General features: G+C 39.0%; 88 protein-coding genes (2 of these 88 cut by a window edge). 63 read left to right on the top strand and 25 right to left on the bottom strand.

Going from position 1 to position 115,343, the window contains the following annotated elements; translation table 11 throughout:
* Together tsaD and LZD48_RS08475 are read left to right on the top strand one after the other, a co-directional pair.
* Positions 1-423 carry the end of a tRNA (adenosine(37)-N6)-threonylcarbamoyltransferase complex transferase subunit TsaD gene (gene tsaD / locus LZD48_RS08480; protein WP_235762288.1) on the top strand. The gene continues 588 nt to the left of window position 1, outside the view, so the window shows 423 of its 1,011 coding nt (coding positions 589-1,011); its start codon lies off the left edge, out of view; it ends in the stop codon at positions 421-423.
* A 575-nt stretch (positions 424-998) separates the two neighbouring features.
* A complete protein-coding gene (locus LZD48_RS08475; protein ID WP_235762287.1) occupies positions 999-2,180 on the top strand; it encodes an FtsW/RodA/SpoVE family cell cycle protein in 1,182 nt (393 codons plus the stop codon).
* 343 nt (positions 2,181-2,523) lie between these two features.
* On the opposite strand, the gene LZD48_RS19040 is transcribed toward LZD48_RS08475, so the two are convergent.
* Genes LZD48_RS19040 through LZD48_RS08465 form a run of 3 tightly spaced genes read right to left on the bottom strand, consistent with a single transcriptional unit; the run spans position 2,524 to position 3,165 of the window.
* A complete protein-coding gene (locus LZD48_RS19040) occupies positions 2,524-2,679 on the bottom strand; it encodes a hypothetical protein (RefSeq protein ID WP_369010255.1) in 156 nt (51 codons plus the stop codon).
* Positions 2,680-2,708: 29 nt separating this feature from the next.
* Positions 2,709-2,960: a hypothetical protein gene (locus tag LZD48_RS08470; protein WP_235762286.1), complete on the bottom strand. Its 252-nt coding sequence runs from the start codon at positions 2,958-2,960 to the stop codon at positions 2,709-2,711.
* Between the two features lie 22 nt (positions 2,961-2,982).
* A complete protein-coding gene (locus tag LZD48_RS08465; RefSeq protein ID WP_235762285.1) occupies positions 2,983-3,165 on the bottom strand; it encodes a CNNM domain-containing protein in 183 nt (60 codons plus the stop codon).
* Here LZD48_RS08465 and LZD48_RS08460 point away from each other — a divergent pair.
* Positions 3,159-3,320: a hypothetical protein gene (locus LZD48_RS08460; protein ID WP_235762284.1), complete on the top strand. Its 162-nt coding sequence runs from the start codon at positions 3,159-3,161 to the stop codon at positions 3,318-3,320. The two genes, LZD48_RS08465 and LZD48_RS08460, sit on opposite strands and share 7 nt — an antisense overlap.
* Here the strand turns inward: LZD48_RS08460 and LZD48_RS08455 are convergent.
* Positions 3,317-5,236, bottom strand: coding sequence for an ABC-F family ATP-binding cassette domain-containing protein (locus tag LZD48_RS08455; RefSeq protein WP_235762283.1), 1,920 nt, complete (start codon positions 5,234-5,236; stop codon positions 3,317-3,319). The two genes, LZD48_RS08460 and LZD48_RS08455, sit on opposite strands and share 4 nt — an antisense overlap.
* Positions 5,237-5,382: 146 nt before the next feature.
* Here LZD48_RS08455 and LZD48_RS08450 point away from each other — a divergent pair, with 146 nt between their 5' ends.
* Positions 5,383-6,018: a redox-sensing transcriptional repressor Rex gene (locus LZD48_RS08450; RefSeq protein WP_235762282.1), complete on the top strand. Its 636-nt coding sequence runs from the start codon at positions 5,383-5,385 to the stop codon at positions 6,016-6,018.
* 65 nt (positions 6,019-6,083) lie between these two features.
* Positions 6,084-7,016 (top strand): hypothetical protein, encoded by a 933-nt coding sequence (locus tag LZD48_RS08445; protein WP_235762281.1) that lies wholly within the window; start codon positions 6,084-6,086, stop codon positions 7,014-7,016.
* A gap of 46 nt (positions 7,017-7,062) precedes the next feature.
* On the opposite strand, the gene LZD48_RS08440 is transcribed toward LZD48_RS08445, so the two are convergent.
* The gene (locus tag LZD48_RS08440) at positions 7,063-7,779 is read right to left on the bottom strand and encodes a CPBP family intramembrane glutamic endopeptidase (RefSeq protein WP_235762280.1); all 717 of its coding nucleotides are present in this window, start codon (positions 7,777-7,779) and stop codon (positions 7,063-7,065) included.
* Between the two features lie 342 nt (positions 7,780-8,121).
* Here LZD48_RS08440 and groES point away from each other — a divergent pair, with 342 nt between their 5' ends.
* Together groES and groL are read left to right on the top strand one after the other, a co-directional pair.
* The gene (gene groES / locus LZD48_RS08435) at positions 8,122-8,406 is read left to right on the top strand and encodes a co-chaperone GroES (protein ID WP_156856926.1); all 285 of its coding nucleotides are present in this window, start codon (positions 8,122-8,124) and stop codon (positions 8,404-8,406) included.
* Between the two features lie 68 nt (positions 8,407-8,474).
* Positions 8,475-10,103 (top strand): chaperonin GroEL, encoded by a 1,629-nt coding sequence (gene groL / locus LZD48_RS08430; RefSeq protein WP_235762279.1) that lies wholly within the window; start codon positions 8,475-8,477, stop codon positions 10,101-10,103.
* An 83-nt stretch (positions 10,104-10,186) separates the two neighbouring features.
* Here groL and LZD48_RS08425 read toward each other — a convergent pair whose 3' ends face one another.
* Positions 10,187-10,576: a tyrosine-type recombinase/integrase gene (locus LZD48_RS08425; RefSeq protein WP_235762278.1), complete on the bottom strand. Its 390-nt coding sequence runs from the start codon at positions 10,574-10,576 to the stop codon at positions 10,187-10,189.
* 507 nt (positions 10,577-11,083) lie between these two features.
* On the opposite strand from LZD48_RS08425, the gene LZD48_RS08420 reads away from it, so the two are divergent.
* From LZD48_RS08420 to LZD48_RS08380, 9 genes are all read left to right on the top strand, one after another.
* Positions 11,084-12,037 carry a calcium/sodium antiporter gene (locus tag LZD48_RS08420; RefSeq protein WP_235762277.1) on the top strand — a complete coding sequence of 318 codons (954 nt, stop codon included), beginning with the start codon at positions 11,084-11,086 and terminating at the stop codon, positions 12,035-12,037.
* 1,041 nt (positions 12,038-13,078) lie between these two features.
* Positions 13,079-13,678 carry a nitroreductase family protein gene (locus LZD48_RS08415; RefSeq protein ID WP_235762276.1) on the top strand — a complete coding sequence of 200 codons (600 nt, stop codon included), beginning with the start codon at positions 13,079-13,081 and terminating at the stop codon, positions 13,676-13,678.
* Positions 13,679-14,300: 622 nt separating this feature from the next.
* The gene (locus LZD48_RS08410; RefSeq protein WP_235762275.1) at positions 14,301-15,068 is read left to right on the top strand and encodes a gluconate 2-dehydrogenase subunit 3 family protein; all 768 of its coding nucleotides are present in this window, start codon (positions 14,301-14,303) and stop codon (positions 15,066-15,068) included.
* Positions 15,069-15,093: 25 nt separating this feature from the next.
* On the top strand, positions 15,094-16,848 hold the full coding sequence (locus LZD48_RS08405; RefSeq protein ID WP_235762274.1) for a GMC family oxidoreductase: 1,755 nt from the start codon (positions 15,094-15,096) through the stop codon (positions 16,846-16,848).
* An 83-nt stretch (positions 16,849-16,931) separates the two neighbouring features.
* Entirely contained in the window at positions 16,932-17,501 is a 570-nt protein-coding gene (locus tag LZD48_RS08400; RefSeq protein WP_235762273.1) for an SCO family protein, read from the top strand.
* Between the two features lie 300 nt (positions 17,502-17,801).
* Positions 17,802-18,014 carry a twin-arginine translocase TatA/TatE family subunit gene (gene tatA, locus LZD48_RS08395; RefSeq protein ID WP_235762305.1) on the top strand — a complete coding sequence of 71 codons (213 nt, stop codon included), beginning with the start codon at positions 17,802-17,804 and terminating at the stop codon, positions 18,012-18,014.
* 341 nt (positions 18,015-18,355) lie between these two features.
* Positions 18,356-18,775, top strand: coding sequence for a hypothetical protein (locus tag LZD48_RS08390; protein ID WP_235762272.1), 420 nt, complete (start codon positions 18,356-18,358; stop codon positions 18,773-18,775).
* Positions 18,776-19,023: 248 nt separating this feature from the next.
* Complete coding sequence (locus LZD48_RS08385) at positions 19,024-19,698, top strand: cell wall-binding repeat-containing protein (RefSeq protein WP_235762271.1); 675 nt, start codon at positions 19,024-19,026, stop codon at positions 19,696-19,698.
* Between the two features lie 50 nt (positions 19,699-19,748).
* Positions 19,749-20,063 carry a cell wall-binding repeat-containing protein gene (locus LZD48_RS08380; RefSeq protein WP_235762270.1) on the top strand — a complete coding sequence of 105 codons (315 nt, stop codon included), beginning with the start codon at positions 19,749-19,751 and terminating at the stop codon, positions 20,061-20,063.
* A gap of 55 nt (positions 20,064-20,118) precedes the next feature.
* Here the strand turns inward: LZD48_RS08380 and LZD48_RS08375 are convergent, their stop codons facing one another.
* Entirely contained in the window at positions 20,119-22,422 is a 2,304-nt protein-coding gene (locus LZD48_RS08375) for an ABC transporter permease family protein (protein WP_235762269.1), read from the bottom strand.
* Between the two features lies 1 nt (position 22,423).
* Positions 22,424-23,128, bottom strand: coding sequence for an ABC transporter ATP-binding protein (locus tag LZD48_RS08370; protein ID WP_235762268.1), 705 nt, complete (start codon positions 23,126-23,128; stop codon positions 22,424-22,426).
* 414 nt (positions 23,129-23,542) lie between these two features.
* Here LZD48_RS08370 and LZD48_RS08365 point away from each other — a divergent pair, with 414 nt between their 5' ends.
* The 9 genes from LZD48_RS08365 (at position 23,543) to LZD48_RS08325 (ending at position 52,854) form a co-directional block, all read left to right on the top strand.
* Positions 23,543-24,385 carry an alpha/beta fold hydrolase gene (locus tag LZD48_RS08365; protein ID WP_235762267.1) on the top strand — a complete coding sequence of 281 codons (843 nt, stop codon included), beginning with the start codon at positions 23,543-23,545 and terminating at the stop codon, positions 24,383-24,385.
* Positions 24,386-24,405: 20 nt separating this feature from the next.
* Entirely contained in the window at positions 24,406-25,137 is a 732-nt protein-coding gene (locus LZD48_RS08360; protein WP_235762266.1) for a thioesterase II family protein, read from the top strand.
* A 46-nt stretch (positions 25,138-25,183) separates the two neighbouring features.
* Positions 25,184-35,914, top strand: a complete 10,731-nt coding sequence (locus tag LZD48_RS08355) for a non-ribosomal peptide synthetase (RefSeq protein ID WP_235762265.1) — start codon at positions 25,184-25,186, stop codon at positions 35,912-35,914.
* A 143-nt stretch (positions 35,915-36,057) separates the two neighbouring features.
* Positions 36,058-39,930 (top strand): non-ribosomal peptide synthetase, encoded by a 3,873-nt coding sequence (locus LZD48_RS08350; protein ID WP_235762264.1) that lies wholly within the window; start codon positions 36,058-36,060, stop codon positions 39,928-39,930.
* A gap of 22 nt (positions 39,931-39,952) precedes the next feature.
* Entirely contained in the window at positions 39,953-48,202 is an 8,250-nt protein-coding gene (locus LZD48_RS08345) for a non-ribosomal peptide synthetase (RefSeq protein ID WP_235762263.1), read from the top strand.
* A 131-nt stretch (positions 48,203-48,333) separates the two neighbouring features.
* Positions 48,334-49,572 (top strand): MFS transporter, encoded by a 1,239-nt coding sequence (locus LZD48_RS08340; RefSeq protein ID WP_235762262.1) that lies wholly within the window; start codon positions 48,334-48,336, stop codon positions 49,570-49,572.
* A 9-nt stretch (positions 49,573-49,581) separates the two neighbouring features.
* On the top strand, positions 49,582-50,283 hold the full coding sequence (locus LZD48_RS08335) for a 4'-phosphopantetheinyl transferase family protein (RefSeq protein ID WP_235762261.1): 702 nt from the start codon (positions 49,582-49,584) through the stop codon (positions 50,281-50,283).
* Positions 50,284-50,676: 393 nt separating this feature from the next.
* Entirely contained in the window at positions 50,677-51,726 is a 1,050-nt protein-coding gene (locus tag LZD48_RS08330; RefSeq protein ID WP_235762260.1) for an ATP-grasp domain-containing protein, read from the top strand.
* 48 nt (positions 51,727-51,774) lie between these two features.
* The gene (locus tag LZD48_RS08325) at positions 51,775-52,854 is read left to right on the top strand and encodes a M20 family metallopeptidase (RefSeq protein WP_235762259.1); all 1,080 of its coding nucleotides are present in this window, start codon (positions 51,775-51,777) and stop codon (positions 52,852-52,854) included.
* Between the two features lie 63 nt (positions 52,855-52,917).
* Here the strand turns inward: LZD48_RS08325 and LZD48_RS08320 are convergent, their stop codons facing one another.
* The 3 genes from LZD48_RS08320 to LZD48_RS08310 form a co-directional block, all read right to left on the bottom strand.
* The gene (locus LZD48_RS08320) at positions 52,918-54,549 is read right to left on the bottom strand and encodes a hypothetical protein (RefSeq protein WP_235762258.1); all 1,632 of its coding nucleotides are present in this window, start codon (positions 54,547-54,549) and stop codon (positions 52,918-52,920) included.
* On the bottom strand, positions 54,542-55,333 hold the full coding sequence (locus LZD48_RS08315) for an ABC transporter ATP-binding protein (protein ID WP_235762257.1): 792 nt from the start codon (positions 55,331-55,333) through the stop codon (positions 54,542-54,544). The genes LZD48_RS08320 and LZD48_RS08315 overlap by 8 nt, the downstream gene beginning before the upstream one ends.
* Positions 55,334-55,478: 145 nt before the next feature.
* A complete protein-coding gene (locus LZD48_RS08310) occupies positions 55,479-56,507 on the bottom strand; it encodes a ketopantoate reductase family protein (RefSeq protein WP_235762256.1) in 1,029 nt (342 codons plus the stop codon).
* Between the two features lie 173 nt (positions 56,508-56,680).
* Between LZD48_RS08310 and LZD48_RS08305 the strand changes: the two genes are divergently transcribed.
* Positions 56,681-58,162 (top strand): methyl-accepting chemotaxis protein, encoded by a 1,482-nt coding sequence (locus LZD48_RS08305; RefSeq protein ID WP_235762255.1) that lies wholly within the window; start codon positions 56,681-56,683, stop codon positions 58,160-58,162.
* A gap of 74 nt (positions 58,163-58,236) precedes the next feature.
* Here LZD48_RS08305 and ahpF read toward each other — a convergent pair whose 3' ends face one another.
* Positions 58,237-59,769 carry an alkyl hydroperoxide reductase subunit F gene (ahpF, locus tag LZD48_RS08300; protein ID WP_255770952.1) on the bottom strand — a complete coding sequence of 511 codons (1,533 nt, stop codon included), beginning with the start codon at positions 59,767-59,769 and terminating at the stop codon, positions 58,237-58,239.
* A 38-nt stretch (positions 59,770-59,807) separates the two neighbouring features.
* Complete coding sequence (gene ahpC / locus LZD48_RS08295; RefSeq protein WP_235762254.1) at positions 59,808-60,374, bottom strand: alkyl hydroperoxide reductase subunit C; 567 nt, start codon at positions 60,372-60,374, stop codon at positions 59,808-59,810.
* Positions 60,375-61,508: 1,134 nt separating this feature from the next.
* On the opposite strand from ahpC, the gene proB reads away from it, so the two are divergent.
* The 7 genes from proB to xsc all read left to right on the top strand — a co-directional run bounded on the left by proB (position 61,509) and on the right by xsc (position 70,513).
* On the top strand, positions 61,509-62,624 hold the full coding sequence (proB, locus tag LZD48_RS08290) for a glutamate 5-kinase (RefSeq protein WP_235762253.1): 1,116 nt from the start codon (positions 61,509-61,511) through the stop codon (positions 62,622-62,624).
* Positions 62,621-63,868 (top strand): glutamate-5-semialdehyde dehydrogenase, encoded by a 1,248-nt coding sequence (locus LZD48_RS08285; RefSeq protein WP_235762252.1) that lies wholly within the window; start codon positions 62,621-62,623, stop codon positions 63,866-63,868. The genes proB and LZD48_RS08285 overlap by 4 nt, the downstream gene beginning before the upstream one ends.
* Before the next feature lie 291 nt (positions 63,869-64,159).
* Entirely contained in the window at positions 64,160-65,293 is a 1,134-nt protein-coding gene (gene ald, locus LZD48_RS08280) for an alanine dehydrogenase (protein ID WP_235762251.1), read from the top strand.
* 111 nt (positions 65,294-65,404) lie between these two features.
* A complete protein-coding gene (locus LZD48_RS08275; protein WP_235762250.1) occupies positions 65,405-66,127 on the top strand; it encodes a GntR family transcriptional regulator in 723 nt (240 codons plus the stop codon).
* A gap of 288 nt (positions 66,128-66,415) precedes the next feature.
* Positions 66,416-67,771 carry an aminotransferase gene (locus LZD48_RS08270; RefSeq protein WP_310739800.1) on the top strand — a complete coding sequence of 452 codons (1,356 nt, stop codon included), beginning with the start codon at positions 66,416-66,418 and terminating at the stop codon, positions 67,769-67,771.
* 38 nt (positions 67,772-67,809) lie between these two features.
* Complete coding sequence (locus LZD48_RS08265) at positions 67,810-68,724, top strand: selenium metabolism-associated LysR family transcriptional regulator (RefSeq protein WP_235762249.1); 915 nt, start codon at positions 67,810-67,812, stop codon at positions 68,722-68,724.
* A 16-nt stretch (positions 68,725-68,740) separates the two neighbouring features.
* Complete coding sequence (gene xsc, locus LZD48_RS08260) at positions 68,741-70,513, top strand: sulfoacetaldehyde acetyltransferase (protein WP_235762248.1); 1,773 nt, start codon at positions 68,741-68,743, stop codon at positions 70,511-70,513.
* 200 nt (positions 70,514-70,713) lie between these two features.
* On the opposite strand, the gene LZD48_RS08255 is transcribed toward xsc, so the two are convergent.
* The gene (locus LZD48_RS08255) at positions 70,714-72,195 is read right to left on the bottom strand and encodes an APC family permease (RefSeq protein ID WP_235762247.1); all 1,482 of its coding nucleotides are present in this window, start codon (positions 72,193-72,195) and stop codon (positions 70,714-70,716) included.
* A gap of 278 nt (positions 72,196-72,473) precedes the next feature.
* Between LZD48_RS08255 and LZD48_RS08250 the strand changes: the two genes are divergently transcribed.
* Together LZD48_RS08250 and LZD48_RS08245 are read left to right on the top strand one after the other, a co-directional pair.
* Positions 72,474-73,652: a YeiH family protein gene (locus LZD48_RS08250; RefSeq protein WP_235762246.1), complete on the top strand. Its 1,179-nt coding sequence runs from the start codon at positions 72,474-72,476 to the stop codon at positions 73,650-73,652.
* A 286-nt stretch (positions 73,653-73,938) separates the two neighbouring features.
* Positions 73,939-74,937 carry a bile acid:sodium symporter family protein gene (locus tag LZD48_RS08245; RefSeq protein ID WP_235762245.1) on the top strand — a complete coding sequence of 333 codons (999 nt, stop codon included), beginning with the start codon at positions 73,939-73,941 and terminating at the stop codon, positions 74,935-74,937.
* Positions 74,938-75,338: 401 nt separating this feature from the next.
* Here LZD48_RS08245 and LZD48_RS08240 read toward each other — a convergent pair whose 3' ends face one another.
* Positions 75,339-76,682 carry a right-handed parallel beta-helix repeat-containing protein gene (locus LZD48_RS08240; protein WP_235762244.1) on the bottom strand — a complete coding sequence of 448 codons (1,344 nt, stop codon included), beginning with the start codon at positions 76,680-76,682 and terminating at the stop codon, positions 75,339-75,341.
* 493 nt (positions 76,683-77,175) lie between these two features.
* On the opposite strand from LZD48_RS08240, the gene LZD48_RS08235 reads away from it, so the two are divergent.
* Positions 77,176-78,861 (top strand): methyl-accepting chemotaxis protein, encoded by a 1,686-nt coding sequence (locus tag LZD48_RS08235; RefSeq protein ID WP_235762243.1) that lies wholly within the window; start codon positions 77,176-77,178, stop codon positions 78,859-78,861.
* A gap of 214 nt (positions 78,862-79,075) precedes the next feature.
* Here LZD48_RS08235 and LZD48_RS08230 read toward each other — a convergent pair whose 3' ends face one another.
* The gene (locus LZD48_RS08230) at positions 79,076-79,363 is read right to left on the bottom strand and encodes a nucleotidyltransferase family protein (protein ID WP_235762242.1); all 288 of its coding nucleotides are present in this window, start codon (positions 79,361-79,363) and stop codon (positions 79,076-79,078) included.
* Between the two features lie 56 nt (positions 79,364-79,419).
* Here LZD48_RS08230 and LZD48_RS08225 point away from each other — a divergent pair, with 56 nt between their 5' ends.
* The 9 genes from LZD48_RS08225 to LZD48_RS08185 all read left to right on the top strand — a co-directional run bounded on the left by LZD48_RS08225 (position 79,420) and on the right by LZD48_RS08185 (position 83,588).
* Positions 79,420-79,812, top strand: a complete 393-nt coding sequence (locus LZD48_RS08225) for a sensor histidine kinase (protein WP_235762241.1) — start codon at positions 79,420-79,422, stop codon at positions 79,810-79,812.
* 23 nt (positions 79,813-79,835) lie between these two features.
* Positions 79,836-80,078 carry a hypothetical protein gene (locus tag LZD48_RS08220; protein WP_235762240.1) on the top strand — a complete coding sequence of 81 codons (243 nt, stop codon included), beginning with the start codon at positions 79,836-79,838 and terminating at the stop codon, positions 80,076-80,078.
* 517 nt (positions 80,079-80,595) lie between these two features.
* The gene (locus LZD48_RS08215; RefSeq protein ID WP_235762239.1) at positions 80,596-80,874 is read left to right on the top strand and encodes a CD3324 family protein; all 279 of its coding nucleotides are present in this window, start codon (positions 80,596-80,598) and stop codon (positions 80,872-80,874) included.
* Between the two features lie 276 nt (positions 80,875-81,150).
* On the top strand, positions 81,151-81,300 hold the full coding sequence (locus LZD48_RS08210; protein WP_235762238.1) for a hypothetical protein: 150 nt from the start codon (positions 81,151-81,153) through the stop codon (positions 81,298-81,300).
* Between the two features lie 301 nt (positions 81,301-81,601).
* Positions 81,602-81,808, top strand: coding sequence for a spore coat protein (locus LZD48_RS08205; protein ID WP_235762237.1), 207 nt, complete (start codon positions 81,602-81,604; stop codon positions 81,806-81,808).
* Positions 81,809-81,930: 122 nt separating this feature from the next.
* A complete protein-coding gene (locus tag LZD48_RS08200) occupies positions 81,931-82,494 on the top strand; it encodes a spore coat protein (RefSeq protein WP_235762236.1) in 564 nt (187 codons plus the stop codon).
* 20 nt (positions 82,495-82,514) lie between these two features.
* Entirely contained in the window at positions 82,515-82,949 is a 435-nt protein-coding gene (locus LZD48_RS08195; protein ID WP_235762235.1) for a spore coat protein, read from the top strand.
* A gap of 146 nt (positions 82,950-83,095) precedes the next feature.
* Positions 83,096-83,365: a DUF2642 domain-containing protein gene (locus LZD48_RS18910; RefSeq protein ID WP_235762234.1), complete on the top strand. Its 270-nt coding sequence runs from the start codon at positions 83,096-83,098 to the stop codon at positions 83,363-83,365.
* A gap of 13 nt (positions 83,366-83,378) precedes the next feature.
* Positions 83,379-83,588, top strand: a complete 210-nt coding sequence (locus LZD48_RS08185; protein ID WP_235762233.1) for a hypothetical protein — start codon at positions 83,379-83,381, stop codon at positions 83,586-83,588.
* 418 nt (positions 83,589-84,006) lie between these two features.
* Here LZD48_RS08185 and LZD48_RS08180 read toward each other — a convergent pair whose 3' ends face one another.
* Positions 84,007-84,966, bottom strand: coding sequence for a Gfo/Idh/MocA family protein (locus LZD48_RS08180; protein WP_255770958.1), 960 nt, complete (start codon positions 84,964-84,966; stop codon positions 84,007-84,009).
* Positions 84,967-85,171: 205 nt separating this feature from the next.
* Here LZD48_RS08180 and LZD48_RS08175 point away from each other — a divergent pair, with 205 nt between their 5' ends.
* From LZD48_RS08175 to LZD48_RS08160, 4 genes are read left to right on the top strand one after another with little or no spacing between them, the layout of a single operon-like run.
* Positions 85,172-86,158 (top strand): glycosyltransferase, encoded by a 987-nt coding sequence (locus tag LZD48_RS08175; RefSeq protein WP_235762231.1) that lies wholly within the window; start codon positions 85,172-85,174, stop codon positions 86,156-86,158.
* A 27-nt stretch (positions 86,159-86,185) separates the two neighbouring features.
* On the top strand, positions 86,186-86,857 hold the full coding sequence (locus LZD48_RS08170; RefSeq protein WP_235762302.1) for an N-acetyltransferase: 672 nt from the start codon (positions 86,186-86,188) through the stop codon (positions 86,855-86,857).
* A gap of 38 nt (positions 86,858-86,895) precedes the next feature.
* Positions 86,896-88,122, top strand: coding sequence for a glycosyltransferase (locus tag LZD48_RS08165; protein WP_235762230.1), 1,227 nt, complete (start codon positions 86,896-86,898; stop codon positions 88,120-88,122).
* 23 nt (positions 88,123-88,145) lie between these two features.
* Complete coding sequence (locus LZD48_RS08160; protein ID WP_235762229.1) at positions 88,146-89,150, top strand: glycosyltransferase family 4 protein; 1,005 nt, start codon at positions 88,146-88,148, stop codon at positions 89,148-89,150.
* Positions 89,151-89,489: 339 nt separating this feature from the next.
* Here the strand turns inward: LZD48_RS08160 and wecB are convergent, their stop codons facing one another.
* Positions 89,490-90,572 carry a non-hydrolyzing UDP-N-acetylglucosamine 2-epimerase gene (wecB, locus tag LZD48_RS08155; protein WP_235762228.1) on the bottom strand — a complete coding sequence of 361 codons (1,083 nt, stop codon included), beginning with the start codon at positions 90,570-90,572 and terminating at the stop codon, positions 89,490-89,492.
* Between the two features lie 87 nt (positions 90,573-90,659).
* Between wecB and LZD48_RS18905 the strand changes: the two genes are divergently transcribed.
* The 3 genes from LZD48_RS18905 to LZD48_RS08140 all read left to right on the top strand — a co-directional run bounded on the left by LZD48_RS18905 (position 90,660) and on the right by LZD48_RS08140 (position 94,477).
* Positions 90,660-91,889 carry a glycosyltransferase gene (locus LZD48_RS18905; protein ID WP_235762227.1) on the top strand — a complete coding sequence of 410 codons (1,230 nt, stop codon included), beginning with the start codon at positions 90,660-90,662 and terminating at the stop codon, positions 91,887-91,889.
* Positions 91,890-92,031: 142 nt separating this feature from the next.
* A complete protein-coding gene (locus LZD48_RS08145) occupies positions 92,032-93,384 on the top strand; it encodes a nucleotide sugar dehydrogenase (protein WP_235762226.1) in 1,353 nt (450 codons plus the stop codon).
* A complete protein-coding gene (locus LZD48_RS08140; protein WP_235762225.1) occupies positions 93,347-94,477 on the top strand; it encodes a DegT/DnrJ/EryC1/StrS family aminotransferase in 1,131 nt (376 codons plus the stop codon). The genes LZD48_RS08145 and LZD48_RS08140 overlap by 38 nt, the downstream gene beginning before the upstream one ends.
* A gap of 1 nt (position 94,478) precedes the next feature.
* Here LZD48_RS08140 and LZD48_RS08135 read toward each other — a convergent pair whose 3' ends face one another.
* From LZD48_RS08135 to pdxR, 4 genes are all read right to left on the bottom strand, one after another.
* On the bottom strand, positions 94,479-95,762 hold the full coding sequence (locus LZD48_RS08135) for a glycosyltransferase family 2 protein (protein ID WP_235762224.1): 1,284 nt from the start codon (positions 95,760-95,762) through the stop codon (positions 94,479-94,481).
* Positions 95,763-95,781: 19 nt separating this feature from the next.
* Complete coding sequence (locus tag LZD48_RS08130) at positions 95,782-96,165, bottom strand: hypothetical protein (protein WP_235762223.1); 384 nt, start codon at positions 96,163-96,165, stop codon at positions 95,782-95,784.
* 270 nt (positions 96,166-96,435) lie between these two features.
* Positions 96,436-96,588, bottom strand: coding sequence for a hypothetical protein (locus tag LZD48_RS08125; RefSeq protein WP_235762222.1), 153 nt, complete (start codon positions 96,586-96,588; stop codon positions 96,436-96,438).
* Between the two features lie 217 nt (positions 96,589-96,805).
* On the bottom strand, positions 96,806-98,200 hold the full coding sequence (gene pdxR / locus LZD48_RS08120; RefSeq protein WP_235762221.1) for a MocR-like pyridoxine biosynthesis transcription factor PdxR: 1,395 nt from the start codon (positions 98,198-98,200) through the stop codon (positions 96,806-96,808).
* 115 nt (positions 98,201-98,315) lie between these two features.
* Here pdxR and pdxS point away from each other — a divergent pair, with 115 nt between their 5' ends.
* A complete protein-coding gene (gene pdxS, locus LZD48_RS08115; protein WP_438822751.1) occupies positions 98,316-99,200 on the top strand; it encodes a pyridoxal 5'-phosphate synthase lyase subunit PdxS in 885 nt (294 codons plus the stop codon).
* Between the two features lie 75 nt (positions 99,201-99,275).
* On the opposite strand, the gene LZD48_RS08110 is transcribed toward pdxS, so the two are convergent.
* Positions 99,276-100,154, bottom strand: coding sequence for a LysR family transcriptional regulator (locus tag LZD48_RS08110; protein WP_235762220.1), 879 nt, complete (start codon positions 100,152-100,154; stop codon positions 99,276-99,278).
* Positions 100,155-100,295: 141 nt separating this feature from the next.
* Between LZD48_RS08110 and LZD48_RS08105 the strand changes: the two genes are divergently transcribed.
* The 4 genes from LZD48_RS08105 (at position 100,296) to LZD48_RS08090 (ending at position 105,622) form a co-directional block, all read left to right on the top strand.
* Positions 100,296-101,267, top strand: a complete 972-nt coding sequence (locus LZD48_RS08105) for a DMT family transporter (protein ID WP_235762219.1) — start codon at positions 100,296-100,298, stop codon at positions 101,265-101,267.
* A 648-nt stretch (positions 101,268-101,915) separates the two neighbouring features.
* The gene (locus tag LZD48_RS08100; protein WP_235762218.1) at positions 101,916-102,833 is read left to right on the top strand and encodes a chemotaxis protein; all 918 of its coding nucleotides are present in this window, start codon (positions 101,916-101,918) and stop codon (positions 102,831-102,833) included.
* A gap of 141 nt (positions 102,834-102,974) precedes the next feature.
* Positions 102,975-104,396: an MFS transporter gene (locus LZD48_RS08095; RefSeq protein ID WP_235762217.1), complete on the top strand. Its 1,422-nt coding sequence runs from the start codon at positions 102,975-102,977 to the stop codon at positions 104,394-104,396.
* A 38-nt stretch (positions 104,397-104,434) separates the two neighbouring features.
* Complete coding sequence (locus tag LZD48_RS08090) at positions 104,435-105,622, top strand: amidohydrolase (protein ID WP_235762216.1); 1,188 nt, start codon at positions 104,435-104,437, stop codon at positions 105,620-105,622.
* 59 nt (positions 105,623-105,681) lie between these two features.
* Here the strand turns inward: LZD48_RS08090 and LZD48_RS08085 are convergent, their stop codons facing one another.
* The gene (locus tag LZD48_RS08085; protein ID WP_235762215.1) at positions 105,682-107,052 is read right to left on the bottom strand and encodes an FAD-binding oxidoreductase; all 1,371 of its coding nucleotides are present in this window, start codon (positions 107,050-107,052) and stop codon (positions 105,682-105,684) included.
* Between the two features lies 1 nt (position 107,053).
* Positions 107,054-108,061: an MBL fold metallo-hydrolase gene (locus LZD48_RS08080; protein ID WP_235762214.1), complete on the bottom strand. Its 1,008-nt coding sequence runs from the start codon at positions 108,059-108,061 to the stop codon at positions 107,054-107,056.
* Positions 108,062-108,257: 196 nt separating this feature from the next.
* On the opposite strand from LZD48_RS08080, the gene sfsA reads away from it, so the two are divergent.
* The 6 genes from sfsA to LZD48_RS08050 form a co-directional block, all read left to right on the top strand.
* Positions 108,258-108,941 (top strand): DNA/RNA nuclease SfsA, encoded by a 684-nt coding sequence (gene sfsA / locus LZD48_RS08075; RefSeq protein ID WP_235762213.1) that lies wholly within the window; start codon positions 108,258-108,260, stop codon positions 108,939-108,941.
* Between the two features lie 103 nt (positions 108,942-109,044).
* On the top strand, positions 109,045-109,344 hold the full coding sequence (locus LZD48_RS08070; protein WP_235762212.1) for an AbrB/MazE/SpoVT family DNA-binding domain-containing protein: 300 nt from the start codon (positions 109,045-109,047) through the stop codon (positions 109,342-109,344).
* A 48-nt stretch (positions 109,345-109,392) separates the two neighbouring features.
* Positions 109,393-110,892, top strand: a complete 1,500-nt coding sequence (locus LZD48_RS08065) for an amidase (protein ID WP_235762211.1) — start codon at positions 109,393-109,395, stop codon at positions 110,890-110,892.
* A 408-nt stretch (positions 110,893-111,300) separates the two neighbouring features.
* Entirely contained in the window at positions 111,301-112,260 is a 960-nt protein-coding gene (locus tag LZD48_RS08060) for an AAA family ATPase (RefSeq protein WP_235762210.1), read from the top strand.
* A complete protein-coding gene (locus LZD48_RS08055) occupies positions 112,260-113,519 on the top strand; it encodes a DUF58 domain-containing protein (protein WP_235762209.1) in 1,260 nt (419 codons plus the stop codon). The genes LZD48_RS08060 and LZD48_RS08055 overlap by 1 nt, the downstream gene beginning before the upstream one ends.
* Positions 113,516-115,343 carry the 5' portion of a transglutaminase TgpA family protein gene (locus LZD48_RS08050; protein ID WP_235762208.1) on the top strand. The gene runs 365 nt beyond the window's last position, so only the first 1,828 of its 2,193 coding nucleotides appear in the window; the start codon lies at positions 113,516-113,518; its stop codon lies off the right edge, out of view. Before LZD48_RS08055 ends, LZD48_RS08050 begins: the two co-directional genes overlap by 4 nt.

Genomic DNA, 115,343 nt, shown 5'->3' with positions numbered 1-115,343 from the left:
ATTGATTTTCCGCGGGCTTGGCTCGATGAAGGCAGTTATGATTTTAGTTTCAGTGGATTAAAATCTGCAGTTATCAATAAAATCCACAATGCGAAACAGCGTGGAGAAACGTTAAAAAAAGAGGACATTGCAGCAAGCTTTCAAGCAAGTGTAATTGAAGTGTTAACAACAAAAACATTACGAGCTGCTAAGGAAAAAAACGTGAAGCAAGTAATTGTTGCGGGCGGAGTTGCAGCAAATCGAGGTTTGCGTACGGAAATGCAAGTCCAGTTTGACGAAGCTGGAATTCCATTACTGATCCCTCCTCTAAATTTATGCACAGATAACGCTGCGATGATAGCTGCTGCTGGAACCATTGCTTTTGAACAAGGAAAACGGGATGGTCTTGATTTGAACGCAAACCCCTCCCTCGAACTCATTTAAGAACAAAGGTGGAAGCGTCCTTGCAGGTTAAGCAAGCGCTTGTCTTCGCAACGCTTCGGACTGTGATTACTCACCCCGCCGAAGAGCGTTTATACTAGCACATCCAGTAGTCGCAGCCACGTCCAAACTGTGTCTGTCAGGATAGAAGGTTGCTCCATATGTGATCGAACTTTCACTCTTTTCTTTGATATAAAGAAAACTAAGAAGATGATCGTGAGTCGATGCCCGCTTTCACTACTTGGGTATAAGAGGGGATAAGCCTCCTTTATCGATTGGACTGGAGTAAGTTTGAAAGTACAGTATCCCTTCTATAATCTTCTATGTTGCGAGAAAGAAATCCCCAGTAAGTTGTGGAGTTTATTCACAACTTATGCACAGTCTTGTGGATACAATATCGAATCCTTCTTATACCACTGTTCATGATGTGAATAAAAGTGGGATAAAAACTCCCGAAAACTGTGGATAATGTGGGTGGAATTGTTAATGACCATTATAGCGGGCTTTTTTCAATAAATAGCTTGTGGATAATGATTAGAAAAGTTAGATTTCAGAAAAAGAAGTATGGTGATGCAGCAATGACAAAAAAACAGTCCTATTATGTGCAAACCGATTTATTAATCTTAATCGTTTTATTTTTCGTGACCAGTCTTGTAGCTATTTATAATGCGGCACAGTTTGAGCAATATGAAAATGATAATTTTGTCTTTAAACAGATTGTTTGGTTTTCTGTAGGGCTATTATTTGCTGCGTCGGTGCAATTCTTGGACATGGAACAATTGTATAAAGGCAGTGTATATATTTATGCTGCTGGTATTTTATCGTTAATTATATTATATGTCAGTCCATCGTCAATTGCCTACTCCGTGAATGGGGCGAAGAGCTGGTTTAACAATATTGTTCCCGGCGTATCGATCCAGCCGGCAGAGTTCGTTAAGTTGACGACGATATTATATTTATCAGTTATTATCAGTAAGCATAAACAAAAGTTTGAAGAGAGTACGTTAAAGTCAGATACGATGCTCTTGTTGAAAATGGTAGGAATTACGATGCTTCCAGTCGGCTTGATTATGCTGCAGCCTGACTTTGGTACAGCGATGGTTTATTTGTTTATCCTTGGGATGATGATTATTTTTGCAGGAATCAGCTGGAAGATCATTCTTAGTTTAGTAGGGGTTGTCGGTACTTTTTTAGGGGCTGTACTTATTTTTATTGTCCAATTTCCCGCACTTGCTAAATTGGTAGTTGGACCGAGCAGACATTATCAAATCGACCGTATTCTAACATGGTTTGATCCGACACAATCGACCGATTCAGCTAATTGGCATTTTGACCGAGCTTACATGGGACTTGGTTCCGGACAGTTAACTGGGAAAGGTCTTGGCGGAGTCGAGGTGTATTACCCGGAAGCCCAGACGGATTTTATATTCTCAGTAGTTGGGGAGACTTTCGGATTTATTGGTGGATCTTTAGTGATTCTGCTGTACTTTCTGTTAATTTATAAGCTTGTATCGTTAGGGTTAAGCATGGATAAATTTGTTCCATTTGCTTCGTATTTCTGTTTTGGCTTCTTGAGTTTGATACTTGTACACGTGTTTCAAAACATCGGTATGACGATCGGAGTGATGCCGGTGACAGGAATCCCATTACCGCTCATCAGTTACGGGGGGAGTTCGGTGATGGCGACGATGCTCGGGGTCGGAGTTATTTATCGGATAGCTGTGGAATATACAATTCAGAATGATTATTTGTTTAAATAAAAAATGAGCACTCTGCTAAGAGGGTGCTCATTTTTATTTTAGTGGATAAATATAATGGTGTAAATGATGGAGCTTGAAAGGGGGTTATTTCAATCTGTTGCTAAAGCTTTCTGTAGCATGAGCTATGATGATGTGTGCTTGACCGTATTGGTCCATCGCTTGTTTGAAATTACTGAAGAATATTGATAACTTTTTCATTTATACTCCTCCTTTATCTTTACCTATAGTAAGCGTAATAGATAAGGCAATTCAACTCAATCCGAGTGAAATCGATAACATCTCTTAAGAAAACGTGAACATTCTGAATGGAAGCCTTGACATCTTCATTTATCGTATCTTATCGTCAGTTTCCTTCGTTTATAATAAAAAACGAGGAAAAGTTAGGTTCAACTTCTCCCCGTTTTATTTTCGATAGAGACAATCCGATTTCTCCTATTTTCCTCGCTTTGAATTCTGTGTTGTTATAGGAAATGACGAATTCTTCATCAAGCGCTGGAATATGTCGAAGCTCATGAATAAGAAATCCATTTAATGTATCAAAATCATGATTGGTAAACCGATGGCAAGCATTTCATCCAATTGATACAAGCCGATTGTTCTTTTAACCAAGTATTCATTTGTTCCGATTTCCTTGAACTCTTTGTTTATGTCTGGATGTTCCTTTAATAGAATATCTTCACTGGAAATTTCGCCGACAATCTCTTCCTCAATCGTTACTAAGCCTTCTGTTCCGCCATTTTCATCAAGAACAATTGCAATATGGGTGTTTTGCTTTTTCATACTGGCAAATAATTCCTCAATCTTACGTGTTTCGATGACAAAGTGCGGTTTCCGTATTACACTTTTTTAGGATAAACTTCTTGTGACCGGTTTCTGGTTGTTGTTTTACCTTATTATCGTTTAGCCCGAAGAGTGCAATTTCAGAAGCGGCAAAAAATGCGTTAATGAGTATAAGAACGATAAGTGTTGCGATTGCTATTGTCATCTGGCCAACCTCCAATAAATTGTATTTTTACTCATCCGAATGAATTTCATAATTACCAAAGTCGGCTTTCCATCACCATCTGTAGTTGGGAACGAACCAACTCAACTACAGATGGTGATGGTGAAGCATTAAGTACGTATTATGAAATTCATTAATCCTGTAAATTTGCCCAACTCTCCATTAGTTCTTCTAATTTGTCATTCAGCTCGTTCACTTGTTTCGTTAATTCCAGTGCTTTCTCATGATCTTGGAATACTTCAGGCTTAGTCATTTCTTCTTCAAGGTTTGCAATTTCTAATTCCTTTTCCTCAATGGCAGTTTCAAGCTGTGCGATTTTTCTATCGCGCTTTCGTTTCTCGCTTTGCAGCTGTTTCTCTTCCTGAAAACTGCGACGCCTATTATCGGTGTTTGGCTTATCCTCTTTTTGCTGGGAAAGCCTGATAAATTCTTTTTCTTCTTCTGTTTTTTCAAGATAATAGTCATAATCTCCGAGATAAATCTTGATTCCATCCTTACTCATCTGTGCAACTTGGTCTGTAATCCGATTGATGAAATAACGGTCATGGGAAACGAAAAGAATTGTTCCAGGGTATCCCATGAGTGCTGCTTCCAGTACTTCTTTACTGTCGATATCCAAATGGTTTGTCGGTTCGTCTAGAATAAGCAGATTAGCTTTCTGCATCATTAGTTTCGCAAGGGCGAGTCTCGCTTTTTCTCCGCCACTTAACGTATTTACCGGCTTTAAGACATCATCTCCACTAAACAAAAAGTTACCCAGCACTGTTCTGATATCTTTTTCCATTACGAGCGGATATTCATCCCAAAGTTCCTGGAGGATTGTTTTATTCGAGGAAAGATCTGCCTGCTCTTGGTCGTAATAGCCAACTTTCACATTTGTCCCAAGCTCAAAGATTCCCTTTGTTGCCTGGAGTTTCCCAATAAGTATTTTAAGTAAACTCGTTTTGCCAACCCCGTTTGGCCCGATAAGAACGACCCGCTCCCCGCGTGTGATTCTTAGATTCGCCTGTTTAAAGGTATACTCTTCCTCATCCGGATAACGGAGGGCGAGGTCTTCAATCTTCAAGACATCATTCCCGCTTCTCCTTTCTATATCAAAAGAAAAGGACATGGATGCCTCGTCTCCGAGCGGCCTGTCCATCCGTTCCATTCGCTCAAGCTGTTTCCGTCTGCTCTGAGCTCGCTTCGTCGTCGAAGCGCGGGCGATATTACGCTGGACGAAATCTTCCATCCGTTTAATTTCTGTTTGTTGTTTCTCGAACTCTTTCCGTTCCCGTTCATAATCAGCTGCTTTTTGTTCAAGAAATTTACTATATGTCCCGTGGTATTTCTTCGTCTGATGTCTTGAAATCTCATAGACTAGTGTTACAGTCTTGTCCAAAAAGTAACGGTCGTGGGAAACAATGACAATAGCCCCTGGATAGCTGTTTAAGTAAGATTCGAGCCAACCTAATGTTTCGATATCCAAATGGTTTGTCGGCTCGTCAAGAAGCAGAAGCTGTGGCTTTTGCAGGAGCAGCTTCCCAAGTGCAAGCCTTGTTTTCTGCCCGCCACTCAATTCACTGATCATCGTATTGTAATCATAATCTTGGAAATTGAGTCCATGCAATACCGCTTTAATCTCTGCTTCATACGTATAACCGCCGCCAGTTTCAAAGGCGTGCTGCAACCGATCATATTCTGTCAGTAAGTTTTGGTAATCAGCTTCCGAGAGTAAGTCGGTGGTTTGCAACTGCTCTTCTATATGACGTAATTTTCCTTCTTGTTTTTTTAAATCGTCAAATACCGTGACAAGTTCATTCCAGATTGTTTTACCGGATTGCAGTTCCATATGTTGGGAAAGGTATCCAATCGTCAGCTCTTTCGGCTTAATCAGCTCACCCGTGTCATAGGAGAGATCTCCAGCCATTATTTTTAATAAGGTAGATTTACCTGCCCCGTTTCTCCCGACAATCGCTATTCGATCGAGATCTTTTACCTCAAGTTTTACATTTGATAAAATGGTTTCCGAACCAAAAGATTTCGAAAGTCCATTCATTTGCATTAAAATCATACATTCACCCCATTATATGTATTGTAACGTAAATATCGACAGAAGGAAATTACTTGTGAAAATCATCACGACATTTTGTTCATTTTCTGTTAGAATAGACCATACAACTACTAAATAATTCGTATATCATGAAATGAGGAGCAGATATGAAACAAAATAAAATACCACAAGCAACAGCAAAGCGGCTTCCGTTGTATTATCGTTATTTAAACACTTTAAATCAACAAGGGAAGAACCGGGTTTCGTCAAAGGATCTCTCTGAAGCGATTAAAGTTGACTCTGCCACGATTCGTCGTGACTTTTCATACTTTGGTGCATTAGGGAAGAAAGGTTATGGCTATAATGTCGAATATTTGCTTGGTTTTTTCCGCAGTACGCTTGACCAGCATGAAATGACAGAGGTAGCTTTAATCGGTGTCGGTAATCTAGGTACCGCTTTTTTAAATTATAACTTTACAAAAAATAATAATATCCAAATAAAAATGGCCTTTGACAGTGATGAAAACAAGATAGGCCAAATTGTAGGTGGCGTTCCGGTTTATGCGATTGGTGAAATGATGGAGAGAATCGAGGGGATCTCCGTTGCAATTCTTACCGTCCCTGTATCAGAAGCAGATGCGATTACAGAGAAATTAGTGAAAGCAGGGATTGAAGGTATCTTGAACTTCACACCTGTTCGGATTACGGTGCCAGATAATGTACGCGTTCATCATATTGACTTAGCCGTTGAACTGCAGGCACTTGTTTATTTCTTGAAGCATTATCCACTCGAGTCAAACTAGGATATATACATAGAGAAACAGGAAATTGAAGAGAAACTGGAGAAAAATGTAGGGGTGTGGAAGACGTGTCGAATCGTAAATTATTGGCAGGAGTGCTGGTTATCTTCTCCTGTCTGTTTTTGGCGGCTTGCTCGGATGATTCAGAGAATGAGGAAACGGCAGAGCAAAACGTAGAAGCAACGGAAGATGTATTCTATTCTGTCTTGGAGTCTAATGTGAAGGCTTTGATGGAAAAAGACTTGGACGGTTATATGGAGACAATCCACCCGTATTCACCAGCTTATGACTCAACGGAAGAGACGATTCAAGAATTCTTTGAGTTCTCTCTCGATATCGAGCTGAACGATCTGGAAGTGAAAGAACAGTCAGATGACAGGGCAGTCGTTGCTTACGCGCAGCGCACCGTCGATAAGGACGGGAGCGAATTCGAGAACAATGAAACGATAGGGGAGCATGTTCTTCAGTTGGATGATGGAAAATGGAAGATTTATGAATCGGAAATTATCGAGGTTAATCCACTTCCTGCAGAAAGGGAAGCAATCGAAATAACTGGGGATTATGCAAATGAAATTACCAGTCTTCCAACACCATTTGAGGAAGAAGAATGGCTGCTTGCAAGCTACGAAGAAGGGGAAGGCGAAACAACAGCTGAATATATCCCAGTTGATGAAAACTTAGGAAATTACAGTGCAATCATCACTTATGATTACTATGAGAATGGTAACGAAATTAGTGGGCTTGCGAATTTCATCAGTGTACTGGAGTTAAGTTTAGAAGATATGACAACAGGTGAATTTGAATTTGAACGTTTCGGTGCAACGGAGAGCGAAGTGATGTATCAATTCCGTGTGGACGGAGATGCGACGGAGCCGAACCAAGAAGAAATTGGACGTATATTCGTTAAGGAAAATGATTTATATGTCGTACGTTATACGGTGATGGAAGAGTCGATTGAAGACGTTGATGAAATCATTGAGATGTTACAGGAAATACAATAGGAAAAAATGGAAGATGACTTTTGATATGAAGTCATCTTCCATTTCTTTATATGCAACTAAATAAAATAGTCTGCAGTTGTTCGAGCTGATCTAACATTTTTTGGATTTCCTCCGGTGTTAAGTTGTACTGCTTATAAACAACATAAGAATTCATCCCCGCGTGGACGATAATCGGAACAATAATCCGTTTTGTTTTTACATAAAGGAAAGCAAATACAAGTCCCATAGCGGTATACATAAGAAGATGGGAAAAATCTACATGAAAAGCAGCAAAGACAAGCGCTGATAGTATAGCGGCGAAAAAGAAGTTCATCCGCTTATAGAGGCTCCCGAAGATGATCTTTCTAAAAATTATCTCCTCAAGGATTGGCGCAATAATTGCTGGTACCAAAATAAAGAGTACATTTGTCCGGGCATATTCCATGATTCCCATTGTATTCTCCGATCCTGCTGGGATGCCGAGAATAAAGACTTCAATCATAGCGGCGATGCCTTGAGCAAAGAAAGCTAGAAACACCCCAAGGATCGACCAAAGAATCACAGAAGAAGCAGGGGAAGCATCTCGATGTGCCGGTTTCTGCATGTCTGGTCTCATCAGCCATAACGTAACGAGCATTCCAGCAGTAAAACTGAAGATCGTCCAATAAATCATATATTGTGAATAACTTTCAGGAAAATATAATTCAATATACAATGCCACCGGAAGCGCAGAAAACTGCATAATCAAATACGTAACAATCACATACCAATATCTCTTCGGCAAAACAAAACGACTCCTTTTATCATAAATTAACACAAACGTATTTTAACACAAATCGGGGCGTGGGGTCAGAGTATTGGTCCCACTTTTATCCCGGTGTAACCGTCCGTAAAATTCCCACCGAATGAAGTTTCACTTTATCTTATCTATACCCAATTATATGTATAAGTCTCCAATAATATCTATTTCCAACTCCTTTTCCAGATCAGAATTAAAAAATAGTAAAAAGACAGATACATTGCTTGCATTTTTTTAACTTATTACTTATTATATTAATTGTGATTAGCACTCGCTGCGGTTGAGTGCTAACAAAAAATAGACTTTAGAATCAAGGAGGAGTTCTAGATGATTAAACCATTAGGAGATCGTGTTGTTATCGAACTTGTAGAGCAAGAAGAAACAACAGCAAGCGGGATTGTACTTCCAGACTCTGCACAGGAAAAGCCACAAGAAGGTAATGTAGTAGCGGTAGGTTCTGGCCGTGTAACAGACAGTGGTGAAAAGATTGCTCTTGAAGTGTCTGAAGGAGACCGCATTATTTTCTCTAAGTTTGCTGGAACAGAAGTGAAATACGGCGGGAAAGAATATTTGATTCTACGAGAAAGCGATATTCTAGCTGTTATTTCATAATTTAAATTACCTATACTTAAGATACTTAAACATACATTTATAATTAAAACTAGGGAGGAATTGTAACCATGGCAAAAGATATTAAATTCAGTGAAGATGCACGCCGCGCATTAGCTCGTGGAGTAAATACATTAGCAGATGCAGTAAAAGTTACACTTGGACCAAAAGGACGTAACGTTGTACTGGATAAGAAATTCGGCGCACCATTAATTACAAACGACGGTGTAACAATCGCAAAAGAAATCGAATTGGAAGATCAATTCGAGAACATGGGGGCACAGCTCGTATCTGAAGTTGCTTCCAAAACAAATGATGTAGCAGGCGACGGTACAACAACAGCTACACTTCTTGCACAAGCAATGATCCGTGAAGGACTGAAAAACGTAACTTCTGGTGCGAACCCAGTAGGTATTCGCCGCGGAATTGAAAAAGCAGTTCAAGCCGCAGTAGAAGAATTACAAAATGTTTCTAAATCTGTAGAGAACAAAGAATCCATTGCACAAGTTGCAGCAATCTCTGCTAACGACGATGAAGTAGGCGAGTTAATTGCTGAAGCGATGGAGCGTGTTGGGAAAGACGGCGTTATTACAATCGAAGAGTCAAGAGGATTCAACACAGAGCTTGACGTTGTAGAAGGTATGCAATTTGACCGTGGATATGCTTCCCCGTACATGGTAACAGACCAAGATAAAATGGAGGCAGTTCTTGAAGATCCATACATTCTAATTACAGATAAGAAAATCAGCAACATCCAAGAAGTACTACCAGTTCTTGAGCAAGTTGTTCAGCAAGGCAAGCCATTACTTCTTATCGCTGAAGACGTTGAAGGTGAAGCACTTGCAACATTAGTTGTGAACAAGCTTCGCGGAACGTTTAACGCAGTTGCAGTTAAAGCACCAGGATTCGGTGACCGTCGTAAAGCAATGCTTGAAGACATCGGTACGTTAACTGGCGGGGAAGTAATTACAGAAGATCTAGGACTTGATCTGAAGAGCACTACAATCGAACAGCTTGGACGTGCTGCTAAGGTTGTTGTAACAAAAGAAAACACAACAATCGTTGAAGGTTCTGGCAGCCCAGACCAAATCGCAGGCCGTGTAGCACAAATCCGTGCACAAGTAGAAGAAACTACTTCTGAATTCGATAAAGAAAAATTACAAGAGCGTCTAGCGAAACTTGCAGGCGGTGTTGCAGTAATTAAAGTAGGAGCTGCAACGGAAACGGAATTGAAAGAGCGTAAACTTCGTATTGAAGACGCACTAAACTCTACACGCGCAGCAGTAGAAGAAGGTATTGTTGCCGGTGGAGGTACTGCACTTCTTGAAGTGTACAAGAAAGTAAACGAACTTGCACTTGAAGGCGACGAAGCAACTGGTGTCAGCATCGTACTTCGCGCAATCGAAGAACCAGTTCGTCAAATCGCAGACAACGCAGGTCTTGAAGGCTCCATCGTTGTTGAACGCTTGAAAGGCGAAGAAAAGGGCATCGGCTTCAACGCAGCTACGAACGAGTGGGTAAACATGATCGAAGCTGGTATCGTAGACCCTGCAAAAGTTACACGTTCTGCACTGCAAAACGCAGCATCTGTAGCGGCTATGTTCTTGACTACTGAGGCTGTAGTTGCGGATCAGCCAGAAGAAAATGCACCTGCAATGCCTGACATGGGCGGTATGGGTGGAATGGGCGGCATGATGTAATAAGCCGTTTCAACCCATGATATGAGTGGGTTTTGATATAAGATGAGGGTGAAATGCTAACATTTTGCTAACATTGAGGTAAATTAACGGAGGCTTCTCATGAGTTCACTGAACTTTTGAGAGGCTTCTTTTTTCAATTCTTGGGTGACATGGAGATAGACATCCTTTGTAATTTGATCATCTGAGTGTCCATGCCTGTCCATAATTTGTTCAAGAGCAACACTTGCCTCTGCTAAGAGCGATGTGTGTGTATGTCTTAGTGAATGTGGTGTTAATTCCTGATTCAGATTGGCAAGGTGTAGCAACCTTTTCATCCGATTTTGTACGGTCTTAATGACAATCGGATAACCCTGTTGCCGTTCCATTTTTGCGAAAATAAAGTCTTTGTTGTAGTAAAAATCTCCTAGTTGTTCAATTACTTGCCTCTGAACCCTTTTATGCTCTTTTAAAGCTTTGATGATTTCTTCATCCACAATTATTTTACGTCAAGACTTTCTTGCAACTATCTCTTCCCATTGTTCCTCCAAATCTCTTAGTTGAGTTAAATCTTTCTCCAGATAGGGGATAAAGGTATCATTAATATCCTTTATGTTATAAAACTGCACTTTGTCTTCCTCAACCAATGATATCAATTTTTCATCGTCTCCATTATCCAATAGGTCATAAAACTTCATCTTTAGACAATGGGATTTCCTTCAAAGTATAGTGCAAGTACTTCATTCATAAAAATTGGAATATCTGGATATGTTTCCACGTATTCTCTTACACCGTTTGGATTAGAAATAGAGTAACAATCAAGGATGTTGGCATTGTTCCACGATACCAGTAACATCAGAAAAGATTATACTGCAATTGGGCGCCATTGAAAAAGTTATTTCTAGAAGTGATTTTCATTATACTTTTAAATTTCGTTTTAATGTGGTATGTATTTATAGTAATTAGAAAATAATAGAAACTAAATGAGTTAGGGAGAATAAACAATGAGTTATATTTTATTAATTATCGGCTTTGCATTATTGATAAAAGGCGCCGACCTCTTTGTAGACGGATCTTCCAATATTGCCAAACTGCTCCGGGTTCCGACTATTTTAATTGGGTTAACTATTGTGGCTTTTGGAACAAGTTCACCGGAAGCGACTGTCAGTATTATTGCAGCATTGGAAGGAAATGCAGATGTTGCACTTGGTAACGTAGTTGGAAGCAATATTCTTAACATTACCCTTGTTGTAGGTGTCACAGCATTTTTATATCCTTTGAGAGTTGAAAGTGAGACCATTAGAAAAGAAATCCCATTTACCTTTCTCGCAAGTGTAGCATTGCTAATTCTTATGAGTGATATTACATTGCAAGGATCGGGTAGCAACCTACTTACACGCAGTGATGGATTTATTTTTTTATTGTTCTTATCCATCTTTATGTACTATGTAATTGAGATTGGCCTAAAAAGTCGGAAAGAGAAAGCAGACGAACCAGTTCCTGAGGACATCAGGTGGGGTAAAAATATATTAATTACCATACTAGGATTGGCTGCAATTATATTTGGAGGGGATTTGGTAGTAGATAACGGTACAGAAATTGCTTATTCTCTCGGTATGAGTGAAACATTGGTAGGGTTAACGATTATTGCAATAGGAACATCCCTTCCCGAACTTGTCACTTCCATCTCTGCGGCATTGAAAAAAGAAAGTGAAATTGCGCTGGGTAATATTGTCGGGAGTAATATTTTTAATATTTTATTTGTACTTGGTGCCTCGGCTACTATTTCTCCACTAGCAACAAACGATAAAATGTTTATTGATGTCATTCTTATGATTGTACTAACTATTATATTATTGGTGTTCTCAAGAACGAGCTTTAGAATTGGAAAGCGGGAAGGATTCGTGCTTGTCGCCGCCTACATTATTTACTTAGTGTATATTATATTGCGGAATTAATGAAATAGTCGTTCATTAATACAAGCGATTAGAGATTTTTTGTGCTGCAAACACAAAGAACATTGGATTATGATTATGCATTAAGATTCACCATCTTTATTCAAGGGGAAAATGCCACCATTAGGAAGTTCCTTTACAAGCTTTCCATCTTTCTCATAGAAAAAAATATGAGTGTTATTAGCTTTTGCATCTATTCTGGCGCGCTCACTAGTCATTTTAGCCCATTTTCGTAACCAGCCATATCTACTTTTAAACTCATTATTTTTTCTTCAAATATAAGGACGCCATCTCTTCAAATAGTTTAATAGTTTCTAATTAATAGAAATGGGTTGGTAAAATAAGTTAACAAAATGCTAACATTTGGCTAACGCAATCTCATGAATTACGGTAACACCTCATTAAAGATGTTACGACTCTGGTTCATCAAAACCTTGATATACCGCACTTCTAGCACCTAACGTTAAAGGTATTACACTCTCATCTAATGGGCGGCATGATGTAAGGCTTTAAAGACCTTATATCAGGAGGAATAGTTAAGGCCATTATTCTCCCCATTTTCAACCTTTTTATGAAGCTGTCTAGTATATAAATAGAAGGCTACTTCCTAAGTGAAAGGAGGTAGCCTTTTTGGTGTTGTTAAAATTGCAAGATTTTCTAGATGGCCTAAAACGTGTTATTAAATAGAGAAAAAAGATAGTTAAGTATTACAAAACGCTAAATAGTTTTAGTTGCAGTAGTCAGTAACAGTGTTTCATCCCAATTATCACGATTATTGTTATAATTATAGCTGTTTTACCCGCCGTTCTAGCAACAGTAATCCATAATATACCCGGTATAGCAGCCGTGATTCTTACCTTTTAATGGAGCAGTCGATTGAGAGATTCCTGTAAACATTAAAACGACTATTAATGTAACGATGGTGATAAAAGGTAAGTTAATTACTTGATAGTATATTTTTATTTGCTATACTTACATTTAGTAAGTTATCTTAACAAACAAATTAACTACAAAATATATTTTGGAAATTAAAGGAGATTGGTTATGTCAACATTTGTAGAGTTAGTAGAAAAACGCCGTTCAATTTATGCATTAGGAACGGATAGTCAGTATTCAAAAAAGGAAATTACAGATAGAGTTCGTGAGGTTGTGAAACAAGTACCTTCCGCTTTCAACAGCCAAACAACACGTGTTGTTGTATTATTCGATGAAGCAAACAATAAATTCTGGGATCACATTTATGATGTGCAAAAGAATGTACTTGAAGGCGAATTGTGGGAAATGATGTCAGGGATTATGACGGGATCGAAGAATGCGATTGGTACCGTTCTATTCTTTGAAGATAAAGAAGAAGTTGAAAAAATGCCTGCACAAGGAGTACGTGAAGAAGCTTACAAACAAAACAACAATGCGAACGCACAATACGCTGTTTGGTTAGCTCTTGCAGAAATGGACTTAGGTGCAAGCTTACAACACTTTAACGTTGGATATGAACAAGGCTTCGATAAAGGAACGAAAGAAATGTTTAATCTACCAGAAACATACGAAATGCTTGCACAAATGCCATTTGGTTCAGTTGAGCAAGAAGCAGGCGCAAAAGAGCATATTGATGCAGATGTTCAAGTAAAAGTTTTTGATAAATAATTTTGGTTGATTAAGAGCGTAATTAACTAAGCGGCTATAGCCCAATATTCCATGGGCTGTGGTCGTTTAACTTTAAAAAGTATTTGTAGCGAGAGAACCATATGTTCATATTCACATGTCTTACCTTGTTCCTCGACTAACGTAATTTAACTCATTCTAAGCTAATATAATATGGATTGATAGTTATAATGACTATATATTTTTTGGGTCCCCCCATAACTTTGACTTACAATAGATTCATTTAGTATTAATTGGGTATGTTAAAAAGATATCCTACATCTAACCTTTCAACTATTCTTCCAATCCGTAACGGAGACTATCTTCTCCATCCTCACGCTCAATGGCCGGGATGATCTCCTTTTACAATAATTCCATCATACAGTTGATTAATAGAGGCGAACCAAATGGGTTTCCACCTCGGACACCCCGGACTGATAAAGCAACTTGAAAAAGTGGAACTTCTGATTTTAGATGAATTTGTCTATATATCCCTTCATAAAGAAAGTGCAGAGTGCATATCTATGTGGTAATGAAAATAAATGCTTGATGATTACAATCAACCTTTAATTCGGACAATGGAATCATGTTTTCAGAGTTCTAATACTAAGCGAGGTGTTTGATATTGGATAAAAACAACAGTGAAAAACAGACAACTCAATCGAATCAAAAAGAAGAAATAAGTAGACGTAACTTTATTAAAAAAGCAGGACTTGTTACTGGAGGTATAATTGGTAGCGGATTGATTGGAGGTATAATTGGTAACCAATGGTGGACAGGTACTGAAAACGACGTAGTTAATGAAACAGCTCCAGATTTTAGTGAGGCAAGAGTATTTTTTAATCGTCGAGAAGATTTTAGTGTGCTGAGTTGGACAACGGAACGAATTTTACCAGAGGATGACAATGGCCCTGGAGCAATTGCGTTGGGGGTTCCGTATTTTATTGATAAGCAGTTAGCGGGAGCATGGGGAAATAATACAGATGAGTACATGAAGGGACCATTTATAGAAGGGGAGGACACTCAGGGATTTCAATCTGCCTTAAACAGAGGAGAGATCTTTATTCAAGGAATTCGTAAAATCACTGAAGTTAGTAAAAACGAATTTGGAGACTCATTTGAAGAATTGGATGAAGAACAACAGATTGAGGTCTTAACAATGTTTGAGAATGGAGAAATTGAATTACAAGGTGTAGGTTCTGATACGTTTTTTAATATGCTTATACAAGGAACGCTTGAAGGGGCTTATTCTGACCCTCTTTATGGTGGAAACAGGAATATGGATGGATGGCGTATGAAAGAATATCCAGGTCCTCAAAGTTCTTACATTAATGTTATTGAAAAAGAAGAATTCAACTTTATGGATCCAATTAGCTTGAGTAACTATAATTAAAAGCCTATAGGAGGAGAAGGTAAATATGCCAAAGGTTTTGAAAAAAGTAGATGTTGTTACTGTTGGTGTTGGTTGGACTGGGGGTATTATTGCTGCTGAACTTTCTAAAGCTGGATATCAAGTCGTTGGATTGGAAAGAGGTAAGGAAGAGACATTAGAAGATTATAATCAAATGAAAGATGAATTAAAATATGGTCATTCAAGAAATGAAATGATGAATAGTCTATCTGATGATACACTCACTTTTCGCAACACCTTAGATTCCCAAGCATTACCAATTCGTGAACCTGAAAATTTGAGGATAGGAACAAATACTGGAGGTGGAGGGAGTCATTGGGCAGCACAATGTCATCGCTACTTACCCTATGATTATGAAATTTTCAGCCAAACGGTTGAGAGGTACGGTAAAGAAAAGATACCCGAGGGAATGACGATTCAAGATTGGGGGATAACGTACGATGAAATAGAGCCTTATTATGATAAATTTGAAAAGATGGCGGGAATTTCTGGCGAACAAGACCCAATGGGACCCGAACGTTCTAGTCCTTTTCCAACACCACCAATGAAAGAAGTTCCAGCCACGCGTTTATTTAAGGAAGCGGCTAAAAATTTAGGTTACCACCCTATCTCATTGCCTTCAGCAAGTATATCAGAAACCTATGAGAATCCGGATGGACAAACGATTTATGGTTGTCAATATTGCTCATTTTGTTATAGTCATGGTTGTGAATTTGGTGCCAAATCAGACCCTGTTATTACCGTTATACCAACTGCAAAAAATACAGGTAATTTTGAACTTCGTACGGATGCCAATGTGACACGTATTTTATATGAAGGAGGACAAGCTACGGGGGTACTCTATACAGATACTCGAACAGGACAAGAATTTGAACAACCTGCTGACGTCGTTGCTCTGACAAGTTATACATTTAATAATGTACGTTTATTACTTTTATCCGAAATTGGGACTCCATATAATCCTGAAACTGGGGAGGGAGTCATTGGTAAAAATTTTTGTGATCATCATGCCGCTGACGGTGCTAGTGCAGCTAGAGGTTTTTTTAATGATCGAAAATTTAATTTGCATATGGGAGCTGGAGGGCTAGGTGCTATTTTTACTGATTATGTCGGTGATAACTTTGATCATTCAGAAGTTGATTTTATTCATGGAGGTATATGTAGAATAACTCAAGGTGGGGCTGGGCCAATTTCAAATAATCCAGTACCTAGGGGAACTCCGAGATGGGGGAGTGAATTTAAAGAAAAGTCTTTATACTACGCTAATCGTGTACTAAATGTCAACTTTATGTTTGCTGTAATGCCTTGGAAGCATCATTATTTGGATCTTGATCCAACATACACAGACAGCACTGGGGATCCATTGCTACGTGTAACATTTGATTTTGAAGAACAAGATCACAACTTATTAAGTTTTGGTAGAGACATCTGTGTTGAAATGATGGAAGAGATGGGGGCAGATATCGTCGAACCTAGTGAAGATATTGAGCACGTTAAAGCTAGTTTTACCTTCCAACACAGTAGTGGTGGTGCAATCATGGGTGAATCACCAGACACCTCAGCTGTAAATAACTATTCACAGATGTGGGATATGGATAATTTGTTTGTGATAGGGGCTTCGGCATTTCCGCATTTCGGAGCACCGAATCCAACTGGTACAGCAGGGGCTTTAGCTTATCGAGCTGCTGAAGGTATTGATAAATATTTAAGCAATGATGGTGGACAATTGGTCAGAGCCAAAGAATCTAAAAAATATATTTAGAAAACAGAGATGAATGTATGAGTCCCCTAAATATTAGTCGTAGTAAATATTATTAGGATATATGGTTAAGGGGAGGATAGACATTGGCATATGTAAAGGTCTTAGTCTTTCTTATATTTATTTTTTTGGTTTCTTGCGGAAATCAAGCGAAAATAGAAATGAATTTGTCTGAACCTATGACAGAATTTGAATTTATCACACAAGATGAAGATACGTTAAGTTTTGAAAGTCTAAAAGGTGATTGGTGGGTAGCTAATTTTATGTATACGAACTGTGAAGCAGTTTGTCCTATTACAACAGCTCGTATGGCAGATATACAAAAGAAATTGGATATGGATGGTTTAAGACCAAGAATTATATCTTTTAGTGTTGAGCCTTCATATGATACGCCAAGTGTCTTAAAAGAGTATGCCAATCAATATGATGTCGATCTGGAATCATGGAGTTTTTTAACAGGCTATGACTTTGAGACTATTCAAAGAATATCTGAAGATACATTTAATTCCGTATTAGAAAGAGGTGCGGTTGGTCAGAGATCTCATGGGGTTAACTTTTACTTAATTAATCCTAAAGGAATTATTGTTAAGGAATATAATGGGATGAATACAGATGAACTAGAAATACTTATGGATGATTTACGAACAGTTTTATAGAGCCGAGAGTTTAAGGAAAAGTCACTTTATTATTTTAATCAAACTATAAGAATAATTACTTGCTCAGTTGTTAAGTATCGGATGCATAATTATAGTGATTTAGTTTCACTCTATACGGTAGGTGATTCATTTGTATGTGTTACATTAAATTTTAATGATCATGATAGAAAAGTTTCTGGATTCACATTTGATAAACTAACTAAAGTCATGACGGTTTTAAAATTACAGAGTTAGTGAAGACAAAGAGGGAGAATGAGCAAGAAAAAATTAAAAACCCTTTATAATTGGAGGCATCATAATATGGGCATTGCTAACATAGGCATTCCAGGTTTGATTTTAATTATTCTACTTGCTCTTATCATTTTCGGACCTAAAAAATTACCGGAAATAGGTAAAGCTGCTGGACAGACATTACGTGAATTTAAAACTTCAACTAATAATTTAATAGATGATAATGATGAGACAGACGACAAAGGAGACGACAAGGAAAAAATGGGAAATGGAAAAAGCTAAGTTTTAAATAAATTGAATACTTATAATTATAGATAAGTAGGTCAGGGGGGGGTAAACTAAACTGCGAAGTAAGAGCGACGCTCTCTCACTTACACAGTTTAGTTTACACTCCCCCTATTTATTTACATTTAAAATGAAAATAGAATAAGATATATCAGCCTAAGTGTATTTTTTAACGGACTACTGTTTCGAAATGACAAACAAGACGAGCGAGCTAATAAGGGGGGAGAATGCGGACCTTTTCCCAATTCAGCATGTGGAGCGCATTAACAGGAAAATAAACCACGTTTATATGCCAATTCCAACCAAAAGAGCATCCTGATGAATCGGAGGATGTATATGTGAATAAGAAAGCCAGGCTTCGGGATGTTGCTATGTTTTCGATATTGGTCCTTTTTGCCGGATTGCTTTATCCAACAGGTACAGTCGCGAATGAATTAGAAAGTAATCCTGATATTAAAACGGTTATTGATTATGTCAATCTAGAGCGCAATATTATCTCACCAAACGGGGATGGCAAGTTTGATGAGGATATTTTTAAGATGGGATTGAAGAAGAAGGTGTCATTGAATGCAGAAGTTTGGGATGCAATGAACCCTACTGGCGGGCACTACAGGGATGGAACCATCGGATTTATCCTCAGATTAGGTTACCAAGGACCTGGGCAGTACGATTTTAAAACAAATGGAGGGTATATTAGGTGGGAATATCCAAACCCTAATTTGATCTATTTAATGCATTATAGTGTATATTCATTATGATTTTTTGCCCGTTCTCATTATGAGGATGGTATGTTTGATAAGGATTCGTGGAAAGTGGTCCCTTACTTGTGAAGAAAACACCGTCGAAAATTAACTTCAACCCTGTTTCAGGGAATAAGATAACAGGGAAAGTCCTTGATAATTTTATTAACTTCAAATGAACAGTTGAGAACATCTATGGTGAAAATTACAATGTCAATGATTATTTACGAACCAATTACCAATTGAGAGATGCGAACCAAAAGATAGTGAAAAGTGGAGCTTTAACATTAGAACAAAATGGAGCATTCACTATTTCTTTATCGGGATTGAAGAATGGTAATTATACAGCTGTCGTCTCCGTTCAAGATGTCGCGGAGAACCCTAAGCAGGGAAAAACATTGAAGTTTGAAAAAGCCAATAGTGCGTCAGTTGATCGTATCTCCGGCGATAACCGGTATGAAACTGCAATCGAAATCAGCAAGGACGGGTGGAGTGCTGCAAGTACTGTTATTTTATCGCGCGGTGATAATTTTGCAGATGCGCTTGCGGGAGTTCCGCTTGCTTACAAATTGGATGCGCCAATCCTGATGACATCAAGTGCAAAATTGAGTGCAAATGTATTGAAAGAAATTCAGCGTTTAGGTGCAAAAAACGTGGTTATTTTAGGTAGGTCGGGTGCCGTTAGTAAGAATGTAGAGACTGAGTTGAAATCAGCAAAACTTAACGTGCGCCGAATTTCCGGGAATGACAGATTTGGAACAGCGGCTTTAATCGCGAATGAAGTTGCTCCAAATGGTACGAACAACATAGTTGTTGCTAATGGGATGGATTTTCCAGATGCACTTTCCGCAGCTTCTTATTCTGCAACCCAGGGTATACCAATTCTATTAACGAGTGCGAACAAGTTATCTGAACCAACAAGTCAGGCGGTAAAAAATTAGGTGCTAAACGTACGATTGTAGTGGGCGGTCAGGCCGTAGTATCAGAAAAAGTGAAAGGCCAGCTACCAAATTCAACCCGCTGGAGTGGGAAGGATCGTTACGAAACAAATATAGCTATTAATAAACAATCTAATATTGATACGAAGAACATATATGTAGCTACTGGTACGAACTACGCCGATGCTTTAACCGGTGCTGTACTTGCGGCAAAAAACAACTCATCTATTTTGCTCGTTCATCAGCGGGTACCTGATGTAGTAGCTAATTTTATTACAAGTAAGAAGCTTTCAAATTTGTCCATCTTTGGTGGTAAGGGAGCGGTTAGTGACAAAGTCGCGAAGGATTTAGAGAAATTGGTGAAATAAGATGTAAAAATAGACGGCAATAAGACCTTGCTTCTGGGATTATTGCCGTCTATCTTTATGATTTCTTTATTTTATTAATATGGAAAAGATAATTCCATATAAAAGCGATGTAATAGATTACTAAAATGATAATGACACTTATAATAATCGTGGAAATTGAAGTATTAATCTCAATGAAAATAGTCGAGTTATTCATATTGATAATTCGTTCCATTAATTGAATGATCCATGGATGTATTGCTAATGCTAAGACTACGGACAATACAATAGGTAACTTGAATACATCGGTTGATAAATGAAAGATGCGGCGGAAATTGTACCCTAATAAATGCAGAGTTTGGATCGCCTCCGTATTCTCATTCACCATTAAATTGGCAATCAATATTAATAGAATAAAGGAAATGAGAGTAGTTGCTATAAATAAAACCACAATCAATACATTCATTTGCATAATGCTCTCATCCAGAAAATGAATTTCATCTTCTTTTTCCGTAGAATACAATACCTCTGATCCAGTTGGCTCATTGAAAGTGAGATTATAAGATCCTTCCTCTAGGTCTGATTCAACTTCCCACAACTGCTCTAAATTCATATAATTATTTGAATCAAGCGCTTGATCATTAATGATAATGTCATGAAAAGTAACTTCATTCCCATTGAAATTTATCGTTACCGAATCGTCGGTTTCAATGCCGAAATCATGTGCCAATTTTTTATTTAAAATAATTGTTCCTTGTTCGATAGAATCAAAATAAGGATTATTATCTTTTACCGCTAGAATTTGAATCGCTTCTTCAGTCGTGTCATTGTCGGTCGATTCCAGGGAATAGTTTCCACTATAGCCGATATGATTTAAATCATTGTCATCTCGCTGTATACTCGCCTGAATATCCATTGTGTCATAATGAATGCTGTCTTGATATGTTTCATAACTCGTTTGGTTCGATGTAATTAAATTTAAACCGAGTAAGAATAAATTAAATACGATAAGAATAGAGAATACGAGCGTAAATAAAAAGTATATATTTTTATAAGTGAATGACAATTTGAATCGTTGAGTGAATGGGCGGAAGGCATTCCACTTTTTGATTGTTTTTAAAACAGCAGTATGCTGTTTCTTTGTACTGACACTGTTGATCATTTCTAATGGATTTACATTCAACTTCCTTATAACAAATAATAGGATGGTCCCTGTCATTATCACGATAAATAGGACTCCAAATAACAAAGCATATATTAAATCATAAGGAAGAAATTGCTGCAGATTGTATGTTAATTGCATTTGCGTGAACGTCTGCTGCTGTAGTTGAATACCAAGGAATGAGCCGATCATAATAGCGAACAGTAATAATAAAATATAAAAGTCAAATCCGAAAATGATCGTTCTTCTCTGTTTACCGATAGCTAGCAGGATTCCGAAATCAGGATCTAATTGGTCGAGTAAATTTCGAATCAGGATGATGAGAATGACGATGATTGTAATAAATAGAATAGTAACAGCAACAATCCCAAGATACGTGTTAGTGCTAATGTCATTCTCAATATTACTAATGCTAGCTACATCTTCAGGATAGAGGAATTGATCGGTTTCTGGATCATTTTCGATTGTTTGTAAAGTATCCTCCCCGACTACTGCATCATATAACTTACCTAAATAGACATATGATTTATTCCGGCTGTCCAAATTCTCGAAATCATCCTCATTCATAAGGACACCTAAGTTAGAAGTAAGCATGATACTATCGGAATATTGATTAGAATATAAGAAATTATGTAATGGACCTGTGTGCAATCCACTGACCGTATAAGTAGAGCCTAAAATATCAATTGTGTCGCTGATATTAATATTTTCTTGTTCAGCATACTGAAACGTTAAGGATACCTCGCGTTTATTAGGAGAAGCCCCTTCTACAATCGTGAAATTGCTAATGTCTTCTTGATATGGAGTGAAGAAATAAGTTATGTCATTTTCTTTGATGATGCTTTCTTCATAAAGCTGGTAGTCAAATCCATATTGTTGTGCAAGTGAGTCCATGATTGGTTTATCATAATCAGCAAGTGAAACCTGGTATTCATCGATTAACTCCATCAAAGAATGGCTTTCGAGATCTTCTGAGCTGATTTGGTACTCTTCGATTATCTCCTCCGTATGATCTTCTAATTCTAGGGTTGGCAGCATTCGAAAGTCCTCTACTTGAGAATGCTTCATTTGATTCTCATATGTTTCCTGTACAACGGTCATCCCGCCAATAAGATAGTTAAATACCGTAGCAAGTAAGATGGTTAATAAAAAAACAGAGAGCAGTTGGAATTTTTTGGCTAGTATTGATTTCCGTATTTGTTTCCTAATTATCTTCATCTTACCAATCAATCTCTTTCACTTTTTTTGGTTGTTGTTCTATAACATTTTTTATTTCTCCATCTTTTATTTCTATTATACGATTACCGATAAGAGGGATTTTGTTATCATGGGTTACCATAATGATTGTCATATCTGTTTCTTCATGAAATTGCTGAATTACTTTGAGAACTTCTTTACTTGAATGTTGGTCAAGTGCACCGGTTGGTTCATCGCAAATTAACACTTTCGGCTTTTTAATTAACGCTCGAAGAATTGAAACCCTTTGCTGCTGACCTCCTGATAATTCAGAGGGGAGTTTATGTTGATGTTCTTCTAAACCGAATCTCTCCAATAAATCGGGAATCTTATCCAAATCCTCTTTATTATTTACTCCTACAGCGATATTTTCTGCTGCTGTTAAATTAGACAGTAATAAGTACTTTTGAAAAACGTATCCAATGTTATTCTTTCTGAATTTCGTTCGGTTCGCGCTAGAAAGGTGGTTAATATCCGTTTCCTCGTAGCGTACATTTCCTTCATCTGCAACTTCAAGCCCGCTTAATATATTGAGCAAGGTCGATTTTCCACTTCCACTAGGCCCTACCATGACGATGAAGTCGTTACGGTTAATTGTGAAATTCAAATTTTTAATTGCCTGGAATTTAACATCACCTAATCCAAAGGTTTTTACCAAGTTATTAACTGCAATGATTGGTTTTGACATGGATGATCCTCCCAACAGAATATAACTAATGAACGGAATATGAGCATGTTTCTAAATGCAAGATTCATGTTATCATAAGCAACTTCCTCTGACTATTAATTTTTCCTAAAAATTATAATTATGGAATAATAATGACTAAAGTACTGGTTGTTTATTTTCAATTCAATTTTTAACATTTGTTTTTTGTAAGCTGAAAATACTATTTAATTAAAAATTTACAGAAAATTAATAAAAAGATGTTGACACTGAATCTACTTACTCCTATAATTGAACTGAAATTTGGAAATGATTTCTAAAAAAGAGGTGCAGCCTATTTTTAAAAGTAAATTTATTAAAGTCATAAGTATATTTATTGGATTATTTATCTTACTTTTATTGTTTGGATTTATAAATGAAAATGCAAGAGGTGATGCAATGGAAAATTATGAGCCCGTCGGAGACTTTGTGAACCATGAGGGAGTAAAGATTCATTACGTAAAAAAGGGAGCAGGGGAACAAACAGTTTTATTCAGTGCAGGAAATGGAACAACTTCTCCATACATAGATATGTATCATTTACAAAATGAGTTGAGTGCTTTCACGGAAACGATTGTTTATGAACGGCCGGGCTATGGCTGGTCAGATTCACCGGATAGCGAGCGCTCAGTTGAAAACATCACAACAGAAATGAGCAAAGTGCTATCAGAAGCTACGTCAAATCAATCGTTTATTCTTGTTGGGCATTCCATAGCGGCTCTTGAAATCTTTCATTTTGCTGAGAAGCATCCTGAAAAAGTAGATGGTGTTGTGTTAATAGACGGCGTTCATCCCGAATATGCGGCACAGATGGAAAACGCTGTCCCTTTCTCGATATCAGTTACCAAATTGTTGAATCGTTCTGGATTATTTAGGCTTTTAAGTAACGTCGATTCTGTTAAAGCTAACTTTGTTCAACCGAAAGATTTACCAGAGGAGCTTAACGATATGGCATTAGATTTCTCATTAAATAAAATGTGGAACGATACGATGATTGCGGAACGAGAAAAAATCTCGGCGAATGGTGAGCTTGTAAGCGAAGGGAATCACTTAGGAAACATTCCACTAGTTGTTATATCTGCTAAAGATAATCCAATGGATGGATGGGTTGAATCTCAAGAAACGCTACCAGAATGGTCCGGCAATGCAAAACAAATATGGGTGGAAACGAGTAATCATTCGGTTCATCATGAGGAACCTGAATTAATTATTGAGGAAATCAGGCAGTTAATACAAAAATAGTTTAGAAGGAGGAGAGAAAGATGAAATTATATCTATTCCCGTTTGCAGGCGGAAATTCAAATTATTACATGTCCTGGAAACAGAGGTTTAACTCACAGGTTGAAGTGGAGCCAATAGAGTTATCTGGAAGAGGAAGAAGGATTGCGGAACCATTATACAGCAGTATAAGTGAGGCGGTTCAGGATATTTATGAATTACTTCGAGTTGACCAAGTATCTACAGATAGCCCTTATGCTTTTTTTGGCCATAGTATGGGCGGTTTGATTGCTTATGAACTTTACTACAAATTACTTGAAAATAACGAGAAACCACCAGTACATCTCTTCCTTTCCGGGGTGAAACCACCTCATTTGGAAAGGAAGCGACGAAATATTACACAACTAACTGATGAAGAATTAATGGAAGAAGTAGTGAACCTTGGGGGGACGCCCCAAGAGTTAGTGGATAATAAAGAACTGTTGGATTATTTCCTACCGATCATTCGTAGTGATTTTAAAATTGTGGAAGAGTACGAGTTTAAAGAAAAGGGAACAAAAGTAGCTTGTCCGATCAGTATTTTAAATGGGAAGGACGACCGTTTTGACCTAGGGGAGATCGAACAATGGAGAAATTACACGGATCGCTCCGCGGCTATCCATTATTATTCAGGAGATCATTTTTATTTAAATCAAAATATGCAGGAGTTAGTAGCATATATGGAACATACCTTAGCGCAATATGAAAAACGGAACACCGAGATTACTTTTTCTTAACTAATATCATCGTGCAGCGATAGAGGAAAAGAGGATTGAAGAATCAATGACCAATAACGAATTATATACTTTATCCTATCCGCAAAAGGATATTTATGATATTCAAAACTTTTACGAAAAAAGTTCGGTAAATAATATAATCGGAAATGTTATCTTTCATTCCGAAATGAATCCAATTATGTTACATCAGGCAATTGAACAATTGATTGAAGAACAGGATGCATTCCATCTAAAGTTAATTCAAAAAGATAATGAAGTTTTTCAGTACATAGAAGAAGATCACAACCCCCATATCATTACGAAGAATTTCCTTCATAATGAAACGGGCTATAATGCTTGGCTGAAAGAAATGAATGAAGAGAATCTGGATATCTTAGACGACCCTTTATATTTGTTTGCAATATATACGCATCCAGATGGAAGAAATGGCTATTATTTCCGCCTAAACCATATCATATCGGATGCTTGGACAATGACATTAATCGTTAATCATGTGCAAAGTAATTACATCGATTTAATGAATAACGAGAATTATTCCGTACCAGAGACTTCTTATGTGGAGTTTTTGGAAAGGGAAAAAAAGTATTTAGAATCCAAACGGTTTCAGAAAGATAAGGATTTCTGGATGGGAGAACTATCCGATCTACCAAAGGTAAAATTATTCGATGGAATGGGAAAGAAGCAACAAGGGAACGCAGATGCGAAGCGCTCATCCTTTACGCTCAGTAAAGAGATGACGAATCAAATCCATCAGTTTTGTGAAAAGGCAGAAGTATCCGTACTTACATTTTTCATTTCAAGTATTTCCACTTATTTATATAAGCTTACATCCAATCAAGATTTTATGCTCGGTACGGCAATCTTGAATCGAACTTCTAAACGGGAAAAAAATATGGTTGGGATGTTTATTAATTCAATTCCTATTCGGGTTCAATTAGAGGAAGAAACAACTTTTCTAAATTTAAATAATTCGATGCATAAGAAGTTTTTATCTTTGTTGCGTCACCAAAAATATCCCCATCATTTATTAATGAATGACATACATAAAAAGAATGATACACCAGAGAAATTATATGATGTGATGGTTTCTTATCAAAACTCATCATTAGATAATGCAGCATTTCCGTATTATGAACCGGAATGGCTTTTTAATGGTCAGTCAATCAATACATTGGCATTACATATAAATGATCGAGAAAACACAGGTGAAATTGAAATAGATTACGATTATTTGACAGAGGTTTTTACAACAGATGATATTGAAAAAATGAATAATTACCTCGGACAAATGATTGAGAATCTATTGAACAATGAAGCAGAACGTCTCGAAAGAATAGATATTTTAAATGAAAACGAAATTAAAAAATTAACGAAAGACAATCACGATACTTATTATCCAAATAAGTTGATCCATGAAATATTCGAAGAGCAAGTAAGCACATATCCTGCTTCTATTGCAATTGAAGCAGATGGACAAGAAATTACATATCAAGAATTGAATGAACGGGCTAACCAATTAGCGAGTTATTTACGAATGAAACAAGTGAAAAAGAATGATATTATATCGCTCTACATGGAACCATCAACTGAAATGATTGTCTCCATATTAGCTGTATTGAAAGTGGGAGCTGCTTATTTACCGATTAATACATCTTTCCCGATTGAGCGAATAAATTACATGCTTGAAGATAGTGCGACAAGGTATATGCTTGCAACAGCAGATAACTTGTCCTGGATGCAAGCGAATGTCGAATTTTCTGGTGAAATACTGAATATCCATGATGACCACATTCAGCATTTGGATACGGAAAATATTATATCCAGGAATAGAACGAGTGACCTCGCTTATATCATTTATACCTCTGGTTCCACAGGAAATCCGAAAGGGGTTATGATCTCCCACGAAAATGTCGTCCAGTTGATGATGCATCAGCCACATCCATTCACGATAACAAATCAGGATGTATGGACGATGTTTCATTCTTATAGTTTTGATTTCTCCGTTTGGGAAATGTATGGCGCCTTCTTGTACGGTGGAAAATTAGTAATTATACCAGAAGAAGCTACAGTTGACCCAGCTGGATTCATCGAATTGTTAGTCAATAAAAAGGTGACGGTTCTTAGTCAAACGCCATCAGCCTTCTACAATTTAATGCGTGAAGACCAGACAGGTTGCAGCAAAGACTATCAGTTAAGATATGTTGTTTTCGGTGGGGAAGCATTGAAACCAATTAAACTGAAAGCATGGAAGCAAAAATATCCGAATATTGAATTAATCAATATGTATGGAATTACCGAGACGACGGTACATGTAACTTATAAGCAATTAACAATGGAGGATATTGAACGAAATATTTCCAATGCTGGGGAACCTCTACCCCCACTAGACGTTTATATTATGAATAATCAGTTGCAAATGCAGCCACAAGGAATTATTGGAGAAATTTGTGTGACCGGGGCAGGAGTCGCAAAAGGATACTTAAATAAACCGGAATTAACTGAAGCTGTTTTTGTATCGAATCCATTCAAGATTGGGCAAAAGATGTATCGTTCTGGAGACTTAGGAAGAATTCTCCCAAGTGGAGATATAGAATATATCGGAAGAAAAGATTTTCAAGTGAAAATAAGAGGCTATCGTGTAGAACTCGGGGAGATAGAAAGAGAAATACTGCGGTTGGAATTCATAAAAGATTGTGTCGTTCTTAACTACTTAGATAAAAGTGAAAACAATAGTTTATGTGCCTATGTTATATCGAATCAGGAGATCAATCCATTTGAAATCCGGAAACAACTTGCTGAACGACTACCAGAATACATGATTCCAGCTCGATATGTCGCAATTGATGAAGTTCCACTTACCTCTAATGGTAAGGTGGACAGGGAAGTTCTTGCACAAATAAGGGTGGAAACAGAGAATAATCAAGCGGAAAGTATAAGCAAGTCAATGAATGTCTTAGAAGAGAAGTTGGCAGATATTTGGAAGCAAGAACTAAAATTAACTACGGTAGATATTGATGATAACTTCTTCGATATTGGTGGTCATTCCTTGAATGCCTCTTATCTTACCGTCCAAATTAATCGTATATTAGGAATAAATTTAACAATACGTGATATTTTTAATTTCCCAACCATTGAGTTGCTTGCGAAGTTTATCGAAACCTTAGACTTAGACGCAGCAACTCAGCAGATCATTCAACCTACCGAGAAGAAAATGTATTATCCAGTTACTTCTGCAGAGCAAAGAATGTTCACGCTTTGGGAGTTTGACAAACAATCGGTAGCTTACAATATGCCGGGGGCTTTCCGAATCGAAGGCGAGTTCAATCTTGAACAATTGAGAATGAGTTTACAACACTTGTCAGCACGGCATGATATATTACGTTCTACCTATCAAATTATCGATGGGGAATTAAAAAGGAAAATTGCAGATCCATCTGAGCAAAAGGTGAATATAAAAGTATTTGAAATAAAAAAAGCAGAGTTAACCGATGAACTGCTTGCGTCACTGGTTGAGCCGTTTGATTTACACAAGGAATCGTTGATGCGGATCTATGTGTTAAAAATGAGCGAGACCGTAAATGTTTTATTGATGGATATGCATCATATTATCTCGGATGCATTCACCGTAGAGCAATTATTGACAGAGTTGTCAGCAATTTATAATGATGAGTTTACCGAAAAATTAGAGCTTCAATATCAAGATTATGCGGTGTGGGAAGAACAGTTTAAACAATCGGATGAATATCAAAGGCAAAAGACATATTGGTTGAATGAATTTCAAGACAAATTGCCGATATTTAAATTACCTGTGGATTACCATCGTGCAGGACGAGAAGATTTCTCAGGAGATAGTAGAAAGATTACACTGAATCGCTCCCAATACGAAAAACTTAAATCAACTGCAAGTTCATTAGATGTATCTATGTATATGTATTTATTAACTTGCTATGAGGTTTTATTATCCAAATGGGCGAATGAAGAAGAAGTAGTTGTTGGTATACCAGTAAATGGAAGGAGTCTGCCAGAGACACAAGAAATGACGGGTATGTTTGTCAACACGCTTGTTCATCGAGATGCTGTATACAATAAGATGGAATTTATTGAGCTTCTTCAATCTGTGAAAGGGCGCCTATTAGAATCGCTAAATCATAAAGACTATTCATTTGATGAACTGGTAAGAGATCTACACTTAAGCGGACAAAATAATGGAACACCGCTTATTGATACCGTGTTTGTCTGGAATGAAAACGCGAAGAGTCATCTGCAATTGAAGAAAACTGTAATTCATGATGTTCCGCTTGAGCATGCTGTTGAACGCTTCCAATTAACGTTTCAAGTGAATGAATTAGAAGACGAATTGGAATTTGAAATTTCTTATTCAGACGCATTATATGATGAGCGAACGATTGATTATTTACTTGAAATCTATAGCAATATTGTTGTATCTGTTCTTAGCGATGAAAAAGTCCAGGTGAAAGACATTGCTTTAAAACAATCACCAGTAGCATTTAAGGACATTCTAAATGATGTTCCTTCAGATTACCCGAATAACACTCGAACAGAAGTAATATTTGAACAGCAAGTTCAGCTTCACCCTGATAAAATTGCGATCCATGAGTCTGGGAGAAAAATTACTTACCAGGAATTGAATAATTACGCGAATCATATTGGTGCGGAGATTGTAGAAAGGAATATTCCAATAGGAGCAAGAGTAGCCGTCTGCATGGAGGAATCTATAACAATGATTGCCTCTTTAATAGGTACATTGAAAGCGGGATGTACATATGTGCCAATTGATCCTGAGCTACCGAACGAAAGAAGGAGGTACATATTAAAAGATGCAAATTGTGAGTTAATACTTACGGATGGTAATCAAGAGCAAACCGCAGTACAGACGGGGATACCATTCATCTCAATTGATGAGGATTATTCAAACTCTCCAGCACCATTACTAAAAAAACAAGCAGAGCAACTTAATGCTAATCAGCCAATTTATATCATGTATACGTCTGGATCTACAGGTAAACCAAAAGGTGTCATCATCTCTCACTATAATGTGAACCGGCTTGTAAGGAATCAAAATTTTATCGATATTACGCCTGAGGATAATTTATTGCAACTCTCAAACTATGCATTTGATGGTTCAGTATTCGATATTTATGGAGCTTTATTGAACGGAGCAGCGCTAACATTAATAACTAAAGAGGATACAATCCATTTAAAAAAATTAGCAGAAGTCATTCGGAATAATGGTGTCACCATCTCATTTATGACAACGGCCTTATTTAATACGATTGTAGAAACAAGAATAGATATTTTGGGAAGTATTACAAACAAAATTCTGTTCGGGGGAGAAAGGGTATCTTTAAGGCATGTGGATAAAGCATTCCAATCTCTAGGACGAGATCGCTTAATTCATGTATACGGACCAACAGAAGGAACGGTATACAGTAGCTATTATCCTGTGAATCATGAACTAAGAAGCTCCTTTACTGTACCGATTGGGAAGGCAATTTCTAATACGCAGCTATATGTATTAAATGAGGACTATCAACTATGCCCTCCAACAATACCAGGTGAGTTGTATGTCGGTGGTGATGGGCTTGCCCAAGGATATGTAAATCTGGCAGATATGAATGAGCAGGTTTTTGTCCAAAGTCCATTTCATTCCGATGAGAAATTATATCGAACAGGGGATTTGGTAGTTATTAATTCAGAGGGAGATCTAGTCTTTCTTGATCGGATTGATAAGCAAGTAAAAATCCGTGGCTACCGGATTGAACTTTCAGAAATTGAACAAGTTATCGCTAATATAGATGGCGTTCGGGAAGTGTATGTCACCTCGTTAAAAGATGGGAATAAAAATGATGTTCAACTTGCTGCATATGTTGTTGCAGATAGAAGGTTTATGACAAGAGAACTTGCTCATCACTTGCCGTCTTATATGATACCAGGCTCTATCCATTTCTTAGATAAATTGCCATTAAACCAAAATGGAAAAATAGATACATCCAAACTTCCGAAAAACGTATCACCAGAGTCTTTAGATGACTTAAAAGTCGGCTTTGAATCGCGGGAGGAAGAGCTGCTTGCTCGTATGTGGGAAGAGAATTTAAGTGTTCCTTCGATAACAAGAGATGACCATTATTTCCAGGCGGGTGGTCATTCTTTAAAAGCAGCAATCTTAGCTGAACAGATCAGCAACGACTGGAATGTAGAGTTTACAATAAAAGACATATTAGAAAATCCAGTTTTGAAAGAAATGAGTGCTAGAATTCTAGAAAAGAAAAATAAGGAACAGCAATGGGTGTTGAATAAGGCTGAGGAGAAAAGCCAATATTCATTGTCATATGCGGAAAAAAGCATGTATCTCCTGTGGCTCGCTAATCCGTCAGAGGTTGCTTACAATATACCAACTGCGATTCGTTTGAAAGGTCAAGTGGATATTGAAGCATTGCAGAGTGCGTTTAAGAAATTTATAGAGCGCCATGAAGCATTGCAGACATCCTATCATTTGAGTGACGATGGACCGTATAAAGTGATTAAAAAGGGTCGACATGCAGTTCGTTTTGAACAGATAGAAATGTTAGAAAAACAGGTTGATTCATTGGAGCAATGGATGGAACCATTTGACTTAGGTGGTGGAGAAGTCATTCGAGCGAAGTTGTTCAAAGAAGCTGATGATCAATATGTACTGTTTATTGAAGCGCATCATATTGCATCGGATGGGAAGACGATTCAGCTACTCTACGAAGAATTAGCATCGATGTATAACGGAGAAGTACTTGAGTTATCTCGTTATCAATACAAAGATTACGCCGAATGGCAACAAACCTATGCCCAATCAGAAAATTGGCTTAAGGATGAGGCTTATTGGCTGAATGAGTTTGATGGAAGTCAAGCTGTTTTGAACTTCCCGACGGATTACGAAAGAAGTAGTGAGAAAAGCTACCGAGGAAAGAAAATTAGCATCCAGTTAGAAGAATTATTACTGAAACAATTAAATAATTTGGCTGTCCAAACCGATTCTACACTCTATATGGTGATGATGAGTATTTTTGGAATGACCTTAAGTAAATTTGCTAATCAAAACGAAATTGTAATCGGAACACCAGCGGATGGCAGGTTCCAAACAGCCTTAAGTGATGTGGCGGGTATGTTCGTAAATACATTACCAATCAAGCTAGATGTGGATTGGAATCAAAAAACTGAACAGTATCTATCACAGACGAAACAGAAAATAACGCGTGCGATTGATCATCAGAATTATCCCTTTGAAGAAATTGTAAGTCAATTACAACTGACGAGGGAAAATGAAAGGAATCCGCTTTTTGATGTCATGTTTGCTATGAACTATACGAACTATGATTCAATCAAATTTAATGATTTAGAATCAACACAAGTATTGGTTGACCATCAAACAGAAAAGTTCGACATGACACTGGAAATGAACTATTCTGCAGATGGAAATGGTGAACTTATCTTGACCTATGCTGCTGACTTATTTGCTGAACAAACGATGTCTTACTTCTTATCAAGTTTTATAGCCATAGGACAGCAATTAAGTTATGTGAACCGTCTGTCAGAGCTGACGATGACATCAAGTCCTGCTAATGTGTTAGAGCAATTAAATGCAACAGCTACGAAAATAGAGGAATTATCAATTATTGAACGCTTGGAAAGACAAGTTAAGAATACACCTGAACAAATGGCACTGGTTGAAGGAAATGTCGAACTAACGTATCGAGAACTTTGGAGCAAAGTAGAGAATGTATCAAACATGCTGCAATCTAAAGGCGTTGAGAGAGGAACGAAAATAGCCATCGTATTGGGGCGTTCGATTGATTACATCGTCTCCGTATTAAGTGTCTTGAAATTGGGAGCTATCTTCATTCCGATAGATGTTAGTTATCCAAAAGAGCGGAAAACCTACATGATTCATGATAGTGATGCCACTTTCGTTATTACGAAATCGGAATATAATGAAGCGTGGCTTTCAACCGAACAGACAATTGCTATGGACATTGTCGATTTGAAGGAATATGCAGGAAGAAAACTTGTCGCGACAAGGCGCGAATTGGATGAATTAGTTTATATTCTATACACATCTGGGTCAACTGGGAACCCGAAAGGAGTAAAGATTAAAGAGAGTGGGCTAATTAACTATCTCGATTGGTCAATTAAACAATATGGTCCAAAATGGAATATGTCGTTATTCACTTCTATTTCTTTTGATTTAACGATAACATCCGTATTTATCCCATTGTTAACAGGTAGTAGTTTAACCATTTATCCAGAATCTGATGATGAATTTGTTCGTAAAATATTTGAGAATGAGCGATTAGATATTGTGAAATTAACTCCTGCCCATTTGCGGATTTTAAATCAATACCCTAAATTTACGAATCATATTCACAGCATAATCGTTGGTGGAGAAGCATTACCGGCTGCGCTCTGTCAAAGTATAAGTGAAAAGTATCCGGGAATTCGAATTTTTAATGAGTATGGTCCTACGGAAGCTACAATCGGTTGTATTGTCCATCAATATGGGGAAGCTGATGAAACGAAAAGCACGGTCCAAATTGGATATCCAATTCAAAATACGAAGATATATATTCTCGATGAATATAAAAATATTCTGCCTGCAGGAGCAATTGGCGAGATTTATATTGGAGGAATTCAAGTTGCGGATGGTTATTTAAACAATCCGGAAAAAACAAAAGAAAGCTTTATTTACAATGAACGATTAGATATCGAATTATACCGGACCGGTGATTACGGAAGAGTGAATGGGAACGGAGCATTTGAATATTTAGGAAGAAAAGATACACAAGTGAAAGTTAGAGGTTACCGAATTGAGTTGGAAGAAATCGAATCTCAATTGCTCGAAATGCTTCAGGTGAAAGATGCAGTAGTATTGGTTCAGAGCTTTTCAAGCGGAGCAGTTGATCTTGTTGCTTATATCGTCAGTGAGGAAGAGATAGAAATAGAAGACATGAAAGCACAATTGTCAATCTATCTACCAGCATACATGATCCCATCCATTTATATATTTGTCGATCATATCCCACTAACAAATAATGGGAAGGTAGATCGGAAGAGGTTACGGAGTATGGGAGATATTGACCATAAGGACATGACCGATATAGATCTTGATTTAACCGATGAAGAAGAGTTATTGCTTCACCTTGTAAGAAAAGTGCTGAAATTGGATCACATCTCTATAAGGCAGAACTTTTTTGCAATTGGCGGAAATTCATTACTCTCTATTTATTTATTGAATGAAATTGCAAAGAAATTTGGTGTGAAATTGGAAGTAGCAGATATCTTTAGACAACAAACGTTACAAGGGATCGCGAATGAAATTAAGAAACAAAAAAGCAATAAAATCTATCAACCAATTCCAAAAGTAGCACAGCAAGAATGGCATGTAGCATCGTCATCGCAAAAGAGAATGTATGTAAACCATGCTACAAATCCGGTGGGCATTACGTATAATATGCCGATTACTTTGAATTGGAACGGGATAGATCCAATAAAAGTTAAAGAGACATTGAATAAACAGTGGGGAAGACATCGGATTTTAAGAAGTAATTTCAAGTTAGAAGATGGGGAAGTATGGTTGAAGGTCGAAGATTCAGTACCATTAGAAGTACCAATTATTGATGCAACAAATCAAGAGGATTTTGAAATTCAACAGTTGGTTCAGCCATTTGATTTAAGTGAAGAGCCTTTATTACGAGCAATAATTATCAAAAATAAAAATGGATCTGATTATCTGTTTTTAGATATGCCACATATTATTTTGGATGGTATTTCTATGAATCAGTTCGTGAAAGAGTTTGTAAATCTTTATCACTTAAACGAGACGAGGCAACCAACCAATCATCTGAAAGACTTGGATTATATAGATTTTATAGCATGGCAAAATGAGTTGCTAGCTTCTCCAATTCTTCAGAGGCAGGAAGCATATTGGTTACATGAATTCAAAGATATTCATTTAGTTAAAAGTTTGCCATATGACAAGGATGAAGCCTCGATCATACCAAACACTCCAAATGGCGAGCAGTTGAAAGTACGTGTCCCGGCACTACTGAATCAACAGCTGACGGAGTTTACACAGGAATATGGTACGACGAAGTATATCGTCTTGCTTGCAGCTATGTCTGCACTATTGGATAAGTATTCCGTAACCGGTACTCCAGTTATTGGTACTCCTGTTTCAGGAAGAAATCATCCAGATACGAATGGCATGCTTGGATTGTTTATTAACACGCTCGCTATTCAAATGAAGCCCATTAGAGAAGAAACAGCTACACAATATGTTAAGCGTGTAAAAGAGAAGTTTTTAACTTCTATCGAGAATTCGGATTATCCGTATGAGGAATTAATCAATCATCCGGAAATAAGACAACCATTACAAAATCATAATTTATTTGAAGTCATGTTTGTTTACCAGAATGAGCAGGATGTGACTTTACAAATAGGGGATTTCACATCAGAGGTTGCACCAGTTCAAACCAATACAGCAAAATTCAATCTAACAATTGCAGCTATTGAAAATCGAAATAAGCAATTAACAGAACTTATTTTTGAGTACAGGAGAGATTTATTTAATGAATCGACAATTGAAGTACTTGTCGAACAATATTTAACCATCTTGGAACAGATGTTGCAACCAGAAGATATTGCTATGATGGATCTCGCTTTAATGAAGGAAAAAGAAGAGAAAAAAGAAGAGAAAAAAGAAGAAATAGATCTATCATTTGAATTTTAACCACATTCTTGTAATATCAATTGTCCGCTCCTACTACTGTATAACTTTAGTAGGGGCAGACAATAATCTTAGTTGTTTCACTAGAAACATCGAGACAAAAGAAATTTAATTCCGATTGATGGAGACAGGAGGCAGGAAGGAATTTGAACACCAATTTTCTTATAAAACATCCAGAACACGAGAAAGGATTTCGTTTTTGGAAAGAAAAACTAGCAATAATCGAAGACTTTACTAGTTTTGACTATTATCCGCATCAGCCATCGACTCAGCGAAATCGATTGACTGTAGATTTATCTGAACAAGAAAAAAATCAGTTAAAGCGTGTGAGTAATAATAACGAATTGGCAGCTTATGTCGTCGTGCTTACGGTCGTTCACACGTTGTTATTTAAGTATCAGCAAAAGAAAGTACATACAACAATTATCCCGGATAAAGCCGGTTGCAATATCCCTTTTATTTTAGACATAGATCACAGTGATTCTTTTCGTGATTTGTTAAATCGAGCTAAAACGGAACTAAAACATGTATATCAAAATGGGGAGTTTCCGTTCAAGGATTTATTTGGGGAAGAAATCGATGAAATGCTGGGGCGTATTTCGAATATTGCCTGTACCTTGGATCATCATATGAATATTCTCCATCGTAATAGCAGGATTGGCTATTTATTTACCTTATCTTTTCATCCGGAGATTGAAATCAATCTTACCTATGACTCTTCCCTTAAAGAACCGCAAGTACGGCTAATCACCGGCTATTTTAAAAAGGTGTTAGCTGCAGCACTCGAAAAGCCGGATCTGTTAATTAGCGAAATTGATTTATTAGGTGAAGCAGAGAAAGAGATAGTATATAATATGCAGCGTTTGGATGCGAATTATAATAAACAATCGACAATACCTGATCTCTTTTTGAATGCTGTAGAAAAATATCCCAATAAAAATGCAATTATTGATGGGGATGAAAGAATAACGTACGAGGAATTAAATCAGAAATCGAATCAATTAGCTCATTACTTAAAGGAAAAAGAGGTAAAGACAGATGAATTAGTCGGAATCTACATGGATCGATCTATAGAGTTAATGATTAGCATTTTAGGAGTACTGAAAGCAGGAGCTGCATATGTACCGCTAGATCCAACGCATCCTGCCGAGCGAACCGGGCTCATTTGTGAAGAAAGTGATATGCGCTTTTTAATTGCAACTAACAATTCGAATCTATCAACTGCTGCTGAGATCATTAACCTTGCTTCAAATTCCGTCTCAGGCCAATTAGAAACTGACTTAGATGTCAAGCCACAACCTGATGATTTAGCTTATGTGATGTTTACTTCCGGGTCTACAGGGAAGCCAAAAGGTGTCATGATTGAACATCGAAATGTCGTTCGGTTACTTTCCAATGACCGATTTGAATTTGACTTTCATGCGAATGATGTATGGTCCATGTTCCATTCCCATTGCTTTGATTTCTCGGTATGGGAAGTCTTTGGTGCGCTTGTAAATGGAGCCGAATTGGTAATCATCCCTAAGGAAATGACCATAAACCACAAAGACTTATGGTATTACTTGAACAAGCATCAAGTAACTGTATTTAATCAGACACCGCATTCATTCTATCAATTTATAAAAGAGGATCGTTTTATCAATAAGCGGATGAATTCACTACGATATATTATTTTTGGTGGGGAGGCATTATCACCTGAAAAGCTGATTTCCTTCCATCAGAAATACCCAGAAGTAAAGCTAGTTAATATGTATGGGATTACGGAGACAACTGTTCATGTTACCTATAAGCCTCTTACAATGGAAGATATGGAAAATGGGTATTCAAATATTGGTGTACCAATATCTACGTTAAACGTATTTATTTTAAATGAAGAAAATGAACCGGTTCCGCCAGGTGTAGTTGGAGAAATCTGTGTCAGTGGAAGCGGCTTGGCAAGAGGTTATTTAAATAATGAAGTATTAACGAACGAGAAATTTGTACATACGAATGACAAGTATATCGGAAAGGTTTATAAATCGGGTGACTTGGGACGATATTTGCTAAATGGCGAACTGGAATATATCGGGAGAAAAGACTTTCAAGTAAGCGTAAGGGGATACCGGATTGAATTAGGTGAAATCCAGTCACAATTGAATCGTATTTCAGGTGTGGAAGAGTCTATCATAGAGGTCGATGCAAATGAAGATGACGAAAAAAGTATTATCGCCTATTATGTCGCGGATAGCTCAATATCTAATAATCGTTTGCGAAAAGAATTGGCACGAATGCTCCCAACTTACATGGTTCCTTCCATCTTCAAAGCAGTGGATTCAATCCCGCTTAACCATAATGGGAAGGTCGATAAACATAAGCTCAAGGAGACCCTTAAAGAAGGGAATCAATCCGGAAGGAAAGCAGAAGATGATCTAGGAAACTTATTGATCACAACTTGGCAGGATGTTCTTCATAAAGAAACTATCAATATAGATGATAACTTCTATGAAATAGGTGGCGACTCGATTAAAGCGATTCAAATTATTTCGCAATTAAGGAACCGTGGTTATGAAGCAAATGTGCAACATCTATTAAGCTATCCAACAATTGAAGTCTTTAAAGATTACGTTCATAAGAGTGAGACTATAGATGATGTAGGTATGCGGGAAGGAAGTTACGCTTTAACTCCGATTCAACACGAATTTTTCCAAGAGTTCTTGGAGGGAAATGAACCACATCATTATAATCAAGCAATTATGATCTATAGCAAGGACGGTTTCGAGCAGACTTTGATTGAACAATCATTTGAAAAAATTATGGAACATCATGATAATTTACGCACCATTTTTAAAAAAGATGATCAAGCAATTCAGGCAACCATTAGAGCTTTTGAGGAAGGACAGTACGATTTCGATGTTTATGAATTCACTGGAATACAAAATGTAGAAGGAAAAATAACCGAGACATCAAATCAATTGCAAGCTTCCTTAAATATTTACGACGGTCCATTGGTACGGTTAGCCTTATTCAAAACGGATGATGGGGATCATTTACTATTTGCTATTCATCATTTAATCATCGATGGCTTATCGTTCCGGATTTTGCTGGAGGATTTCTATTTTGTATATGATAAAAAGTTAAATAATCAAGAAGTTTTATTGCCAAGACGAACCGCGTCGTTTGCTGAGTGGTCTAACGAGATATCGCGTATTGCCCAGGAAGACGTAGATAATCCTGCGACTGCCTATTGGGAGAATATGAAATGGCCAGGTAAGAACAATACAGGAAAGCACGTAGAAGTGGGAAGAAAGGGTTTCGAATTGGAAAAGGAGAAAACAGGACTACTCCTAAATGAAGCAAATTCTGCTTTCAATACAAAACCGAACGAGATTTTAATGACAGCACTAGGGCTTGCTGCCGAAGCTCACTTTGGAGAAGAGGATATAATAATAGCTCTAGAGAGTCATGGAAGAGACAACAGCTTAAATGGGATCGATGTAAGTAGAACGATTGGTTGGTTTACAAGTATATTTCCGTTCCAGCTTGTGACAGATCAAAATAATATCGAATCATCCATCATTGAAAATAAGGATAATTTACGACGGATTACACCAAACAGTAATGACTATTTAAACCAAAAGCATTTAAATCCTGAAAGAAAGGTCAATCCGAAATATAACGGCCGACCGGCTATTAGCTTTAATTATTTAGGACAGCTTGATCGGGAAGTGAATACTGATTTATTTACATTATCGGATATTTCATTTGGAGAGACTTCAGGGGGAAGTATCGTATCGCCATATGAACTAGATATCAATTGTTTCATTATCCATGAGCAATTACGAGTGAATATCGGTTATGCACAACGTCGCTTCAACGAGGAAACAATAATTGCATTTGCTAACGTTCTGCTCGAAAAGATTGAACTGTGCATTGATCATTGCTTAAATCAGGAAAGTCAACAGCAAACAGCTACAGATTTTTCATATAAGGGGCTATCGCTGGAGGAATTAGAAGGTATTTCAGCTCAACTTAATAACTAGTAATTAAAGGGGTGGAAGGAACTTGTCTACAACTCAAATTAAAGATATCTGTCCATTATCACCAATGCAGGAAGGAATGTTGTTTCACTATTTAAATGATGAAAAGTCTCAACTGTATCACGAGCATTTCATTATTGATATCAACGGGGAATTTGACCAAGCTATATTTCAAGATAGCTTCCAACAATTACTGAAAGAACATGAAATATTGCGTGCCGTATTTACATACCGAAATTCGAAGCAGCCATTACAAGTTATTTTAAATGATCGGGAAATGAACATAGACTTCCATGATTTAACGTATCTACCTAAGGTAGAGCAAGAGCAGTTAGTCGAAGAGCTGATTCAGAAGGAGAAAAATCAATCTTTTAATCTGGAAAAGGATTTATTAATCCGTGCTAGTGTTTATGGGCTCTCACAAAAAAAATATAAGATTCTATTGAGCTTTCATCATATTATTATGGATGGTTGGAGTTTTAGTTTATTACTGAAAGATTTGCTCGATAAATATGAAAGTCTCCTTCATGGTCATTCGCTTCCTGTAGGGACTATTCATTCATACGTTCAATATATTGACTGGCTTACTGGACAGAATAAGGAACAATGGTTGCGATATTGGGATGAATACTTATACAAATACGATGGTCAAGCAATGCTGCCAGTCGATTATCCATCTACAGGTAAGCGCAACTTAATCGATTACACATTTCATCTTTCATCCGATTTTTCAGAGCAATTAGAGAACTATGCAAAGGAGAATCGTGTAACGCTTAATAGTGTGCTGCAAACGATGTGGGCGCTCCTATTACAGCGATATAATGATTCAGATGATGTTGTCTTCGGTTCGGTTGTTTCTGGTCGACCGCCTGCTGTTCCTGGGATTGAGGAAATGGTTGGGTTATTTATTAACACCATTCCAGTCCGGGTAAGTTCAAGAAATGTGACAACTATTGATGAATTGGTTCGGAATGTTCAAAGCAATAACTTGAACGGTAAAGAATATGAATATGGATCATTAGCAGATATTCAAAATCTGACAGAACAAAAGGAAAATCTTATTCACAGTATTCTTGTTCTTGAAAACTATCCAATCAGTGATGAAATGGACAGGTTAAATGACCAGAATGATCTAGGGTTTATCATTGAGAATATTCAGGTGGAGGAAGCGACGAATTATGATTTAAATATCATTGTCAATCCTGGAATTGAGATGAAATTCACGATTAAATATAATGCGGATGTTTATTCCGAGTCATTAATTAAACAACTTGGAGAGCAAATGCACTTATTACTGGCGCATTTCAGTACCGAAAGAGACATTGCACTCCATGATATCTCTATTATTACTGAAGCAGAGAAAAAAATACTAGAAAGCATGAATGAAACAAAGACTTCGTATCATGAGGAGTCGATAATCGATGTCTTTGAAAAAATTACAGCTGTAAATCCAGATAAATTAGCACTTGTTTTAGGAAAAGAAAATTATACATATAAAAATTTAGTAGAACGGATTAATAAGATTTACAGTTTATTGCAACAGAATGGAGCAAAAGCTGGAGATGTTATTGCATTAAACATGGATAAATCCATGGAAATGATTGCAACAATGCTTGCAGTAATTAAATTAGGAGCAATCTATGTACCGATAAATGTGAAAGACAATCAGGAACGGATGAATTATATATTGGAAGATTCTCGGACACAACTGCTTTTGACAAATCGCTCAGAAGTTCTGCGGAAAGATGCATCGGTTGCTATAGTCGATGTGAATGATGCTTGGAGTCTGGAAGTAACGGTAGAAGAACAGACTCGGGAGGTACATTTAGAAGATCCGGCATATATTATGTATACATCTGGCTCAACCGGTAATCCAAAGGGTGTTCTCATTAAACAAAAGAGTATTTTACGAGTTGTATCAAATACGAATTATATTGATATTACTGGAGAAGACGTTCTATTGCAGTTATCTGATTATTCCTTTGACGGGGCAGTGTTTGACATTTATGGTGCCCTTTTGAACGGAGCAACTTTATGTTTGATAAATACAGATGATTTCCTTGATTTCGGGACGTTAACAAATATTATTAAAAAAAATAATGTAACAGTTAGCTTTATGACAACAGCCTTATTTAACACCGTTGTTGACAATAAAATTGATGCTTTAGCGGGATTTCGGAAGATATTATTTGGCGGAGAACGTGCATCTGTTAACCATATTCAAAAAGCACTTGATTATTTAGGGAAAGATAAATTAATACATGTATATGGACCGACAGAAAGCACGGTATTTACTACTTTTTATCCGATTAACGATTTAACGAATCAGCAAGCAGTTCCGATTGGAAAGCCGATTACAAACACCCAAGTATTCCTATTGGATCGGCAGCAACTGCCTGTTCCTCTTGGAGGAGTTGGAGAACTGTATATTTCGGGAGAAGGACTTGCTGCCGGTTATTTGAATAAAGAAGAATTAACGAAAGAAGCTTTTGTAATAATCCCAGAGTTGTCGAGTGAGAGATTGTACCGAACAGGGGATTTAGTGACGATGGACCGGAAGGGAAATATTATTTTCCTTGATCGAGTTGACCATCAAGTGAAATTACGTGGTTTTCGAATTGAACTTGGAGAAATAGAAGAAAAAATTGTTCATCGACTTGATGCTAAAGAAGCGATTGTATTGCCCGAGCGTGATGAAAACGGAAATGTGCAGCGATTAGTTGCTTATGTAGTGGGAAGCAAGGAAATTAAACGACAGCAGCTAATAGGTTTACTGCCGTATTATATGGTACCGGAACAAATTGTAATGCTTGAGAAATTACCGTTAAATAAAAATGGGAAAATTGATAAATCAAGGCTTCCACAAGCACGTGATATCCAGACGGCGGAAGTAGATCATTCTGTGAGTGAACTCGAAAAAGAGATGATCGATCTATGGAAAGAGGTACTTGGACTCCAACAAATTAACGTTTATGATCATTTTTTTGAAATTGGCGGTCATTCGTTAAAGGCAACTAGCCTCATCTCTAAAATCCGTAAGAAGTGGGATGTGCAATTAGGGATTAAAGATATTTATAATCATCCAATTTTAGAAGAGATGGTTGGAATGATACAGAGTCTGGATAAGCAATTGTTTATGAGCATTCCAAAATCAGAGGAAAAAGCTTATTATGACTTGTCGTTTGCGGAACAAAGAATGTATACGATGTGGAATATGGATAGGGACAGTACAGTTTACAATATTTCCAGTGCTTTTACACTTAAAGGAGATATAAATAAACAACGTATTCAAAGCGTGCTGCAAAAATTAGTGGAAGGACATGAAGCATTACGGACAACGTTCCATCTAGTAGATGACATTCCGAAAAAGCAGATTCATGAACAAATGGAGGTTCCCCTTCAAGAAAGATCCATCATGTATCACAGTGTAGACGAGGAAATTGTGCAGATCATTCAACCTTATGATTTAGAAGAAGGACCATTATTCCGAGCATATTTATTTGAGAAAGAACAGAATGAGCATATTCTTGTTTTTGATTTACACCATATTATTGCAGATGGAACTTCCATTGGGATCCTAATCCGTCAATTTTCCAAGTTATATAACGGAGAAGCACTTGAATGGCATCCCTTACAATACAAGGATTACTCCGAATGGCAATTACAGCAAAGCGAATCAGAAGTCCATAAAACGGATCGTCAATACTGGTTAGATAGATTTTCCGATGATATTCCTAAACTTGACTTCCCACTAGACGCAAGTCGAACGAATAAACATTCTTATTCTGGAAAGGCAATAACGAAGCGTTTAGATCATACACTCCTGCAGGATCTAAAAGGTTATGCAAAAGAAAGTAATGTTTCTTTATATTCGGTTCTCCTTGCTTCCTACTATGTCTTACTCGAAAAGTATACAGGAGAAGAAAATATAGTAGTTGGAACAAGTGTAGAAGGAAGAGATCATGAAGATCTTACTGAAATGGTCGGGATGTTCGTAAATACGTTGGCATTGAAAAATAATGTGAACGGAAATCAAGTATTTCATGATTTCTTAAAGGGAGTACATCAAAATTTCCTGCAAGATTATGAACGAAGCCATTATCAATTTGATGAACTTGTATCCGAACTGAATATACCAAGAGAATCAGGAAGAAATCCTTTGTTTGACGTCATGTTTGTCATGCAAAATTCAGACATCGGAACAATTCAGATGGATGGATTGATTATTGAGGATTATCTGATCGAACAGCCAATTGAGAAGTTTGATATGACACTGCAATCTGCTGAAGAAGACGGGGAGTTACTACTATCGCTTTCTTATAGTGATGAATTATTTTCAGATGAACAAATGCAGCTTTTATTAGAAAACTATGTCAACCTCCTCTCTCATTTACTAGAGTATAAGTATGTGAAGTTAGCTAATATTTCTGTCCTTACGAAAAATGAAATTGACTTTATTTATGATGATTTTAACGACACGAACCGTACGTATGAAAAGGAAAACTCTATCATTCAAGTTTTCAATAATATAGTGAAGCAAATCCCTCATAAAGTTGCAATTCAACATGATGATAAAGAAATAACGTATGAGGAGTTAGATCGGCAAAGTAATCAAATGGCAAATTATCTACAAGAAGCTGGAGTGATGAAGCAGGATGTAGTGGGATTAACAGCAGATAGGTCCGCTGACGCAATCATTTCCATTTTGGCAATTGTAAAGTGCGGTGCTACTTATTTACCACTTGACATGGATAATCCAGTTTCACGACTAGCGACCATTGTAGAGGATGCGAATCCGAGCTTAATCATTAATTTAAGTGGCGCCGATTTATTCGAATGGTCAAATACGAAAGGGATTCCCTTACCGGATTGGCAACGATATAATAAAGTGTTCAAACAACGTCAAGAAGTGAACGGGGACTCCCCTTTATATATTTCTTATACTTCGGGTAGCACAGGTAAACCAAAAGGAGTGGTCATTAAACATAAGAGTGCGGCAAGATTAGTATTAAACAGCAATATCGTGCAATGGAAACGTGAAGATAAATTGTTATTGACAGGGTCGCTTGCTTTTGATAGCCATACATTTGAAATTTGGGGTTCGTTATTAAATGGAATAACTTTATGTATTGAAAAGAAAGATATAATTTTAAATAGTGAATCTCTGAAGCACTATTTAAAAGACAATCAAGTGACGGTGATGTGGCTTACAGCTTCACTATTCCATCAATTATGTCAGGAAGACCCAGAGATATTTAGGCCATTATCGTATTTGCTTACCGGTGGAGATGTCGTATCACCAAAATTTGTGAACCGAGCGAGAGAATATGCTCCAAGCCTCACTATTATTAATGGCTATGGACCGACAGAAAACACGACATTTTCTTTAACTTATCCAATCAAAAAAACATTAAAAGAGGATGTCAGTGTTCCGCTTGGTAAGCCGATTTCAAATTCGACGGCTTATATTTTGGACAAGCATGGCGAACTTGCTCCAATTGGTGCCTGGGGTGAAATTTATGTTGGGGGAGACGGTCTCGCATCACATTATTTGAATGAACCAGAGATGACAAGAGAGAAGTTTGTGCATCTTAAACATATAACGAATCAAAAACTATATCAGACAGGTGATATGGGACGCTTGAAAGTGGATGGAAATATCGAATTTACAGGCCGGACTGATGATCAAGTGAAAATACGAGGCTATCGTATTGAAGTAGGTGAAATTGAAAAGACACTCTTAAAAAATATAAAAGAAATCGAGAATATTGCTATTATTTTTGACAAGGAAGAGAAACAATTAATTGCTTATTATATTTTAAATGAGAAACAGTCTGGCAATATACGAGAATTGGCTCGTCCTTATTTAACGGAATATATGATGCCGCGATACTTTATTGAAATGGCCCAGTTCCCGTTGAATATTAATGGGAAACTAGACAAAAGGCAACTTCCTAAACCAGTACTCCATGAGAATACTGAACCAGCGACATTTGAAAATGAGAAAGAAGAAGTGATTGCTGTCATTTGGTCAGAAGTATTAGGGCAGAAGATTGATTCAAGAGAAGCTAACTTCTTTGAAGTTGGCGGAGACTCGATTAAAGGGATCCAAATGATAGGTAAGTTAAGGAAGGTTGGCATTAAAATTGAAATTAGCGATTTGATTAAATATCCAACCATTGCTGAGATCAGTTGTTTTACAAAAGATGTTGATATCATCAGCCAAAAGGAGATAACTGGGCCTGTTCCCATGACGCCGATTCAAAGACAATATACGTCATTGAACGAAGACTTCCATCATTTTAATCAATCTGTATTTCTCTTTAACAAAGAAGGAATAGACGAAACAGCAACGGAAAAAGCACTCCGGGCTATTATCGAGCACCATGATGCCTTGCGGATAACGTATAAAGGTCAACAATCGAATGAATTAATGATTCAACCGGTAGATAATAATTATAATTTTGAAGTCGTACAAACAAATAGTGAAGAAGAAATAAATGTCATTACGGAACGGACACAGCAGTCTATGAACCTAGCAACCGGTCCATTGGTGAGAGCAGTTCTGTTTCAAATGGACGAGGGAGATCACCTGTTGATTGTGATTCACCATCTCGTTGTTGACGGTGTATCTTGGAGAATTATTTTAGAAGATTTCTATACAGCTTACCATCAAGTGATAGAAGGACGTTCACAAATCATTTTGGAAGAGAAAACCCACTCGGTGAAAGCATGGGTAGACCAATTGCAAAAACATCGTAACTCAGAAGAACTGCAGAATGAATATGCATACTGGGAGAAGATAGCAGAAGAGGAAACCGTACAGATTCCACTACGAAATGTGCGAGAGAGAAAATGGAAAAGTCGTCGTGTCAATTCTAAAGAATTAACCGAGGATCAAACGGAAACCTTGTTATATCTTGCTCCGAAAGTATTTGATGCAAGAATGAACGATTTATTACTTGCAGCTTTACGATTAGCGGTCCAAGAAGTATTTTCTCTTGAAGGCACGATACCTGTATTATTAGAAGGGCATGGAAGGAATGCAGATCTATTCAACCTTGATCTATCAAGGACCGTTGGCTGGTTTACCATTAGCTATCCAATTAATCTACCGTTACAGGCTGGTGAAACTTTGACAGAAACGATTTTCAACACGAAGGAAATCATTGATCAAGTACCAAACGGTGGCATTGGCTGGGGATTATTATCTAACTCTCAAGATGAATTTACTAATGATGAGCAACCACAAATAAGCTTTAATTACTTGGGACAAATCGATTCGGATGTGGAGCATGGTGAGTTTGGACATTCCAGTTATTCGGGTGGTTCAGAAGTTGGCGAGGAAATCCTTTCGTTGTCTTCTTTAGATATAAATGCTCTCGTAATCAATCATAAATTGAGAATAAATTTCGGAGCGGATAAACTGGAAATAGACGATAAACTGTTAGAGACAATTGGAAATACGTATGTAGAAAAACTAGTGGAACTGACGAATCAGGCAAAACAGGCAAATGAATATCAAACAATTGGAAAGCAGAAGATAGAAGCAGTATATAATCAGCCATCAGTCGTATTACTTAATGAGAAAAAAGAACAGCATGTATTTGTTTTCCCACCTCATATGCCGCAAATCGGCTACAGCATTTTATATAAGAATCTGTCACTCTATCTCGAGACGCATTCGTTCTATATGTTTAACTTTGTGGCGAATGAGGATATTCTAAATTACTATGCAGATCAAGTAATTGCTTTACAAAAAGAAGGACCATACACGTTGCTTGGCTATTCATTTGGCGGCACAATCGCCATGGAAGTAGCTCGCATACTTGAGGCAAGTGGATATCAGGTAGACGATATTATCTTAATAGATAGCTATGTTGTAGAAGAAGACAGCTTTAATCATATTAGTATGGAAGCTATTGAATCAAGTGTTGATGCAGAAGTAACTGGGGACTTTAGTATCTATATGTCTTTAGATGAGGAGATGAGAAAAGATATTGTTAATAGTTTTATTAATTATTACCAGTATACGAAAGACATCGTTAATCTCCCATCTCCATTAGACTCGAATCTGCATTTGCTAAAGGTTGAGGGAAAAGTAGGACATTTGAAAGATACAAGAGGGAAATGGGAAGAACTTACTGTTAGAGGGTATTATGAATACCCATCTGTCGGGGAACATGAAGATATGCTGACTGGTGAATTTTTATCGAAAAATGCTAGCATTGTTTCCTCGATTTTAAAGGATATCATTGCTCATCGTAATCGATAAAGTGAAACTTCATTCAGTGGGGCTTGCTTACTACCTCCCTCACTGAATGTTAGTTGAACAGAATCAGGGATTTCTGTTATGCAAAGCAGTGATCCCATTCTTTCAAGCTGTGAAAGGAATGGAGGAGACAGGTGCAGAATAGTTTAGCAGGAAATAAGAATTTTGTACTCTTAGTCGGCGGCCAAGTTGCTTCTTTAATGGCTACCTTGATATTGCGCTATTCGTTTGCATTATATTTGCTAGAAATGACACAATCAGAAGTACTTTTCGCTTCAATTATTGCGATTGCCTATATCCCGTCTGTTGTTCTCACTCCAACATCGGGCGTATTCTCGGATTGGTTTAATAAGAAATATTTAATGGTGATTTACGACGTATGTAGTGGACTGCTAGGATTTATCGGAATCTACATGGTGCTTCAGGGACAAATGGATGTTTTATCCGTCACAGTAATTTTATTACTATATTCAGTAATTAGTGGTATGTACACTCCATTAGTGAGTTCATCGATTCCTTTACTTGTAGAAGAGGAGCAAATTGTAAAAGCAAACTCGGTGAACACATTGGCGACAACATTTGGAAACTTATTCTCCCCCTTAATTGTTGGGATTATTTATGGTTTTTTTGGTTTAGAGTTTATTTTATCCATCGTAACTTGCATCTTTTTCATTGCGGCATTTTTTGAATGCTTCATTGTGATGGATAAGCCAGAGGAGCATAAAAAAACGTGGAAGCAGTTTTTTATCGATTTTAAATCCGGTCTCGAATTTTTGAAAAACGAGAATCTCGTGTTGGTCATCGCCATTGTGTCTTTATTGGTGAATTTGATTATCATGCCGCTTTATACGATAGGTATTCCTTATATCACAAAGGAAGTTTTACACTTTACAGATATTCAATTTGGTATCAGTGAAGCTTCTATTATTCTAGGGCTGATTGTCGGAGCAGTCTTAGCGAATAGTTTCGAGAAGCATAGCTTAAGAAAGTTTATTATCGCTGCACTCTTTCTAGCTGGAATTTCTGTCGCAGGAAAGGGGCTTACCATTTTTTCCGCTGGTTATATTGAACAAACGATTTATGTCCTGCTACTTTTATGTGGTGTATTACTAGGAATTGGTGCGATTTTCGGCATTTTAAACGTAAATTTAAACGCTGTGATTCAAAAAATGACACCGAGGCATTTGCTGGGGCGAGTAAATTCTGTTGTAATTGCCCTTGTGACAGCTGTTATTCCACTAGGACAATTTTTAATTGGATTCATGTTTGAACAGTTTGCTGCTTATACAGTCGTGATGATATATGCAGGAATCTTGATGATGATTAGCTTGCTTTTCTTTCTATACTTCAAATGGAAACCTATGAGTGGGTGAAAAATAAACATGGAAATTTATTACTGCAAGATTGACGGTACGATGACGGATCGTATAATCGAAAAGTGGCTCCAGATCACAAAAAAAGAACGAGTGAAAAAGATAAAAGATAATCTCCAGAAGAAACAATCTTTGCTTGGGGATATGATAACCAGAACAGTTATTAGCAGAAAATATGCTATTCCTTTTCAAGAAATCAATTATGTTTATAATGCTTATAGAAAACCATCTATTGATGTGGTGGATTGCCATTTTAATTGTTCTCATTCTGAAAAAGGTGTATTTGTAGCTTTCGATAATCATCCAATCGGAATTGATGCTGAAAAAATTATCCCAATCGACTCTTTTCTTGAATTGAGTGAAATGATATTTACAAATAAGGAAAGGAACTATGTAGTGAATGGGATAAAAATGAAGCAACTAGACCGTTTTTATAAACTGTGGACGATCAAAGAAGGCTATGTCAAGCTGTTAGGAATGGGATTACATTTACCATTAAATCAAATTGAAATTGATTTGGATCAACAAATTGTATCAGATGAATCAAGAAATAACTTTCCGTCTGCGCATTATTTTAGTTCAAAAAAAGATGATTATTTAATTTCAGTTGTGTCAGAAACCAATAAATTTAATAGTAGGATTCAAGAACTGACGATAGAGGAAATTGTGGATTACATTGATAAGCCTGTTAGATTGAATCTGAAGACATAAAGTGAAACTTCACTTAGTGGAGGGTTTCTTTCTTCCCCACTAAGTGTTAGTTGAACAGAATCAGGGATTTACGGACTGTTTATCCTCCAACTGCACATTTTGAATTACCCTTCTATTTAGAGGTGGGGGTATTGCTATTAAAATCATTAGCTCTTCCGCAAACACAAAAACCTCTCTATGTACCCTTCTCATATAGCGAAAATTGTCTATTTCAATATAGTAGTTATAGTTTATTGCTGTTCCCGCTAATCACTGCAATATAAGATAGGAAATGTAAAGGCTCCTGAGTTGTGAGTATTAAGAATAAAGGGAAAGATTAAAGTTTACCATGCTGGGTAAATATTAATATCTTGTTTCTGAAAAAATGATATAAACAACGAGGAGCTGAACAAGTTGAACATCTTATTGACATCAACAGCAAGAAGGATAGACTTGGTAGGTTTTTTTAAAGACGCTTTAAAAAAAGCTGAAATCGAAGGGAAAGTAATTGTTGCTGATCCTGAGTACAATGCCCCGTCGCTCCAAGCGGGGGACGAAAACTATGTAATACCTGAACAAACGGATACCAATTATATGGAAGCTATTATCGAGATTTGTAAGAAACATGATGTGGACTGTCTAGTCCCATTGAATGATTGGGAAGTGCCGGAAATATCGGAGCATAAAAAAGAACTCGAGAAATTAGGTGTATCCGTATTTGCACCGAATTCCACTGTTGTAGAAAAGGTTCGGGATAAGGGAAAGTACAAGGAACTGCTGGAACCGTTCGATGTTAAATCTCCGCTTTCCTACTTTCATGTAGAAGATGCAAAGAAAGCATTGGAAAAACAGGAGGTATTCTTTCCATTAATCATGAAGCCCCGTAATGGTTCTGCTTCAATAGGCATTGAAATCATTGATAATGTCGAGGATATGGAATTTGCTTACCAGCACGCTATTCAAGAAATTAAAGAAAGTCCCCTTGCTGGAGATACTTCGAGAAAATCGGAAGATAATATCATTATTCAAGAAGTGATTGAAGGGGATAAATTCAGTGTCGATATGTTTAACGATTTAAACGGTCAGTTCCTAACATCTTTTGCTAGGAAGCAATTAGGGATGAGGGGCGGGGATATTGACCGATGTATTACCGTAAATATACCGGAATTAAGGGATATTGCCGAGCAGCTGGGTAAAGGATTTGGCCATGCAGGCTATATGAACACGGATGTTTATTTTAATGGGACAGATTATTACGTGATTGACATTAATCCCCGATTTGGCGGCGGCTATGCATTTACCCATTTAGCAGGAGCCGATATTCCATCTGCAATCCTTGCTTTAACTGCAGGAGAAGAGATACAAGAAGAGTGGCTGCATCAAAAGCCTAACATCGAGCTGGCACGCCATGACATCGTTGTACCCATAAATAAACGAAAAGTCATGAAGGCACTTGAAGAATAGCATGTATTGTAAAACATTCGTTGAAATTTTAGTAGTAGGAGGGATAAAATGGGTGACCCAATTCCCTTATTAAAAGACCTAATTAAAATAGACAGTTCGACAAAAGCAGGGGCAAACAAGGCAATTGCTTATTGTGAACAATGGCTGGAAAACCAAGGCGTCCCGGTTAAAAAATTAGAAAACCACGGGTTTCATATGCTTGTTAGTGAACTAGGACAAGGTGATTCTACGATTGTTTTAAACGGACACATCGACGTTATCGAAGCAGAGGACAGGCAATTTCAGCCTTATACGGAAGAAGGGAAAATGTATGGTCGTGGTACAGCCGATATGAAAGCAGGAGTGGCCGCTTCAATGGTTGCGGCTGCTCAATTGAAGGATATGGAATTAACATCCAACGTTATGCTTCAGATCGTCCCGGATGAGGAGACTGGTGGCAGGAACGGCACCAAGTATTTAACAGAAAAAGGTTATTTGGGAGACTTTATTATTTGTGGTGAACCAACAAACCTTGGGATTGGCATTCAATCTAAAGGAGTGCTCCAGCTTGATATTACTGTTCCGGGAAAACCCGCACATGGAAGCCGTCCTTGGGAAGGTGCGAATGCAATCACGAAAGCGATAGATCTTTTTGAAGAAATTTTAGAGCTGCCTTTTGCACAAGAAAGTTCATCCATGTTTACGAAGCCCTCTATCAATCTCGCAAAGATCAAAGGAGGAACCGTTTATAATAAAGTCCCGGAAAAGTGTGAGATGTCACTGGATATCAGATATCTGCCGCATCAATCTCTGGAAGATATCGTTCATCAGATTAAGGAAATTACAGACTGCAGCCTTTCTATTCATAATCGCAATAACCCAATCAAGACAAAAGAAGACAATCCTTATGTGGAAGCATTGGGCGAATCAATTAAACGAATTACGCATCTGGAAAAAGTTAATTTATTCGGTCAGCATGGCTCCAGTGATGGGCAGTACTTTACCGAGTACGGAGGCGCCGCTGTAGAATTTGGCCCCATCGGCAGTGATTGGCATGGGGAGAACGAAATGGTTTATGTCGATTCAGTGAGAGAATATCAGGACGTGCTGGTGGATTTTATTTTAAATCTGGAGGATAACTTGCGATAGAAGCCGATAAGCAGAAGAAAAAGGACAGTCCACTTACCGATTAAAACGGTTTAGGACTGTCCTTTATTTTGCTAACTTCTCCCTAAACGTCACGTTCCATAAAATCGCCGTAACTACGATAAGAACCGCTAAATAACCATAAATTGCAAAAGGTAAAAGGGAGATTAAGAAATGTAAAAGCGCAAATATCCCAATAAAAATCATTAACAGGATAACGATACCCGCAGTACCACCGCCTTGCTGGGTCGTTTCAATCGGCTCGGTAAACGGATACTTTCCATTATTAAATAGCCTATAAGCGATAAGCATCTGCAATAAAGCGATGATAAAAACAACTGCTAAATCAGGCAGGATACGAATGGAAAATATCCAGATATAAAGAATCGACAGCACAAAGATAATCGGTAAGTACAGTTTCACAAACATTGCTTTTAAAGCCGCACGATAGACGATAGCATGCTTTTGGATCGGTGTTGTGCGGAAAATCCATGCAGCTTTATATTTCGCGGAATACTGCAGCATATGAACAACGGTCCCAATAATAATAATGGAGAAATAAATCGTTAAAAAGGATTTTCCTTGCCCTAATTCCTCCAGTGTCTGAAAGCTCAAATTGTTAAAAAGGAAGATTAATGGGAATACAAGTGCCATTCCCAATGAAGGGTAAACTTTTAATTTAAAATCTCTTTCCCTGCTTATCATAATCGAAGCAAAGCGGTAAAATGCTTTTTCCTCTTTGCTAAAACAAATTAACTTTTCGAACAGATCATTTGGTGTCCATTTTTTCTTCTTCTTCGTACTTGATTCTTCCATCAGCTTCTGCAAATTCCGTTCGAAAGCCGGCATAGACAAATAATAGAAGAAAATCGATAGGAGCGGTCCTAATATGGCTAAAACAGAAAGAATGATAATCTCTCTCGTATAATTGTGATTTAACACGAGTTCAAATGGTGCACTGAACCATATTGGCGGGATCAATACATGCCACCAGCTAAAGTCATATACATACTCGAAATCTACAACATCGAATAACCTTATAATGATTTGATAGCCGACCACAACTCCCACAGCAAGTAATATTTGCATGTAGTTAATAATATCTTTCAATTTTTCCCCATCGAAAAATCGTAGTACTAGCATATAGATTAATGCAGTGAAAGCTAGTACTAAAAGGTCGATTAATAGAATGATTATAAAAAATAGAAGAAAGTAAATAAAACCTTTTGTAAAAAGAAATACGATTGCTGGTATCGAGATGAATGCCCCAGTAAGCAGCGTCAAGTAAATTGCAACATGAAAAAATTTAGCTGCATGAATCGTCCGATTATCCACCGGCTTTGTATTCAAAATCACTTTATCACGGATATCCAGAAGTACAGAAGAAAAGTCTGAGATTAGTGATGTCGCAAGGATGAACATGGCAACTCCCGCTATGATACTTACCTGGAAAAAATAATTATCACCCAAAAATCCAAATGGAAGAAGGAGAACACCATATATCCCATAAATCCATAATGATTTAAGAAACTGATTCCCTTCCTTTTTCTTTGCATTATTGAGAATGGTTGGAACCCGGCGACCATCCATGGTGAGTTTTATTTCAAGGATTTTTCGCATAACATCATAATTAATATTTAATTTGCGGAAAACCGATTGGAAAATATCAAGCACATTTAAAATACGGATTTCACTCATCTTGCTCATCCTCTGTTACAATAGAGACAATTTTTTTCGCTGTTTCTTGATGTTCATCAAATCCCGTTAATTGATTAAAAATCGCTTCAAGCGAACCTGCCTCACTTTGCTCTTTCAGTTCATCAAAAGAACCATCCGCAGCAATTTTACCGTTCACTAAGAGAACAATGCGATTACTTATCTTCTCAACCACATCCATAATATGAGACGAATAAAAAATCGTTTTACCCTGGTTAGCTAAGGCTTCCAGCATATCTTTAATAACCATCACACTGTTTGCATCCAATCCGCTCAATGGCTCATCCAGAAAAATCAAATCCGGATTATGCAATAGGCTGGAGATGATCAGAACCTTTTGCCTCATTCCCTTAGAGAAAGAGGAGATTCTCGAATGGAAAACTTCTCCCATATCAAATTCTTCGAGAAGACTCAATGCTTTCGTTTCCGCAACTTCCCTGTTCATACCATACATTTCACCGATAAATGTGAGATATTCAGCAGCTGTCAGATTATCGTAAATCTCCGCATTTTCGGGTACATAACCAATTTTTTGTTTATATGTAGGATCACTTGATGCAATATTATTACCAAATATTTCGACGACACCGCCATAACCATCGACTAATCCGAGCATGATTTTTAATGTCGTACTTTTTCCTGCACCGTTTGGGCCGATATATCCGATGATTTGTCCCCGGTAGACTTCTAGATTAATCCCGTTCAAAACGTCTTTGTCGGGATAACTCATTCTGAGATTCTGCAGTGATAATACTTTCTCTTTCATCCCTTTATACCTCGCTTTCCCCTTGTCTGTATTTTCTTCTTCTAACATAACAAGGTGAGAAGCGGAATGCAATGGTGTCTAGAGGTATGAATATAGACATATATATAAAGGATTTGGCACTATTCTTGTTAATGCATATTGATAATTAGGATAGCAATGCTTCAAAGTAAGCAAGATTTTCTTCAAAATCAGGAAGCGTTTTTTCTTCCTCCGCTTTCTTCACCAATCGCACGAGCAAATCATTAAACGGAGTGCTGATGTTCACTTCCTTTCCTTTTGCAGATACGAACCCATTTATATAATCAATCTCCGTTTTTTGTTTCTTCTCAAGGTCTTGCAGCATACTAGCTTTCAGTAAAGCTTGTGGAGCAAATGCTTTTTTCGTAAAGCCAATAGCTTGCGGGAGATTCGCTTTGTCTGTAGCAATATTAAAGATATTTAAATTAAATCCGGCAAGTTCGTCAAACTCGACACCGGATGCAGTACCAACTTTAATCGTTTCATCGGCTAACATGACGGCACTCATTACTGCTATTTCATTCTTTAATACATCCCCATATGCGCAGCCTAATACAGCAGACATACCACTCATCGCAACGTTTACTAATAATTTAGCCCACTTTGTTCCGATTAGATTTGCAGAAATTGTTGTGTTACCTACACCATCAAGGATTCCTTTAATTTGCTGAATGCGCTCTGTAGTTGTTCCATCTAACTCACCGATTTGAAAAGCATTTGCTTGGAATGCCTCCGCAGCTGTCGTTAATTCTGATACTCCAGGCTCGACCCATGTTGCACCAAATTCAACTGATCCGCCTACTATTCGTTTCCTCCCTAGAACAGTTGCTAACGAATCCTCTGGGACCCCATTTTGTAATGAAAGAACGATACTGTCCTCATCTAAGTGGGGTTCAAGGTTTTCTAAAACCTCTGTATTATACATTTGTTTCGTTAATAAAAGTACTAAATCATAATGCCCTTCCATTTTGTCCGGTGTAATTGCCTTTACAGCGATTGTTTCATTTATCGTACCAGTAATTGTAGCACCCGACTGATTCAAGACATCCACATGCGCCTGATTGACATCGATTAACTCGACTAGTTCATTGCGCTTAGAAAGGTAGGCACCAATAATTGTTCCTAAGGATCCTGCACCCATAATCGCGATTTTCATATTATTTCCTCCTAGTTCTTAAGTTGTGTTACCATAGGATAGTATACTGTATTTTTTTGGAAAAATCATGCGTGAGGAATAGATACGTATATTTATAGTTTGATTTAACTTTGATCCCCAGATAACCGATAATAAAAGCGTGATATATGAAAAATTAGAAAAAGGAGATTGGCATGAAACAAGATACATATAACACACAACGCGTTCATAAGGTTAATTTATTTCTGATGATAGCAATCGTTTTACTTTTAGTAGTACCAATTGTTTCTTCACGAGGCGTGGAGGATACGGTTAGTATTATCATAGCGGGAGTATTAGTTATTGTTTTATCAGTTGCTAACTATTTTCTACGGTTTCCACCTTATGTAAAAGGATTAATCTTCGCTTTACTGCCATTAGTTGTTGCAACTGCAATGTTTTATTTAGATGGTTTCGCCTTAAATAAGCATTACATTATTTTATTGTCTATCGCGATGGTGACACTCTATTTTAAAGAAGGCCTTCTACTTATATTTATTGGAGTTGTTAATCTTGCTTTTATCGTAACTTACTTGAGCAAATCGGAAGAGCTGCTCGGAATCGATAGTGATTTTAAAGGATTTATTACGGTACTTGCGTTAATTAATGGGATCATGGTTGCTCTCTATCTCTTGACGAAATGGGGAAGAGAACTAATCGATGAATCGTATCGCAAGGAAATGGAAGCCCAGCGCTTGACAGAGCGATTACAAGCAACGATGCATATGATTGAGGAAAATACGAATACATTGGATGAAAATATCGATCATTTAAACACAAATATTACAACGATTTACGATTCCAGTTACCAAATAAACCATTCAGTGGAAGAAATGGCCGCTGGTATCCAAGAAGAAGCAAGTAGTATCAGTTCCATTAGTGAATCGATGGGTGATTCGGTGGAACGTGCCAATCGGTCGATTTCTATCTCTCAAGATATTGCAAATAAATCAGAGGCGATGAACGAAAACGTGCAAGAAGGCTGGCAGAAGATCAACCAGCTGAATAATCATATGTCCACCGTCAATACTGCGATTAGCACGACTGCTGTCACGGTAAATGATCTGCAGACAAGTCTAGAAACCGTGAATTCGCTCTTACAGGGGATAAAAGATATTGCAGATCAGACGAACCTACTAGCGCTGAATGCTGCGATTGAATCGGCTCGTGCTGGTGAACATGGAAGAGGTTTTGCGATTGTAGCGGATGAGGTTCGGAGATTAGCGGAACAAAGCGCCAATATCACCGTTGATATTGAAAAGGTAACGACTGAACTCTTCGATAAATCGCGAAATGCGCATGATCGATCACTAAAAGGTGAATCTGCCATTAAAGAAGGGGAAAAAATAGTAGAAGAAATTTCTTCTTATTTTGCAGAGATAAGAGATTCTTTCCAATATACAAATGAAGAGCTCGCTACAGGGATGGAAGAAATACAATCATCGACAAGAAACTTTAAAGATATCCAAGCTCAAATAGAAAGTGTAGCAAACATCTCTGAAGAGAATGCATCAGCTACGGAGGAAATTGTTGCTACGATTGAAAGTGAACATGAATTGATTGCGAATATTAATGAGTCGATTGAGGAGATTACGAAGTTGAGTGGGGAGCTGAACCGGATTGTGGTTGAGGACTAGAGAGAAGGATTTTTCATCAATGGGGTGAATGATAAAAAACTGGAGTCGAAAGGCAACCTCTCGACTCCAATTTTTTAATTTCTGATCAAATAATCAAAGGCACCTAACGCAGCTGTTGCGCCAGCTCCCATAGAAATGATGATTTGTTTATAGGCGCTGTCTGTACAGTCACCGGCAGCGAAAATTCCTGGAATGTTTGTTGCACCTTGTTTATCCACGATAATTTCGCCTATTCCCGTTTTCTCGATGGAATCATTCATCCATTCTGTATTCGGCACAAGACCGATTTGAACAAAGACACCATCTAATTCAATATGTTTGTCCTCATTTGCCGCGCGGTCTGTGTAGGTAAGACCGGTAACTTTCGAGCCATCGCCATGAATTTCTTTTGTCGCAGCACTGGTAATTACTGTTACGTTGGGCAGGCTGTGCAAGCGCTCCTGCAATACGGAGTCGGCTTTCAGTTCGTCCATAAATTCAAGCACTGTAACATGTTTCACGACTCCGGCCAGATCGATTGCTGCTTCAATACCGGAGTTTCCGCCACCAATTACGGCAACATCTTTACCTTCAAATAAAGGAGCGTCACAGTGTGGGCAATATGCTACACCTTTTGTTTTGTATTCTTCTTCACCAGGTACATTGACGTTTCGCCAACGGGCACCGGTAGTAATAATAGCTGTCTTACTTTGTAAAACTGCACCATTTTCCAGTTCCACTTCAATGAAGTCATCTTTTTTCTCAATATCTTTCACGCGTTGTGTATTCATGATATCGATATTGTATTCATCGACATGCTGTCTAATGCTGGCAGCGAGCGAGTCACCAGTCGTTTCTTTTACACTGATAAAGTTTTCAATCGAGCTTGTATCGAGAATTTGTCCGCCGAACCGGTCTGTAACCATCCCAGTGCGGATGCCTTTTCTTGCAGCATAGATGGCAGCACTGCCGCCTGCTGGTCCTCCCCCGACAACGAGCACATCATAAGGTTCCTTATCCTCGAACTCGGATTGGTCGGCTGTGCTTCCTAATTGATTTAGGATTTCCTCAAGCTCCATACGTCCGCCGCCCCATTCTTCGCCATTGAGGTGGACGGTAGGGACAGCCATGATATTTTTGCTTTCGACTTCTTCTTTAAAAGCGCCGCCTTCAATCATCGTGTGAGTAATGCCAGGGTTTAAGACTGCCATTACGTTTAATGCCTGTACTACAACTGGGCAGTTATGGCAGCTAAGGCTAACATATGTTTCAAAGTGGTAATCTCCATCGAGCTTTTTAATACGATCAATTAGTTTCTCATCCACTTTTGGAGCCCGTCCACTAACTTGAAGAAGAGCAAGGACGAGGGAAGTGAATTCTTCGCCAAGCGGAAGACCGGCAAATGCAATGCCGGTATTTTCGTCTGGACGGTTAATGCTGAAACTAGGTGTTCGTTCAAGCTTCGTTTTTTCCACTTTAATTTTTGAAGATAGTGCTTCCAGCTCATGAACCAATTCTGTCATTTGAGTGGACAAATCATCCGAACCTGCGCTCAATTTAAGAACGACATCATTTTCCATAAGCCCCATATATTGTTTCAATTGTTGCTTAATATCTGCATCTAACAATAAAAACCCTCCTTATATAAGCTCAAGTGTAGAAAGATTTAAATCTTACCTACTAAGTCAAGGCTAGGCTTCAATGTTTCCTCATCTTCCTTCCAATTTGCCGGACAAACTTCGCCTGGATTTTTACGCACGTATTGTGCAGCCTTGATTTTATCAATCAGCGTACTTGCATCACGGCCAATTCCGTCTGCATTAATTTCAACTGCTTGAATAACTCCATCGGGGTCGATAATGAATGTTCCGCGTTGGGCCAATCCAGCTTCTTCATCCAGAACATTAAAGTTGCGGGAGATTTGCTGTGATGGGTCGCCAATCATCGTATAAGTGATTTTACTAATTGCATCGGAATGGTCATGCCACGCTTTATGAACAAAGTGAGTATCCGTGGAAACGGAAAATACTTCTACACCAAGTTTCTGTAATTCAGGTAGTTGATCTTGAACATCTTCCAGTTCAGTTGGACAAACGAAAGAAAAGTCTGCAGGATAAAACACAACGATACTCCAATGACCTTTCAACTTCTCTTCCGTTACTTCAAAGAAATCTTCTCCAGCTTTATAAGCTTGGGCTTTAAATGGTAATATTTCTTTTCCTACTAATGACATATATATTCCTCCTTTAAAATATATACATAGTGAATATATTCACATACTAATTATAATATATATCATGTAATTGTCAACATTAACAAAGAATTAGTTTATTTATAGGGTGAATTTAATACGTTTTAAGTGTGTTAGAATGTTAAAATGTGCACAATGATGAGGAGGAAGTATTTTGAATAAATGAGTAACTTTTCATTCTATCCGATTCCTACTTACGATTTTGTCGAAGCTTATGGAACAAAAAAATATATTTAGATTCGTTTTTGTCCGACAGTACTCCTTTGTAAGACATATTCACGACTTTATAGCTGTTTTTGTCTGATAGAACACTTGTATGAGACAATTTTATGGGATTTCCATCCGATTGTGTCCGATAGAGCTCGTCTATGAGACATTCTATTAGATTTCCATCTATTTTTGTCTTATAGCCTCTTTCTATGAGACAATTTCAGTAACTTAAAGCAGATTCTGTCTAGTAGAACGCTTCTATAAGACAGCTTCACATGTCCCGAGCCGATTTATGTCCCATAGGGTGCTTTCAATCAAATTATGATTGCTAGGACAACCTTTGGTAATTACATTTTTCGACTTATATAGATGAAGGTCCAGTAAATAAATCACTTTACCTATTGACATTTTAACCTTTCCAAGTCATAATAATATCCATATATTCGAACGGTGACAAAGGATTAGTATGTAGTACTTGCTATGAAAGAGAACGGAATTTATAAGCTGAAAGATTCCGCCGTAGACAACCTGCAGAACCTGCCTTTTGAGTCCCATGCACACACATGGGCGCGAGATCAAGCGTTATTGATAAGTGGAATGTGCATACATTCAAGTAATGGTGGTACCGCGGAAGCAAGCTCTTTCGTCCTTATAATATAGGATGAGGGAGCTTTTTTTGATAGATTATAACGAGATTATTACGGATTAACGGTCTGTAATACCCGCACCTCTAACCATGAGGGAAACCTAAAATGTGAAGGTGGGGGATAAACAGTCCGTAAATCCCTGATTCTGTTCAACTAACACGCAGTGGGGAAGAAAAGGAATCCCCACTGAATGAAGTTTCACTTTATCACTTTATTCTGCAAAGTAATGAGTTAATCGAGTAAACGGAGGAAACAGCAAATGCGTAGACAGCGAATTGTAGTCAAAATCGGCAGTAGTTCACTTACGAACGAAAAGGGTGAAATAGATCAGCAAAAACTGGATGAACATGTTCGTGCACTTGTTGCGCTAAAGGAAGCTAACCATGAAGTAATCCTGGTATCTTCAGGTGCAGTTGCGGCAGGTTTCCGCGGACTTGGTTATTCTTCAAGACCGGTAACCCTAAAAGGTAAACAAGCAGCCGCGGCAATCGGACAAAGCATGCTGATTCAGACATATATTGAGAAATTTAGTTTCTTCGATATAACGGTAGCCTTATTATTGTTAACTAGGGATGACTTTTCAGACCGGGAGCGCTACCGAAATGTTTATGCAACGATGACAGAACTGTTGGAAAGAGGCGCAATACCAATCATCAATGAAAATGACACTGTATCAGTTGAAGAATTGACATTTGGTGATAATGATATGCTATCCGCTTTGGTCAGTGGCTTTATCCATGCCGATCAGCTCATTATATTAACAGATATTAATGGAATTTATAATGGAAATCCGCGAACGAACCCCGCCGCAGTAAAATATGACTACTTAGATGGAATAACAGAAGAGATGATTCAAGATACAGATTCGACTGGATCGAAGGTAGGCACTGGAGGAATGAAATCAAAGCTAATCGCAGCCAAAACCGCAACGATGCTCGGCGTTCCTGTCTTTATCGGGCACGGGAAAGGCCATGATAAACTCATCCAAGTTTTACAAGGAAATGGCGATGGCACGTATATTGCGAGCCATTCCAAAGCTCCAATCAATACGAGAAAACAATGGATTGCGCTCCATTCTGAAGCAATGGGGAGAATTTATGTGGATAAAGGAGCAGAAGAAGCAATATCCAATCAAGGAAGCAGTTTACTTTCAGCAGGAATATTAAAAATAAGCGGGACCTTTGAAAAGGGTGATGTTGTCCATGTGTATGGAATGCATGATTTACTTGGAAAAGGAGAAATAAGCTGTTCATCTGATGAACTCGAGCAGACGATCAAAAGCCATAGCGATAGAGAAAAGGTCACACCATCTATCGAAGTAATCCATCGTGACGGTTGGGTTAGTGTAAAAAAAATAGGGGAGGCATTACCATGAGTGAAGTGATTCAAAAAGGAAAAGCAGCCAAGAAAGCAAGTTATGCCATGTCAAGTGCAACAACAGAGGAGAAAAACGAAGCATTAGCCTTGATTGCGGAACAGTTACGTAAAGACCAAAAGATGATTCTTAGAGAAAATGAAAAGGACCTTACTGCTGGAAAAGAAAATGGTCTCATTTCGTCAGTGTTGGACCGAATAATGTTGAATCAGGAAAGACTGGAAGGGATTGCTGCTGCCATTGAGCAAATTATCGAGCTGAACGATCCAATCGGCGAGGTCCTTGAAACGATCCGTAAAGACAATGGGATGAAAATCGAGGAAAGACGTGTTCCTCTTGGGGTTGTGGCGATGATTTATGAAGCTAGACCGAATGTTACGGTCGATGCGGCAACATTGACACTGAAAACCGGAAATGCAGTCATTTTAAGAGGAAGCTCTTCTGCTAAAAATTCCAATCTGGCACTCGTCAACTCGATTCACCGTGCATTAGAAAAAAGTACGCTACCAGTTGATGCTGTGCAGTTAATTGAGGATACAAGCAGAGAGACAGCCAGCGAATTATTTCGGCTAAATGATTATTTAGACGTATTGATACCTCGCGGCGGTAAAAATCTGATTGATACAGTCGTTCGAGAAGCTACCGTACCGGTAATTGAAACGGGTGCCGGAAATTGTCACGTATTTATCGATCAAACAGCAACGCAACCGATGGCAGAAGAGATTGTTCTGAATGCAAAACTGCAACGCCCATCCGTTTGTAATGCGATCGAGTCGCTTTTAATCGATGCTACCTGGTTCGAGAACCATGGCGAGGAGCTTTTAGAGAAGTTGAAAGCGAACGATGTCCAGATTTATGCTGATGAGCGCGTTCGCGAAAGCTTCCCTGCGGCACAAGAAGCAACGGAAGAAGACTGGGCGAATGAATACCTTGGACATGCCATGAGTGTTAAAGTAGTAGATTCAACAGAGGAAGCAATCGAACATATTAATCAATATGGAACAAAGCATTCTGAAGCGATTATTACGGAGGACAGTCAGCATGCAGATATGTTCTTACAGCATGTCGATGCTGCTGCCGTTTATCATAATGTATCGACTCGTTTTACGGATGGATTCGAGTTTGGATATGGAGCTGAAATCGGGATAAGTACGCAGAAGTTACATGCAAGAGGGCCAATGGGACTGAAAGCATTGACGTCGAGTAAAGTACAAATTACAGGGGACGGGCAAGTTAGAAGTTAATATTTAAGAGATACTGGAAAAGATTTGTTCCGCCATCTCTTGAAGTATATAGGCCAAAGGGGCAGGCTCACTGTTTCTTTGGCCATTTTCTGTCTAGTGCGTTCAAAGGTATGTATACTTAGAGTTTATTAAAAAACTTAATCAGCCTTATAGAGATTTAAAATAACAGAATTAACAAAATAATTTGACCTATTTTAATTAGATTTATATACTAATAGGTAACCACGGAGCAGTGGTACGCACGTGCGGATGTATCTGATTTTGCTATTGAAAAGAAATGGAGGGGAATAAATGATTATTGGAGTTCCTAAAGAAACGAAAAACAACGAAAAGCGCGTTGCATTAACGCCATCCAGCGTGACGATGTTTATTAATACAGGTCATGATGTTTATGTGGAGACAGCTGCTGGAAATGGAAGTGGATTCTCAGATGCCGAATATGAAGCAGCTGGTGCAAATATTGTGCAAACAGCAGGAGAAGCTTGGAATGTGGATATGGTGATGAAAGTGAAAGAGCCACAACCAGAGGAATTCACTTTCTTACGTGAAGGACTCATATTGTTTACCTTTCTTCACTTAGCTGCAGAACCGGAACTGACCGAGCATTTGGTAGAGAAGAAGGTTACAGCGATTGCTTATGAAACGATCCAGGAAGAAAGCGGTGAACTCCCGCTACTTGCCCCGATGAGTGAAATTGCCGGACGAATGTCTGTTCAGATCGGATCTCACTTTTTGGAAAATACGAAAGGTGGTAAAGGTGTCTTGCTCAGCGGTGTACCTGGTGTTCATCCAGCCAATATCGTGATTATTGGTGGAGGTGCAGTCGGGACAAATGCAGCCAAAATGGCTGTAGGATTTCGGGCAAACGTAACGATTATCGACATTAACACGAAGCGTCTGCGTGAATTGGATGATCTATTTAGCGGCAGGGTTAAAACCTTGATGTCCAATCCATTGAATATTAGAAGCGCTGTAAAAGATGCGGATCTATTGATCGGTGCTGTGTTGATACCAGGAGCCAAAGCACCTCAGCTTGTGTCTGAAGAAATGGTGAAAGACATGTCTCCCGCTTCCGTTATCATTGATGTAGCCGTTGATCAGGGGGGATCGATTGAGACTATTGATCGGGTGACGACTCATGATGATCCAATATATGTAAAGCACGATGTTCTGCATTATGCGGTAGCCAATATCCCCGGTTCTGTAGCAAGAACGGCAACGATGTCTTTAACGAATGTCACGAGTCAGTATGGTATGCTACTAGCAAATAAAGGATTGAAGCAAGTTGTGAAAATAAATGAAGCTTTTGCGAAGGGTGTCAATACACATGATGGCCTTGTAACGTACCAGCCGGTTGCTCAAGCACATAATCTGGATTATAAACCAATTACCAGTTTGCTGGAAAATAAGAGAGCCTATCGTTAGCAAGAAGGCTACTGTCAGAATCCTGTGTTCGTTTTATTGAATTTGAGAACATAGTCCAGTTCAAGTATGATATAAAGAGAAACCAAGTGGGAATAAGAGGTGGGAGATTAGATGGAATTGGATTATGAAAGCTTTATCCCATTGCATATTCAATTAAAAAAAGAAATTGAAGATCAAATCAGTAAAGGGATTTACAAGGAACAGATTCCAAGTGAGAGACAACTGATGGAAGAATATGATACGAGCAGAAGCACGGTAAGAGAGGCGATCAATCTTCTCGTAATGGAAGGTATTCTAGAAAAAAGACATGGAAAAGGGACATTTGTTTCTCTAAGACCAATAGATGAGTGGCTAGGGCATTTGAGCAGTACGACGGAAACCATACAGAATCTAGGGATGAAGCCAGGGGCAAAATTAATTGATCACTATATTACCGTTCCTCCAGCATATATTCAGGAAATATCTGGCTTTGAGAAAGCATATTTTATAAAAAGAGTGCGTTATGCAGATGATACTGCGATTGGAGTAGAACGACATTTTTATCCAGTGGGAATCGGAGAAGAGTTGGTAAAACACGAGCTGAACGATGCTACTTTATATGATCTGGTGGAAAACAAGCTTGGAATTCAATTTGCTGATGCAAAACAAATCATCAGCAGTGGAACATTATTGGAGGAAGATCGAAATTATCTTCAAGTGCCTGAAAACGCAGGGACAATAATTGCAGAAAGAATCATCAAAGATGTTTCGGGAAATGTGATTGAATACGAGGAGGCTTATTACCGTAGTGACCTGTACCGGTTTACAATTCATTTATCCCGTAAAAGTAGATAATCATAAAAAATTTTTATAAATCATATTTAAAATTATGATATCTGAATTTGTTAAAAATATTGAAAATAGCAATAAGATAATTTATACTAAGTGTACTCCAGTTTATTTCAACTGGTACGAATGTCAGGACGTCATAATGGGAGGGAACGTAGATCTAGATTTTCATCAGATTCAATGAAGAATGCGTCATTATAAAATGACAGCGATTACAGTTGGTGAGCAATTAACGCTGATTTTCCTGAAAGTGTGTCTGTTAAAGTATTTTTGAAATAGATGGGAGGAAGGAATTTGAAAACTGAAAAAGAAATGAGTCAAGCGACCGAAAAAGATTCTATGCATTTATGGAATGCAATGCATCGTTTTAATCCAGATGAAAAAAAGATGGTTGCTGCTTCTGGTAAGGGTGTGTGGTTTAAAGACGAAGAAGGAAATGAATATCTGGACGGTGTCTCTGGCTTATGGTGTCTAAATCTTGGGCATGGCAGGCAGGAAATTGTGGATGCTGCAGCGGAACAGCTGAAAAACCTTTCCTATTTTCCATTAACAATGAATCATCAGCCTGCTATTAAACTGGCAGAAAAAATCAGTGATTTATTAGGTTCTAGATATCAAACATTCTTTTCAAATAGTGGTTCAGAGGCGAATGAAACGGCCTTCAAGATTGCCCGTCAATATCACATACAAACAGGAAATCCGCAAAAATATAAAGTAATATCCAGATATCGGGGATATCACGGCTCGACACTTGGTGCATTGAGTGCAACAGCTCAAGCGAACCGCCGAAATAAGTATGATCCGGGGGTACCAGGATTTTTGCATATTTATCCGCCATATAGTTATCGGTCTATTTTTGATGGTAGTAAAGAAGAATCAGATCTGAAAGCAGCCCAATTGCTGGAAGAAATGATTAACTGGGAAGGCGAGGAAACGGTAGGCGCCTTTATCATGGAGCCGTTTATTTCAGGCGGTGGAGTAATCATCCCCTCGATGAAATATATAGAAAAGGTAGCAGAAATTTGTAAGAAATATAATGTTCTGCTTATCATGGATGAAGTTGTCTCTGGATACGGACGAACCGGGGAAATGTTCGGTTTTATGCATGCAAAGGGGGTACAGCCAGATATTGTCACGATGGCAAAAGGATTGACGAGTGGTTATTTACCATTGGGTGCTACAGCTGTCCGTGGAGAAATTTATGATGTTTTCAAGGAAAAAGGAGAAGATAATCATTTCCGTCATGTATCCACATACGGAGGACACCCTGCAGCATGTGCAGTTGCATTAAAAAATATCGAAATAATTGAAAGAGAAGGAATTGTCCGGCGTGTCCGCGATTTAGGAGAATCAAAGTTAAGCAGGCTCAAGCAGCTAGCCGAGCATAAAAATGTAGGAGAAGTGAGGCAAGTAGGTTTTCTTGTCGGACTGGAAATGGTAGAGGATAAGAAGGCGAAAACACCATTAAATGATGCGAAGATCGGTGAGGTATTAGGAAAATGCAAGGCAAAAGGATTGATTATCGGTAAGAATGGAGACACAGTGCCAAATCAGAACAATGTCATCATTATTGCACCGCCACTGATCAGTACAGAGGAAGAACTAGATTTTATTATGGAGACAGTGGAGTCTGTCATTAACAGTATTTAACTAGAATTCAAGTCAGAGATTGATAGGAAGGAAAAAAGATGAATTATGAAAAACTGAAAACATTTATGATTGTAGCGGAAAAAAGAAGTTTTTCTGAAGCTGCAAAGTTATTATATGTTACCCAACCTACAATTACTGCACAAATTAAATCACTGGAAGAAGAGTTAAATACAAAGTTATTCGAGCGCACAACAAAGAAAGTTGAGCTTACCCAGTCTGCAAAAATTTTGATGAAATACGCTCGTGAGATGATCCGTCTGAATGATATGGCACATAAAGAAATTATGCGTATTGAGGATACAGTTTATGGTGAATTAAGTATGGGATGCAGCTTTACGATTGGTGAATATATACTACCTGAATTTCTCAAGATATTTAAAGGAATGTACCCATTGATACAGATGGAAGTAGATATTACCAACTCGAATAATATTGTTTCCAATATCAAAGATCAGCGTATTGATGTCGGGCTGATCGAAACTCCGATCGATGATCCAGATGTGATTGTGGAACCAATTATGGAAGATGAACTTATTTTAATTGCTTCCTCTTCCTATCTACCGAAGCAAGACATGAAGGTATCTTTAGAGAAATTAAAACAGCTCCCACTGATTGTAAGAGAAAAGGGATCGGGAACAAGAGCGGTAGTTAATCAATACCTGAAACAGGCAGGACTTACAGAATCGGATTTAAACATTGTAATGGAGCTGGGAAGTACAGAAGCGATTAAAGCAGTGGTTGAAGCCGGGCTCGGTGTGTCGATTATCTCCAGAAGTGCGATTAAGAAAGAGCAGGAGTTAAATGTGTTAACAGCTCACCTTATCCAAAATATTTCTTTTTACCGATTTTTTTATATCGCATACGGCAGGAACCAAGTATTGAAGTCAACCACGGAAATCTTTATTGAAGAATTGAAAAAAATGGCAAGCAAAGCTGAACTGCAGATTTCATAAAAGGGAGGAATTGGAAATGGTAAAACAATCTTCAGAAATGAAGCAGGCAACAAACCGGAAAGTGAAAATGACACCAAGTGAGGCTATCGTGGAGACGCTGGTGGCAGAAGGAATACAAGAGGTATACGGCATTGTCGGTTCTGCATTTATGGATATGCTGGATCTATTCCCAGCAGCGGGAATTCGGTTTCTGCCAGTAAGACACGAACAGAGTGCAGCCCATATGGCGGATGCTTATACACGAGTTTCCGGAACAGCAGGGGTAGTAATTGGTCAAAATGGGCCAGGGATTACCAATATGGTTACATCTGTTGCTGCTGCGAATCAAGCGCATACCCCGATGGTTGTAATTTCGCCGTCTGCCGGTACTCCTACGATTGGCTGGGATGGTTTTCAGGAAGCTGACCAGGTGTCTATCTTCAAAGCTATTACGAAAGAAACGGTAAGAGTGACACATGTTAGCAGGGTTGCCGACACATTACGAACGGCTTTCCGTATTGCCTATGCTGAGCGGGGACCGGTCTTATATGATATTCCGCGGGACTTATTCTACGGGGAACTGGAAGAACAGATTTTACAGCCACACCAATATCGCGTTGACTCTCGTGGAAGCGGAGATCCAGTATTATTAGACAGAGCAGTGGAATTGCTGAAGAATGCTGAACATCCTGTTATTATTTCTGGCCGTGGTGCGGTAGATGCGGATGGGGTTGATACGGTAGTCAAAATTGCAGAACATCTAACTATACCGGCTGCTGTATCGTATATGCATAATGATGCTTTTCCGGCAGATCATCCGCTTGCAGTAGGCCCGATTGGTTACATGGGTTCTAAAGCAGCAATGCATACACTGAAAAAAGCGGATGTCGTGCTCGCAATTGGTACACGGCTTTCTGTCTTTGGTACCTTGCCGTGTTATGATATCGATTATTTTCCAAAGCAAGCGAAAATCATCCAAATTGATATCAATCCACGTAACATCGCGCGCACCCATCCAGTCGCTGTAGGTATTATCGGTGACGCAAAGGCTGCGACGGAAGCTCTATATGAAAAACTGACAGCCGCGGTCCCCGATGTTCATAAAAATCCAAGTCGTTTACAGGAAATAAGCAAGGTTAATGATGAGTGGGAGCAGGAATTGGTTGATCTTGCCATGGAAGATGGGAATCCGATTAATCCGAGACGTGCATTGTTGGAGTTGACGAAAGCATTACCGGAAAATACGATTATCTCGACTGATATTGGTAACGTATCTTCCACTGCCAACGCTTATCTAAAGTTTAACCAGACAAGGCGTCATATCGCTGCTTTAACTTTTGGAAACACAGGATTTGCTTATCCGGCGGCACTTGGTGCACAGCTTGCAGAGCCGGATTCACCGGTAGTTGCGATTATTGGCGACGGAGCGTGGGGAATGAGTCTGCACGAAGTAAGTACAGCAGTGGAGCAAAACATCCCAGTCATCGCCTGTGTATTTAATAACAAGTCATGGGCAGCAGAGAAGAAGAATCAAGTGGATTACTATGATAATCGTTTTATTGGTTCGGATATTAAAGCACCAGAGTTTGCGGAAGTTGCAAGATCGATGGGTGCGCTTGGTTATACCATTGAAAAGGCAGAAGATATCGCACCAGTAGTGAAAGAAGTTTTGGAGAAACGAAAAGCTGCAGTCCTGAATATCTATGTGGATGGTACTCAGCTCGCACCGCCATTCAGAAGAGATGCACTGAAGATGCCGACTCGCTATTTAGATAAATATAAGCATCTGGATCATGAGGAATGGAAATAAAGGTAGATAAGTAATAAACTCCCGTATCGTTTATATTGCGATACGGGAGTTGTTTGTGTTCCTGCTATAGAATATAACTTCATGGGTAACAAGATGATAATAATAAGAAGAAGCTGCTATTTTAGATATTCAAAAAAAATCACCGCCAAGCGCGTCATTCGTATGCTTGGCGGTGAAAGGAAAGGAGATTAGTCATCTCCTTACTTTACTGCTTGCTCATTAATAATGGGCTTTATATTTTCAGAGTGCTCTCCAAGAATCAGATAGTCTAGTTCTTGTTTTGACATCGCGCTGTAATTTTTATACCTGAACAAGAAGAAGATGGCTCCTAATGCAACCCATACACCTAGAGCTATCCAGGAAGGCGTGCTGAGAAAGCCTGGAGAACCGGGAACAACTAAGAGAAGGAAAAACCCGGTACTACTGATGATACCAAGCAGTGCGAAAAACTTTCTTACAGGAGACACAACCGAAAACCTGTCTTGGTTAAATGTATCTTTATCTGACCATTTAAATAGTTTGTATGCGATAAAGCAGGTATAGAAATAGGCAATGGTTACACCTAATGCAGACATGTCAACGACCCATAACAATGACTGTCTGCCGAAGAAAGGTGCAGCAAGTGTGAGAATGAATGTAAAAATAATAGCTGCATGCGGTGTTTTATATTTTGTATGAAGTTTTCCGAATACCTTTGGCAGGATTTTTGCACGTCCCATAGCAAACACTAATCTGCTCGTAGATAAATAAAACCCGATTAACCCGGTGAAAATCCCCATCATCAATGCAAAGGCCAACAGCAATAAGCCAAGTCCGCCATAGGCATTTTCTACGATTAGACCTGTACCCCATGCAGATCCTTGTTCTACGGAAGTAAGCCAAGGCTGACCAACGGCCGTAGCTATAATTGTCATGGAATAAACTAATGCGGCACACAGCAGTGCAAGTACAATTAACCTGAAAGTTTTTGTCGGTGAAAAGTCAAATTCCTCTGCTGCCTGTGGTATATTATCAAATCCGATATATGCCCATGGAGCAATGGCCACAATGGCTATAATGGCTGATATAGCACTGACTTCTGGTGTGAATGCAGGTTGAAGGTTGGAAAAGGCACTGGAAGGATGCAAGATCATGGCTATCGTTAGTAAAACTACACCACCCATAAGGCAAACGCCAAATATAAATTGAATAAAACCCGATATTTTTGCACCTCTTATATTCATTAGTGCGAATACGACTAAAACGGAAAGGGCTAAGAGGATTTCTACGATGTAAATATCCCATCCTGCAATGGAATATAAGTAACCCTGTTCAACAAAAGAAGGAAAGATAAATTTAAAGAGCAGTGCAAAAGCTGAAGCATTCAGGGCGACAATGGATAGGTAACCAAGCGTTAAAAACCACCCGCATAAAAAGGCATGATATCTGCCCAATCCATAGTAAGCATAAGCGAATTCTCCACCCGATACCGGAAGCTTTTCAACTAAGAATCCATAACTTACGCCAATAATAATCATCAAAAGGGCTCCAATCGTATAGCCAATAATAACTCCCAAAGGACCTGCCATAGACATCCAATCAACTGGTAGCACAAAAGCTCCCCAGCCAATGGCAGAACCAAATGCAATTGCCCAAATCCAAGAAGGTTTAAAACTTCGATCCAACTGTTCGCGTTTTTCCATTCTTTTTCACTCCTCTTATTATTTTAGGAAGCGTTTTCATTATGATGAAAATTAAATATTGCGTTGGATTAATTAAACCATTCTCAAAACACTAAATCAATAGTTTCTGAATAATTGACTTATTGTTAATTATGATAAAACTTATACAAAAGATTGATAATAAGTTTATATTGTAACAGTTATAAAATATACTTATGATTTATATTGAAATTTACAATTTCCTGTTTCTGTTTTTCTTTATTAAGATAATTATAGAACGTATTCGAGGGGGGATTATATTGGAAAAATTAAAAGAAAAGAAAGAGCGGGAGAAAGAGCAACATTTTTTAGTTAGAATTCTTCCTGGAATTTTACTGTGCATAGTTGTTATGTTGCTGGGGATTTTCGGAGCTGAATTACTCGGATTTTTGATGATTCAAATGGGGATGCTATCGCCGGAAAGCCAGACACCGGTTTCTGGGATTTTTGTTGCAATCATTATAGGTATCATTTTGCGAAATACATTCCGGTTATCGAACAGTTTTTTCTATGGTATTTCATTTTCCATGAAATATGTGCTCCGTGCCGGAATTATTTTGCTTGGTCTAAGACTTAGCCTGCTAGAAGCATTAAAGCTTGGTGCGATTGGTATTCCTTTGATTGTCGCATGTATTTCGGCTGGGTTATTTATTACATTATATTTAACGAATAAAATGAAACAATCAATGCGCCTTGGAACATTAATCGCAACTGGAACAGGAATCTGTGGTGTGACAGCGATTATGGCAACTTCTCCTGTCATTAAAGCGAAAGAGGACGAAATCTCTTATGCGGTAGCTAATATTACCATCTTTGGTTTAACCGGAATGGTCCTTTATCCCTTTTTAGCTAATTTTATGTTTGCAGCGGACCCTATTAAAGCGGGGTTATTTCTGGGAACAGCAATTCATGATACTGCTCAAGTTACGGGAGCGGCTTTAATATATGATCAATTTTTTCAAACACAGGAAGTTGTTGAAATTGCAACTGTAACTAAATTAACAAGAAATCTATTTATTATCGCAATCATTCCTTTTGTTTCTTATTTATTTTTCAAAAGTTCGGATAGGAGAGGCCATGAGAACGGCAATATGGAGAAGGCGCTGCCGAAATGGTATACTTTCATTCCTTTGTTTGTTATCGGCTTCTTAATCCTTTCTTTTGTCCGAACAATTGGGGATCTAACAATGGAGAATAATGGGGCTGCTTTTGGTTTAATTTCTTCAAATACTTGGGAGGGACTTTATACAAATCTTAGTTCATTTGGTACTACATACCTGCTTGGTATGGCGATGGCTGGGGTTGGATTGTCCACGAACTTTAAAATGTTTAAAGGGATAGGGATTAAACCTTTTTATATTGGATTTGCTGCAGCAATTGCAGTGGGAGCTGTAAGTTTTGTGTTAATCTTTTTGTTTGGTGGGCTTATTACGGTTTAGAATGGCTACCTTAAATTTCATTATTTTCGTTATGTGGGTATTGAGATTAAGACCTATAGATGAAAAGTATTGCTAAGAATATAAAATCTCTATTGATTCATCTCGTGGACTGTTACATCGTACCGCCCATTCCACTCCTGCTACCCATATCAGGTATTTTTCTAGTACCGTAAGTATTCAATTTATCTAAACATTCACTTTACAACAATTAAATAAAGTGATACTATCAATCTCAATTATACAAAGGGGATCTAACAACATAGAATACACAAAAGGGGAGTCTTTCATGGAAGTAATCAACAGGATAAGCAACATAGCCGGTAAATATTTTGCGCTTATCATCATCATTTTTTCAGTCATTGCATTCATGGTTCCGGAGTGGTTTTCTTCATTTGGCGCGTATATCCCAATTCTGCTTGGGGTCGTCATGTTCGGGATGGGGCTGACATTAAAAGCTTCTGATTTTAAATTGGTTTTTACGAAACCGATACCTGTTTTAATTGGGGTCGTTGCACAATTTTCAATCATGCCCACGGTGGCATTTGTCATCGCTTATTTATTACAATTGCCGGCAGAAATTGCAGCCGGTCTTGTATTATTAGGAAGTGTTCCGGGCGGGACGGCATCCAATGTAATGGTGTTTTTGGCGAAAGGAAATCTGCCGCTCTCCATTACCATGACGAGTGTTTCTACATTGCTCGCTCCGATCATGACACCGCTTTTATTATTAATATTCGCGGGGCAATGGTTACCGGTTAATCCAATGTCGATGTTTATGTCGATTGTACAAGTAATCGTTATTCCAATCATCTTAGGATTATTGGTTAATAAATACTTTCCGAAAACAACGGAAAAAGGGGCATCCATTCTGCCTTTAATATCGATTGTTGCAATTACAATTATTGTTTCATCTATCGTTGCAAATAATAAAGAAAATATTGCGAGTGCAGGAATTCTAGTATTCGTCTCCGTGTTGCTCCATAATGGATTTGGACTATTATTAGGATTCTATGCAGGAAAGTTATGTAGATTACCTGTGCAAGATCAACGTGCGATTTCGATTGAAGTCGGAATGCAGAACTCAGGTCTTGGTGTTGCTTTAGCTTCCGTCTATTTCACGCCATTAGCAGCGTTGCCAAGTGCATTTGCCTCAGCTTGGCAGTTGATTACCGGTACCATGCTTGCTTCCAAGTGGGGGAAAAGCGGAGTTCCGAATGAACGAGACACGAGCGTTGAAGAACAACCAAACGATGCAGCTTTAGAAGAAAAGAAGTTATCAAATTAACAGAGGCATCTCAAAGGTTTATCAAGCCCTTGAGATGCCTTATTTTATCAAATTTATCTCGCATTAACGATCTGTGCTACCCCCGCCTCTATAGATGAAGGAAACCCAACATGTGAAGGTTGGGAAGTTAAGGAAATCCCCATTGAATGAAGTTTCACTTTATCATTATGATAGGTGAGTTTACCTTATCGAAGTAAAACAAAAAAGCGCCTATATTTATATAGACGCTAACGATTATTCGTGGCGAGAGAACTATGTGTTCACATCACATGTTTAACCTGTTCCTCGACTTATACGAATCAGCTCATCGCTACGTAAGTATAACATTTTTCGGTTAAGAAAACTAGATATTTTTTAGGGGGAGTCGCTGACTACAGGTGTTTTTTCCATATTACTTCCAATTAAAGGCAGGGCACCTTCCAGGCCATCGGGACGTGTAACCGTACGATTTTAGAATAATAGTTATAGGAATTAGATGATTGTCCAGCGCATGTTTTATTTGTACGGTGATTTAATAAATTCATTTGTCCTGTCTCCTTTGCCGTTTTGATTGGGATAAATTCCGTATGTTCTTTATCGTATTTTTTATATTTAGGATTAATCCGGATGAAATCCTCCTCATCATTAACAATGGTGTTCGTAGCTAATGCAAATTTATTTTCCTCACTTAATTCATTATAGGTTATAGCATACTCAGAACCTGGATTACTGTTTTTCCAGGCTATAAATTGCATCGGGCGAGGTATGTTTTCAAACACATTATGTTGGAAAGTAGGATTGATGGCGCCACTTGCCATAATCCCTCTATTCGCATTATTTTCACCGGGTTCAACGTTTTTAACTAGATTGTTTTCTATTGTTGAATTACGCCAATTTAACACGCGAATGGCATCTTGGCGCATTTTCTCTATTTTATTATCCCTGATTATAATTTGCTCATGATATTTCCCGCCGGAATATTTATGTGTACCGATTGCCCGGTCGAGATTATAGAATAGATTATCTTCTATTGTTAGATTGGAGTTAGGTGTTTTATCGAACGTACTCCACTTCGAACTCCATCCTTGTGTCAGCTTGTCAGGGGTATCAATATTAATCGCTTCTTTGATTTCAGTTGGTGATTGTTTTGAATTTATGAATTTATTGTTGGTTATAACAGCATTCTTTGTCGCATCAATCTCAATGAAATGGCCGGAATATATGTTTTGAAAATGAATATTTTCGATTCGGATATTCTGGTTATGACCGGCGATAATAGCAATTGCATCCTTTTCAAAGTTTAAATCGATCGTAGCTGACCCATAACCAATGATGGAAATATTTTTTTCACCACCGTATTCGCCGTAGACACCTTCTTTCTTACCACGAGAAGGACGGATAAGTTGAAAAATGGATTGATCTGCCTCGACATTGGCTATACCCGTATCATTCCCGTTTACAATCTTCACACCGTTTTCTAGCTTAATCGTTACATTTGAAGGAACGAATAATACATTTGATATGAGATAAGTCCCTTTCTCCAATATAAGTGCGCCACCATCTGTTTCTTCCAGCTGTTCAAGGTAGGAACGAAGTAAATAATAATGTTTTGTTTTCTTGTTGTATGTGGAGTCGTTCATAAAGTTTTCATTAAATGGATCGCTGCTCGGACTAATCGTATAAGTCTCTGCTTTCGTTTCGACTGCATGGGCGGGGAGGATTATCCATAAAGTCAATAAAGATAAAATCAATAAAACCTTTTGCATGGTACCTGTGCTCCTTCTTGTTAATGTTTATTCATATTTAAAATACGTATTTAATGCTTCACCATCACCATATGTAGTTGAGTTGATTCGTTCCCAACTACATACGGTGATGGAAAAGCCGATTCTGGTAATTATGAAATCCATTCACTTAGAAAGTTAGTTTTCTTATTCTTAGGCTATATACCCTGCCAAGTAAATAAATAATCTAATATAAATGGATAGTAAGACCACGAAAAAGATAACTTTCTATAATATGTCCCTAGCTCTTTTGCAGGAAGTAGATTTTTCGATTTTAAGTAATGGAACAAGGCAGAGTACGTACGATGAGATGATTAAGTTGTAATCATTCACCGAAAGTTCATTATCTCACAAAAAGTACCCTTCAAAAGATTCAACTCCATCCGATATAAGTAGAGTAGCTTACATTACAGATTATTTTTAGAAAATATATCCAGCACAAATATTTAAAATAGAAGGGAAGCGAATCTTTAAATTGAAATTTAAAAGTATACGCGCTAGAACATTAGTAGGGTTTTTCATTGTTATTGCTTTTGTTATTGGACTTGCAATAATGGGGTTCACCTCTATAACGCAAAATAATAATACGTTAAGGAACGTTGCAAATGAACACTTGCCTATGCTCATAGCGGATGAAAGCTTGACGACGAATTTCATCAATCGTGTGGCTAGTGTTCGCGGTTATTTGTTGACCGGAGATAATGAATTTAAGGAAACTTTTGATCATCTTACGGAAGAAGCGGTTGGTTATCAGGATTTCATTTTGGAAAGAAATAATTCTGAAGAAATGCAGCAGCTCGTTAATGGAGCTATTGAATGGCGTGAAATTATCATCAATGATGTATTTCCTCAATATGACCAAGGGAATGAAGAAGATGCCCTGCAAATATTTAGAGAGAATGCTGTCCCGATGGGGGAAGGCCTGATGGAAGGTTATCAGGAAATGGCAGACAATAGGGAGGAAACGATTCTAAGTGGTGCAGAGGATACAATTGCAGAAGGTGAACGAACATTAGTCGTTACACTGGTAATTTCGGTCGTAGCAATAATCCTTAGTATAGGCATTGCCATCTTGTTTGCCCGCATGATTGCAAATCCGATTAAAACAGTAATGGAACGGATGAATCAAATTGCGTCTGGCGATTTAAGTCAGGAACCGCTAGAAGTGAAGGCGGAAGATGAAACAGGACAATTAACGGAAGCGACGAATTTGATGAATAAAAATATGCGTGATTTATTGCAACGGATCAATACTGTATCTGAAACAGTCACGAGTCAAAGTGAAGAGCTCACCCAATCGTCCAATGAAGTAACGGAGAGCTCGGAGCAGGTGGCTGCAACAATGGAAGAGATTGCTGCGGGTTCCGAATCCCAAGCGAATAATGCATCAGATTTATCCGGTAATATGGCAGTATTTACATCGAAATTGCAAGAGACAAGTCAAGATGGTGAAGCGATTCAACAGACAGCATCTGAAGTATTAAATATGACAAATGAAGGTTCCGGGTTAATGGAATCCTCCATGCAACAAATGTCCAAAATTGACCAGGTCGTCCAGGAAGCTGTATTGAAAGTAGAAGGGCTGGATACCCATGCTCAGGAAATTTCTGAACTAGTTGTAGTGATTCATAATATCGCGGAGCAGACGAATTTGCTCGCTTTAAACGCGGCAATTGAAGCAGCGAGAGCAGGAGAGCATGGTCAAGGATTTGCGGTTGTTGCTGATGAGGTACGAAAGCTTGCTGAACAATCCTCCCAATCTGTAACGAGTATCACAGCTATTGTCGATCGTATCCAAAGTGAATCCAGCATAGTCGTTGAGTCGCTCAAAGCAGGGTACGCAGATGTCACCCAAGGTACGGAGCAGATTACGACGACAGGTGAAACGTTTGGAAGAATTACAGCATCTGTGACGAATGTTGTTAATAATATTACCGAAGTATCTCGAAATCTGCAGGAAGTAACAGAAAATAATGAACAGATGAACCGGGCGATTCAGGAAATTGCAGCCATCTCGGAAGAATCTGCTGCAGGGGTGGAGGAAACCTCTGCATCGATTGAACAGACAAGTTCTGCAATGGTTGAAGTTGCCGCAAGCTCCGATGAACTGGCGAAGTTGGCGGAGGAATTGAATGGGTTGGTGAATGAGTTTAAGTTGTGATTTTTTAAAAGGCTCTAAATAATATTCATATACATTTGAATTTAATATGCCTCTATACTAAATGGTTAATTGTATTTAAACTGTTTAGTATAGAGGTTTTTGTTTTAAGTAGATAATTATAAGTTTACTTAAAATACCACTTTCTCCATTGGGGTATATGATTCAATATTATTTATACACTCTAAAATATGACGTAAATAGACTTTGTCGTTCTTCATAGTCGAACAGCTCCGTTTAACACATCTTCTTTCATACTCCAATGAATCGAGTTTTCTGTTACGATATCAACGTTAACATCAAGCAAATCTTCAACTTCTTCTTTAAAGCGAATCATATCAAATAAACTTCTTCCTTTTTCAAATTCTACAAGTAAGTAAAAATCGCTTTCAGGTCCATCTTCAAGTCTTGCAACAGAACCAAAAACCCGTACATTTTGAATACCGTGTTCATCTGCTACTTTCAAAATCATATCACGCTTTTCTGGAAGATTATCATATAACACGAAGCATCCCTCACATTCTTAATTACTCAACGATTGATTTATACAATGGTGATGGAATGATTACTATTTCTTCAAATGTGGAAAATGTAGGGACTTCCATAGAGGATGAAGTAATTTTAACCTCTGTAAGAAATGGGGATTCGATATCAGAGGAGTCTGGTGATTTTTTAACATCTTATCTTCCAATGTACGATCCCATCCAACAGGAAGTGATCGGGATGATTGGCATTGATCAGGATATGTCCATCATTCATGATATAAATGCACAAATAGCTTGGATTGTTTGGGCGATTACAGTTGTCACACTGCTTATTGTTCTATTTGTAGCGATTCGTTTCAGCGGAAGCATTTCCCGTCCAATAAAATATATTACGCAAAGCATGGAGCGGTTATCAATTGGAAATCTAGCAGAACCTGTTCAGGCGAGTAACCGGAGATGGGGCGAGTGAATTAGCTGTAATGATGACGGAATTTGTTGAGCATGTGGAGGGCGCGAATAAGGAAGGAAAAGAAATTCGAAGCAGCACAAGCTGGAGAGAATAGAAAAGGATTCACCGTAGTTACGAATGAAGTAGGAAGCCTGGCCCAGCAAGTATCTCCGAAGAGTTCGCTGCTGGTATTGAAGAAATTTCAGATACAACGGAAGAATCGAATCAATCGATGGAACGCGTTGCGGAAGGTGCACGGAAACTTGCTGACTGATCCAACCATTTAGATCAAGAAGTGCAGCAATTAAGTTATAAAGTCGTAAGGAACAAGGAGAAAATCAATTATAACTATTCTTACCCTTGTAAATCAACCTGAAAATATGAGTAAATAAAGGTGTCGGACCGATAGACTCTTTCGGGAAGGAGGCTGATAATATTGATTACAGTTAGTGAGGTGATTTCCGCTTAGCGGGAATCACCAGCATGGGACCGCCTCAGCGCGGTCCCTAATTATTTAAAATTAATTTTGAGAAAATTAACATCTTTCCATCGTCTAGAAAATCGGTTATAATCAATGGTAAGTAATGAAAGAAACAGGTCATAAAGTTTAGTTGAACAGAATCAGGGATTTACGGACTGTCTATCCCCCGACTTCATATATTGAGTTTCCCTCATGTTCGGAGGTGGGGGTATTACAGACCGTTAATGCGTGATAAATTTAACAAGAAAGGAGTAGGATGAAAATGGACATTTTAACAAAGAACGGTTATTTAGATTTCCACATTTTCAAGGAGGAAGTTAAACATGCAGTACAAAAATGCAAAAGAGGTGCTTCCCCCTAGTTTGCTTAAAGAAATGCAGAAATATATCCAGGGAGATTTAATTTATATCCCGAAAGCGAAAAAAGAGCGAGCAGCTTGGGGAGAAGTGAGTGGATCAAGAGAATTGATCGCGAAACGAAATGAAGAAATATTTCAGTTATATAAGGAAGGCAAATCATTTGAAGAATTGGAGCAGAAATATCATTTATCCTTTGATACGATTCGGAAAATCATTTATAAAATGCGAAATAATTATAAATAAACAGTAACGGCGCGGAGTCCTAATCAGGAACTTCGCGCCGAATTTTTTGAAGAAGTATTGGGAGAGTTTGATTATAACCATTCTATCACTTGTTGCGCCGGTCAAATTCATGCATTAATAAGAGTATAGCAATTGATTATTCTGAAAGGGAGGTAATGGGGATGTTCATAACAATACGTGAGGTGGCTCTATTCTAGTCATTACCAAATTTCAGGTACATGCCGAAAACAAGCAGCCTTCCTCATCTTCAGCGAAATGATTAAGGGAGGAACAATCGTGCATATTGATATTGCTGTATATAAATGTATGGTCGATGAACGGCTGGAAAAAGTAAAAAAAGAAACGTATGGCAAAAAATGTTATTATGAGCAAGCGAGAAACGCTCATTTAAAAATGAAATTAATAATGTTGAACGTTTTTTTATAGATTGAAAAAAAGAGCCACTATCCAACTCCGGGTAGTGGCTTTTAAAATATAAAAAGGGTTGTGGAAAGAGAATTATAAACATGGACGTCATTCGACAGCATTCAGGAAGGAGCGTACCTTCCTTACTATATAACATGCATTTCCGATATTTTTGCTAGAGACATTGGTGCAATTCTGCTTAAATGTATGATTGTACATGAGCAAGTTACCCTTACTGTAAAGATATAGACAACAGCATAGTCAGCGGGCAGAACGGTATCATAGTCTAACATAGACATGTGAACAGGGAGGGGGAACTTATATGAGTGATTCAAAGCAGCAGCCGCTAAATAATAAGGTGGTAGAAGTTATGGTTAAAACCATATTGAGGAAAAATGGCGTGCAGCCTGACGAAGTGAAGAATAATATACCGGAAGAGCAGAAACAGATGATTAAAGAAATGGTAGAAGACCTAAAGAAGCAGGTTGAGGACTTCCAGCAAAATCAAGCAAAAGATAAGAGTGAATAAACAGTGAAAGCACCTGCAGCTAGGTGCTTTTGCTATTTTTATGAGACGTAGTGAATCTGTACAATCTTCTAGAGGAAAAAACCATAACAATATCATATAGCCAATAAGAAAGGAGTGTCAAAATGACGATTTATAGACATTCGGAATATGATTTCGATTTAAGCAGAGGAAAGGGAGATAGATATTCCTACTTTATGGAAGAACCATTAAGAAGCTGCAGCTGTGGCCATAGCTGTAGCGGGAAGTGTTCTAACGAATCTAGTAATCGCCCAACGGATACGCGGGCAGAATCCGACTTCACGAGTAACAACAATGCGTTTGAAATGCAAGAGGGCACAGAATTATCCTTCATGGATCAGGAATCAGCAGAACTAATTTGGGTGAAAGAATCATGTAATATCACAGTAAGCTCAACAGATACCCAAATTGGAGTATCCCTACAAGCGGCTCTACAGCTTGCCATTGCACTCGTTCTAAATATATCGATTGCTGATGGTACGCAACGTGATGCAGTTTCCCAAGAGCTGACGCAAAACTTTAATATGGCGCAGAAAAACAAGCAGAAAATCTTTATCTATAACACGAAAGATGCTGTTGTAACGACTAGAGATACAGACCTAGCGCTCAATCTCCAGTTAATGCTTCAAGTACTTGTTGCCTTGCTGCTATTGGTTGAAATTCTATAAAATGAAAAGAGGTGGATTTGATGTCGAAAGTGAAAGAATGGCGAGCATTAGACCATTGCGATGATAAAAGAAATAAGTCACAAGCTATCGAAGAGCAAGATGCGAATCAAACAAATATTACAAAACAGCAATCAGAAGAATGGATTGTTATTAAAGACTCGGAATATGTCCATGTAGAGACGACGGATACGCAAGCTGCAGCATCATTACAAATCGGAATCGAAGCGGCACTTGCTATTGTACTCCGCATAGCAATTGCGGATGATGGCCGAGTGGAAGATATTTTACAAGACTTTAACCAAATTACAAAAACAAGACAAAGCAACCGTCAAAAGACAATCGTCGAAAAATCAAAAGATGTCAATATCACAACAATTGATACGGATATTGCAATTAACTTGCAATTGCTCATTCAATTACTGCTTGCGGTTATCGTTTCGCTTGATATCCTTTAATGCCAAATAAGGAAAGAAAGGAATGAATCATCTTGCCGTCACTAACGAATAGGCAAAGAAATTTGTTGAACTTAATTAATCAGCTGTCCCAAAACACAAGCACTGTCCTTGAGAGTAGACCTGGTTTTGGGGTGGATTTCCCTTCGGTGGATCTCAACATTGATTTGGGTGGTATATCTACAACACCTTCTACTGGAACACCACCAGCAGGAGATGATCCAACAGTACCAACAACTCCAACAACAATGAGAGAATTATTAATGACTCTAGTAAACGAACAAATCGAAGTTGCTACTCCTTTTGGAAATGTAGCTGGATTACTGCTTGCTGTTAGAGATGACTATATCGTGCTTGTTGAAGACGGGGCACAAGTTTTGGTCCGAATGGAAGCAATTGAACTAGTCAGTGAACAATAAAGGAGGGTTTTACATGTTTGAAGCAACTTTTGCTGCTGAAATGGCTAAACGTATCGGATCAACTGTTGAGGTAGTAACTGACAATAATTTAATTGAAGGGATTTTATCCACTGTTACTGCTGACCTCGTGCTTGTTATCGAAGTTGACAATGGTTACGATAATCTCAAACAATATGTATCCGTTGATGCGATCAATTACACACGCTTCCCCACTGCAGCCTAATTAACTTAGACTATTCCAAATCAAAACAGCCCTGCCTCCATCAGACAGGGCTGTTTTATTTATTCCAAACGGACGATCACTTTCACTCAGTGTAAGTATCCGAAACCGAAACTCACTTCTGGAGGTCCGCAGTCCAGACACCTCTCGCACCTGCTGAGCGACCGGAAAGCATCCGTTCGCCGGGAAACTGAACGGCGGTAGAGTTCCAAAATTAATGAACGGGCCAAAACACTTACGCTGAATGAAAGTAAACAGTAGTTTTATTGTTACCCTGGAGAGGGGGATTGGGAAATCGGAACAATAATGAACAGTTGATTTTATTAAATCAAAGGTAAGAACTAAATGATGTCAGATTGCGAAAATCGAGTACAAAATAAATGATGAGGAATGAACATATAGATAATTGGTGTCGCACGGTTTAGGATGGATGAATCGATTCGCTGATTTTATTCACGAGCTCCAATGCTCGTTTTCCTTGTTCGCCTGATACAGCAGGTGTTTTATCAAATGTGATGCAATCGAGAAACGCTATTAATTGAAAATCTAACGGCTGAATGCTCTTGTCGATTGTGAGTGTTTTTGTCAAAGGAACTGCAATTTTCGGTGATAAGGGTGTTGCTGTTCTTGTTACTGTTATCGTGCTGTTCAGCAAATCAGCTTCAATCAACGCATCTTCTGTAAACACTTGGATCGTCCGGATCTTCCTTTTTGATTTGAAACTCGCAATCAGTTCCACGGTCACGCCTTGTGCTGATTCGAGAATCACAGACGCATGTTTCGTTGAATGACCTATAATATTTCCTAAAGCATAGAATTCCACTAATTTTTGTTGCAGCAGTTCATCTAAAATATAGAGGTCATGGATCATCAAATCTTTTACGACATCACTATCCTTCATTCTTTCATCGTATGGATTCAATCTTAAAAACGAGATGCCGATTACTTTTTCGTTTTCCAACTCGTTCTTCAAGATTGGGATGAGTGGATTGAATAGTTCAATATGTCCTACCTGCAGCTTCACTCCGGCTGCTTTCGCTTTTTCTATTAAATCATCAGCTTGCCAGGTGGTGCTTGTAATCGGCTTTTCGATCAACAGATGCGTTTTATTTCGGATGCATGCTAGACCGATATCATAATGGTATTCGGTAGGGACGGCAATGCTTACTGCATCTACAGTTTGGAGAAGTTCATCTAAGGAGAGAAAATGTTTCACTTGATATTTCTTGGCAATTTCTCTACATCTATCTTCATCCCTATCAAATATACCGACAAGCTCGCAATGATCTTGTAATGCTAGATATGTTTTCACATGATATTCTCCCATTTTTCCTGTTCCAATCACACCGACTTTCATAGATAAAATCTCCTCACTAATCATATCAATGTTTACTGTCATTCTATGCAAGGGACTCGAAACGAGATAGACTGCCATAATGAAAAATCTAAATTTGGCTCTTGTCTACGAGATAATATAAAGTGAAACTTCATTCAGTGGGGGCCTTATCTCCCCCACTGAATGTTAGTTGAACAGAATCAGGGATTTACGGACTGTTTATCCCCCACCACATATTAGGATTCCCCTTATGCTTAGATGGTGGGGGTATTACAGTCCGTTAATGCGTGAGAAAGGAGTTTATGAAACGATGCTGCATGTCTTATTTATTGGAGAAGACACCTCCCGCTTTCTGAATAGAAATTTTTATTATTTGGAAAAGGAATTGGCTAAACATGTTCACCTCACCATTTGGAGGAAAGCCGGCAATATCGGTTCTATTATAAATAAACTGAAGACAAAGCCGGATTTTATTTTAATCCTGAATGATATGGGGCAACACTTGTCCCCGATGATTAAAGGATTAAGGAATTGTACGATACCGATCGGTCTATTTGTGACAGATGTTCATCGGCTCGTTAAAATAAGGGAAAACTATATCATTAAAAATAAAATTGATTATATTTTTACAATCGGACGAGAGCAATCCGTCCAAACATATCCACAGCTTAAACATAAACTAGAATGGCTCCCTCACTTTATTCATCCAGGAATATATAAAGACTATTTATTAGAAAAGGATACGGAGCTCCTTTTGATAGGTGCTGTTAATAAGAATTACCCGCTTCGGGAGAAAATAGTAAATGCCTATTCCGATGATTCCCGTTTTGTCTATTACCACCACCCCGGATATCGTGATTTCAGCCAGAAAGAGGAGAACGAAAAATGGATAGGTGTAAGTTATGCCAAAGAACTGAATCGGACGAAGATTTTCTTCACCTGTCCCTCGAGCTACAACTACCCTGTAATGAAATATTATGAAGCTTTAGCCTGCAAAACACTCCTGCTAGCACCAACATTCAATGAACTGGAAGACTTGGGATTTATCCCAGGGAAACATTTCATCGCGATTGATGAAAGTAATTTTAAAGAAAGAGCCGCGTATTATTTGGTGCATGATAAAGAAAGGCAACGGATTACTGAGCAAGGATATGAGTTTATTCAGGAAAAGCATACGGTGAGTATCCGAGCGAAACAACTTGTGGAAAAAATGGAAAGTATTCTAGAAGACAAGTAAGAGAAAGGAGGAGTTGGTTTGCCTCATATGCCTCAAAGTACCCGTTTAGGACGACATGTTGTCATTGAAGACGGGGTGTCGATTGGTGAGCATGTGGTGATTGGTCACCATAGCGTGATTTTACAAGGAACACAAATCAGGGATCATGTCACGATTGGCAGCAATTGTGTCGTTGGTATACAACCGGCTGCAAATGAGAGAATGCGAAAAGATTCCGATGCAGAGCGCAATCTTGTTATTGAAGCCGGTACGAAAATTGGGAATCTCGTTTCACTTTATGCAGGCAGCACGATTGGGGAAACTGTTTTTATAGGAGATCATGCAAGTATTAGGGAAAATGTGCAAATTGAAGAAGCTTCAGTCATTGGCAGAGCTGCGATAATTGAGTTGAATACAACGATTGGAAAGAATTGCACAGTCCAGACTCAGGCCTATGTAACAGGTGACACAACGCTAGAGGACAATGTTTTTATCGGTCCGTGCGTATCCATGTCCAATGATAAATATATGGGAGCACAAGCTTATTCTTTAAAGGGCCCGATCATTAAACAAGGAGCAAAGATTGGTAATAATGCTTCCTTGTTGCCTGGAATAACGATTGGATCACATGCGATTGTCGGGGCAGGTGCTGTCGTTACGAAAGATATTGGTGCAAATACAATTGTTGCGGGTGTGCCGGCTAAGAAAATCGATGCATAACACGACATGCCTCTTCTTGATGGAAAGGATGAATTAAATTGTCCAAAAAAGTTTGTATGGTTGTTGCCTATCATCCATTTTTAGATGCAAGGATATTTAAAAAAGAAGCAAAAAGTCTGCAAAAAATGGGCTACGATGTGTCAATGATTGTTCCGAGGAAAAATGGGAATTTATTTGATATCGATGGCACGCCATTTAAGAAAAGCTACAAAAATAAGGTATTTACCCATGAAGGGATAAAAATAGTAACCTACCACAATGAAAATACAAGAAAATCATTGAATAAAGTGTTGAGCAGTGAAGAAGTCTGGGAAACGGAAGGCTTCAATAACCCGCTAACAAATCTGGCGCTGGCTGAAGATGCAGATATTTATCATACCCATGAATATTTATCTCTTTTTGCAGGGGTTGGTATTAAGCGGCGGATGCTGCAGGAGAAGGGGAAGAAAGTTAAATTAATATACGATAGCCATGAATTAACACCTGATCCAATTCATCCAAGAACTTCTGAAATGAAAAGGAAAACCTTAGAAGAGAAATTGTTAATTATGCTGAAAGAAGTAGATTATTTGATTACTGTTTCCGATTCAATCAAAGACTGGTATCTCGCGCGAATGCCAGATTTACCGATGGAGGTGATTTATAATTCACCACCACTTCTACAAGACGTTGAACCGAAAGCTTACGATGGAAATCAGTTGACGGTTGGTTATGAAGGAAATATTGCACAGCACAAAGGGAACAAGGAAAAGATTTTCGGTATTTCAGAAATTTGTTCTAAAAGATTAAATTTCCAATTTAAAATTATCGGTGGCAGCCAGTTTGGGAATCCACTTAAAATTCCGCAGCATCTTGCACCAATCATCAAGCAAACCGGTTGGGTGGATTACCATTCGATACCAGATCATATGCAAGCTATCGATATTGGGTGGATTGACTTGGAAGAAGTGCATTATTCACTCAATAGTGATTATGCCTTGCCGAATAAATTCTTCAGTTATCTGAATAACGGGGTCCCGGTTGTTGTGAATAAATGTCAGGAGATGGAGAATTTCATCCGGAAGCATAAGTGCGGTTATGTCATTCAAAAGCAGCAAGCGGATGCAACAGATTTTGCGAACGCATTTCTTTATCTCAAGCGCAATCCGGAAAAGTTAGCGAAGATGAGTAAGAATGGACGGAAGGTACTGGAGAAGATTTATTCATGGGAGGAAATGGAGAAACGTCTAGCTCGTGTGTACACAAAACTCTTGCCAACGCCGTAATAATAGGAAACGAGGTGAGGTCTATGCGCGTGTTGCATATTCCGGAGGGCGGTTTACCGATGATCAATCTATGCCGCTCGTTGCGCACGCATGGTATTGATGCGACTGCATGTCATTTTTATGCGAATCGTTACCAGTTTGAATCAGATATTTGCTTAAATCTGCAAGATATTCCAAAACATAAACGGATGGATCAGATTCAAAAATTCTTTCAGACAGCTATAAAAAATTATGATGTTTTTCATTTTCATTTTGGTGGGACATTCTTTCCGGATAAGCGCGATTTGGAAATGCTCCATAATGTGGGAAAGAAGCTGGTAGTCCATCACCGGGGATCGGATGCCCGTATCCTTTCAGTTGCAAAGGAGAAAAACCCATATGTCCGTGTGAAGCCTGAATGGACAGAAGAAAGAATAGGGGAGAATTTGACGAAGCTTTCGAAATACGTTGATCACGCAATTGCGCTTGATTATGAAATAGAAACTTATATAAAAGATTATTATGAGCATACCCATGTTATTCCCCACATCATTGATATCCATAAGCTGAAACCCAATTACCCTGCCATTAAAGAAACTCCCCTCATCGTGCACGCTCCGACCAAGCGGAATTTAAAGGGGACAGAGTTTGTTCTGGACGCTGTTCAGAAGTTGAAGAACGAAGGTGTGTCTTTTGACTTTAAGCTAATTGAAGGCTTGAATCACGCGGAAACGATGAAGCTGTTATCTGAAGCAGACATTGTGATTGACCAGCTACGAATTGGAGCAGCAGGATATCTTACCGCAGAAGCAATGGCCTTGGGGAAACCGGTTATCTGTTATATAAGGGAAGATCTTGTACGTAAATATCCAGAAGAATTTCCGGTTGTGAATGCTAACCCGGATAATATTGCTGAGGTACTGGGAAATTTGCTTCATAACCCAGCACGCTGGAAAGCATTAGGTGTTCAAGGCAGGGCTTATGTGAAAAAATATCACAGTGCAGCAAATGTCGTTCAACAATATATAGATATTTATAAGAAGTTATAAACAAAGGCGCAAGCGCCCTTACAGGCTAAGCACGCGACGTCCTGTCGCAACGCCTGTACTAGCACATCCTGTGCGTCGTAGCAATGTACAAACTGGAGCACTCCGAGGGGGAGATAAAGAAAACACGGCGACGTAAGGAGCTGAAGTTGACTTTCACCACAAGGGTATAAGTGCGACTAAGCCTCTGGCTGAAGCCAATCATTGGAGGAGTGTGAAGTTTGTCAATTGCAGGGCGCTAGAGCCGGATGTGGCTATTGCTGGGAATTCAAGTTATCCACAGCAATTTTGCTTTATAGTTTCTCATGCTAAAATAAAAGAGGTGAGCGAAATGCCACCTCTTTAACCATCCATTGCAATTTCCTTCATGAGTATATTGGTGATTTGCTGGGCTGTACCGCTTTGGTAGAGGGTTTGATTTGCTGGAGGCGGCTGTATATTTTCCACGGCATCTAGTATTGCTCGTGTCTCTGCACCAGCTAGTTTGTTCCAACCGCCTTCCACTGTCTCCAGCCACTCGGTTTCTTCTCGAAGCGTGATGCAAGGAACCTGGAGCATACAAGCTTCTTTCTGCAAGCCTCCTGAATCGGTAAGGATAATCCTCCCGTATGCAGCTAATGCGAGCATATCAAAATAATTTAATGGGTCAACGAGTTTAATATTGGGGGAACGGGTGACATCATTCAAGTGGAATGCTTTGATTTTACTCTTTGTCCTAGGGTGTAAGGGGAGGACGACAACTTTATCCAGCTGGCGAAAGGCCTCGAATATTGCTTGTAAGCGGGCTGGGTCATCTGTGTTCTCTGCTCGGTGTACCGTCGCTAAATAATAATCTTTTACCTTTAATTTTAAATCCGCTACTATAGATGAATGCTTCATGGCAAGAGGTTTAAAATGCGTGACGGTGTCGTACATGATATCTCCGGTCTGATAAACTCCCTTATGAATCCCTTCATTAAATAAATTCTTCACGGCACCATCCGTCGGGCAAAACAAATAATCAGATAAGTGGTCGGTTATGATTCGATTGATTTCTTCCGGCATCTTTTTATTAAAACTGCGCAGACCGGCTTCGATATGGGCAATGGGGATATGGAGTTTCGCTGCTGCGAGGCTCCCGGCAACAGTAGAGTTTGTGTCACCATATACAATCACGATATCCGGTTGTATTGTCATCATTAACTTCTCCAATTTCTGCAGCATGTTCGCCGTTTGTTCACCATGGGGTCCGGAACCGACATGCAGATTATAATCCGCTTCCGGAAGATTCAACTGCTTAAAAAAAATATCAGACATATTATAGTCATAATGTTGTCCCGTATGAACAATAATTTCTTCGATGGAAGGATGTTGTTTAAACGTTTTAGACAACATACATGCTTTAATAAACTGGGGTCTAGCACCTACAATCGTCAAAACTTTCATCAGCTATTTTCCTTTCTCAGGCAATTTCTATAGTTTATTCTTGAAGTTTTCAGTTGTTCAGGCGTTCGTGAAATAGGGGGGATAATCGTGAAACATATATGTATATTAGTGTCGGAACATCCTTTTTTAGATGCGAGAATCTTTAAAAAGGAAGCTAAGAGTCTCGTAAAAGCTGGATTTCAAGTGACGATGATTGTGCCTCGGAGGAATGGCTATTTATTCGATGTGGACGGGACGCGGTTTAACGAGCATTTCAGGGAGGAACAATTCTTTTATGAAGGTATCAAAATCATAACATATGAACAAATCCACCATGAAAAACAGTTGAAAAAACGATACACAACAATCCGAAAAAGTAAAGTCGCTCCTGATCCTGACCGATTCATCCAATTGGCAATTGCTGTACAGGCGGATATTTACCATGCCCATGAATTTTACTCTTTATATGCTGGTGTCCAAGTGAAGCGGAAACTTTCTTTATTAGGGAAGCAAATTAAATTAATATATGATAGTCATGAAATCGATCCAGATCCACTCATGCAGCAAGCAAGACGGAGAAAGCAAATCAAGCGCGACATGTTAAAGGAAATGTTAAAGGAGACAGACTTTGTAATCACTGTATCTGAATCGATTAAACGAGACTTCCTCTCGATGAACGCCACATTGCCAGTAGAGATTATTTATAACGCACCTCCGCTTAGTAAGGATTATCATCCAGGCCAAGGAAAAAATGAACAGCTCATTCTCGTGTATGAAGGCGTGATGAATGAAAAAAGAGGTAACTTCCGCAAATTAATGAAGATAATAGAATTGTGCAATGAACATTTTCCGCTTCAAGCCATTTTGATTGGAGGAAATAAAAAATCAGAGAGCCCACTCCAAATCCCTTCTCATTTAAAGGATAAGATTATCCTGACCGGCTGGGTCGATTATAAAGAAATACCGGAAAAGATGAAAGGAGCAGATTTGGGCTGGGTGGATTTAAATGCGAACGGTTCATTGAACAATCGATATGCTATGCCGAATAAATTCTTCAGCTATTTAAATCATGGCCTTCCAGTAATTGTGAATCAATGTGACGATATGGAGGAATTTATTAAGAAATATGATTGCGGTTATATCGTGAAAGGCCGTGAAGCAACTGCGGAAGATTATGCTGAAAGCTTGTGCGAGCTCCATGCAAACCGATCATCTATTCATATGATGAGTCGACAAGCAAGGAAGGTGATGGAGGAGAGGTTCAGTTGGGAACAGATGGAAAAACGGCTTCTATCTATTTATCACGGATTAACGGTCTGTAATCCTCCCACTGAATGAAGTTTCACTATTATGAAGGGCTGAACCAGGGCGACTGAATGATGAGGATAAACCATATTCCATGTTTCTAATCATTCGTACAATCGATGCAACAATATCAGACATAAAGTATCACATACTAATGAAGAAATGAGGGAATGGTATGGCAGACAATCCTCAGACGTCTACCGAATCAATAGCGGTAGTCGGACTTGGCAAAATTGGACTGACATTAGCAGCAGTGTTCGCTAATAATGGATTTCATGTACGTGGTGCAGATATTAATGAAGCAGTTGTATCGTCGATTAATCAAGGAATCTCCCATATAACGAATGAGCCGGGTCTGGAAAAATTAGTCGCGCAAGCTCATCAAAATAATATGTTGTCTGCAACGAAGCAAACTTCGGAGGCAGTTAAACAATCGAATATCATTATCGTAATCGTCCCCGTTCTCGTTGATGATGAAAATCATACAGACTATCAATTCATTGATCAAGCAGTGCTGGAAATAGCAAAAGGATTAAAGAAAGGCTCTCTTATCATATTTGAAACAACACTTAGCCCCGGCGATACGCGCAATAGATTCGGTACAAAAATAGAAGAAGTTTCCGGATTGAAAATGGGGAAAGATTTCTCTCTTGCCTATAGTCCAGAAAGAGTTTATTCGAATCGTATTATTCAAGATCTAGAGAGCTACCCTAAAGTCGTTGGCGGATTGGATGAGAAAAGTCTAGCATTAGCAAAGCAATTTTACACAAAGGCACTAGGTTGCGAGTTGATAGCTGTCAGTACTCTCGAAACAGCCGAGTTTTCTAAAGTTGCAGAATGTGTTTATCGGGATGTGAACATAGCCCTTGCAAATGAATTAGCTATGTTTGCAGATGAAAAGAATGTTGATATGAGTGAAGTGATTACAGCAAGTAATAGTCAGCCTTTTTCACATATTCACCATCCCGGCATTGGTGTTGGTGGTCATTGTATCCCGATTTATCCTTACTTTTTTATTAATAAAGGACTAACAAGTGGATTAACCCCCTTAGCACGAACGATTAATGACCAAATGGCAGACTATTCCCTCATGAAGATGGAACGCGTACTCGGTAGTTTTCGAAATAAAAACATTCTAATTCTCGGACTTTCCTACCGGGAAAATGTGAAAGAACCTACAAAATCCACAACACTCTTGCTCATCGAAAAACTGAAAGAAGAAAAGGCAAATATATTTGTCCATGATCCTCAGTTTACAGCAAATGAAATTGAACAATATGCTGTCCGTCCTTTACAGTTGGAAGATGCGTTGGTTGAAGAGATGGACGCTGTTATTATTCAAGCCTTTCATAAAGAGTATGAAAATCTGGATTTTAAAGCATTCACTAATTGCAAGCTTGTTATGGATGGGCGAAATAAAATAAAGAAAGATAAAATAACTACATTAAATATGACGCATATCGGAATCGGAAATGGCAGGAGGGACTCCAATGAAGGAAGAAACAATGGATCCAATTCCAATGGTTGATTTACAGGCAGAATTGAATTTATTACGCAATCCCATCCTTGAAATGATAACAGAAGTGTTGGACAGCGGGAACTATGTACTTGGGAAAAAAGGTGAAACGCTTGAAAAATTGGTTGCAGATTATGTAGGAGCGAAACATGCTCTCGGGGTAGCGAATGGTACGGATGCGTTAGTCCTAGCGTTAAAAGCATTGGATATCGGATCTGGTGATGAAGTAATTACAACACCATTCACCTTTTTTGCCACGGCGGAGGCAATTGCTGAAGTAGGGGCACGACCTGTATTTATCGATATTGAAGCAGATACTTATAACTTAGATCCCTCTAAAATCGAAGCAGCTATTACCCCGAAAACAAAAGCAATCATTGTTGTCCACTTATACGGAAAGGCAGCAAATATGAAGGAAATCCTGTCTTTAGCCAGAAAATACAATCTGCGAATCATTGAAGATGCTTGTCAGGCAATTGGCACGGAGTTTGAAGGAAAACGGGTAGGTGCAATTGGAGATATTGGTTGTTTTTCTTTTTTTCCATCAAAAAACCTTGGTGCTTTCGGGGATGCAGGTCTAGTTACGACAAATCAAAAAACGCTCCACGACACGATGTTGAAGCTTCGCAATCATGGGAGCGATAAAAAATACCATCATTCATTAATTGGTATGAACAGCAGATTAGATGAGATGCAAGCAGCTATTTTACTCGTCAAATTATATTATTTAGATATTTTCTTGCATAAGCGAAAAGAAGTTGCGAGAAGATACACGGAATCTTTACCTGAATTTTTGCGGAAACCGAACGTTTCGAGTAGTCGGGAGCATACTTTCCATCAATATTGTATAGAACTGGATGAGCGTGATAAATTGGCAGCTGAGCTGGATAAAAATCATATTGCCTCTGCGGTTTATTATCCGAAGCCCTTACATGTACAGGAAGCTTTCCGCTATTTGAATTATAAAAAAGGCGATTTCCCAATTGCAGAACGGGCAGCAAGTCGTATTCTAGCCCTCCCGATTTATCCGATGATGACTTACGAGCAGCAAGACTATATTATTTTAACGATAAAGAAGTTCCTAGAAGGCGAGAAGGACAAGTAAACTACAGTCTATATAAATGATTTAAAAATTGATTCCAGAGATTTTCATTTTTCCTTGTAATACTTTCCTCATGTTTTCGGATATTATAAACGGTAAAGTTTTTATATTGAAAACGGTATGTTTTTAGCAAACGGTGCAACACACTTACATCCTCAAACAATCTGCCATTTTTAAAAGGAATGACGGGAAACCCGCCAACTGCTTTCAATGCGGATGTCCGGTAGACTCGTGGACCAAGCGGAAAGGGGTAGGATAATAAAGCTTTTCTTCCATGGACTGGTCTGCCTGTCGCTATGTTCTGGAAAAGAATATTACCTTCCCGTTGCTTCCATCTCCGGAAATTTCCATATAAGACGGCGACATCCTCAGGTAAATGAAGGAGATGACTTTTGATAACAGAGATGGCATCCGCATCGAGCCAGTCATCCGCATCCAATTCCAAAATAAAATCAGAAGTAACATATGGTAATAAATCATTCAACGCCCTCGCTTTTCCTTCATTCTGTTTCCTGAATAATTGGATGTCCGGTTCACGCTGCCAGTTTTTTAGTTGATTGTAAGAATTGTCGGTAGAACCATCATCCATAATGCAAATTTGTTCTGGTCTTTCGGTTTGAAAAAGGCAAGAGGTAACAGCGGTTTCCACATAATTTTCCATATTATAATTTGCCATCAGTATGGTGAGACTGGGGTGTTCTGTGGAGGTTTTCTTGTAGTGATACTTTTCAAGTAATCGAAGTTTTTCCATCCGGTCCCGGCTTGTATTTTCTTTCGCTCGGTTAACTAGATTTTTTTTATTTGTTTTCAAAGTATCATCGATGGTGGAAAGCCATGTGGAAAAAATGGCTTCTTTGAATGGGAGTTGATGATCGAGTAAAAATGGCTGTTTCTGTAAATAAGTTGTCCGGGCTAAGAAGGGGGAAGGGATTGAAAGAGTTTTTACTGAATAGATATGATTCATTACATTCTGGGACGACTTCAATTGGAGTGAGTCATCTTTAATTGTAGGGGAAAGATACTCGGATTGTTTTAGAAAAAGAATGTATTCGCTTTTTTGTTGCGCGATTATTTTATTTAACAGCTTTCCAAACCCATTCGGCTGGTAGATATGAATCGTTATATTCGGAAAAAGACTTGGATTCGCGGGTGCCGGGAGCGGTACATTTTTTTCTTGCAGGATAGTGATGGAGTGCAGCTTGGAAGCAAGGTTATGCAGTGAGTTTAATGCCCGGTGCAGGTGTGCGGAATTCGGATAGTCCATTAGAATAGCACTGATTGCTTTCATATGGATACCTCCATTCTGGTTATCCATTATATATATGAGAGGATTGGATTTTTATAACCCTTCTAAGATTGTAGTGTTCGAGCACTTCCCCAGTTGCTGCATCAATGACACTAAACAGATGCTTCGAAGGTGTACTTACACTACCTAATCCATCGGTATATGCATAGATATAGTCATCCGTATACACGTTATACATTGTATATGTATGATTATTTTCTTCGGTTTCTCTGTCAGCAATTGTTCCATAAGCATCTGTCCAAAGAAGCTCATATGTAGTTGCATCGTAAGCCATTATACCATTTTCCATTTTAATAAAGAGACGATGATTGACCAAATCAAGTGTTACATCGTGTTCATCATACACGTGGTCAATCTCGACGATCTCTGTCAGTTCTTCCTGCATTCCGTCTTCTTCATGGAAAAAACAACTTGAATTTCTCCATCACCATAGTCTGAAGCATTCACTAGACCATAAAACACGTCGCCAGTATTTTCTTCAGCATCCAAGCACCCTTTCTCTAGATAAATTCGTTTTTAATGATACGATCGAATCTGAAAGGTGCTTCATGCTCAAATATAGGGAAGGGGCAGATTATGAACTGGGAAAAAAGAGCTAACAGCGGGGAGTAAGTATGATAACTTTATCTGAAAGTTTAATCGCTAGATCGAGTATCTATCTTGTGATGGTACGAATTTCAACTTCTTTTCCGTATTTTCGGCGGATCGCCTTCCTTGCCTCGATTTGAGTTCTGGCATAAACGGGGATATTTTTTGTATCATTTTCTTTCTCGATTGTTACGTGAAAACACTTTTCGCCGCAGCGCATGGTGGATACCTCCTAAGTTTATTTTATTTGGTTCTTCAATTGTACCGGTAAGGGAAGGAGATGTGAAGAAAATGGTTTTTGAGAAAATAACGTGACAATTTAGTAGTGCTTTACATTATCACGTAGATGTCAATATGTGGTTTAGACGTTTGCACGATTCCTTATCCATCAAGCAATCCCTCCCACTCATAAATTTTAGTGAAACAAAGGCTTATTTCTACTTATCCCAACACCCCATCAACAACTGAATCGCTTCCTCCAATTCCGCTTCCGGGATACTTGCAAATCCAAGTAAAATAATCGGTTCTACACCGAATTGCTTTTCCATCACATAATAGGACAGTGGGTAAATTTTTAAATCGGCTTCGGAAGCTTTTTCAACAAGCTCTGCATCCGACATGCCGTTTTTTATCTTCAATACGACATGGAATCCGGATAAGTCCCCGATCACTTCGACAAAGTTCTTAAAAGAAGCAAGTGTATCTATTGTCAATTCCATTTTCCTCCGGTACACATTCCGCATCCGATTGAGATGTCTTTCAAAATCGCCTTCCCGCATAAATTGCGTGAGAATATGCTGGTCAATTCGGGAAACGGAGCACTGGAAATAAGATAATTTTTTTCGGTAAAGCTTCATCAAATGCTTCGGCAGCACCATATAGCTGATTCGAATGGACGGGATCAGTGATTTGGAAAAGGTGCCAAGATAGACGACTTTTTCATTCTGGTCTAAGCTTTGCAGGGAGGGAATCGATTTTCCAGTATAGCGGAATTCACTGTCATAATCATCTTCAATGATATAGCGATCATCCATCTCCGCTGCCCAGTTCAGTAATTTAATCCTGCGGTTCGCTGAAAGGACGGAACCAAAAGGGAATTGCCGTGACGGGGTGACGTACATGATATCAATCGGTGTCCGCTCTAGTTTCTGAATCTTGACGCCGTCGTTATCGACTTGTAAAGGATACACTTTATTCGGATAGTGCTTGAGCATCCGTGACATGACGTGATAACCGGGGTCTTCCACACCATAAGTCGTCGTATTCCCCATAAGTAGGATAAATTGCTGCAATAGCGTCTCAATACCGGCTCCGAGAATAATGTCGTCGGGGGAGCATTGTACCCCGCGGGCTTGGTAAATATAAGTTGCGATTTCTTCTCTTAGACTAAGCTCTCCCTGTGGATCTCCCATGAGAAGTAATTTTTGATTGTCCTTCGTTATAATATCTTTCGCGTATTTCCGCCATTTGGCAAAGGGAAAATGCTCGGTATCAATCCAGCTTGGATGGAAATCATAACGGAATTGTTTTTGTTTGGTTTGATATTCTTGAATCGTTCGCGCTGGCTGTATATATTCGAGGTCTTCCGAGGCGAGGACGAAATAGCCTCTTCTTGGTTTTGCCTCAAGATAACCTTCCGCGACTAATTGGTCGTATGCTTGTTCAATCGTGTTCTGACTTATCTTTAAGAAATCCGCAAGTTTACGTTTCGATGGTAGCTTCGAGCCATATCTAATTCTTCCTTCCATAATTTCTTTTTTTATAAAATTATATAATTGCTCATAGAGCGGGATCTCGCTTTCACGCTCTAAATGACAAGTTAACATATCCATTTAGGGACCTCCTTGTAATCTGACCCTATCAAAAGGTGATAATCTGATTCTTTTAATGGTATCACTATATCTTTATAATAAACTAAAATCTAAATAAATCAAAGGAGTGGTCCAGTTGGCAATTCAGGGACTGACAAAACACGCGGAAGTATTGGAGAAAATTAAAACAGGCGGGGTCATCATGGACGTCGTTAATGCGGAGCAGGCAAAGATTGCGGAAGAAAGTGGTGCAATTGCTGTCATGGCATTAGAACGTGTGCCTTCAGATATCCGAAAAGCGGGTGGAGTAGCGCGGATGGCAGATCCACGCATTGTTGAGGAAGTAATTCAAGCAGTAAATATTCCGGTCATGGCAAAGGCGCGAATCGGCCATATTGTTGAAGCACGCGTGCTGGAAGGGCTTGGAGCAGATTTCATTGATGAAAGTGAAGTGCTCACACCTGCAGATGAAGAATTCCATTTGCTGAAAAGTGATTTTACCGTACCATTTGTTTGTGGTGCAAGAGATTTAGGGGAAGCTGCTCGCCGAATCGGGGAAGGTGCTTTAATGATTCGTACGAAAGGTGAACCTGGAACAGGAAACATTGTGGAAGCTGTTCGTCATATGCGCCAAGTGCAAGCGCAAGTGCGGAAAGTTTCGGTAATGAATGATGATGAACTAATGACTGAAGCAAAGATTCTTGGTGCTCCTTATGAAATTTTAAAACAAATAAAAGAAGCAGGCAGATTACCGGTAGCGAACTATGCAGCAGGAGGGGTTGCAACTCCGTCTGACGCAGCATTAATGATGGAACTCGGTGCAGATGGTGTATTTGTCGGTTCAGGAATTTTCAAATCGGAAAACCCAGAAAAATTCGCCAAAGCAATCGTTCAAGCAACAGCAAATTACCAGGACTATGAATTAATCGGCCAACTATCCAAAGAATTAGGTTCCGCCATGAAAGGAATCGACATCTCCACACTAAACGAACACGAAAGAATGCAAGAACGCGGCAAATAATTGAAGCGGGACACTGGGGTCAGAGCATTTGTCCCAAAACTGGGACAAATGCTCTGACCCCATGTTCCATTTCCTTCAATATTTAAGTGAATGGATCTCCATATCTTTATTCGTTTCAATTGTTTCAATGAACTTTTGCAAGGTATTGGTGAAAAATGTATCCTTTCTCCGGATGAACATTGTTTTTACTTTACTGTACTCGTCCGGCAAAGAATAACAGGAGATAAGCCCGCTTTCTTCCAAGTGCGTAACCGATGACCGCGGGACAAAAGCAATGCCGAGCCCAACGACGACACTACGTAGAATCGTCTCCAATGTTCCGAACTCCATCATTTTCTTCGGATGCATGCTTTGATCCTCATACCAAGATTCCAAACGGGAGCGGTACCCACAGCCTTTTGAAAAACAAAGAACGGGTTCTTCATGGATCGCATCAGTCAAATCTGCTTCATAATGGGCAATAAGTACGAGTTCTTCTTCAATCACCTCGTGAGCCGCAATTTCTGGAGAAAAGTTCCCTGCTGTCACAAAAGCCCCATCTAACTGTTGCTCCAATACTTGCTTCTCCAATTGGCCAGTCACTCCGGAATACAGAGATAAATCGACATTTTTATATTTTTTATCGAATGCAGCAAGGATATTTGGCAGTTGGAAGACCGTTTCGATGGTGCCAATTTCGAGTCTCCCGGCAGGCTCTTCTTTACTTTGCACCGCTTTCTTCATTTCCTTTGCGAGTAATGTAATTTCCTCACCATATGTCAAAAGCTTTTTCCCTTCTGGTGTCAGCGTCATACCACGCCGGTGCCGATTAAATAATGGAGTATTCAATTCTTCTTCCAATTTTTGAATCCGGGATGTGATATTGGATTGGACGTAGCGAAGTTCTTTCGCCGCAGCTGTAATCGTCCCCTTTTCAGCGACGACTTGGAATATTTCCAAATCCTTCAGCTCCATTGCATTCCCCCCCTTATGTCTATATATAATTTTATGGTATCACCAAAAATGATGGATGTCATCATTTTAATTCGTTTTACAAGATACCTAAAATATTAGAAACTAAGAGCAGACTAGATATAGAGAGGGGAAAGGGCAGGAATGAGAAATAGTTTGTGGTATGGAGCGATTCTTTGTTTTATCGCTGCGGCTTCCTGGGGTGCGATGTTCCCGGTGGCCCATTCGGCGTTTCGACATATCGATCCATTTTATTTTACGATTATTCGTTATGTAGGTGTGAGCGTCATTTTAGTGGCGTCTTTATTATGGAGAGAAGGAAAACAGGCTTTCCGTTTGGAAGGGAAAGGAAAGCAATTATGGTTCTTCGGTACAATGGCATTTACCGTTTATAATTTACTGATTTTCTGGGGAGAAGATTTATTAGGGGAGCCTGGAATCATGGTTGCATCGGTCATGGAAGCATTAATGCCGATGATTTCCATCGTGATTGTCTCCTTACTATATAAAAGATTACCGAAAAGCCTTACTTTAGGATTCGTCGTGCTAGCTTTTGTCGGAGCAATCATGGTGATTACAAAGGGAGATATCCAATCCTTCCTCGGTGCAACGAGCAATATGTTCCCATCCTTCTTGATTTTTATTGCTGTGATCGGCTGGGTTGTCTATACGATGGGCGGACCGCAATTTGCTGGTTGGTCTGCTTTACGTTATTCGACGTTAAGTTGTTTGCTTGGAACAGGTACTGCGGTAGTTATTGTCGCCGTTTTAACACTAACTGGCTATGTATCGGTTCCAACGGTTGAGACGCTAGCTGTGACAAGTCCGCACCTGGCGTTTATGACGATATTCCCCGGAGTTATTGCACTTGTAGGCTGGAATGTTGGGGTAACGATCTTGTCACCGATTAATGCGCTGTTATTCATTAACTTTGTACCAATCACAACACTTGTCATTTCATTTATCCAAGGCACTAGCCTTACTGCCTATGATTATATCGGTACATTGTTCATTATCGTCTCCTTACTCGGTAATAACATTTATTTAAGAATGACCGTACGGAAAAAGCAAATGAAAGAAAGCACCGATTCACGTCTTGCGAAACATCTCTCTTAATAAAAAATGAATACATGTGAAAAGCTACTTCTATTCGTTGAAATAGGAGTAGCTTTTATATTATTGATATTTCGCTAGTCAAGAAATTGACGTACTGGTACGATAGGAAAAAGTATACAATAATGAATTGTGATGCTTAATTATTTTAAATCCAAAAAGAGGATATGGGTGATGTTGTCACCAACCCACCGCTGAACACTCTTACGGATTGTTTGAAGTAGGGGCTTACGTCTGTCAAATTTTTACAGTGCCTCTATCTTCATAGAGTGCAATTACGCTTATTCCTACCCAGTAGTTCTCCCTTGATTATCATTAAGTAGTCGCAAGAAAATTAATTCCTAAATCAACACCAACGATCTGGTTATTGCAAGATCTAACTTTTGGAACTCTTTCGTCATTGGAATGTGTAAAAAAACACTTATTGTGCTTTCGAACTTGGGACGGAACTCAAATTGCCACCTCAATATGAAAAGCATCGTGAAGCCTTGAAGCGATCGCTACCAATTGTAGTGAGGAATTTGGATAAAAGTGAAATTTTTATAGACGGTTATAATAAAAAGTTGAAATGCCGATATCGATTGAAAATATAGACGAGACACCGTAGACTATAGTTAAAGTATCTCACATTGAGGAGATAGGAGAATCGGTATGACAAAAAGTAAAAACAATGGAATTTTATTGGAAAGCGGCACGAATGAACTGGAAATTATTTTGTTCGAACTAGGGGATGAAACCTTCGCCATTAACGTATTAAAAACAAGAGAGATCATCACTCCGCTACCGATAACAGGTATTCCGAAAGCCCCGGAATATGTGGAAGGTGTCATCCATTTAAGAGGAGAGATCATCCCAGTCATCAAGCTTTCAGAAATTATAAATAAAAAGGAATCCGCAAATCCGGAACAAGATCATTTTATTATCGCTGAACTAAACCAAATTAAGATCGCGTTTCGCGTACATAAAGTGAACCGTATCAACCGGATTTCTTGGGAGCAAATTGAGAAACCAAGTGAACTAGCCACTGGCAATCAGCCGTATGCAACAGGTCTAATTAAGCTCGATAATGGCAAACTCGCCGTCTTCCTTGATATTGAGAAGATCATTGTCGAAATTAGTCCCGAACTAGGCGGGAATGCTGAAAGTATTAAAGCCTTAGGTCCTCGGGAGCGAACGACGAAAAAAATCATTCTCGCAGAAGACTCTGGTGTTTTACGTGCACTTCTGAAGGATACATTAGAAAAAGCGGGTTATGATAATGTAACGGTTTTCCAAAACGGGAAGGAAGCTTGGGAGTACTTGGAAATACTTGCGAATGACAAATCGGTTCATCCGGAAGAACTCGTCCAGCTCGTACTGACAGATATTGAAATGCCCCAGATGGACGGGCATCATCTGACCCACCGGATTAAGCAAAATAATCGCTTGAAAGGTATTCCGGTCGTTATTTTCTCCTCGCTCATAACGGATGATTTGTATCATAAAGGAGAAAAGGTCGGAGCAAGTGCGCAAGTAAGTAAGCCCCAGCTTGTCGATCTTGTGAAAGAAATTGATCAATATATTTTATAGGTTAGAGAAGAAAGTCATTTAAGGATAAATTCGTTCTTGAATGGCTTTTTTTTATTTCCTATATAAGCAGGATTAACCAATTGTTTTATTCCTGCTCCAGGAAACAATAGAAACAAAAGGGGAAAAGAAGGAGGAAGTCTAATGGAAACGGAATATAAAGGCACAAATAAATTAATTATCGGGATTGTATTTGGAGTTATTACATTCTGGTTGTTTGCCCAATCGATGGTAAATATCGTTCCAGCGGTCCAAACAGATTTAGGTGTTTCACTTAGTACATTAAACGTGGCAATCAGTCTGACTGCATTATTTTCCGGGATGTTCATCGTCGTGGCAGGTGGACTCGCTGACAGAATGGGAAGGAAAAAAGTCACCTATGTCGGATTAATTTTAAGTGTGATTGGGTCTTTATGTCTCGTATTAGCAAATGGATCTGTCCTTTTAGTAGCGGGCCGGATTCTGCAAGGCTTGTCTGCTGCTGCAATTATGCCAGCAACAATTGCATTAATGAAAGAATATTTTGAAGGGGCTGAAAGGCAACGTGCACTTAGCTATTGGTCAATCGGTTCCTGGGGTGGCTCCGGTTTATGTTCATTCTTTGGCGGAGTTATCGCAACATCGATTGGATGGAAGTGGATTTTTGTTATATCGATTGTATTTGCCTTACTTGCTATGTGGCTCATGAAAGACACACCTGAAAGCAGAGCGCAAACAGAAGGCAAGTTCAAGTTTGATTATGGTGGTTTAGGGATATTCATTATTACGATGCTTGCGCTTAACGTCTTCATTACACAAGGTGCTGATTTTGGTTGGACGAGCCCGCTTACGATTACACTTGCTGTCGTTACTATTATTGGGATTTATGGATTCATTAAATACGAAAATAATCGGGAGCATGCACTTATCGATTTTAAAATGTTTAAAAACAAGCCATATACAGGTGCGACGATATCAAACTTTTTGTTGAATGCTGTTGCCGGTACCTTAATCGTTGCCAATACGTATGTACAAATTGGCCGTGGCTTTAGTTCATTCCAATCTGGTATGCTTACATTAGGATACCTTGCTGCCGTGCTCGGGATGATTCGGGTCGGTGAGAAAATTATGCAACGGACAGGCGCAAGAAATCCGATGCTTTGGGGTACAACGCTAACATTGATTGGAGTAGCTGTAATGGGACTCACCTTCTTGCCGGATTTACTTTACACGATTACCGTATTCGGCGGGTTTATTCTTTTCGGTCTTGGTCTTGGAATGTATGCAACACCATCGACAGACACAGCGGTTTCCCATGCACCGGAAAATAAAGTCGGTGAAGCGTCAGGTGTATATAAAATGGCGAGCTCTCTTGGGAATGCGTTCGGTGTCGCAATATCGGCTACTGTATACAGTACGGTCATGCTTTATTTCAGTGTGGAAGTTGCTGCAACAGCTGGAATCATTACAAACGTCATTTTTGCGATACTTTCTTTGCTATCCATCATGTTCTTTGTTCCGAAAGATTCAGGATCGTCACCGAATGTCCGGCCTTCCGTGCGTGTTAATCCTGCAAAACAAAGTTAGGGTTAATCATCGTTAGAACAAAGGAGTTGATTTGAGAAATGAGAAGTAAATTAGTCGAAATGTTGGAAGCGCGGAAAGATGAGATGATCGAGATTCGTCGCTATCTGCACGAAAATCCGGAGCTGTCCTTCGAGGAAGAAAACACAGCTAAGTATATTGCTGACTTTTATCAAGGTAAAGATGTCCAGGTGGAGACGAATGTCGGGAATGGATACGGCATTATCGTAACCATTCCCGGGGGAAAGCCAGGAAAAACAATTGGACTCCGGGCAGACTTTGATGCGTTACCTATTACAGAAGAAGCGGACGTACCGTTCAAATCGAAAAATGAAGGTGTCATGCATGCTTGTGGTCACGATGCTCATACGGCATATATGCTCGTGCTTGCGGATTGCTTGATTGAATTGAAAGATGAGTTGAACGGTACAATAAAAATAATCCATCAGCATGCAGAAGAACTACCGCCTGGTGGGGCGAAAAGTATCGTGCAATCAGGTAAATTGGCTGATTTAGATGCAATCTTCGGCATTCATATTTTACCGCTCGATGAAGCAGGAGTTGTCGGGTATCATAGCGGTTATTCTTTTAATGGCAGATCGTATTTCAAATTGAAAATTCAAGGTCAAGGCGGCCATGGTTCCTCCCCGCATAAAGCGAATGACTCAATTGTTGCAGGTGCGCATTTTGTAACTGCTGTTCAAACGATCGTCAGCCGGAGAATCAACCCGATGGATGTTGGTGTCATTACAATTGGTTCTTTCGACGGGAAAGGGACATTTAACGTCATTAAAGACAGCATCGAAATTGAAGGCGATATTCGCTATATGAGCGACGAGACCGAGGAAGTCATTGCCCGGGGAATGAAGCGGATCACGGATGGAATTGAAGTGGAATTTGGTGTGGGATGTACGCTGGAGTATAAGCCGGATTATCCGCCACTTTACAATGATCCAGGCTTTACGACATTTGTTGCAGAAGCATTAAAGGCAGTAGATGACAAGGATATTAAAGAAGTGAAAGAATACCCGCCATTAGCGCCGTCTGAGGATTTTGCTTATTATCTTGAGAAAATCCCTGGTTGCTATTTCTTTATCGGCTGTACGCCAAAAGGGGTAAAAGAACCATATTTCAACCACCATCCAAAATTTGATATTGATGAAGATGCAATCCTCGTTGCAGCAAAAGCTGTGGGGCATGTGGTGTGTAGTTATTTTGAGGAAAATTAAGAGGGGAATCGCATGGATTTAAGACATGGACTTGAAGCCATGCGATTTTTTTCGAACTCTTAATCGATGTCCACAATCTTCGTTGGATTTAATATATTATTTGGATCAAGTGACTTTTTGATTTGCTTTATGACCTCAAGTGAAGCACCGTGTTCCTGCTCCTGATAAGGCTTCTTTCCGACACCGACACCATGTTCTCCAGTACACGTTCCGCCACGTTCAAGAGCATATAATACGATATTTTTGTTGAATGCTTTAGCTTTCTGGATTTCCTCTTCGTTATTTAAATCAACCATTAGGATGGAATGGAAATTCCCGTCACCGACATGTCCAGCAATCCCGCCTGGTATACCTAGCTTATCAACTTCTTTTCGCGCATAAATTGCTGCGCCGGCGAGTTCTGAAATAGGTACAGCTACATCTGTGAGCATCATTTTCTTGCCGGGATAGTCATGAGCAAAAGCATAGGCCAAGTTATGACGAGCTTCCCATAAATGATTGCGTGCTGCTGTATCCGATTCAGAAATAAATTCCTGACAGCCATGATCCTCCATAATCTCTTTTGCAAAGTCGAGATCGGCTTTGAGTCCTTCTTCATTCCCATGGAATTCAAGGAAAAGGGTAGGGACCGCAGGATAATCCGTATCACTAAATTTATTTAATTGAACAATTGAAGCTTCATCAACAAATTCTACGCGTGCCATTGGAATACCAGCATGTAAAATGGATGTTACAGCCTGGAAAGCATCGGAGAGATTTGGAAATACTGCACGAGCTGCCACAATATGTTCTGGAATCCCGTATACTTGCAATGTTAATTCCGTGAAACAGCCAAGTGTACCTTCCGAGCCAACAAAAAGTCCGTTCAGATGATAACCGGAAGATGATTTCGTTGCTAAGCTTCCTGTGTGGATAATACTCCCATCAGCAAGCACGACTTCCATATCCCTAACTTGATCTCTCATGACACCATATTTAACAGAGGTTGTACCGCTTGCATTTGTCGCTGCCATCCCTCCAAGTGTCGCATTTGCCCCTGGGTCAACCGTGAAGAACAATCCGTGTTTCTTTAGTTCTTTATTGAGCTGCTCCCTCGTCACGCCGGGCTGCACTTTCACGAGTAAGTCTTCTGCTTTAATTTCTAAAATTTTATCCATTAAAGAGAAGTCGATCGTAATTCCATTTTTGTACGGAATAATATGACCTTCTAGACTGGAGCCGACTCCAAAAGGGGTGACAGGTATATTAAATTTTTGTGCGACCTGGATAATATGTACGACATCGGCAGTTGATTTCGGATAGACGACAACATCAGGCAGACTCTCTGCCAGATATGTTTCATCGCGGCCATGTAATTCTCTCACGGTTTTATTCGTCGTTACCTGATCTTCCGTTAAGTTTTCTTTTAACCTCTGTAATAGTTGTTCCAATTTATGGACTCCTCTCTTTGTGGGACAAGTGCTCTGACCCTTTGTCCCAGTACCAGATTCCGTTTTTTTCTTTTTTGGTTAGCTCGTCTTTTGCTTCGAGGTAGTCAAGGAAGCTTAATGTGTCGGACATAAGGGTGAGGAAGATATCCTCATATTTGTTAGGGTGTCGCTTTTTCACAATTTCGCTTCCGGTGGTGAATCCTGCTTCGATGACGGCCTTAATACTTTTTGCTTTTGTTTTAATCGCCTCAAGTCTTCTTTTCGCTAGTTTAGCAGGTTCATAGATGACCTTCCCATGTCCGGACAGGGCAATCTCCGGATTCAGTTCAATAATCTTTTCAAGTGAAGCTACATGCTGCGCGAGAGCTGGAATTCGGCTTCCATCTAAGGCTGGTTCGACAAAGGCGTTACTCCTTAAATGATCGATTAATAAATCGCCGATAAAAATTATATTTTCTTCCGGTAAGGAAAAAGCTACTTGGTCGGGTGCATGTCCGGGAATTTCAATCACTTCAAAGCCGAATAATGTATTTGATTCAATCGCTTTTACATTCCAATTCAGAGCTGTTTTCGGATTATTCATTTGCCGTTTGTACTTTGCCCTCACCTGTTCTTTTCCGAAATCCCCGGTATTTAATTTATTCAGTAAATCAGCAAAGAATGAATAGCTTTTATATAGAAATTCCGGGTCGCCTTTTATCTTTGGCAGAGCGTACGGGTGGATATAGACCGGAATCTCATATTTTTTAGAAATCCGGTGGACGAGTCCAACTTGATCGAAGTGATGATGCGTTAATAAAATTGCTGTCAGGTCACGGAGCCGGATCCCGTTTGCTTGCATGGACTGTAGTAAGTATTCCCAATACGTATCTTTATCAAGACCAGCATCGATTAGAAATGTACCGTCATTTTTTTGAAGTAAATAAAAGTTAATGCTCTTTAACATATTAGGCGCTGGCACTTCCAGCGGAATAATTTTTGTGTTTGTTTTTTCAATCGTATAGCACATCTAGATGGATTCCTCCAATCTCTCACGGGAGTTGTCAGAGTTTTACAGAAAATACTTAGTACTATCATAAGCGTAAAAATCGCTAAATACAAATACTTGCTCCATGAAAATTTATATAAAGCGTGGAACATGATATGCTTAAGGTTGATGGAATAGAAATGCATCAGAGGAACACAAGTGGATTGGATGGGAGAAGATGCAGTACAGGAAAGTCGTGGAAGGAATTTTTGCGAAGAAGTTAAACCGCTTTGTCGCTGAAGTATATATTGCTGGGGAACTTGAAAAAGTTCATATTAAAAATACAGGTCGCTTGACCGAAATTTTGCAGCCTGGTGCTGTGCTTGCTTTAGAAACCTCAGATAATCCAAACCGGAAAACCCGATATTCTATCATTGCGGCACGTAAGGGTGCACGTTGGATTAATATCGATTCACAAATCCCGAATCAGCTTGTTTACGATGCACTCGTCGCAGGTAACATCCAAGAATTTCATGGAATAAGAGATTTAAAACGGGAGGCTACCTTCGGGAATAGCCGGTTTGATCTTTTTTATTACCGGGGTGCACGCGGTGGTTTTATCGAAGTGAAAGGTGTCACATTGGAACGAGATGGACTTGCAATGTTTCCCGATGCACCGACAATAAGAGGGAGGAAGCATGTGGAAACATTAATTGAAGCGATGCAAGCAGGATATGAAGCGACCGTTTTATTTGTCATTCAAATGAAGGGCTGTCACTCATTCACACCTCATTACGCCATGGACCCTGCTTTTCACGAAGCTTTACAAGAGGCGGAACATCTCGGAGTACGCATACTAGCTTACGAATGTTATGTAACAGAATCCACGATTCAACTCGATCGTCCAATCCCCATGATTTAATCTATTAACAAATTTCTTTTCCTGTGCCTTCTTTTGGAATAAATGAGAAACATTTTTTCATGCTGGAATCGTAGCGAATCCAAGGAGCATAGGAGTGAGCAACATGATTTTCCTAAAAAACGTGAAAGCATCCGACAAACTGGGTATTATTAATTTGCCTAAAAAGGAACGGACAGAGCTCGGTTTTGAACCGGGGACATTACTTGAAGTCCATCTGAAAGGAAAGGAAATTTGGATTTATCAAACCAATCACGATGACAAGAAAAATCAGCGATACGTCTCCACGAAAGGTTCAATTACGATACCCGCTGAGTTTAGAAGATTATTAGGTATCACGGAACCAACGCCCCTTTCTCTTTATATTGACAAAGAGAAAGAGACATTTATATTAAAAAAAGATTAGATTATGATATGAAAAAAATTGAAAAAAATACTTACTTGAGGTGATGAAGTGAAAACAGAAGAATATGTACATTATGATGCAGTAGGGTTAGCTGAATTATTGAAGAAAAAAGAAATGTCACCGAAAGAATTAACAGAAATAGCACTGGATCGCTTAGAAGAAGTCCAGCCAGACTTGAATCTCGCAACAAGCATCCGGAAAGGTAAAGCGTTAGGAGAGGCGGAATTGATAAAAGTAGAGAAAGCGCCCTTTTCCGGTGTACCGACCATGCTTAAAAATGTATCCCAATCACTACCAGGAGAAATTTTAAGTTCCGGATCGAAATTGCTTGTGAATTATGTTGCGGAAGTAGAATCCCATTTTGTAAGAAAACTAAGAGAAGCTGGGTTTGTATTTTTAGGACATACGAATACACCCGAATTTGCATTAAAAAATATTACCGAACCTAAATTACACGGACCAACCCGTAACCCGTGGAATCCGGAATATTCTCCGGGCGGATCAAGCGGGGGAGCGGCAGCCGCAATTGCCTCTGGAGTCGTACCAGTTGCTGGGGCAAGTGACGGTGGGGGATCGATTCGAATCCCGGCGTCTTTCTCCGGGTTATTTGGTCTGAAGCCGACTAGGGGAAGAATGCCGGTTGGACCTGGTGCAGGACGTGACTGGCAAGGTGCATCGATCAATTTTATGCTGACGAAAACCGTGCGTGACGCAGCAGCAATGATGGATCAGCTGCAGACGTTCCAGCCGGAAGCAGCTTTCCATGCCCCTGTTTTTGTTGATAGTTATTTGAATAGTTTAAAGGGTGGTCAGAAAAGGCCGCTCCGCATCGCATTTACAACGGAGTCCCCGGTTGGCACACCAGTGTCAGATGATGCAAGAAATGCCGTTATGAAAGTTGTGAAATGGCTTGAGTCGGAAGGGCATGAAGTGGTAGAGCGTACCAATGGAGTAGATGGTATCCAATTGATGAAAGACTATTACATTATGAACAGCGGTGAAATGAATATGACGGTCCAGGGTCTAGAGCAGGCTCTCGGCCGGGAGTTGACAGAGAATGACATTGAGCTTGAAGGCTGGATGATGCATGTCGCTGGAAAGTCGATTTCCGGAGCAGACTTTTCCGCGAGTCTTGCTTCCTGGGACACGGCAGCTGCTCAGATGGCGGCACTGCATGAAACGTATGATTTCTATATTACTCCAGCGACAGCAGATGTCGCTCCGGAAATTGGACAGCTTGAAGTGACAGAAGAGAAGAAAGAAGCATTCTTGCGTGATATTCACAAAGGAACGAAGGATGACCAACAGCAGCTCGTTTACGATATGTTCCTGCCAAGTCTGACGTATACGCCATTTGGCATGCTCGCGAATCTAACTGGTCAGCCGGCGATGTCTATGCCTGTTTACGTATCGGAAAAAGGATTACCGCTTGGTGTACAAGTGATTGCTTCGAAGGGTGAGGAGCATCGTTTATTGCAGCTTGCCTACGATCTTGAGCAAACGGATGAATGGATTGGGTTGAATGGGAATCCGTATTTTACAAAGTAAGTGAGGGAGCAGTGGGCCGCGGATAGGCTCACTGCTTTTTCTCTTGGTTAATACTGAAAATGGTATGGATAGGGGACTATTTAGCAATTTAATGGCTATTAAATGCCTGTTTCCGATAAAATCTACTTGAACGGCAGTTTATAAGTTTTCTCAACGCCCGTTCTTTCCCGGGCCCCGCTCTATTGGTAGTTTATAAGCCCTCTCAACGCCCATCATCTCATAACCTCCAATCATTTAGTCATTTACTGTTTTTTTAATCTCCCTGGCAACCACTTCAAATCCAGCAATCTTCCTTTTACAACACTACCCTTTTTTTGTATAGTGATAGTATAATTACTAATAATCTGTTACATACTAAATGCTAGAACAATAGCTTGATATATAGAAGTTGAGAGAGGGTTGGATAAGATGGCAGAAGTGGTTGCTTATAATGAGAAGATTAATCCTGTTATTCAGAATATGAACCGGGTTATTATTGGAAAAGAAGAAGTCATTATCCTTAGTTTAGTTGCGTTGCTGGCGAAAGGTCATGTGTTACTTGAAGATGTGCCTGGGGTTGGCAAAACAATGCTTGTCCGGACACTGGCAAAATCATTGGATTGTGATTTTAAACGAATTCAATTTACCCCGGATTTACTTCCGTCTGACGTTACTGGAATTTCCATCTATAATCCGAAAGAAATGGAATTTGAATTCCGTGGTGGACCAATATTCGGGAATATTATTTTGGCGGATGAGATTAACCGGACCTCTCCGAAAACCCAGTCCGCACTTCTGGAGGCAATGGAAGAGCAAAGTGTCAGTGTAGATGGGCGTACAATTACACTCAACCAACCGTTCTTTGTGATGGCGACTCAGAATCCAATTGAGTATGAAGGAACGTATCCGCTGCCAGAAGCCCAGTTGGATCGTTTCATTCTAAAGTTGAAAATGGGTTACCCAACCTTTGTAGAAGAAATTGATTTGTTGGAAAAAACGTCGCTGCATCACCCGATTGAAACGATTCAAGCCGTCATGTCCCAAGCAGAACTAACGACCCTCCAAGCGGAAGTGGATGAAGTGTATGTCGACCGTTCGCTTCATACGTATATTGTGAATATCGTGAATGGAACGAGAGAGCATCCGTCGACCTATCTCGGGGTCAGTCCCCGTGGATCAATTGCGCTGATGAAAGCTGCGAAAGCGCATGCATTCATTCACGACCGTGATTATGTACTTCCAGATGACGTGAAATATTTGGCCCCGTTTGTGCTCGGACACCGGATTATCATCACGTCAGAGGCGAAATTCAACGGTGAAACCAGCGAAAAAATTATGGAAACAATTTTACAAGCAACACATATTCCGGTTCGAAGGGAATTTGACTGATGAAAATCAGACTCAGATTCATCGGTAATTTGCTATTTATTCTCATCCTGCTCGCTGTTTTATTTTCATATGCTATGTTTCAAGGCGGATTCGTCAGCTGGTTCCTATTCTACAGCTTCCTTCCAATCCTGCTCTATCATTTAGGTCTCTTATTTTATCCTTTGAATAATTGGAAAGTGAGCCGGACGCTCTCGAAACGAATTATACAGGCAGGTGATTCGATTGATGTAACGATTCACCTCGAAAGAAAATTTCCGCTACCGCTTTATTACGGGATGGTAGAAGAAATCATGCCAGCTTCTTGGAATAGATTACATTATGATTATGCATTTTTAAATGAACCGGATCATGTAACGATCGATCGCACGATGAAAAAGATGAAAATGATTGGATTTAAAAAGCAACTGGAAATTTCGTACCGTTTAGACAAGCTCCCACGGGGAGAGCATGAGCTTCAGGGCGTGCGGGTATTAATTAGCGATGTCTTTGGCTTCGTAAAAAAGGAATATATTTATCCTGTACAAGACGAGTTAATTGTACAGCCAAATACACGAGATATAAGAATTTCAGACCGTGCTGTCAGCTTTGAACAAGGGCAGCAAGTCGTTAATCTGTTCCAATTGGAAAATACGAATGTTGCGACAGGCGTACGGGAATATGCCCCGGGGGACCGCTTTTCATGGATTCATTGGAAACAGACCGCAAAAAATCAAACGGTCATGACAAAGGAATTCGAACAGGAGAGAAGCAACAATCTCTATGTGATTCTCGATGCTTGCTTGCCTAAAAGAAAGAACCCGCTTGCCTTTGAGGCGAGTGTCGAACTAACGTTATCCTTAGTTACTAAACTTGAAAAAAACACGACAGATATTGAATTATTAACCGTCGGGAGAGAAACGAAGGAATTTTCCCTAGGTGAATCCAATCAGGGGAAAGGTGATATCCGTTATTACCTGACAAAGATTCAGCCAGACGGGGAAATTCCATTCTCAGGAGCTTTAAGAGAATTGCTGCTGACCAAAAAGAGAATGGAGCGACTTGTGATTATCACGACGTCCGTAGATGATTTCTTCTGGCAAACGATTCACGAGTTGAGACAGCGGATCGCCCAAATTGTTATTTTTTATGTGCAAGGTTCAAAATTCATCTTGGAGAAAGAACAGGAAATCGTCGCCCAGATGAAAAAGTCGGGAGTAGCAATTCATGTTTTAACGGAAAAAGAAATGGTTACAAACCCACTTGAGGTGAGTATTCGATGAGCACACAACAGAAAGTGACACGATCAAACTTTTATAATGTCATCCTTTATCTTGGCGGGCTCGTCCTTTTTCTGGAATGGCTTTATCCGATTGAACAGGTGACAGACACAAGCAGTATCTCGATTTTTGTGATCTATACTATATTTTGTTTTTTCATTTCGCTTCTGCAGCTGAAATGGTGGGCAAGTTTCTTATTGAAAGGCTTTGGGTTATTATTCATTTTGAATGGACTTTATTTTGACATGAGCTTCCTGAGCAGGGAGTGGCTGAATTATTTTCTGTTGGAATTTACGATGAACACAAAGATATTCATTAGTCAGGATTGGTATTATTTAAGCCCGTTATTCCGGAGTTTTCTCTTCCTGCTGCTAATCTGGTTAATGAGCTACCTGCTCCATTACTGGTTTGTGCAGATGAAACGGATTTTCTTATTCATCTTCTTAACATTCGTTTATATTACGGTGTTAGATACTTTCACTTTGTATGATGCGACTTTCGCGATTATTAGAATCTTTATTATTTCATTAGTTGCTTTGGCGGTTACGAATTTAAATCGTGACTTGGAAAAAGAGAAAATATCGCTTGAACGGATAAAGCAGAAAACGAAATGGACACTCCCTATTTTACTCACACTTGTATTCTCTGTCCTGCTCGGTCTTGTTGCACCGAAGCTCAATCCGCAGTGGCCTGACCCAGTCCCTTTTCTTGAAAGTGCTGCAGAACAGGTCGGCGGTTCTGGTGGTAGTACTGTACAGAAAGTTGGCTACGGAGAGGATGATTCCCGTCTTGGCGGCTCCTTCATTCAAGATGATATACCGGTATTCCAAGTGGAAACGGACCGGGATCAGTATTGGCGGATAGAAACGAAGGAAATTTATACTGGAAAGGGCTGGGAGTCATCGGCTGATCATGATTACATCGAACAACAGGGCGGAGAAATTCATCTGGATATGTACCATGGGAATGTGGAGACCGAAGAATCGACAGCACGGATTGAGTTTCAAGAAGGACAAAATTTTAAAAAGTTCGTTTATCCTTATGGGGTAAAACGATTCGTAGCCCCAATGCCTAAACCAGATTTATTCCTCGACCAAATCACCGAGTCAATCGAAGCTCGTGAAAACGGGGAAACATTGAAACTTGATTATTATCAGCTAGCCTATGACCGGACTTCCTATTCTTTATCTGCATTACGGGAAGACCCGGGCAACGATGGAGAGGAAATGGCGGAATATCTTCATCTTCCCGATACACTTCCAGACCGTGTTGGTGAGCTTGCGGAGGAGATAACGGCTGGTCACGAGACGCGGTATGAGAAAGCGCGTGCGATTGAACGCTATTTCAGCAGCCACGACTTTACGTATCAGACGACAGGAGTTGCCATTCCAGGAGAGGATGATGATTATGTTGATCAGTTTCTCTTTGAAACACAGGTCGGCTATTGTGATAACTTCTCGACATCTATGGTCGTCTTGCTGCGGACCCTCGATATTCCAGCACGCTGGGTGAAAGGTTTTACCGGCGGAGAAATAATTGGTGAAGGAAACCGGGATAATCATCATATTTATGAAGTGACGAATTCCAATGCCCATTCTTGGGTGGAAGTGTACTTTCCTGAATCTGGCTGGGTTCCCTTTGAACCGACACAAGGGTTCACGAACTTGACAGATTTCCATGTGGACCGTACAGATACAGCTACCGAAGATTATGATGATGTACTTGATGCTCCAGAGACAGAACTGCCTGAACCTGAAATGGAACCGGAGGAAGACGAAACAACTCCAGCAATGGCTAGCCCTTCCGACAATAATTTCAACCTTTCCT

It is taken from the genome of Oceanobacillus alkalisoli, assembly GCF_021556485.1.
GTDB lineage: Bacteria > Bacillota > Bacilli > Bacillales > Amphibacillaceae > Oceanobacillus > Oceanobacillus alkalisoli.
Note: the sequence above shows the minus strand (reverse complement) of the source record. Positions and strands in the feature narration are given on the sequence as shown.

Excerpts from the sequence above, each read along its gene's own strand:
- LZD48_RS08475 (WP_235762287.1), top strand. The coding sequence starts at position 999 with ATGACAAAAAAACAGTCCTATTATGTGCAAACCGATTTATTAATCTTA.
- LZD48_RS08470 (WP_235762286.1), bottom strand. The coding sequence starts at position 2,960 with ATGAAAAAGCAAAACACCCATATTGCAATTGTTCTTGATGAAAATGGC.
- LZD48_RS08465 (WP_235762285.1), bottom strand. The coding sequence starts at position 3,165 with ATGACAATAGCAATCGCAACACTTATCGTTCTTATACTCATTAACGCA.
- LZD48_RS08455 (WP_235762283.1), bottom strand. The coding sequence starts at position 5,236 with ATGATTTTAATGCAAATGAATGGACTTTCGAAATCTTTTGGTTCGGAA.
- LZD48_RS08450 (WP_235762282.1), top strand. The coding sequence starts at position 5,383 with ATGAAACAAAATAAAATACCACAAGCAACAGCAAAGCGGCTTCCGTTG.
- groES (WP_156856926.1), top strand. The coding sequence starts at position 8,122 with ATGATTAAACCATTAGGAGATCGTGTTGTTATCGAACTTGTAGAGCAA.
- groL (WP_235762279.1), top strand. The coding sequence starts at position 8,475 with ATGGCAAAAGATATTAAATTCAGTGAAGATGCACGCCGCGCATTAGCT.
- LZD48_RS08420 (WP_235762277.1), top strand. The coding sequence starts at position 11,084 with ATGAGTTATATTTTATTAATTATCGGCTTTGCATTATTGATAAAAGGC.
- LZD48_RS08415 (WP_235762276.1), top strand. The coding sequence starts at position 13,079 with ATGTCAACATTTGTAGAGTTAGTAGAAAAACGCCGTTCAATTTATGCA.
- LZD48_RS08405 (WP_235762274.1), top strand. The coding sequence starts at position 15,094 with ATGCCAAAGGTTTTGAAAAAAGTAGATGTTGTTACTGTTGGTGTTGGT.
- tatA (WP_235762305.1), top strand. The coding sequence starts at position 17,802 with ATGGGCATTGCTAACATAGGCATTCCAGGTTTGATTTTAATTATTCTA.
- LZD48_RS08375 (WP_235762269.1), bottom strand. The coding sequence starts at position 22,422 with ATGAAGATAATTAGGAAACAAATACGGAAATCAATACTAGCCAAAAAA.
- LZD48_RS08370 (WP_235762268.1), bottom strand. The coding sequence starts at position 23,128 with ATGTCAAAACCAATCATTGCAGTTAATAACTTGGTAAAAACCTTTGGA.
- LZD48_RS08365 (WP_235762267.1), top strand. The coding sequence starts at position 23,543 with ATGGAAAATTATGAGCCCGTCGGAGACTTTGTGAACCATGAGGGAGTA.
- LZD48_RS08360 (WP_235762266.1), top strand. The coding sequence starts at position 24,406 with ATGAAATTATATCTATTCCCGTTTGCAGGCGGAAATTCAAATTATTAC.
- LZD48_RS08355 (WP_235762265.1), top strand. The coding sequence starts at position 25,184 with ATGACCAATAACGAATTATATACTTTATCCTATCCGCAAAAGGATATT.
- LZD48_RS08335 (WP_235762261.1), top strand. The coding sequence starts at position 49,582 with ATGGAAATTTATTACTGCAAGATTGACGGTACGATGACGGATCGTATA.
- LZD48_RS08325 (WP_235762259.1), top strand. The coding sequence starts at position 51,775 with ATGGGTGACCCAATTCCCTTATTAAAAGACCTAATTAAAATAGACAGT.
- LZD48_RS08320 (WP_235762258.1), bottom strand. The coding sequence starts at position 54,549 with ATGAGTGAAATCCGTATTTTAAATGTGCTTGATATTTTCCAATCGGTT.
- LZD48_RS08315 (WP_235762257.1), bottom strand. The coding sequence starts at position 55,333 with ATGAAAGAGAAAGTATTATCACTGCAGAATCTCAGAATGAGTTATCCC.
- LZD48_RS08310 (WP_235762256.1), bottom strand. The coding sequence starts at position 56,507 with ATGAAAATCGCGATTATGGGTGCAGGATCCTTAGGAACAATTATTGGT.
- LZD48_RS08305 (WP_235762255.1), top strand. The coding sequence starts at position 56,681 with ATGAAACAAGATACATATAACACACAACGCGTTCATAAGGTTAATTTA.
- ahpC (WP_235762254.1), bottom strand. The coding sequence starts at position 60,374 with ATGTCATTAGTAGGAAAAGAAATATTACCATTTAAAGCCCAAGCTTAT.
- proB (WP_235762253.1), top strand. The coding sequence starts at position 61,509 with ATGCGTAGACAGCGAATTGTAGTCAAAATCGGCAGTAGTTCACTTACG.
- LZD48_RS08285 (WP_235762252.1), top strand. The coding sequence starts at position 62,621 with ATGAGTGAAGTGATTCAAAAAGGAAAAGCAGCCAAGAAAGCAAGTTAT.
- ald (WP_235762251.1), top strand. The coding sequence starts at position 64,160 with ATGATTATTGGAGTTCCTAAAGAAACGAAAAACAACGAAAAGCGCGTT.
- LZD48_RS08275 (WP_235762250.1), top strand. The coding sequence starts at position 65,405 with ATGGAATTGGATTATGAAAGCTTTATCCCATTGCATATTCAATTAAAA.
- LZD48_RS08265 (WP_235762249.1), top strand. The coding sequence starts at position 67,810 with ATGAATTATGAAAAACTGAAAACATTTATGATTGTAGCGGAAAAAAGA.
- xsc (WP_235762248.1), top strand. The coding sequence starts at position 68,741 with ATGGTAAAACAATCTTCAGAAATGAAGCAGGCAACAAACCGGAAAGTG.
- LZD48_RS08255 (WP_235762247.1), bottom strand. The coding sequence starts at position 72,195 with ATGGAAAAACGCGAACAGTTGGATCGAAGTTTTAAACCTTCTTGGATT.
- LZD48_RS08245 (WP_235762245.1), top strand. The coding sequence starts at position 73,939 with ATGGAAGTAATCAACAGGATAAGCAACATAGCCGGTAAATATTTTGCG.
- LZD48_RS08240 (WP_235762244.1), bottom strand. The coding sequence starts at position 76,682 with ATGCAAAAGGTTTTATTGATTTTATCTTTATTGACTTTATGGATAATC.
- LZD48_RS08225 (WP_235762241.1), top strand. The coding sequence starts at position 79,420 with ATGATTACTATTTCTTCAAATGTGGAAAATGTAGGGACTTCCATAGAG.
- LZD48_RS08215 (WP_235762239.1), top strand. The coding sequence starts at position 80,596 with ATGCAGTACAAAAATGCAAAAGAGGTGCTTCCCCCTAGTTTGCTTAAA.
- LZD48_RS08205 (WP_235762237.1), top strand. The coding sequence starts at position 81,602 with ATGAGTGATTCAAAGCAGCAGCCGCTAAATAATAAGGTGGTAGAAGTT.
- LZD48_RS08200 (WP_235762236.1), top strand. The coding sequence starts at position 81,931 with ATGACGATTTATAGACATTCGGAATATGATTTCGATTTAAGCAGAGGA.
- LZD48_RS08195 (WP_235762235.1), top strand. The coding sequence starts at position 82,515 with ATGTCGAAAGTGAAAGAATGGCGAGCATTAGACCATTGCGATGATAAA.
- LZD48_RS08185 (WP_235762233.1), top strand. The coding sequence starts at position 83,379 with ATGTTTGAAGCAACTTTTGCTGCTGAAATGGCTAAACGTATCGGATCA.
- LZD48_RS08180 (WP_255770958.1), bottom strand. The coding sequence starts at position 84,966 with ATGATTAGTGAGGAGATTTTATCTATGAAAGTCGGTGTGATTGGAACA.
- LZD48_RS08175 (WP_235762231.1), top strand. The coding sequence starts at position 85,172 with ATGCTTAGATGGTGGGGGTATTACAGTCCGTTAATGCGTGAGAAAGGA.
- LZD48_RS08170 (WP_235762302.1), top strand. The coding sequence starts at position 86,186 with ATGCCTCAAAGTACCCGTTTAGGACGACATGTTGTCATTGAAGACGGG.
- LZD48_RS08160 (WP_235762229.1), top strand. The coding sequence starts at position 88,146 with ATGCGCGTGTTGCATATTCCGGAGGGCGGTTTACCGATGATCAATCTA.
- wecB (WP_235762228.1), bottom strand. The coding sequence starts at position 90,572 with ATGAAAGTTTTGACGATTGTAGGTGCTAGACCCCAGTTTATTAAAGCA.
- LZD48_RS08145 (WP_235762226.1), top strand. The coding sequence starts at position 92,032 with ATGGCAGACAATCCTCAGACGTCTACCGAATCAATAGCGGTAGTCGGA.
- LZD48_RS08140 (WP_235762225.1), top strand. The coding sequence starts at position 93,347 with ATGAAGGAAGAAACAATGGATCCAATTCCAATGGTTGATTTACAGGCA.
- LZD48_RS08135 (WP_235762224.1), bottom strand. The coding sequence starts at position 95,762 with ATGAAAGCAATCAGTGCTATTCTAATGGACTATCCGAATTCCGCACAC.
- LZD48_RS08130 (WP_235762223.1), bottom strand. The coding sequence starts at position 96,165 with ATGCAGGAAGAACTGACAGAGATCGTCGAGATTGACCACGTGTATGAT.
- LZD48_RS08125 (WP_235762222.1), bottom strand. The coding sequence starts at position 96,588 with ATGCGCTGCGGCGAAAAGTGTTTTCACGTAACAATCGAGAAAGAAAAT.
- pdxR (WP_235762221.1), bottom strand. The coding sequence starts at position 98,200 with ATGGATATGTTAACTTGTCATTTAGAGCGTGAAAGCGAGATCCCGCTC.
- LZD48_RS08110 (WP_235762220.1), bottom strand. The coding sequence starts at position 100,154 with ATGGAGCTGAAGGATTTGGAAATATTCCAAGTCGTCGCTGAAAAGGGG.
- LZD48_RS08105 (WP_235762219.1), top strand. The coding sequence starts at position 100,296 with ATGAGAAATAGTTTGTGGTATGGAGCGATTCTTTGTTTTATCGCTGCG.
- LZD48_RS08100 (WP_235762218.1), top strand. The coding sequence starts at position 101,916 with ATGACAAAAAGTAAAAACAATGGAATTTTATTGGAAAGCGGCACGAAT.
- LZD48_RS08095 (WP_235762217.1), top strand. The coding sequence starts at position 102,975 with ATGGAAACGGAATATAAAGGCACAAATAAATTAATTATCGGGATTGTA.
- LZD48_RS08090 (WP_235762216.1), top strand. The coding sequence starts at position 104,435 with ATGAGAAGTAAATTAGTCGAAATGTTGGAAGCGCGGAAAGATGAGATG.
- LZD48_RS08080 (WP_235762214.1), bottom strand. The coding sequence starts at position 108,061 with ATGTGCTATACGATTGAAAAAACAAACACAAAAATTATTCCGCTGGAA.
- sfsA (WP_235762213.1), top strand. The coding sequence starts at position 108,258 with ATGCAGTACAGGAAAGTCGTGGAAGGAATTTTTGCGAAGAAGTTAAAC.
- LZD48_RS08070 (WP_235762212.1), top strand. The coding sequence starts at position 109,045 with ATGATTTTCCTAAAAAACGTGAAAGCATCCGACAAACTGGGTATTATT.
- LZD48_RS08060 (WP_235762210.1), top strand. The coding sequence starts at position 111,301 with ATGGCAGAAGTGGTTGCTTATAATGAGAAGATTAATCCTGTTATTCAG.
- LZD48_RS08055 (WP_235762209.1), top strand. The coding sequence starts at position 112,260 with ATGAAAATCAGACTCAGATTCATCGGTAATTTGCTATTTATTCTCATC.